Annotated in this window: 85 protein-coding genes, 1 tRNA gene, 4 pseudogenes and 1 riboswitch (2 of these 91 running past the window's edge); of the genes and pseudogenes, 40 read left to right on the forward strand and 50 right to left on the reverse strand. The window is 59.0% G+C overall.

Features of this window, described 5'->3' with window-relative positions; genetic code table 11:
- Together ACVWNW_RS04345 and ACVWNW_RS04350 are read left to right on the forward strand one after the other, a co-directional pair.
- Positions 1-39, forward strand: the end of a protein-coding gene (locus tag ACVWNW_RS04345) for an ABC transporter ATP-binding protein (protein ID WP_046323511.1). 861 nt of this gene lie to the left of the window's left edge; the window shows 39 of its 900 coding nt (coding positions 862-900); its start codon lies beyond the left edge, outside the window; its stop codon occupies positions 37-39.
- Between the two features lie 152 nt (positions 40-191).
- Complete coding sequence (locus tag ACVWNW_RS04350) at positions 192-1,163, forward strand: siderophore-interacting protein (RefSeq protein ID WP_198216329.1); 972 nt, start codon at positions 192-194, stop codon at positions 1,161-1,163.
- 233 nt (positions 1,164-1,396) lie between these two features.
- Here ACVWNW_RS04350 and ACVWNW_RS04355 read toward each other — a convergent pair whose 3' ends face one another.
- The 8 genes and pseudogenes from ACVWNW_RS04355 to ACVWNW_RS04390 form a co-directional block, all read right to left on the reverse strand.
- The gene (locus ACVWNW_RS04355; RefSeq protein WP_313840931.1) at positions 1,397-1,987 is read right to left on the reverse strand and encodes an anthranilate synthase component II; all 591 of its coding nucleotides are present in this window, start codon (positions 1,985-1,987) and stop codon (positions 1,397-1,399) included.
- Positions 1,968-3,605 (reverse strand): anthranilate synthase component I family protein, encoded by a 1,638-nt coding sequence (locus ACVWNW_RS04360; RefSeq protein ID WP_454483223.1) that lies wholly within the window; start codon positions 3,603-3,605, stop codon positions 1,968-1,970. The genes ACVWNW_RS04355 and ACVWNW_RS04360 overlap by 20 nt, the downstream gene beginning before the upstream one ends.
- A gap of 467 nt (positions 3,606-4,072) precedes the next feature.
- Positions 4,073-5,521, reverse strand: a complete 1,449-nt coding sequence (locus tag ACVWNW_RS04365; RefSeq protein WP_046323515.1) for an MFS transporter — start codon at positions 5,519-5,521, stop codon at positions 4,073-4,075.
- Between the two features lie 39 nt (positions 5,522-5,560).
- Positions 5,561-6,484 (reverse strand): nucleoside hydrolase, encoded by a 924-nt coding sequence (locus ACVWNW_RS04370; protein WP_454483225.1) that lies wholly within the window; start codon positions 6,482-6,484, stop codon positions 5,561-5,563.
- A gap of 34 nt (positions 6,485-6,518) precedes the next feature.
- A complete protein-coding gene (locus ACVWNW_RS04375) occupies positions 6,519-7,337 on the reverse strand; it encodes an energy-coupling factor ABC transporter ATP-binding protein (RefSeq protein ID WP_454483227.1) in 819 nt (272 codons plus the stop codon).
- On the reverse strand, positions 7,334-8,182 hold the full coding sequence (locus ACVWNW_RS04380) for an energy-coupling factor ABC transporter ATP-binding protein (protein ID WP_454483229.1): 849 nt from the start codon (positions 8,180-8,182) through the stop codon (positions 7,334-7,336). Before ACVWNW_RS04380 ends, ACVWNW_RS04375 begins: the two co-directional genes overlap by 4 nt.
- A complete protein-coding gene (locus ACVWNW_RS04385) occupies positions 8,179-8,997 on the reverse strand; it encodes an energy-coupling factor transporter transmembrane component T (protein WP_454483231.1) in 819 nt (272 codons plus the stop codon). The genes ACVWNW_RS04380 and ACVWNW_RS04385 overlap by 4 nt, the downstream gene beginning before the upstream one ends.
- 146 nt (positions 8,998-9,143) lie before the next feature.
- Positions 9,144-9,794: pseudogene (locus ACVWNW_RS04390) on the reverse strand (ECF transporter S component); the annotation flags it as partial.
- 251 nt (positions 9,795-10,045) lie between these two features.
- Here ACVWNW_RS04390 and ACVWNW_RS04395 point away from each other — a divergent pair.
- A complete protein-coding gene (locus tag ACVWNW_RS04395) occupies positions 10,046-11,917 on the forward strand; it encodes a PfkB family carbohydrate kinase (RefSeq protein WP_454483233.1) in 1,872 nt (623 codons plus the stop codon).
- A 345-nt stretch (positions 11,918-12,262) separates the two neighbouring features.
- Positions 12,263-14,332, forward strand: coding sequence for a glycoside hydrolase family 31 protein (locus ACVWNW_RS04400; RefSeq protein WP_454483235.1), 2,070 nt, complete (start codon positions 12,263-12,265; stop codon positions 14,330-14,332).
- A gap of 165 nt (positions 14,333-14,497) precedes the next feature.
- Here ACVWNW_RS04400 and ACVWNW_RS04405 read toward each other — a convergent pair whose 3' ends face one another.
- The 3 genes from ACVWNW_RS04405 to ACVWNW_RS04415 form a co-directional block, all read right to left on the reverse strand.
- A complete protein-coding gene (locus ACVWNW_RS04405; RefSeq protein WP_454483237.1) occupies positions 14,498-15,850 on the reverse strand; it encodes an MFS transporter in 1,353 nt (450 codons plus the stop codon).
- Positions 15,813-17,951 carry a beta-galactosidase gene (locus tag ACVWNW_RS04410; protein WP_461196324.1) on the reverse strand — a complete coding sequence of 713 codons (2,139 nt, stop codon included), beginning with the start codon at positions 17,949-17,951 and terminating at the stop codon, positions 15,813-15,815. The genes ACVWNW_RS04405 and ACVWNW_RS04410 overlap by 38 nt, the downstream gene beginning before the upstream one ends.
- A gap of 157 nt (positions 17,952-18,108) precedes the next feature.
- Positions 18,109-19,125 (reverse strand): LacI family DNA-binding transcriptional regulator, encoded by a 1,017-nt coding sequence (locus tag ACVWNW_RS04415; RefSeq protein WP_461196325.1) that lies wholly within the window; start codon positions 19,123-19,125, stop codon positions 18,109-18,111.
- 261 nt (positions 19,126-19,386) lie between these two features.
- On the opposite strand from ACVWNW_RS04415, the gene ACVWNW_RS04420 reads away from it, so the two are divergent.
- Both ACVWNW_RS04420 and ACVWNW_RS04425 read left to right on the forward strand, forming a co-directional pair.
- Positions 19,387-19,782, forward strand: a complete 396-nt coding sequence (locus tag ACVWNW_RS04420; protein ID WP_110425957.1) for a VOC family protein — start codon at positions 19,387-19,389, stop codon at positions 19,780-19,782.
- 303 nt (positions 19,783-20,085) lie between these two features.
- On the forward strand, positions 20,086-20,979 hold the full coding sequence (locus ACVWNW_RS04425) for a 3-hydroxyacyl-CoA dehydrogenase (protein WP_121912828.1): 894 nt from the start codon (positions 20,086-20,088) through the stop codon (positions 20,977-20,979).
- Between the two features lie 272 nt (positions 20,980-21,251).
- On the opposite strand, the gene ACVWNW_RS04430 is transcribed toward ACVWNW_RS04425, so the two are convergent.
- From ACVWNW_RS04430 to ACVWNW_RS04455, 6 genes and pseudogenes are all read right to left on the reverse strand, one after another.
- Positions 21,252-21,962, reverse strand: a complete 711-nt coding sequence (locus ACVWNW_RS04430; RefSeq protein WP_454483244.1) for a type 1 periplasmic-binding domain-containing protein — start codon at positions 21,960-21,962, stop codon at positions 21,252-21,254.
- A gap of 9 nt (positions 21,963-21,971) precedes the next feature.
- Positions 21,972-23,117 carry an SPFH domain-containing protein gene (locus ACVWNW_RS04435; RefSeq protein ID WP_454483246.1) on the reverse strand — a complete coding sequence of 382 codons (1,146 nt, stop codon included), beginning with the start codon at positions 23,115-23,117 and terminating at the stop codon, positions 21,972-21,974.
- A gap of 61 nt (positions 23,118-23,178) precedes the next feature.
- A complete protein-coding gene (locus ACVWNW_RS04440; protein WP_454483248.1) occupies positions 23,179-23,592 on the reverse strand; it encodes a hypothetical protein in 414 nt (137 codons plus the stop codon).
- 44 nt (positions 23,593-23,636) lie between these two features.
- A complete protein-coding gene (locus ACVWNW_RS04445; RefSeq protein WP_461196362.1) occupies positions 23,637-24,044 on the reverse strand; it encodes a tetratricopeptide repeat protein in 408 nt (135 codons plus the stop codon).
- A gap of 87 nt (positions 24,045-24,131) precedes the next feature.
- A pseudogene (locus ACVWNW_RS04450) lies at positions 24,132-24,218 on the reverse strand (zinc-ribbon domain-containing protein); the annotation flags it as partial.
- A 6-nt stretch (positions 24,219-24,224) separates the two neighbouring features.
- Positions 24,225-24,905 carry a hypothetical protein gene (locus tag ACVWNW_RS04455; protein WP_454483252.1) on the reverse strand — a complete coding sequence of 227 codons (681 nt, stop codon included), beginning with the start codon at positions 24,903-24,905 and terminating at the stop codon, positions 24,225-24,227.
- Positions 24,906-25,354: 449 nt separating this feature from the next.
- Between ACVWNW_RS04455 and ACVWNW_RS04460 the strand changes: the two genes are divergently transcribed.
- Positions 25,355-27,013: an MFS transporter gene (locus ACVWNW_RS04460; RefSeq protein ID WP_454483254.1), complete on the forward strand. Its 1,659-nt coding sequence runs from the start codon at positions 25,355-25,357 to the stop codon at positions 27,011-27,013.
- A 9-nt stretch (positions 27,014-27,022) separates the two neighbouring features.
- Here the strand turns inward: ACVWNW_RS04460 and ACVWNW_RS04465 are convergent, their stop codons facing one another.
- Complete coding sequence (locus ACVWNW_RS04465) at positions 27,023-27,433, reverse strand: DUF4186 domain-containing protein (RefSeq protein WP_046323530.1); 411 nt, start codon at positions 27,431-27,433, stop codon at positions 27,023-27,025.
- A 188-nt stretch (positions 27,434-27,621) separates the two neighbouring features.
- On the opposite strand from ACVWNW_RS04465, the gene ACVWNW_RS04470 reads away from it, so the two are divergent.
- Complete coding sequence (locus tag ACVWNW_RS04470; RefSeq protein WP_454483256.1) at positions 27,622-28,911, forward strand: class I SAM-dependent methyltransferase; 1,290 nt, start codon at positions 27,622-27,624, stop codon at positions 28,909-28,911.
- 113 nt (positions 28,912-29,024) lie between these two features.
- On the opposite strand, the gene ACVWNW_RS04475 is transcribed toward ACVWNW_RS04470, so the two are convergent.
- From ACVWNW_RS04475 to ACVWNW_RS04510, 8 genes are all read right to left on the reverse strand, one after another.
- Complete coding sequence (locus tag ACVWNW_RS04475) at positions 29,025-29,570, reverse strand: FMN-binding protein (RefSeq protein ID WP_454483258.1); 546 nt, start codon at positions 29,568-29,570, stop codon at positions 29,025-29,027.
- A gap of 1 nt (position 29,571) precedes the next feature.
- Positions 29,572-30,399, reverse strand: a complete 828-nt coding sequence (locus ACVWNW_RS04480; protein WP_261253522.1) for an ABC transporter ATP-binding protein — start codon at positions 30,397-30,399, stop codon at positions 29,572-29,574.
- Between the two features lie 44 nt (positions 30,400-30,443).
- On the reverse strand, positions 30,444-31,610 hold the full coding sequence (locus ACVWNW_RS04485) for an ABC transporter permease (protein ID WP_454483378.1): 1,167 nt from the start codon (positions 31,608-31,610) through the stop codon (positions 30,444-30,446).
- Positions 31,611-31,626: 16 nt separating this feature from the next.
- Entirely contained in the window at positions 31,627-32,937 is a 1,311-nt protein-coding gene (locus ACVWNW_RS04490; protein WP_454483260.1) for an ABC transporter permease, read from the reverse strand.
- Between the two features lie 21 nt (positions 32,938-32,958).
- Positions 32,959-34,233 (reverse strand): Fe-S-containing protein, encoded by a 1,275-nt coding sequence (locus tag ACVWNW_RS04495; protein ID WP_454483262.1) that lies wholly within the window; start codon positions 34,231-34,233, stop codon positions 32,959-32,961.
- A 13-nt stretch (positions 34,234-34,246) separates the two neighbouring features.
- On the reverse strand, positions 34,247-34,870 hold the full coding sequence (locus tag ACVWNW_RS04500) for an iron transporter (RefSeq protein WP_454483264.1): 624 nt from the start codon (positions 34,868-34,870) through the stop codon (positions 34,247-34,249).
- On the reverse strand, positions 34,867-36,681 hold the full coding sequence (locus ACVWNW_RS04505) for an FTR1 family iron permease (RefSeq protein ID WP_454483266.1): 1,815 nt from the start codon (positions 36,679-36,681) through the stop codon (positions 34,867-34,869). The genes ACVWNW_RS04500 and ACVWNW_RS04505 overlap by 4 nt, the downstream gene beginning before the upstream one ends.
- Before the next feature lie 159 nt (positions 36,682-36,840).
- Positions 36,841-38,331, reverse strand: a complete 1,491-nt coding sequence (locus ACVWNW_RS04510; RefSeq protein WP_454483268.1) for an amino acid permease — start codon at positions 38,329-38,331, stop codon at positions 36,841-36,843.
- A gap of 302 nt (positions 38,332-38,633) precedes the next feature.
- On the opposite strand from ACVWNW_RS04510, the gene ACVWNW_RS04515 reads away from it, so the two are divergent.
- The gene (locus ACVWNW_RS04515; RefSeq protein ID WP_454483270.1) at positions 38,634-40,097 is read left to right on the forward strand and encodes an amino acid permease; all 1,464 of its coding nucleotides are present in this window, start codon (positions 38,634-38,636) and stop codon (positions 40,095-40,097) included.
- A gap of 15 nt (positions 40,098-40,112) precedes the next feature.
- Here the strand turns inward: ACVWNW_RS04515 and ACVWNW_RS04520 are convergent, their stop codons facing one another.
- Positions 40,113-41,069, reverse strand: coding sequence for a 3-hydroxyacyl-CoA dehydrogenase family protein (locus tag ACVWNW_RS04520; RefSeq protein ID WP_454483272.1), 957 nt, complete (start codon positions 41,067-41,069; stop codon positions 40,113-40,115).
- Between the two features lie 173 nt (positions 41,070-41,242).
- Positions 41,243-41,421: riboswitch (Lysine riboswitch) on the forward strand.
- 96 nt (positions 41,422-41,517) lie between these two features.
- Here ACVWNW_RS04520 and ACVWNW_RS04525 point away from each other — a divergent pair.
- The gene (locus ACVWNW_RS04525; RefSeq protein WP_454483274.1) at positions 41,518-42,993 is read left to right on the forward strand and encodes an amino acid permease; all 1,476 of its coding nucleotides are present in this window, start codon (positions 41,518-41,520) and stop codon (positions 42,991-42,993) included.
- Between the two features lie 204 nt (positions 42,994-43,197).
- Positions 43,198-44,703 carry an amino acid permease gene (locus ACVWNW_RS04530; protein ID WP_454483276.1) on the forward strand — a complete coding sequence of 502 codons (1,506 nt, stop codon included), beginning with the start codon at positions 43,198-43,200 and terminating at the stop codon, positions 44,701-44,703.
- 311 nt (positions 44,704-45,014) lie between these two features.
- Here the strand turns inward: ACVWNW_RS04530 and ilvC are convergent, their stop codons facing one another.
- The 6 genes from ilvC to fbaA all read right to left on the reverse strand — a co-directional run bounded on the left by ilvC (position 45,015) and on the right by fbaA (position 52,002).
- A complete protein-coding gene (gene ilvC / locus ACVWNW_RS04535) occupies positions 45,015-46,064 on the reverse strand; it encodes a ketol-acid reductoisomerase (RefSeq protein WP_015022635.1) in 1,050 nt (349 codons plus the stop codon).
- Positions 46,065-46,328: 264 nt separating this feature from the next.
- Positions 46,329-47,585 carry an MFS transporter gene (locus tag ACVWNW_RS04540; RefSeq protein ID WP_195760154.1) on the reverse strand — a complete coding sequence of 419 codons (1,257 nt, stop codon included), beginning with the start codon at positions 47,583-47,585 and terminating at the stop codon, positions 46,329-46,331.
- 399 nt (positions 47,586-47,984) lie between these two features.
- Positions 47,985-48,953, reverse strand: coding sequence for an FAD:protein FMN transferase (locus tag ACVWNW_RS04545; protein ID WP_454483279.1), 969 nt, complete (start codon positions 48,951-48,953; stop codon positions 47,985-47,987).
- A gap of 9 nt (positions 48,954-48,962) precedes the next feature.
- On the reverse strand, positions 48,963-50,264 hold the full coding sequence (locus ACVWNW_RS04550) for an adenylosuccinate synthase (protein WP_046323543.1): 1,302 nt from the start codon (positions 50,262-50,264) through the stop codon (positions 48,963-48,965).
- Between the two features lie 142 nt (positions 50,265-50,406).
- On the reverse strand, positions 50,407-50,745 hold the full coding sequence (locus ACVWNW_RS04555) for a hypothetical protein (protein WP_454483281.1): 339 nt from the start codon (positions 50,743-50,745) through the stop codon (positions 50,407-50,409).
- Between the two features lie 192 nt (positions 50,746-50,937).
- Positions 50,938-52,002: a class II fructose-bisphosphate aldolase gene (gene fbaA, locus ACVWNW_RS04560; protein ID WP_454483283.1), complete on the reverse strand. Its 1,065-nt coding sequence runs from the start codon at positions 52,000-52,002 to the stop codon at positions 50,938-50,940.
- Positions 52,003-52,275: 273 nt separating this feature from the next.
- Between fbaA and ACVWNW_RS04565 the strand changes: the two genes are divergently transcribed.
- From ACVWNW_RS04565 to rlmB, 5 genes are all read left to right on the forward strand, one after another.
- Positions 52,276-53,268, forward strand: a complete 993-nt coding sequence (locus tag ACVWNW_RS04565) for a nucleoside hydrolase (protein WP_454483285.1) — start codon at positions 52,276-52,278, stop codon at positions 53,266-53,268.
- A 13-nt stretch (positions 53,269-53,281) separates the two neighbouring features.
- The gene (locus ACVWNW_RS04570; protein ID WP_454483287.1) at positions 53,282-54,685 is read left to right on the forward strand and encodes an MFS transporter; all 1,404 of its coding nucleotides are present in this window, start codon (positions 53,282-53,284) and stop codon (positions 54,683-54,685) included.
- Positions 54,686-55,530: 845 nt separating this feature from the next.
- A complete protein-coding gene (gene dcd / locus ACVWNW_RS04575) occupies positions 55,531-56,112 on the forward strand; it encodes a dCTP deaminase (protein WP_024627087.1) in 582 nt (193 codons plus the stop codon).
- A gap of 107 nt (positions 56,113-56,219) precedes the next feature.
- The gene (locus ACVWNW_RS04580; RefSeq protein ID WP_454483289.1) at positions 56,220-56,996 is read left to right on the forward strand and encodes a carboxymuconolactone decarboxylase family protein; all 777 of its coding nucleotides are present in this window, start codon (positions 56,220-56,222) and stop codon (positions 56,994-56,996) included.
- A gap of 92 nt (positions 56,997-57,088) precedes the next feature.
- A complete protein-coding gene (rlmB, locus tag ACVWNW_RS04585) occupies positions 57,089-58,081 on the forward strand; it encodes a 23S rRNA (guanosine(2251)-2'-O)-methyltransferase RlmB (protein WP_198229826.1) in 993 nt (330 codons plus the stop codon).
- Between the two features lie 418 nt (positions 58,082-58,499).
- On the opposite strand, the pseudogene ACVWNW_RS04590 reads toward rlmB, so the two are convergent.
- The 3 genes and pseudogenes from ACVWNW_RS04590 to ACVWNW_RS04600 form a co-directional block, all read right to left on the reverse strand.
- Positions 58,500-59,861: pseudogene (locus tag ACVWNW_RS04590) on the reverse strand (DUF4032 domain-containing protein); the annotation flags it as partial.
- A gap of 172 nt (positions 59,862-60,033) precedes the next feature.
- Complete coding sequence (locus ACVWNW_RS04595) at positions 60,034-61,161, reverse strand: ABC transporter ATP-binding protein (RefSeq protein ID WP_198229828.1); 1,128 nt, start codon at positions 61,159-61,161, stop codon at positions 60,034-60,036.
- 204 nt (positions 61,162-61,365) lie between these two features.
- Positions 61,366-61,764, reverse strand: coding sequence for a carboxymuconolactone decarboxylase family protein (locus ACVWNW_RS04600; RefSeq protein ID WP_198191175.1), 399 nt, complete (start codon positions 61,762-61,764; stop codon positions 61,366-61,368).
- A 172-nt stretch (positions 61,765-61,936) separates the two neighbouring features.
- On the opposite strand from ACVWNW_RS04600, the gene ACVWNW_RS04605 reads away from it, so the two are divergent.
- The 8 genes from ACVWNW_RS04605 to ACVWNW_RS04640 all read left to right on the forward strand — a co-directional run bounded on the left by ACVWNW_RS04605 (position 61,937) and on the right by ACVWNW_RS04640 (position 73,343).
- Positions 61,937-63,907, forward strand: a complete 1,971-nt coding sequence (locus ACVWNW_RS04605) for a serine/threonine-protein kinase (protein ID WP_198229829.1) — start codon at positions 61,937-61,939, stop codon at positions 63,905-63,907.
- Between the two features lie 61 nt (positions 63,908-63,968).
- Entirely contained in the window at positions 63,969-64,892 is a 924-nt protein-coding gene (locus ACVWNW_RS04610; protein WP_121912793.1) for a DsbA family protein, read from the forward strand.
- A gap of 110 nt (positions 64,893-65,002) precedes the next feature.
- Positions 65,003-65,076, forward strand: a tRNA-Thr gene (locus ACVWNW_RS04615).
- Between the two features lie 402 nt (positions 65,077-65,478).
- Positions 65,479-66,909 carry an aggregation-promoting factor C-terminal-like domain-containing protein gene (locus tag ACVWNW_RS04620; protein WP_198207825.1) on the forward strand — a complete coding sequence of 477 codons (1,431 nt, stop codon included), beginning with the start codon at positions 65,479-65,481 and terminating at the stop codon, positions 66,907-66,909.
- Positions 66,910-66,942: 33 nt separating this feature from the next.
- Entirely contained in the window at positions 66,943-67,824 is an 882-nt protein-coding gene (rsmA, locus tag ACVWNW_RS04625; RefSeq protein WP_454483293.1) for a 16S rRNA (adenine(1518)-N(6)/adenine(1519)-N(6))-dimethyltransferase RsmA, read from the forward strand.
- Positions 67,821-68,741 (forward strand): 4-(cytidine 5'-diphospho)-2-C-methyl-D-erythritol kinase, encoded by a 921-nt coding sequence (locus ACVWNW_RS04630; RefSeq protein ID WP_454483295.1) that lies wholly within the window; start codon positions 67,821-67,823, stop codon positions 68,739-68,741. Before rsmA ends, ACVWNW_RS04630 begins: the two co-directional genes overlap by 4 nt.
- A 10-nt stretch (positions 68,742-68,751) precedes the next feature.
- Complete coding sequence (locus tag ACVWNW_RS04635) at positions 68,752-69,363, forward strand: LytR C-terminal domain-containing protein (RefSeq protein WP_454483297.1); 612 nt, start codon at positions 68,752-68,754, stop codon at positions 69,361-69,363.
- Between the two features lie 233 nt (positions 69,364-69,596).
- Complete coding sequence (locus tag ACVWNW_RS04640; protein WP_454483299.1) at positions 69,597-73,343, forward strand: RCC1 domain-containing protein; 3,747 nt, start codon at positions 69,597-69,599, stop codon at positions 73,341-73,343.
- 150 nt (positions 73,344-73,493) lie between these two features.
- Here the strand turns inward: ACVWNW_RS04640 and ACVWNW_RS04645 are convergent, their stop codons facing one another.
- Positions 73,494-74,906: a CCA tRNA nucleotidyltransferase gene (locus ACVWNW_RS04645; protein WP_454483380.1), complete on the reverse strand. Its 1,413-nt coding sequence runs from the start codon at positions 74,904-74,906 to the stop codon at positions 73,494-73,496.
- 108 nt (positions 74,907-75,014) lie between these two features.
- On the opposite strand from ACVWNW_RS04645, the gene ACVWNW_RS04650 reads away from it, so the two are divergent.
- The 5 genes from ACVWNW_RS04650 to ACVWNW_RS04670 all read left to right on the forward strand — a co-directional run bounded on the left by ACVWNW_RS04650 (position 75,015) and on the right by ACVWNW_RS04670 (position 84,777).
- Complete coding sequence (locus ACVWNW_RS04650) at positions 75,015-75,656, forward strand: NUDIX hydrolase (protein WP_454483301.1); 642 nt, start codon at positions 75,015-75,017, stop codon at positions 75,654-75,656.
- Positions 75,653-77,848, forward strand: coding sequence for a DUF6049 family protein (locus ACVWNW_RS04655; protein WP_454483303.1), 2,196 nt, complete (start codon positions 75,653-75,655; stop codon positions 77,846-77,848). The genes ACVWNW_RS04650 and ACVWNW_RS04655 overlap by 4 nt, the downstream gene beginning before the upstream one ends.
- Complete coding sequence (locus tag ACVWNW_RS04660; protein WP_454483305.1) at positions 77,845-82,044, forward strand: lipid II flippase MurJ; 4,200 nt, start codon at positions 77,845-77,847, stop codon at positions 82,042-82,044. Before ACVWNW_RS04655 ends, ACVWNW_RS04660 begins: the two co-directional genes overlap by 4 nt.
- A gap of 243 nt (positions 82,045-82,287) precedes the next feature.
- Positions 82,288-83,571: an aminotransferase-like domain-containing protein gene (locus tag ACVWNW_RS04665; protein WP_454483307.1), complete on the forward strand. Its 1,284-nt coding sequence runs from the start codon at positions 82,288-82,290 to the stop codon at positions 83,569-83,571.
- 3 nt (positions 83,572-83,574) lie between these two features.
- A complete protein-coding gene (locus tag ACVWNW_RS04670) occupies positions 83,575-84,777 on the forward strand; it encodes a D-alanine--D-alanine ligase family protein (RefSeq protein ID WP_454483309.1) in 1,203 nt (400 codons plus the stop codon).
- A 1,229-nt stretch (positions 84,778-86,006) separates the two neighbouring features.
- Here the strand turns inward: ACVWNW_RS04670 and ACVWNW_RS04675 are convergent.
- Complete coding sequence (locus tag ACVWNW_RS04675; RefSeq protein ID WP_198207812.1) at positions 86,007-86,357, reverse strand: hypothetical protein; 351 nt, start codon at positions 86,355-86,357, stop codon at positions 86,007-86,009.
- A gap of 109 nt (positions 86,358-86,466) precedes the next feature.
- Here ACVWNW_RS04675 and trxB point away from each other — a divergent pair, with 109 nt between their 5' ends.
- The gene (gene trxB, locus ACVWNW_RS04680; RefSeq protein ID WP_121912782.1) at positions 86,467-87,411 is read left to right on the forward strand and encodes a thioredoxin-disulfide reductase; all 945 of its coding nucleotides are present in this window, start codon (positions 86,467-86,469) and stop codon (positions 87,409-87,411) included.
- 795 nt (positions 87,412-88,206) lie between these two features.
- On the opposite strand, the gene ACVWNW_RS04685 is transcribed toward trxB, so the two are convergent.
- From ACVWNW_RS04685 to rpmH, 8 genes and pseudogenes are all read right to left on the reverse strand, one after another.
- Positions 88,207-89,799, reverse strand: a complete 1,593-nt coding sequence (locus tag ACVWNW_RS04685; protein WP_454483315.1) for a ParB/RepB/Spo0J family partition protein — start codon at positions 89,797-89,799, stop codon at positions 88,207-88,209.
- A gap of 4 nt (positions 89,800-89,803) precedes the next feature.
- The gene (locus ACVWNW_RS04690; RefSeq protein ID WP_046323942.1) at positions 89,804-90,751 is read right to left on the reverse strand and encodes a ParA family protein; all 948 of its coding nucleotides are present in this window, start codon (positions 90,749-90,751) and stop codon (positions 89,804-89,806) included.
- A 2,056-nt stretch (positions 90,752-92,807) separates the two neighbouring features.
- The gene (locus tag ACVWNW_RS04695) at positions 92,808-93,692 is read right to left on the reverse strand and encodes a 16S rRNA (guanine(527)-N(7))-methyltransferase RsmG (RefSeq protein WP_454483317.1); all 885 of its coding nucleotides are present in this window, start codon (positions 93,690-93,692) and stop codon (positions 92,808-92,810) included.
- 354 nt (positions 93,693-94,046) lie between these two features.
- Positions 94,047-94,688: a Jag family protein gene (locus tag ACVWNW_RS04700; RefSeq protein ID WP_454483319.1), complete on the reverse strand. Its 642-nt coding sequence runs from the start codon at positions 94,686-94,688 to the stop codon at positions 94,047-94,049.
- A 177-nt stretch (positions 94,689-94,865) separates the two neighbouring features.
- A complete protein-coding gene (yidC, locus tag ACVWNW_RS04705) occupies positions 94,866-95,888 on the reverse strand; it encodes a membrane protein insertase YidC (RefSeq protein WP_198229843.1) in 1,023 nt (340 codons plus the stop codon).
- 2 nt (positions 95,889-95,890) lie between these two features.
- Complete coding sequence (gene yidD, locus ACVWNW_RS04710) at positions 95,891-96,202, reverse strand: membrane protein insertion efficiency factor YidD (RefSeq protein ID WP_198229844.1); 312 nt, start codon at positions 96,200-96,202, stop codon at positions 95,891-95,893.
- 107 nt (positions 96,203-96,309) lie between these two features.
- A pseudogene (rnpA, locus tag ACVWNW_RS04715) lies at positions 96,310-96,702 on the reverse strand (ribonuclease P protein component); the annotation flags it as partial.
- A gap of 26 nt (positions 96,703-96,728) precedes the next feature.
- A complete protein-coding gene (rpmH, locus tag ACVWNW_RS04720; protein ID WP_015022700.1) occupies positions 96,729-96,863 on the reverse strand; it encodes a 50S ribosomal protein L34 in 135 nt (44 codons plus the stop codon).
- Between the two features lie 331 nt (positions 96,864-97,194).
- On the opposite strand from rpmH, the gene dnaA reads away from it, so the two are divergent.
- The 8 genes from dnaA to ACVWNW_RS04760 all read left to right on the forward strand — a co-directional run bounded on the left by dnaA (position 97,195) and on the right by ACVWNW_RS04760 (position 109,269).
- Entirely contained in the window at positions 97,195-98,937 is a 1,743-nt protein-coding gene (gene dnaA, locus ACVWNW_RS04725) for a chromosomal replication initiator protein DnaA (protein WP_454483322.1), read from the forward strand.
- A 414-nt stretch (positions 98,938-99,351) separates the two neighbouring features.
- Positions 99,352-100,476, forward strand: coding sequence for a DNA polymerase III subunit beta (gene dnaN / locus ACVWNW_RS04730; RefSeq protein ID WP_110412227.1), 1,125 nt, complete (start codon positions 99,352-99,354; stop codon positions 100,474-100,476).
- Positions 100,477-100,505: 29 nt separating this feature from the next.
- The gene (recF, locus tag ACVWNW_RS04735; RefSeq protein WP_454481374.1) at positions 100,506-101,768 is read left to right on the forward strand and encodes a DNA replication/repair protein RecF; all 1,263 of its coding nucleotides are present in this window, start codon (positions 100,506-100,508) and stop codon (positions 101,766-101,768) included.
- A gap of 8 nt (positions 101,769-101,776) precedes the next feature.
- Positions 101,777-102,262 carry a DciA family protein gene (locus ACVWNW_RS04740; RefSeq protein ID WP_390895321.1) on the forward strand — a complete coding sequence of 162 codons (486 nt, stop codon included), beginning with the start codon at positions 101,777-101,779 and terminating at the stop codon, positions 102,260-102,262.
- 292 nt (positions 102,263-102,554) lie between these two features.
- Positions 102,555-104,603 carry a DNA topoisomerase (ATP-hydrolyzing) subunit B gene (gene gyrB, locus ACVWNW_RS04745; RefSeq protein ID WP_110424643.1) on the forward strand — a complete coding sequence of 683 codons (2,049 nt, stop codon included), beginning with the start codon at positions 102,555-102,557 and terminating at the stop codon, positions 104,601-104,603.
- Positions 104,604-104,646: 43 nt separating this feature from the next.
- Positions 104,647-107,364 (forward strand): DNA gyrase subunit A, encoded by a 2,718-nt coding sequence (gene gyrA / locus ACVWNW_RS04750; protein ID WP_110424634.1) that lies wholly within the window; start codon positions 104,647-104,649, stop codon positions 107,362-107,364.
- 104 nt (positions 107,365-107,468) lie between these two features.
- A complete protein-coding gene (locus ACVWNW_RS04755; protein ID WP_110424635.1) occupies positions 107,469-108,095 on the forward strand; it encodes a DUF3566 domain-containing protein in 627 nt (208 codons plus the stop codon).
- Between the two features lie 58 nt (positions 108,096-108,153).
- Positions 108,154-109,269, forward strand: coding sequence for a VanZ family protein (locus ACVWNW_RS04760; protein WP_454481377.1), 1,116 nt, complete (start codon positions 108,154-108,156; stop codon positions 109,267-109,269).
- Here the strand turns inward: ACVWNW_RS04760 and ACVWNW_RS04765 are convergent.
- Positions 109,215-110,168 (reverse strand): DMT family transporter, encoded by a 954-nt coding sequence (locus ACVWNW_RS04765; RefSeq protein WP_454481379.1) that lies wholly within the window; start codon positions 110,166-110,168, stop codon positions 109,215-109,217. The genes ACVWNW_RS04760 and ACVWNW_RS04765 overlap by 55 nt on opposite strands.
- Positions 110,169-110,362: 194 nt before the next feature.
- Here ACVWNW_RS04765 and ACVWNW_RS04770 point away from each other — a divergent pair, with 194 nt between their 5' ends.
- Both ACVWNW_RS04770 and ACVWNW_RS04775 read left to right on the forward strand, forming a co-directional pair.
- Positions 110,363-111,073, forward strand: coding sequence for a LytR/AlgR family response regulator transcription factor (locus ACVWNW_RS04770; protein WP_046322082.1), 711 nt, complete (start codon positions 110,363-110,365; stop codon positions 111,071-111,073).
- The gene (locus ACVWNW_RS04775) at positions 111,070-112,437 is read left to right on the forward strand and encodes a sensor histidine kinase (RefSeq protein WP_046322083.1); all 1,368 of its coding nucleotides are present in this window, start codon (positions 111,070-111,072) and stop codon (positions 112,435-112,437) included. Before ACVWNW_RS04770 ends, ACVWNW_RS04775 begins: the two co-directional genes overlap by 4 nt.
- Here the strand turns inward: ACVWNW_RS04775 and ACVWNW_RS04780 are convergent.
- From ACVWNW_RS04780 to ACVWNW_RS04790, 3 genes are all read right to left on the reverse strand, one after another.
- Positions 112,401-113,450, reverse strand: coding sequence for a glycosyltransferase family 2 protein (locus ACVWNW_RS04780; RefSeq protein WP_454481382.1), 1,050 nt, complete (start codon positions 113,448-113,450; stop codon positions 112,401-112,403). The two genes, ACVWNW_RS04775 and ACVWNW_RS04780, sit on opposite strands and share 37 nt — an antisense overlap.
- Positions 113,451-113,621: 171 nt before the next feature.
- A complete protein-coding gene (locus tag ACVWNW_RS04785) occupies positions 113,622-114,293 on the reverse strand; it encodes a hypothetical protein (RefSeq protein WP_454481384.1) in 672 nt (223 codons plus the stop codon).
- On the reverse strand, positions 114,286-115,343 hold the final stretch of the coding sequence (locus ACVWNW_RS04790; RefSeq protein WP_454481386.1) for a glycoside hydrolase family 3 C-terminal domain-containing protein. It continues 1,372 nt past the right edge of the window; the window shows 1,058 of its 2,430 coding nt (coding positions 1,373-2,430); its start codon lies beyond the right edge, outside the window; the stop codon is at positions 114,286-114,288. Before ACVWNW_RS04790 ends, ACVWNW_RS04785 begins: the two co-directional genes overlap by 8 nt.

Consider the following 115,343-nt stretch of genomic DNA (forward strand, 5'->3'; position numbering starts at 1 on the left):
TGGGATGACGCGGCAGGACGACACCAAACAACCCAATGATGTAAAACCTCTCGTCCTGCTCCCCACATCGCTGACCCCGACGTCCTGAACCGCGAGGTCTCAAGCCACAAAGTCACAAACTGCCACAACCTGAACGACGACAACCCGACACCAAGATCGACCCATAAACCTCAACCGAAAGAGAGCCAGCCGTGGAACGCCAAGCCGACAATCATCCTGTACCCTTGATCCCCTTCCGTGTCTCCGTAGCCAGAGCAGAAACGCTCTCGCCCCACTTCAAGCGAATCGTCTTCCAGGGACCGGATCTGAAGATTTTTGCAGACGCCGGGTACGATGAGCGAATCAAAATCCTTTTGCCCCTTCCCGACGGATCCGTGCCGCCCCCTTCCTTCTTTGAGGCGACCCCTGAGGATCCGCTCGCCTGGTATCAAAAGTGGAGGACCCTGCCCGCAGAGAGTCGCAATCCCATGCGCACCTATACGGTTCGCAAGGTCAGGCCCGAGAGCGAGCAAATCGATGTGGACTTCGTCATCCACGATCATGCCGGACCTGCTGGAGCCTTTGCAGAGGCTGCAAAACCTGGCGACCAGGCCATCATCATCGGTCCTAATGCGCAGGCCGGAGGACCGGTCGCTGGGATGGACTTTCACCCGGGTCAGTCCAGACATCTTCTCCTGGTGGGCGATGAGACAGCGGTACCAGCCATCGCCGCCATAATGGACAGTCTGATCCGCGACCACTGGCAGGGCGACGGGGTGGCATTGATTGAAGTACCTATCGAAGAGGATCGTCTTCCACTGCCCGAACTCGAAGGAATCCGCGTCATCTGGACGACCTGCGACGAATCCGGACATGGGCGCGCCCTCATCGAAGCCATGCGTAACCTGTTGGAGGACCTGCCGATCCATTCGCCTACGGCCGCAGCCGCTGAATCTTCCAAGGAATTCTCAGAGATTGATATCGACAAAGAACTGCTCTGGGAGACTGCCGATGCCGCCCAAGCCGATGCCTCCATTCGTGCCGACGACCTGTACGCCTGGATCGCCGGAGAGGCAGCCACCGTCCGCGAGCTGAGGCGCATGTTGGTCAGAGACCGAGGGATGGACCGGAGCAACGTCTCTTTCATGGGATATTGGCGTCAGGGTCGCAGCGAGATGTCCTGACTGACCGATCCCGTGAGCGGGCGACCTGCCATGCGCGGACAACCCACTCTAGTCTTTCTTGACCTACGAATCAGAGAGTGATCACGCGAACCCCTCTGACTATGTGAGTATCAGGCCATGGGTTTCCGAGCTGAACCTCGCCACAGCATCTTGCAAGACCGATAGAGAGGAAACACAGCCTTGCTTACTACATGGCGGATTATACGGAAAGGAACCCGGCCTGGCCTGATGAGTCAGTCCCCGTCTGATGAACCGCAGTACTCCTGGAAGAAATTGGCAATCACCTGGTGACCATACTGGCTGCCGATGCTCTCGGGGTGGAACTGGACACCTTCCATGAGCGACCGGTCACGCCTCAGACCCATAACATAGCCATCCAAAAGCGAGCGCGCGCTGATCTCCAGATCGGCAACATGACTGACCGAGGTCTCATCGGCAACCAGAGAGTGGTATCTGGTCACGTCGAAAGTATCGGGCAGGCCCTTGAAGCAGCCCTTCCCGTCGTTTCTTATCCCGCTCACCTTGCCATGTTGACGACTGGAGGCCCTGACCACCTGAGCTCCGGCATGTACCGCGATGGCCTGCATGCCCAAGCAGATGCCGAAGACCGGCTTCCTTCCTGCCACCTGATCAAGAAACTCCAGGTAGCCGCAGTCCTCCGGACGACCCGGTCCGGGGCCCAGAATGACCGCGTCGAAGGCGAGCGGATCCACCTGCGCAAGGCGGTTCACCCGGACAATGGTCGTATCAGCGCCCAGCAGGTCCACGTAGTTCTTGACCACATAGACGAAACTGTCAAAGGCATCAACGAGCAAGACTTTCATGGGCCAGCTCCTTTCCGGTGATGGCCAGGTAGGCCGAACTCATCTTCTTCATGGTCTCCTGCCACTCGCTCTCCGGCTGGGAGTCCTCAACGATCCCGGCCGATGCGCGCAGGTGATAGCTGCCGGAATGGTAGGAGGCCGTCCGTATGCACAGTGCAGTCAGGACCATACCGTCGAATCCGAGGAAACCCACTGCCCCGGCGTACACCCCGCGCGAACTGACCTCGGTCTCCTCAATGATTTCCACGGCACGTACCTTGGGGGTTCCTGTCATGGTACCGGCGGGGAAGGCTGCCGAGAAGACGTCGTACTTGTCCAGGCCAGGCCGGATCCGGCCGATCACATCCGAGACCATGTGAATAACGTGGGAGTAGACCTCGGTGGTCATCAGCCGGTCCACCTCCAAGGATTCGGGAGTACAGCACCTGGCTACATCGTTGCGACCCAGGTCCACCAGCATCAGGTGCTCGGCCCGCTCCTTGGGGTCGCCGGTCAGCTGCCTGATGGCCGACTGGCGGGCCTCCTCATCTCCGGGATTGCCGACCGTCCCGGCGATGGGCCGCAGGGTTATATCGCCATCAGGGGTCAGCCCAATGAAAAGCTCAGGACTGGCTCCGATGACATGCACCCCTTGGGGGGTCACGAAGTAATACATATAGGGGGATGGATCCTGCAGACGCAGTCGCTGATAGACCTGGAAGGGCGGAATGCGGGAATCCACCTCGATCTCATGCCCGAGCTGGAGCTGATAGACATCACCCTCGGCTATGTGCTCCTTGCCCTTGGCAAACCATTGATAAAAACGATCCCGATCGATTGTGTCATGGGCCTCGTATGGATAGTCCGGCCCAATGCCACCCTGAATGCCGGTACGAGTAGCATCCGACTCAGAAGTTTGCCCCAGCGTTGCGTCGGATTGCAGCAACTCCAGCAAATCTTCTAACAGCGCAGATCCATGCCTGGTCTCCCCGCTTTCGGTTGCCATATTCTGGATCTGTGGACCAGACTGTGCAGAAGATCCGCACTCTCGCAAATTTTCCTCGCCCCGTGGAATGCCACACTCAGCAGTGTCCTCTTCGACATGAATTAAAGTAGCACAGTGGTCGCCGGCCTTCAGATCCAAGGTGATGATTCCCCGATAAAGCGTCAACGAGATGACCGGCAAGGCCGCGTCCCTTGGTATATGCTCCTCCAGATCCTCAATCATGAAGATGGTGTCATACCCGAAGTAGCCGAACCAGCCCATCCCGAAAGGGCCTTCGTGGTCACCGCTGATGGCGAAGGAGGATTCCAGCCGCCTCAGCACTGCAAAGACCTCCTTGATGTCGGGGGCCGGATGGTGGACCACCCCCTGCTCAATCCGGCCAAATGTCTCCAGGATTCCTGTCAGTCGAGCATTGCCCAAAGGATCGATGGTCATGACATGGTCCGTCACACTCAGGGTCAGCATTGGCTCGAACCCGATGGCTGAGCGATTCCGGTCCTTATCTGGGCCACTTAGAGACTCCAGGAGGAAAAGCTGATCCTCCCGATACCTGGTGCACAGCCGTCTGTAGATGGCCAGGGCATCGAGGTCACTGGAGAATCGGCTAGATTCCATGGTTACGTTGATAGTCATTAGGGCACTTCCTAAGTCAAGTACTGCGGTTTGGAAACGGCAGATGAACCTCACCTGATGCCGATTCAGCAGGCCATAGATATGGATTTCCTGTGGCAGTCTGTCCGCAGATAATAAAAGAACAACCTCAAACACCGAGGTAAAGAGGTAAATCCAGGAATTAGAAGAAGAACCGGCTAAAACATCAACGCCATCGGGCATCGATATAGAAGAAGACACCCTTGGGCAACCAAGGCTGCAGTGATGTCGTTTTCTCCATGGCCACGATGCTAGAGCACCAGGATGCAAACGCCCAACCGGCATCCATAATCCGGACATTTTTAGATCGAAGACTGTCCACCAGCCAACGGTGTTGCGGAAGATATGCCCATCATGCCCAACGGAATTCTGTCCACACCCTTATGGACAAGAACCGGGCCCAGGAGTAAATCCCAGACCCGGTTCTCTCAATTAAGCAGCTCGGAAGATCAGTCCTCGTCCTCAGCCACGCGGGAGTGGCTGTAGATCATCTTCATGGAGCAGATGAAGAGCACCAAGCCTAGCAGGATGATCACGCCGCCGATCATGAAGACATTGGCGTAGGTCGAGGCCAGGCCCTGCGCAGTGCCGGCCAGGCTGCCCGAACCCATGGATCCGTTGGCCATGAGCTGGCCGAAGAGAGCGACGCCGACAGAGCCGGTGATGGCCTGCAGGAGGTCGTTGAAGCCGAGCACACGCCCGGACTCCTCAGGAGCCACGGTCAGGGTCGCGGTGTCAACAATGGGCTGGTAGAAGAAGGAGGTGCCGAAGTAGTAGATGCAGGGCGCTACAGCCAGGGCCCAGATCTTGCCGGCAGGAATCAGGAAAGCGATGGCGATCAGACCGCCGCCCATGCAAGCCAGGGCCAGGATGACCGAAGCCTTGCGCCCGATCTTCTGGATGATAGGCCCGGCAGCGAATCCCATGATGCCAGCAAGGATGATGGACCAGACCAGCAGGTTGGAGACCTTGGAGGAGTCGATGCCGTACACGTTCAGACCAATGGCGTTGACGCCGGCGTTCAGGGTGTAGCTGAAGAAGTAGCCGACGAAGATGACGGTCATGGTCATGGCAAATGCCGGGTTGGTCAGCATCTTCGGAGTGATGAAGGGGTTGCTGGCCTTGTTGATGTACACCACGAATGCAACGAGGGTCACGATGCAGGCGATGCCCCAGCCCCAGTTGATGTCGGTGAAGAACATGGTCACTGAAGCGGCGAACAGTCCAATTAGCGTGAAGCCGATGCCGTCGATCTTGACGCCAGCTGCATGCTGGTCGGGCAGGTTCTTGGCCAAAACGGGAATGAAGAAGACGGCCAGGATGCCCACGCCGAAGAGCCAGCGCCAGTCAAGCAGGGTCATGTAGCCGGCCAGGAAGACTCCCAAGGCGGCGGCGAAGCGGAAGACAGCGACGAAGACGCCGTACCAGAGCACGCGCTTCTTTTTCTCCACATACTTGGAGACCAGAACCAGGAAGATGGAGCCGGAAACCTGCCAACCGGCAGACTGCACCACACGGGCGGCGATGACGATCCAGATGCTGAAGGTGCCGAAGCATCCCAGAATCGACCCCAGCACGAAGACGATCGTGCCCAGAATCATCATCTTCTTCAGGGAGACGAAATCGCCCAGGGATCCGTAGATGACGCAGACGATTCCCAGGATGATGCCGGGCAGTGAGGTGATCAGCGGCGCCAGATTGGCCTGGTTGAGCTGCTTGCCGATGTTCACGTAAATCATGCCGAAGGCCTGCTGCTGGAGCACGCCCAGGGTGAAGATGATCAGGACCACCGGGATGGCCACACGAGCCATCTTGTTCATTTTCGCGAACTCGGGAGTCCCCTCCTCGGGAACGGGTATGCCGTTCTTCTGCTCCTCGGAGACAGTTGACTCACTCATTTTTCCTTAGTTTCCTTTCGGTTCTTCTCAATGCGGAAGCTACTGGCGCTGGACCCGGCCGACCCTGTCGACAAAGGCGGAGCGGAACCCGTCCACATCCACGTCCACGCAGACGCTGGCGTTGGCCTTGCCGCCCAGGATGCCGTCGTAATCGACCACCGTGGCGCCCAGGGTGAGCGGACTGGAAATCTCGACATCCACGAAGGCCTGGCGCATGGTGAACAGGTCGGGCTGGAGCAGGACCATGGCGGCGGAGGGGTCATACATCTTGATTCCCTCCTCGATATGTCCGCCGTCGTAGGACCGGAAGAGGGAGGCAACCATGCCGCCCACTTCGCCGGCTGCGTCCAGGTCGTCCAGGTCTCCGGCGACCAGATGGGCCTTGCGACCGATGTCCAGGCCGACCATGGTCACGGGCAGCCCGCTGCGGAAGACCATCTTGGCAGCCTCAGGATCTACGGAGATGTTGAACTCGCCATAGACCCCGATGTTGCCGCGTCCGGTGGAGCCTCCCATCATGACGATCCGGTCGATGTGGTCCTTGACCTCCGGGAAGGTGGCCAGCAGCAGGGCGATGTTGGTCAGAGGGCCCAGGGTCAGGATGGTGACTGGCTCATCGCTCTCCAGCAGCACCTGCCGCTCCTCCAGGACCGCATTGTTCTCGGTCAGCAGGCTGGTGTCCGGCTCGGGAAAGACGAATGACCCCATCCCCGACTTGCCGTGGGCTTCGGTGGCAAACCTGTTGTCACGCATGAGCGGGGCCGCAGCGCCACGGGCCACGGGGATGTGCCTGCCCAGGAAGGTCAGCAGCTTCAGGGCATTGTTGGTGGTGTGGCCGATGCCCACATTGCCGGACACCGAGGCTATCAGCCTGATGTCGAAGCTGGGCTCGTCGACCAGCATCGTAATGGCCGCAGCATCATCGATGCCAGGGTCCGTGTCGATGATCAGTGGTCTGGTCATTCCTTCACTCCTTTTGCTCTTGTCGTGTCCAAACTCAAATTCCTGCCCCCGCTTTGGCCCGCCGAGCTGCCTCGACAAAGCCGGAAACGGTGAAGACCGGGCCCTCCAACCCGACCTGCCGTGCCACTCGGGTGATGGGCGGAGGCGTCACGTAGGCCTGCTTGAGCACATCCTCCCGGGCGAAGACCTCCTCGCGGCTGCCATCCAGCAGGACCCGGCCATGCTGCATGAGCACAACCCTGGGGAAGTTGCGGGTGACGAACTTCATGTCGTGGGAAATCGTGATGCAGAGCTTGCCTTGGTCCCGCAGACGGGCGATGATGGCAGCCAGTCGATCATTGCCAGCCTTGTCCTGCCCGCATGTGGGCTCGTCGAAGACCACAGCACCCGTATCCATCATGAGAACGGAGCCGATGGCGCAGAACTTCTTCTCGGTAGGGCTCAGATCAAAAGGATGATCGTCCAACCGGTCCGCCAGACCCACTAACTCAGCCACCTGCTCCATACGTCGCCCTATCAGATCCTGATCGAACCCAAGCTGCCGGGGACCGAACTCAAATTCCTTGCGCACACTGTCCAGAAAGAGCTGATCGTCGGGATTCTGAAAGACGTACCCCACCTTCCGGGCCCACTGGGCCGTGTTCGCCGTTGCCAGATCGACGCCGTCAATCAAGATCCGACCACCGGTCGGTCTAAGGATGCCGTTCAGATGCTTGGCCAGGGTGGTCTTGCCGGCGCCGTTCTGACCGATCAGCGCCACGGGCCGGTCGCCTTCGAGGGTCAGATTCACTCCGTCCAAGGCACGATGGCCATGCGGGTAGACGTACTCCAGATGCTCCAGGTCGATTTTCATCGCAGCGCCTCCCGAATCATGCGTACCGCCCGGTCCTCGCGTACGGGCAGATCCGGCAGATCGAATCCTGCGTCCTGCAAACCTCTGCCGAGCTTGACGTAATCCGGTATGTCAATTCCCCACTTCACGGTCTCGGGATCGGCGAAAACCTCCTCAGGGCTGCCCAGGGCACGAACCCGGCCTGCTCCCATGACCATAACCTGGTCAGCGCATCGAGCGACCCGCTCCATATCGTGATCGACCATGACTACGGTGATCCCCTCCTGGTTGAGTCGCTTGACAATGTCGAAGATCTCCTCGCTGCCAAGCGGATCCAGCTGGGCCGTGCATTCGTCCAGAACCAGGATGTCCGGTTCCATGATCAAGGTCGAGCCGAGGGCCACCCGCTGCACCTGGCCGCCGGAAAGCTCCAGAGGGTTCTTGTCGAGCAGATCCTCGATATGCATAAGAGCAGCCACCCGAGCCACCTTGGCATGCATGGTTTCACGTGAAACCCCATGATTGCCCAATCCGAAAGCCAGTTCCTCGGCCACGGTCCCGGCCGTATAAGAGAGCTGATTGAAGGGGTTCTGAAAGACCAGGCCCACGTGTCTGGACAGATCGGCAATGGTCGAAGTGGCTACATCCCTGTCCTTAATTCTGACGCTTCCCTTGGATTTGCCTACGAAATAGTGTGGAATCAGACCGACCAAGGCGTTGCACAGGGTCGATTTGCCCGACCCGTTGGCTCCGACGATGCAGAAGAAGCTGCCCTGTTCGACGCTGAAACTCACCCGCTTCAAGGTGGTCCGATCGGCATCACGGTATCTGAAGGAGAAGTCCTCCACTCGTATGACCTTGGTCATGCCCGACCTCCCCACTGGATGGCCAAGGTGATCATGCCTGCGCGCGAGAGGCAGGCGAGCATCAGGGCCAGCACCAGAAAAACGGTGAACAGGATGGTCATGACGGTGTCACTGCGCCGCCATACCACCTCAAGGTAGCTGGTCTGCCGCACTCCCCGGATGCCGAAGCCGCGGGTCTCCAGGGTCATTCCGCGCTCCTGCGAATCCGTCAGGGAGGAAAGGACCACCGGTCCGAGCAGGGGCAGGAAGGCCCGCGCCCGGGAAATCAAACCGCCGCCAGTCTCCAAGCCACGTGCATGCTGAGACTGCTCGATAATCGCAATCCTGCGCTGCATCTGCGGGACCACATTCAGGCTGGCCAGAATCAGGTAGCCGATCTTCGAAGGCACGCCGATCTGTGTCAGAGCAGCAACCAGGCGACCCATGTAGGTAGTTTTATTGGTCAGGTAGAAGGATCCCAGGAAGACCAGAAGTGTCACTACGATTTTGGCCGCGTAGAGGCTGCCTTCAAGACCCAGCTCGGCAAATCCCAGGTCAAGAATGACCTTGGTATTCCTCGGGCTGTAGCACCCCTGGATGAACAGCAGCATGAGCGTAACGGGAATGCCGAACCCCAGCATCACGCCGGAGAAGGGCCGGAGCACCCGAGCCAGAGCCGCTGCGATAAAGAGCATGACGATGATTCCCAGACCCAAGGTAAAGTCCGACCAAACCAAGGTCGCCAAGCCCAAGGAGCACACGCCGACGATCTTGGCCATGGGATGCATGCGAGCCAATGGAGAATCGGGAATCCCGTTTGATTCAGGGCCAGGCATCAGCGTTCAGACCCTTGGGTATGGTCACAATCCAAGTCCGCGGGGGTACCTGGCGATGAGCCCCGATCAGCTTCTGCCCCGATGTCGACCTTCACCGGCTGCGATGCACTCTCTTGACTGGACGCTCCAGCCGCTTCATGCCCATCCTCGTCTTCGTCCTCATCCAGGTCATCCAAATCGTCCAGATCCGCCTGGTCCTCGCTACCGTCCAGGGCGTACTGGCTCAGGAAACGCTTGGGGATTCGACGCACAATCACGTAAGCAATCAGGACGGTGATGCCCTTGTCAATCAGATTCTCCAGCATGGAGGAGGAGAGCACAGAGATAACGATGTTCTTCACAGCCACCACCAGTGCAGCTGTGAGGACCGAGGTGCCATTGACCCCGGTGGCGCCTCCGTAGACGAGCACGGTAATCAGAGAGGCGGTGACCGTGTTGACCAGGGCGCAGGCCAGCCAGACCAGGACGACTCCCCATATCCGTTTGAAGAGTCCGGCCTTGACCATGTATCCGATCACCAGCCCACACAGAACGCTGGAGAGCGCATAGGGCAGATAGACCGGATTCGCCACCAAGGCGAGGAAGACGTTGGTCAGCAGTCCACACAGGGCAGCCACCCAGGGACCGGACAGACAGGCGATGACCGTGGTGCCAATCATGTCCAGGAAGAGCGGCAGTTTGAGGGTAGAGCTCAGAGTCCCGCCGATGAGGTTGATGCCCACTGCGATGGGTATCAGCACCAAGGATTTTGTCGAAAACTGCGCAGTGATTCCTCTCCATAACGATCGCGCGCTCATAATCCGTACCGCCTTTGGTCCTTGAATGTCGATTTCTGCAGATGGCCGTCGCTCACAGCCAGATCCGCATCACCGCTTTGAGAAACCACTTTAGTAAACAACTTTCATTGACCGAGACTATCAACAGCCGGATGGGGTGTCAAATGCGAAACCTCCGATGACGATCTCTCAGGTAAGCTTGATTCGCTAGATCCAACAGGTCGACAGAGCCGTTCGCCGGAGCGTCAGAGATGAGGAGGACAGGAAACCACATGAACATCAAGGACATTGCTCAGCTTGCCGGCGTATCCACATCGACGGTCTCCAAGATTGTGAATCACAGGGACGCGAGCATCACAGCCGCCACGCGCGACAGGGTTCTTGAACTGGTCAGGAAGTACCACTACACGCCCTACGGATCCTCCAAACCCAACACCACCACCTGGAGAATCGGAGTCCTGCTGAGCTCATCCATCTCCATGGACTCCACCTTGGACGGAATCATCCAGCAGGCACAAAAGTCGGGGTACGGCACCCTGGTTTTCAACAGCTACGGCAATCACGACCAGGAGGAACGCAACATCCTGGCCACTCTTGAGCATCGAGTGGATGGTATGGTCTGGGAGCCGATCGACCGCACAAGCCTGGCCTTGAAAGGCAAGATCGAGGCAGGAGGGATCCCCGAATTGACCATTGGACCCCTGGGAGACGACCGGACCGCGCTCATGCCCTATGAGGAGGCTGCATACAGTCTTACTGAAGAGCTGATCAAGCGCCACCACACCAGCATCGCCTGTCTGCTCTCGCCGGGCAGACGGACCCAGAGTTTCCTGCACGGTTATCGTCGCTGCTTGTTCGACCACAACATCCAATACCACACTGACATGGTCCTGGAAACCATTGGCGAGGACCTGACCCAAGTCCTGGAGAACCGGCAGGTCACCGGAATCGTGGCATCCCACTATCACCATGCCCTGGAATTCCTCCAGTTCGCCGAATCCATGCATTACCGCCTGCCCCAGGACCTCTCCCTGGTCTCCCTGATGAACGACACCAACGTGCATCTGCGCTACCCAGGCAGCCCGGAGATATCGTCCTACGTCATGCGCAATGCCGACTTCGGTACCTACCTGTGCCGACGGATCATCCACACCATCGAACATGAATCCCAGCCAAGCGAGGCTTTCGAGCACGTCTTCGCCTTGGACGGCGAGCAGACTGTCGGCCGGCCCCCGGACCAGCAATGCAAGAAGATCGTGGTGGTCGGCAGTATCAACGTGGACACCTACCTGACCGCCCCCAACCTGCCCAAGGCGGGCATGACCACCACGACCAGAAACTTTGCCTCCACACCGGGCGGCAAGGCCACCAACCAGGCTGTAGGCGTGGCCAGGCTGCAGCATCAGGTCTCCCTGATCGGCAATGTCGGCAGTGATCCAGCCGCAGACTACATCTACAAAACCATGAGGCAGGCCCATGTGGATGCCACCGGTGTGCGCAGAGTCACCGGCGCGGACACGGGCAAAGCCTACATCTTCGTCGACAGCAAGGGCGAGTCGATGATTTCCCTGGTGGCAGGCGCCAACGAGTCTCTGACCCCGGACGACATCACCGAGCGCGATCAGATCTTCCGGAACGCCGGCTACTGCCTGATCCAAACAGAAATTCCCATGGATACCGTCGCCGAGGCATGCAGAACAGCCAAGCACCACCAGGCCGCCACCATCGTCAAACCGTCATCCTGCGACCACCTGCCTGAAGACCTGCTGACTTCAATCGACATCCTGATCCCGAATCTGAACGAGTTGAACACCCTAGTACCCGGACCAGGATCCGTGGTAGACAAGGCGAAACAGTTCATCAACGGCGGGGTGGGCAAGGTCATCATCACCCTGGGCGAGCACGGCTGCACCCTGGTCACCGCCAGCGGACACAAGGACTTCCCGGCCCACGAGACCCGAGCAATCGACGACACCGGCGCCAGCGATGCCTTCATCAGCGCCCTGGCCTCCTATCTGTGCAGCGGATGCTCCTTGGACAAAGCCGCCCACATTGCTAATCTGGCCGCCGGCTTCAGCGTCGCCCACGAAGGCGTCATCCCCTCCCTGATCAACCGCCGCCAGCTGGAGGGCCTGATCGACTGAGCGGTCCAGGCGCAAGCACGGTCGGAAGATTGTGATCGCCCACGGCCGTGCTCTGGCTCAAGCGGAACGTCCCCAGGTCCTCTGACTGTCATGCCTATCATCAAGGTCTGCAGTCATTGCCCCATCTCAGCCTCTTGGAGCGCGTCCCTCACGATGGGCCTTTATAATTTTATAGGGTACAGAATCCGGAATGGAGACCATTGATGGCTGCAGCTGTTCTGGCTTCGGCGCCAACCGCAATACTGCTGATGGTCGCACGGGAATATGTCATTGCGGGAGTCGCAGCAGGTGCGATAAAGGACTGATCTCAAAGGTGAATCAACCAGTTGGAAGGGTACCGAATCAATGCAACATTCAACATTTACTATCGACGGCCAAGCTCTGAAGTGGACAGGCGACGGTGAATACCTTCGCATCGAGCCCTGGGGAACAGATTCGATACGCGTCCGATCCTCGCAGATGCACGAACCTGAAGACCCGGACTGGGCGCTTTTACGCGACCACCACGAGCCTGCCGATGCGGTGCACATAAGCATCGACGATCAACGAGGACAGGCCACCATAATCAACGGATCTTTAATGGTCAAGGCGCAGGCTTCGGGCGGCATTGACACAGGCAACGGCTATACCGACAAGTGCCTGCTCAGCTTTTGGCGCGCCGACGGCGAGCTGCTCTTCAGCGAGATGAGCGATGGCGGCTCCCTGAATTTAAGAGCGCGTTCTTTCACTCCCATCGCGGGAGGCGACCACCAGGTCAAGGTAACATTCGTGCCTCCAGAAAACGAACGTCTGTATGGCATGGGCGAATATCAGCAGAACATCATGAATCTGAAAGGCTGCACTCTCGAACTCGCCCACAGGAACTCGCAAATCTCCATACCCTTCGTCGTCTCCAGTAGCGGATACGGCTTCCTATGGAACAACCCAGCCGTTGGTTCCGTCAGTTTTGGGAAAAATAAGACTCAGTGGACGGCGGACAGCACTCGACAGATTGATTATTGGGTTACAGCCGGTGCCGATTATCGCTCAATTATGGCCCATTACGCAGACGCTACCGGTCATGCTCCTCAGATGCCTGAATGGGGTCTTGGCTTTTGGCAGAGCAAGCTTCGCTATTGGAACCAGGATCAATTGCTGGAGGTCGCCAGAGAATTTAAAAAGCGCGATATCCCTCTGGACCTCATTGTCATTGACTTCTTCCATTGGCCTCACATGGGTGATTTCAGATTCGAAGACGAATTCTGGCCAGATCCCGTCAGCATGAGCAACGAATTGCACAAGATGGGGATTCGACTCATGGTGTCAGTCTGGCCGCAAATAGCACTGACTTCTGAAAACTATCCAGAGATGAAAGCCAAGAATCTGCTGGTACGAGCAGACCACGGCGAAGACATCGGCATGATGTTCGAGGGACCCAGCCAGTTCTACGATGCCACCAACCCTAGAGCCCGCCAATATGTATGGGAGAAATGCCGTGAGCACTATGCCGATGTCGGTGTCGATGCCTTCTGGCTGGATGAAGCCGAACCTGAGTATGGCACTTACGATTTCAGCAATTACCGCTACTGGGCTGGGCCTGCTCAGCAAACGGCCAATTTGTATCCGCGGGAATACAACAAGGGATTCTACGAGGGGCAACTGGCCTACGGGCGCCAGGGACAGATCGTTAACCTCACCAGATGCGCATGGGCCGGATCCCAGCAATATGGGGCTCTTGTATGGTCGGGCGATGTTGCATCCACCTTCGAAGCGTTCAGAGCACAAATCACTTGTGCTATCCATATGGGCATGGCCGGCATTCCTTGGTTCACCACCGATCTGGGAGGCTTCCACGATGGTGATATCGACGATCCCACCTTCCGTGAACTGCTGTTGCGGTGGGCGCAATTCTCCTGCTTCTCGCCCGTCATGCGCAATCATGGTGACCGTAGCCAGCATCACCCCGATGGAACCACCAAGACCGCTATCACTACAGCGCAAGGCGAACGGCGATTACCGTCCGGGGCGAGCAATGAACCATGGAGTTACGGAAAGTCTGTCGAAGACATCTATGTCAAGTTCATCAAGATCCGAGAACGTCTTCGCCCTTATTTGCGTGAACTGTTTACTCAGGCGCACGAGGATGGGCAGCCGCTTATCAGGGGATTGTTCTACGAATTCCCCCATGACGATGCCGCCTCCGATATCGCCGACGAGTATATGCTCGGACCTGATCTGCTGGTAGCCCCTGTGGTAGAGGAGGGGGCCAGATCTCGACAGATCTATCTGCCGGGGGACGCGACTACGCAGTGGCAGGATCTTCGCGACGGCGCAATGTACGACGGCGGTCAGACGATCACCGCAGAAGCCCCGCTGGATACTCTGCCGGTATTCGCAAGGGACAGCAGAAACCACGAGCTGCTGGGCATACTCTGATATATACATCTGTACACCACGTGCAGATTACAGATTATCCGATCACTAATAATGGGTCAGGACCATCTCGTCCTGACCCACTTCATTCTTCAAAATAAGTTGATGAGACACCGTGGTTTGTTGGGACCATGTGCCTATATGCTGATCAGCTCATCATTCGCCTCATTATTTGACCTTGCGAATAAAGAAAATCAGGCAGACACCGACGGCCGCCAGAACAGCCGCCAGTGGGAAGACCCCGCTGTAACCGACAATCTTGATGATCGCGGCAGAGAAAATGGGTCCCAGCACCTGACCTCCGTTATTGGCAATGTTGAGAATACCAAGATCCTTGGCTGCTGTCCGCTGATCAGGCAGCACTTCTATATTCAGCGCCTGGTCCACGGAATTGAACATTCCCATGCCAATGCCCACAACCACGGCGTATGCCAGCATAATGAAGGGACGATTGGTCAAAGCAGGTAGAAACGACCCAACCGCTATCAGCAGACCTGCGATGATGACCGGCACTTTCCGTATATGCAATTTGTCAGAAACAGGACCGGCGCCGATGCACATGACGATTGCGGTCACCATCATGATCATGGAAATAGCCGAGACATATGCCTGCAGAACGTTGCCTTTGAGCATTACGTAGTCGGTCAATATGTAAAGCTGATATCCAGAAATCGCGAATGAAGCGGTTTGTATGCTGAGCTTACCGAACAAGGCCAGGTAATAGTCCCGCACATGATGGGTCGGGAATACAAAATTATCAGAGAACGTCTTCCACGTTACCGGAGAAACAGGCATGTTTTTAGTCGAACCTTCGCGCAGTATCAGAGCAGCCACAGGACCCGACAACAAAGACATGACTGCCAAAACCAAAAATCCGGTCTTAGGCATAGGAAGGAAGAAAGAGGCCAACATCTGTCCGCCGTATTGTCCGGCCGAATTGCCGAGTGCGTAGACGGAAGATATCGTTCCACGGTACTTCGGCGCAGTCCGATCGGCAATGACCGCAATCAACGGCGCCACAATCATATTCAGGAAAATCATATATACCGAATCCGATAGGACCACTTGCCACACGGCAGAGCATTGGCCCCAGAACAGTACACAGACAAAGGTCCCAACTGATCCGGCGACGATCCATGGCGTCCGACGACCCCATCGAGAACGTGTCCGATCCGACAGGCCGCCTTCCACGATGTTGGCGATAGTGGATACGATCATGGCCACCGTCGACATCAATGCGATATCGCCCGTTTTATTGGCAGGATCTATTCGCGCCACTTGCTGAGGAACCAGAACACCTACCAGGCCGAGATACGGCCCCAACCAAAGCAGGACACCTAGTGCGAGCGCCACACCCGTGCGCACAGGAACGCGATGCTGCTGATCATCACGGGGAGTCATCCAGGCAGCAGAGGGTTCATTATCCGTCTCCGCAGTCTTCCCTTGCGCACTGTTCATTGACCTTGCGGAATCCATATCATCCTCACCTTCCTGAATCCATAGGATTGTCGGCAAGGACATGCGTCTCCTGTAGTAGAACCACGTCCCAGGGGCCCAGCTCAACACTGCTCAAAGGCTCATTCTTGCCCAGCAATGTACATGAAACAGGCACGGTGATCCTGTGCGTCTGCCAGCTCCAGTTGAAGAGGAAATGCAGCCGTCGGCCATATCGATTGACTGCCGAGGAGTGCGATATTGTCGTCTGACCAGCCAACCACGGATCGTCTGGAAGCAGATAGTCGAACAACGAAGCAGCCAGAGCCTCGTTGGGGACCGTGCCGATCATCGTTACTCTTCCCTGACCGGCAACATGGCTGGTGATCAGGGGAAATTGTGAGAAGTGGGGGTGGTTGCTTGTAGCCAGAATTTCCGCTCCCTCGCTCTGTAGACAATCAATCCACTCAGTGGCAGCAGATCCAGGACGCAATTTAAATGAGTCCGTTCCCTTAACTGATATAGGGGATTTGATATTGGAAAATTCCTGATAGTCCGCGCCAGCAAGATCATCAAGCATTGACGGTTTGGTTTCCATACGCGCGCGTGCGTACTGATCCGCATATGCCGTACGCGGTCCCAGGACCAGATGCCCGCCGGCTTTTACATATTCACGCAACCAGGAGAGCAAGGCATCAGAGCATATATACGCCCCTGGAACCAGCAGCAGGGGGTACTGGTTGACGAATGCAGTCGGCGCGACTACAGGTTTTTCAGCAGAGCCATCGATAAGATGCGTATCCTGAATCATTCGCACCTGATGCCCAGTGCGGAATGCACCACGATAAAAAGCCGTAAGCATATGATCATACGATCCGGCATTGCGTGCACGGTGAGCATCTCCTGCACCATTTATCGCTGTGTATGGTTCGAATGTCAGGCCCCAACGTGACCCGACTGAATACAGGATGGCCACATCAGCATCCGGCTTAAGGTCCGTCACTGCATCGCCGGCAGCTGCCAGCTCTCCGCCAAGCTGAGATATCTCCGCATAAACACGTCCCGGCTTGCGGTCATGGGGGAGAATACCTCCCCAATACATCTCAGTACCATAATGCAACTGCTGCCAATGCCAGTATTCGATGAGATCCGCTCCACGCGAGACGAATTGCCAACCAGCTTGGCGCCATTGCCCCTTATAGCCAGGGAAGTTGTCTGCGGAGCCGCCGATGGGTCCGCCGTCCGTTTCCAGCACAAAGAAAGGAGCGGATTTCAGCGAATACGTCCTATCGGCCATCTGGGCAATCGTCCAGGGGCCAGAAGGATACCAAGCATCTTCTGCCATATCCGGTTCAGGCAATTGCAAGCCGTCTTGCATATGGAAATACGGATCTGAACCTGCTACATCCAAATGCTCGGAAGACCTGGCCTCATCAACAGCCTCACGCCCCAAAGCCATATTCACCGTGATGAATTGATCGGAGCGACAATGCTGACGGATCAGGCGACTTTGCCAGGCGAGCATATCATCGGTGAGCAGCGCCTGATAACGATGCCAGGCAATATCGTATTGTGGCTGGCAGTTGCCTTCGGGCTTCCATAAGTCATCCCAAGTAGATAACTCATGAGACCAGTACGTCAATCCCCATGCCTTATTCAGATGTTCCACGCTACCGTATTCTTTGCGCAGATAATCTTTAAAACCTTCGAAGGCATCTGTGGAATAGTTCAGCCGTAAGCCAGGTTCATTATGTAATTGCCAGCCGATGACTGATGGATGCCCGGCATAGCGATCCACAATCTTGCCGATAAGCCTGGCTGCATAATACCGAAACACAGGGTGGCTATAGCTATGCTCCTCTCGCGAGCCGAACGGAACCTTCTGACCATGGTCATCGCTTAAGGCAATCTCTGGATACTTACGCACCATCCATTGAGGTATGGCAAAGGTCGGCACCCCGATAATCGCTTGGATATTGTTCTCAGCAGCCTTATCGAGAACTGGCTCCAGCCAATCCAGTGAAAATTGTCCGTCTTCCGGTTCCCAGTGTGACCAGCTTCCTTCGCCCACACGGATCACATTGATATGGGCCTTACGCATGAGTTGCATGTCGGCATCAAGGTTCGAGCTGGGTTGATATTCGTCATAATACGCAGCGCCGAACAGTATATGGTCGAGAGACTTCATTGCCTTCCCTTTCTTAAGTGAACGTTCACTTAATAACTGCAAAGAATGCATAGCAATAAGTTAACATTGAATTACAAGCAGCCATGCATGGTATGTAGCAGTTGCATAATAAGCACGTTCACATTAACTGTCAAACGCATGCGAAGACGCCGGAACGTTATCTGCTAGTCGACTCCCGGATGATCAGTCGAGGCTGCATCAGTAATTTCTTGATGCTTGCTCCATGAATCATATCGATCGCACATGAGACCGCCCGACTGCTGAGCGCATCAAAATCCTGCTGAACGGTGGTTAGAGATGGAATCGTATAAGCCCCCATAGGAACACCATCGAAACCGGCCACCATCACATCATCAGGCACACGCAATCCACGATCACAAAAAGCTCTGATAAGCCCTATGGCCATTTGATCATTTGCCGAGAAGACGGCATCCGGCAGGTCATCGGCCATATCAAGACCAACGCGATAGCCCGACTCCTCGCTCCAATCACCTCGATAAACACGGCCCGCTGTCAGTGCGTAACGTGATGATGCCTGCATCCACTCCTCTAAACGGGCTTCAGACGAATACCATCCGTGGGGACCAGAAAGGTGGTCGATGCGTCGTGCCCCTTGAGCCACCAGATGATCCAACAAAGTGCGCACACCCTGTTGCTGATCAGTATCGACCACGGAGAATTGTCCTTCTTGGGCGCAGGAGGACCCGATACTGACAAGGGGCAGGTCAGCAACCATTCTGACGACAGGCTCTATCCATGTCTCTGTTGAGAGCACAATAATTGCCGAGACGTCGTATTCAAGGAGCTTGCCGACAGCTCGTTGGACATCATTGTCATTGTTGTTTTTCAACAGGGATATCTTTGCCAAATACCCTTGTTCACCCGCAGCCTTTTCTACATTCCACAAGAGCTGACCTGGCCCAAACTGCTGCGAGTCCGAAGCGAGGACACCGATTCCATTAGAAACCGAGCTCTTCAGAGCCCTAGCATTCTCATTACGGTGATATCCAGTTTCCCGTATGGCGGTTCTGACCGCTTGCAACGTTTTTGGGCGCACAGATCCAGGGTCATTCAACACTCGAGATACTGTTTGATGGGAAACGCCGGCCACGCGTGCCACATCCACAATGGATACGGACCGTTTCCGTCCTTGCCCACTCCGCACAGTGTTCACACCCCTATTATTTGTGTCCTCTGCCTTGCGTACTCCCGTGAACTGCCAGCACAGAATATACGCACTATATTGCTTAGTGTACCGACGACGCTCTATGAGGCAGCTTTCCGCTGCTTCTCCAGCGGTAAATCACGTGTATTCATGTTTATCACCTCGCCGTATGTCTGCACCGCAGAACGCATCCACGTCTGCCAGAACGGCCATCGCCTAGAGTAGATATCAGGAAGCATCGCGCATCAAGGTACCAAAGGAGCAGCCATCATGAGACCAATGTCGGACTATGCCAAGGACCTGCAGCACTCGGGCATGATCGCCCGTGATTTGGACGAGACCATCGACTTCTACACCAACAAACTCGGGTTCGAGCTGGTCGGCATCTACCCCAATGGGGAGAACCGCTGCGCCTTCCTGCGTCTGGGACATTTGACCATCGAAACCTGGGAGGGCGAACCTGCGCCCATGCGTACCGGGGCCATCAACCACTGGGCGCTGGATACGCCAGACATCGATGCCGCTTACGAGCATGCCCTGGAGATGGGATTGAAGATCAGAGAGGACTCCATCCAGTCCATTCCCACCTTCTGGCAGCGCGGAATCCGCTATTTCAACATCATCGGCCCCAATCAGGAGACCATCGAGTTCTGCCAGATTCTCTGACTGTCTTTTTTGATGTCCGGTGACTTTTCCCTCTTGCGGATACCGAGGAATGCAGGTGGCCGATTGCGTAATATAGCAGCCCTCGACCCCACTGCGACGACGGCTGGCGTATAACATTCATGTGAGCGAAGCAACAAAATTCTCAGTGTTCCACACAATTAATTAAACGGACGAATAAGCCCTGATACCTCCTGTAATTCCAGCCTTTCAGCGACATAGGAACGCCCAGAATAATCCCAGGCACTGCCGGTATTATGGAATAAGTATCCAAAGATGGATGCATTGCAACGAAAAGAGGTTTCTATGACGAACATTCATAATGTCACGGTTGCCGGCGGCGGGGTGCTTGGCAGCCAGATTGCCTATCAATCAGCCTTCAAGGGCAAGAAAGTAACGATCTACGACATCAACGACCAGGCTGTGGCGGCCGCCGAGGAGCGCGTCAAGAACCTGCGCGATTCCTACAAGCACGACATCAATGCTACTGATGAGCAATTCGACGCCGGACTGAACAACATGTCCTTTACCGCCGACATGGCCGAGGCCGTCAAGGACGCTGACCTTGTCATTGAAGCAGTCCCGGAGAAGCCCTCGATCAAGCATGACCTTTATCAGAACCTGGCCAAGATGGCTCCCAAGGACGCCATCTTCACCAGCAACTCCTCCACCTACGTGCCCAGCACCTTCGCAGCCGACACGGGCAGGCCGGACAAGTTCCTGAACATGCACTTCGCCAACCAGGTTTGGCTGTACAACACGGCTGAGATCATGGGTACCGATCAGACCGACCCCAAGGTCTTCGACGAAATCGTGGACTATGCCAAGGAGATCGGCATGGTTCCCATCGTCCTGAAGAAGGAACAGCCTGGATACGTCCTGAACACCCTCCTCATCCCCCTGCTCGAGGCTGCCTCCTACCTTTGGGGTCAGGGTATCGCGGATCCGGAGACCGTGGACAAGACCTGGATGATCGCAACAGGCGCACCCATGGGACCCTTTGCCATCTTTGACGTTGTGGGACTGCGGACCGCCTTCAACATTACCAAGGAACAGCGGGGAGACAACCCTGACTTCAAGCCCTTCCTGGAGAAGATCCAGAAGATGATGGACGAGGGCAAGACCGGCAAGGATTCGGGAGAAGGGTTCTACACCTATCCCAACCCCGCCTTTGCTGATCCTGACTTCCTGAAGGCCTGACAGTAACCAGGGTTTTCCAAGGACAAAGGACCTGGCCGTCTTCGTGACCACGCCATAGTTGGCGGGCCTGCAGGACGGTCAGGTCCTCTTCGCTTTTAAGCCATGACGATGATTCCCGCTATGCACAATGCACAATCCGGAATTTCGATTCAGTCAACAGACCGTATCCGTCGACCTACTATGCGGTTCCACAACTAAAATGTGAGACCCTGTCAAAATGCATCTCGGGGCCTCTCAAAATTTCGTGAAACACTTCGTGAGCTTCCGGCCAATCAGCGCACCCTGTTGAGTGTGTCCCGAATATGTTGAAGAGTGGGCAGATCTACGCGGCCCTTGGCTGTAGCTTCTTGAATTTCATTGATGGCCCGGGAATAGAAGAGGCCGGTCGCAGCATCTGGCACCAGCGGCAGGGATTCGACCTTACGCTGGATTTGATTGCTAATATCGCTCGCCTCCTTGTCATTCGGATCCAAACATGAATCGAGGAAGAGCACCTGGGATTTCAGCTGTGTCCGATTGGCGACCTTCTCTTCTCTGATGGCCTGCTGGCGAACCGTATGCACGTTGGCTGTAATGTTGCCGACCCACAGGGAGATGACCACTATGGTGAGCAAAACTTCGACCAGGAGGGGGATGAAAAATCCATTGGGCAATATGTGCCGCAAGCTAAGATTCCCAGACCACCAGGGGGCGTTCCAAGCTGAGAAGTAGAAAATCGCGATGATGCCTTGGATCAGATAACCGACAGCGGGAAACACCACATTCTCAGCTATCAGTCGGTAATAAAGGCTCTCGCTCCTCGTCGCAGCATCGTCATCGCTACGTGACTGAGCCACCCAGCACAGGATTGTGAACAACGCCAAGAAGAACATCACAATCCATTGAGCGGGAGGTGCGAAGCCATAGGTGCCAATTTCGGCCATGAAAGCCGCGCAACCTATGAGCGTCAGGACCGTTGCAAAAATCGAAACCAGATACTTCATTCAAGTCACCTACATTTCCTTGAGTATGTCGGCTTTTTTAGCCTCATACTCCTCTTGGGAAATAAGCTCTTTCGACAGCATTTCCTTCAGCCTGCTCAACCGCTCTACAGGGTCGACAGCAGCCGGTTCAGGAGCTGCCTGCGCCTGTCCCATCGTCTGATTGACCATGTTGGGAATGACCTGGCCCATGCCGGCACCCATGGTCAATCCCATACCCGCCCCTAGAAGAGCCCCACCGTCAGAACCTGGATTGGACGCGGCACCATTCATGGCATTCAAAACCTGAGCCTGCTGATAGTTGGTGCCATATGTCTCATAAGCAGACTGCTGGCCTTGCGCATATGCCGCTTCGCCTTGCCCCTGGGCCATACGCCCATAGAACTGCTCACGGTTCTTGGATACCAGCTCCTGGGCTTCCTGTCTGGCTTCATTGTCGACGATGTCAATTGCGGAAATGCTGAAGTTCAGTACTTTCATGCCGTATTCAGCAGCAATGGGCGCGATTTCATTCTCGATGGTCTTGGCATAGGTTACAGCATTCGCAGGCACCGAGATAAGAGGCCCCTCCCACTTGGTCAGCTCAGTGGTCAGGATGGAAATGATGTGGCCAAGGAACTGATTGCGGAAGTAGTCGGTAATCGACTCCTGATTGGTCAGATCATAGTTATTGCCGATCAATTGGGTGAGGAAGATGCCGCAATCGTCCACTTTGATACGATATGCGCCTCTTGCCCTCACCTCGGTTTCGACGCCAATGCCTTGGAATTGGTCAGCAAGCGCCTTGTCGTAGACCTTGATTGGCGTCTGTGTACCCCATTTGATTTCCCTGCTGGTCGCCGTACGCACGAAATAGACCAGCGAATGGAACGAAGAGACTCCACCGGAGAGGCTGTTCCGCAGGCGGGATATAAATGGATAATTGGCACTGGTCAGGGTATAACTACCCGGATCGAAAATCTGCTCGATCGTACCCTGATAGACAAAGATGGCTTTTTCTCCGGAACCTACTACCAAGGTGGTTCCGTTGTTGAAGTCTTCCTCGGGGTTTTTGAATATGAGTGTGTCGTTATCCGAACGGTTCTTGATGACGTCGACAAAGTGCTTCTCACCATCTGCAAAAGCGGCTTCATTGGAGTTGCGCTTGAATACAGCCATCTGTACACCCCTTTTTCTTATGCACTGTTCAATCCGTATCCATTACCTGGTCAAGCGGCAATCAGTCGTCATATTCGTCCCACAGACTCACAAGACCATGGGCGGAATTCAGGAAGGACTCCGAGCCTTCATAGCTGTTGGACTTCAGTTCCAGCTTTTTCCCTGTCCTCATGCTGATGACGCAACCAAAGTCATCCACTCGAATATCGACTATGTTCTTGAACCGATACACGTCAAAGAAGGTGCGGCCTGGAGGTGTCGCGTCCCCAGCCCTGTCGGGCTGAAGTTCGAACATGGCGGAGTATATTTTTTTATTCCCGAACATCCAGACGGTGATCATCATATGACCGTTCATTTGCTGGATGTAGGAAACCGGTTCCACCCTGCCCACTTCATCCTCGTCGAAAATGCCGCAGATCTCCATAGCCGTGGCCTTACGCCTCTCTATGGCAACGCTGTAATCTTCGAAACTCACTCCTATTCACACCTTTCCCGAATCACAAACTTCGGCATCGATCTTCACTTCATCAACAATTCGTTCATCTCTTGGCTGTCGGAATCGGTCAGTCCCCCTTGCTTGGCCGCTTCCATCACCTCCTTGGATGATTGCGAATACCTGATGTAGCGCTGCTCAAAAAGTCGTTTGATCAATAATGATTTCGCACACAGATACTGGGGATGTGAATTCATCTCAATCGCGGAATCCAGAGTCGCCATTATCGACTCCGCCTCTTTGAGCTTTATCTTGAACGGTTTCTGTGACTTGAACCTGCTTAGGGCTATGTGGAAAAGGACATCAGAATCGTTAGAACCGTTTTCTACAGCCTTTTCCAAGTTCTCAGCGGCTTCTTGGTACTGGCCCCTATCAAAAAGGACGTACCCCAATGAAGCCAACACCTTCGGATCATTGGGCGAATTCTTCAACACATCCTGGTACTTATCAAGGAATCGTGCCGAGTCCTTGTAAGTGGCTCGACGGACCTGTTTAAAGTTCAACGAGGTTACAACAACAGGCCTTCCACAATAAGGACATTGCTTGCTCGAAGCCGAAAGTGGTGCCCCGCAGCCGGGGCACACGATATCCGAATCAACCGAAGGCATGATGCATCAACGGCGCCGCATCGATCTGCTCATGTCGGCCATGCCCTTCTGAATAGCTTGTGTCTGCTCGGCCTGTGCGGCCAAAGCACGGCGGGACTGCTCAGCCTGAGCCTCCATGTTCTTCTGCATCTGTCGCTGCTGCTGTTCAAAGCCACGGGCATTGTCATCAAGGCTCTTTAGGAACAGATCATCAATCTTCTTGAAAAGACCGGTAGCAGGCGAGTGCAATGTCTCGGCGTGTCCAATAGAGTCAACGAAACCGCCGAAGAATCCATTCCATTCATCAAGTAGATCGGCAGATTTGTTCGCATCAATTTTCTTGAAAACGAAGTGGCAAATTATGCCAGCGATAACCATTATAAAACCGAGAACACGAAGTTTCTCATTAGCAACGCATAGGAGCCCAAGTATAATCAATGCAATTTTGACAAGCAGGAAGATAATATGTTGAGTTTTCAGTTTCTTCTCTTCTGCTTCAATTGCAGTACGCTTATCGGGAAGTTGCTGGTTGAAAGAGGTATTCAGATTAGTCAGTTGCTGCGAGAAGTCATCAGGTAAAATCCTGTCCGGCCCTTCCAAATTAGCCGTACGAATCATGCTCAACTGATTTTTGGCATTACCATAAGCAACATTGACATCGTCGCTGTGATCAAAACCAAGAGCAGCAATATTTTCTTTGTAACCCATTCTTCAGTCTCCTTGATTTGGGTAAACATCAGGGAGGAGAATGCATAAATTATGGATTAGCTTATAGCCTACCCCCCCCCCGCAATAGAGGCAGGGCATCAAACAAACCTTTAGCGAAAGCAGACATCATTACCCCTTTCGTTCCCCTGCGATGTTCTTGACAAGCTGAATATACCACTACTTATACGACAGCAGTCAAGAAGTCCTGAAATGCGATCTCTTAAAACAAGATATACCGGCTCTTCTTTTGTATCTGTCTGCCTTCAATTGATCGGCAATACAAAACCACTGGATTCGAGGGTGCAGCTACTTTCTTCTGCCCTAAAGAGTGCAGCGTGGTAAGCTGTGTATTTATGGCATTTTTGTGAAAACCGCTAAAGGAAGAGGCAGATAGGGAAATCACAAAGGCGGAAAAGACGAACAACGGCCTAGTGGCCGGAGAAGGAATAATGGCAGAGAACGATAAAATTTCGACTGCAGATAGCGGCCAGCACGAGCAGAAACAGCGTGATCGACAGGCAGCCAAGCAACTGAAGAAGCAGCAGGCCGCGGAAAAGCGCAGGGCCCGCAAGCAGAATCCCAGACCGCATCGGGGCTGGAGCGAGCGCCTGCATTTGACCGACATCAACGTAGTGGACAGGTCCACCCTGAAGCGGGCCATTGCCGGCACCGTGGTCGGCAACTTCATGGAATGGTATGACGTGGGGGTCTACGGCTACCTGGCGGTAACCATCGGCCGCGTCTTCCTGTCTGATGCCTCCGATGCCATGCAGCGGCTCTTCTCCCTGGGTGTTTTCGCTGTGACTTTCGTTGCCCGGCCCTTGGGCGGTGTGGTCCTGGGCCAGCTGGGCGACAAGATCGGCCGCCAGCGCATTCTGGCCTTCACCCTGCTGAGCATGTCCGCAGCCACCCTGCTGATTGGCCTTCTGCCCAGCTATGCGGCCGTCGGCCCGCTGGCACCTATTCTGCTTATCCTGCTCAAGCTGATCCAGGGCTTCTCCACTGGAGGCGAGTACGCGGGAGCCTCGACCATGGTCACCGAATACTCACCGGACCGGCATCGTGGCTTCTTCGCCTCCCTGCTGGACGTGGGATCCTACCTGGGCTACGCCTTCGGAGCAGCCTTGGTCTCCCTCCTGGAGTTCTCCATCTCCCCAGAAGCCATGCTGGCCTGGGGCTGGCGCATCCCCTTCATCATCGCCCTGCCGCTGGCTGCCATCGCGGTCTACTTCCGGGCCAAGGTTCAGGACACCCCTGCCTTCCGTCAGGCGCAGGATGCCAGCGACGAGAAGACCAAGAGCCAGCACAAGAGCCTGCTGGACTTGATCCGGGGCTATTGGCGGGAACTGCTCATGGCCTTCATCCTGGTGGCCGCGGCCAACACCCTGAGCTACACGCTGACCGCCTACATGCCCACCTACCTGTCGGGCACCCTGCATTACAACACCGCCCAGGCCAATCTGCTCTCCCTGCCGGTCCTGCTTATGGTGGCCTGCTGCATTCCCATCACTGGAGCCCTTTCCGACCGCTTTGGGCGCAAGAAGGTGCTGTTCATGGGAGCATTCACTGGACTCTGCCTGTCCCTGCCGGCCTTCCGACTGCTGGAGCACGAGACCACGGGTGCCGTCTTCGGCGGATTGGTTCTGCTGGCCATCCCGGTCATCTTCTTCGTAGCCAACCTGGCATCCACCCTGCCGGCCCTCTTCCCCACTGCCTCCCGTTACGGCGGCATGGGACTGTCATACAACCTGGCAGTAGCCGTCTTCGGCGGGACAGCGCCTGTCATCATGGAAGGGCTGGTGACCGCGACCGGCAAGTCCCTGGCACCCGCCTACTGGATCATGTTCACCTCGACCTGCGGTCTTGTTACCGTGCTCTTCCTGGCGGAAACCGCCCGGCGCCCCATGCCGGGTACCCTGCCCACTGTGCTCAACCGACAGGAGGCACGCGACCTGGTGGCCACCCAGGACCGCAATCCCGACCTGGACGTGAAGACCATCATCAAGGATGCCGAAGAGAGTGGCGTGCGCAAGACACCGAAAAAGCTGGCTGCAGAGGCACGCAAACTTCTGGGCATTCCCCGCTCCGGAGCCAAGAACAAGAAGTAACGACCGCCGTCAGACCGAGCGAACTGGATGTTTCACCAAATCGCGCTCGATCCAGGCCATGACCAGCCTGGCCAGGGCGTCCACCTCCGCATCGGTCAGAGCCCGTCCGCGCGGGATATGATGCCAGCGCTCGATGCACCCCCGGCAGCAGGTGGCCGTTGCATGCTGGGCCGTGAAAACCGGATGCCCGCGGTAGGGGGTCTGCTTGCCGTCCTTCAAAGGGTGGGCAGGCCCCACACGCTTGGCCAGCATCTCATGGGCGTGACGGTCGATGGTATCCCTGCCCTTGGCGCGGGCGTAGGCGCGGTCCTTGGCCGACAGGGAGAAACCGGCCCGAAAACGCGAATGCCCCAATCTGGCAAGAGTGTCCTGAACCCAGGCCTCATCTGCCCCAACCGACGCTGATCCGCTGCTGGTCATTTCCTGCTCGCCTCCATGCTCAGCCTTACCAAAGAGTCTGTACCCAGGCAAGGTTTCCCATGCGGAATAATTCAGCGAACATGACACCGATAGGGACCAGTGTCAGGGGTAGGGTGAAGACAGTACTTGTATCCACTAACTACCAGACCCGCCATGTTCGGTCATGTCGGGTCACACAAGGGGGCTTTATGGCCAAAAGCAAGATGACTGTAGCCGAGATGATCGGGCTCTTCCTCACCCCTGACGCGCCTGTGCAGGTGACCGCCTTCGATGGGTCGGTCTTCGGGCAGGACCAAGCGCCACTGCATCTGGAAGTCAAGAATTCCCGTGCCATGTACTACATCACGGAAAATCCCAACGACCTGGGTCTGGCCCGCGCCTACCTGCAGGGCGATCTGGATTCACCCGAGCTGCTGCCGGGCAACCCCTACCAGGTCCTCAAGGAACTGATGGGCCTCAAGCACTTCGTCAAGCACCCAAGCAAGATGGAGCTGGCCCGGGCAGCTGCGGCCGTCTTCTCGCACGGAGTGCGTGTGCCCGAGCCGCCGGCGATCGAGGGGCCTTCCCTGGCCAAGCGACTGACCGAGGGCATCCGCCCCCACACCCGCCGTGGGGATGCGGCTACCGTCAGCTACCATTACGACCAGTCCAACGACTTCTATCGGCTCTTCCTAGGCTCCTCCATGACCTATACCTGCGCCGTCTTCGAGAAGGCGGACGGCAGCCTGGAAGACGCTCAGTGGCACAAGCTCAACATGGTCCTGGACAAGATGCACCTGAACAAGGGCGACCGTCTGCTGGACGTGGGCTGCGGCTGGGGCTCCATGGAGATCGCGGCCGCCCGCCGCGGCATTCACGTCATCGGCGTGACTCTGGCTGAGGAGCAGGTCGAGTGGGCCCAGAACTGGATCCGCCAGGAGGGCTTGCAGGATCTGGCCGAGGTCAGGCTGATGGACTACCGCGACGTGCCCGAGTCCGGATTCGATGGAATCTGCTCCATCGGCATGATGGAGCATGTGGGCTACAAGCAGTACCCCTCCTACTTCAAGGAGATGATGGACAAGCTGCGTCCGGGCGGCATCCTGCTCAACCACCAGATCACCCGCACCAACTCCCATGACCACAAGCGGGCCGGCGGCTTCATCGACCGCTACATCTTCCCCGACGGCGAGCTGGCCAGCCCGGCCGAGATCGAACTGGCCATCCAGGACACCGGCTTCGAGGTCATCACCCAGGAGAACCTGCGCCAGCACTATGCGCTGACCCTCAAGCACTGGACTGAGAACCTCCAGGAGCATTGGGACCAGGCCAAGCCCATGGTGGGCGAACCCAAGGCGCGTCTCTGGGGTCTGTACATGGCCGGCGCGCGGCTCAACTTCGAGCTCGACAACATTCAGATACATCAGTTCCAGTGCATCAAGCCTGATCCTGAAACCGGCACGGACACCTATCCGCTGCGGCCCTGGTGGGATCGGTAGTTGGTCTGAGGCGACCGATATAACTACACGACCTATAATATAGAAGGCTTGAAAAGGGGCGAGGAATCAAATCCTCGCCCCTTTTTGTTTCTGCCACCCGTATGGCCCGGTTCTCAGGAAGACCTGTCCGCCGAAGCTTCCAGCCGAGCCAGATCCAAGGCCTTGTTGAAGGCATCCGAGGTCCAGCTGGCCCCAGCCACCTTGTCCACCTTGAGGTCCTTGAGTGGGCGCCCCTGGACTACTCCAGGCACAGCCCGGGCGAAGCGTTCCATGTGGCCGCGCGAGATGGGCGAATCCGAATGCCCCTGGACTTGGACCCGGGTCACCTGGCCTCCCGACAGGTCCAGATCCACATCGATGCTGTCAGCCCCGTCATGCCCGTACTTGCCCGTCAGGGTGTAGGTGCCATCGTGATAGTTGCCCGTGTCAGCCGGGGCGGTCGGCAGTCCATCACGGGAGACGGCGGTGGGATTACCTTCGCCCGCAGAGCCGGCTCCTGACTCTGGCGCAGAGCTGGACTCTGCGCCCGATCCGGCGAACTCGTCGTCCATGGGCTTGGCCTGCTGACTTCCACAGCCGCCCAGGAGGGAGCCGACCGCCACAAGGGTCGCCAGGGTTGCCGAGGCCGTGGCCAGTCCCCGAGACTTGCTTTTGGCCATTTCAACGCCCTCCTTCTGCATCAGCAGCCGATCCCGGCAGGGAGCCGCCGGTCTTGGCCGTCTTGGTGGGGTCATGGAAGCCCACCGGAATATCCTGGTCCCCGGAATCGACAGGAGTTCCACTGAAGGCCGGACGGCCTCCGGCAGCAAGGTAGGCCCGCTTGGCCTCCTCATCATTCCACTGCTCGCCGGCAAGCACACCGTGGTTGAGCATGATCTCCCGCTGGGCGCAGGAGGCCACCAGGGCATCGTGGGTGACCACAATCAGGGAGGTTCCCTGGTCATGCAATTGCCTGAAGAGGTCCAGCACAATCCGCTCATTGGCCTCGTCCAGGTTGCCAGTGGGCTCGTCAGCCAGGATCAGCTTGGGCTCGTTGATCAACGCCCGGGCCACGCAGACCCGCTGCTGCTCGCCGCCCGAAAGCTGACTGGGCAGGTGGCGGGCCCGATCTGCCAAACCCACCCGGTCCAGGGCCTTCATGGCCTGGTCCTCGTCCACCACCGAGTGGTAGTACTGGGCCACCATGACGTTCTCCAGGGCGGTCAGATGCGGGACCAGGTAGAACTTCTGGAAGACCAGGCCGATCACGTTCTTGCGTACATCGGCCAGCTGGGACTGGCTCAGATCCTCCAACGGCCGCCCCTGCAGACGGACCGAGCCCCGGCTGGGAGTATCCATGCAACCCAGAATGTTCATCAGCGTGGTCTTGCCTGAGCCGGATGACCCCACCACGGCCAGCCACTGACCTTGTGGAACGCTCAGATTCAGGTCGTCCAAGGCATGCAGATTGCCGTAAATCTTGGATACATGGTCCAAGTCCAGCAGCATGCCGCCGCCCGACTGGGACTCGCTCGCCTTTGCCTGCGTCATTGTCATTCCTCCCTCAAAACCAGGGCCGGGTCGATACGCGAAGCCCGGAGGACCGGCCGTATGGACGCGATCATGGATATGGCCACGCTCAGCAGTACCGTGCCCAGGGCCAGCCACCAGTTGAAGCCCAGCGGCCGTTGGAAGACGGACAGGCAGAGCAGCCGGGCGAAGCCATAGCCCAGGGCCGTGCCGATCAGGCCTCCTGCCAATCCGTAGCAAGCCGATTCCGCCAGAAACTCCATAGCTATCCCCCGCGAGGAAGCGCCCAGGGCCTTGCGCAGGCCGATCTCGCTGCGCCGCTGGGAGACGATGGAGGCCATGGTAGTCCCCACGCCCACAAAGGTCAGGACCAGCACCACCACCGAAACCAGCCAGAAGAGCGACTGGAGCATGGCGATGGTATGGCTGTCGCCCGCTGTGATCCTGGTGACCGGCCGGGCCTTGACCCCCATGGAGGTCATGTCGTTGATGCCTGCGGCAATGGTCTTTAGCCCCGAGGTCATGGTGTTGACCGAGTATTCGATGACATCGGTACCCCGCTTGGCCTCGGTCAGGAGCTCCAGATCAGACAGGTCGGCGTAGATGATCCGATCCTCGGGACCACCGGTATCAACAATGCCGCCCACACGAAAGTCTCGCCCCTGCCCTCCGGCCTTGCCCGTGTTGGTGACCTGTCCGGCCGGATAGCCGATGGTTATCTGTTTGCCAGTGGTCAGCCCAAGCGAATCAGCCAGGTCCCGCCCCACCATGACCGAACCGGGCCGGGGCCAGGAACCCTCCACGCTCCAGTGGCGGTTGAGCCGACGCACTTGGTCAGAGTGGATACCGGCCATCACGCGGGCCCCAGCATTGACCTGCACTGTCTCATATCGATAGGTGGCGTACCTTGCCGGAGCCTTGGCGGTCACCATATGGGTGGTGTGGTCCACCATGCCCTGTTCGATGCCGGATTCGGACCGGTTGCCCCCCTGAATGGGCGAGACGATCAAATTGGCCCCGTAGGAACGCATCTCCTGGTTGATCTGTCTAGGGGCCTCGATGCAGACCGCCGCCAGACAGAAGAGTGTGGCTGCCCCCACCAGGGAGGCCACCACCGCCATCAGGGCCCTGCCTCGACGACGGAAGACGGCCCCGAAGAGCATGGTCAGGAACATGCGGGTATGGGTCATATGGCTCTTATGGCGATCAGCGGCCATGAAGCACCTCCGCCGGCCGAAGCCGCAGAATGGATCTGATGGACGAGATGGATGCCAGCAGCACGGTCAGGGCCAGCAGCACGAAAACCAGCACGAAAACCATGGGCCGCATGGTGATGCCTGAGCCGAAGACCACCCTGCCCACGATCTGAGCCACTCCGGAGCCCAACAGAGCACCGACCAGAGCCCCGACCAGGGCAATCAGGGCCGTCTCGGCCAGCACCAGTCTGGACACGGCCCCGTCAGTGGCGCCCAGAGCCTTGAGCAGGGCGAACTCCGAGGACCGCTCGGATATGGAGGACGCCATCAGGTTGGCAACGGCGATGGCTGCCGCCAGCAGGCTGAGCACGGTCATCAGGATCATGACCGCCTGGGTCTTCTGCAGAACGTCGCCCTGCAGGGCCGCCACCTGCCTGACCTGCTTGGCCATGGACCCGGGGATGGCCTCCTCGATCTGGTAGGCGATGGAGGATGGATAAGCCGTGCAGTACCAGGTCTCCCACTCGTCCTGGGAGAGGGCAGCAGGATTTCGTGCGGCCTTGCGGGCCAGGTCGTTCTCGGGCGTGGTCAGGGCCTTGACCTCCACCTGGTCGATCTGATCGGTCAGGCCGGACATCTCCTGCAACGGCTTGGTAGGCAGGTAGAGGGAGGAGGCATCGGCATCACCGGAGTCGAAGATGCCTACGATGGTGACGGTCCGCCGCTGATCGCCCAGACCGACCTTGACCTGGTCACCAACCTGACTGCCGCCCAGTCGTGCCGCCAGCTCTTTGCCCATCATGGCCTCGGTCCTGCCGCCGGACCCAGCCTCGTCCTTGGGCCAGCGTCCTTGAACCTTCCACCAGGGTCGAAGACCTTTCAGACCCGCAGTGCTGCTCTCGCCGCTGTCCACCTTGACGGTCCGGCCGAACCAGGTGCCCACCAGGGGGGCGCCGACCTGGTCCACAGTGCCACGAAGGTCCAGGCGGGGGGCGAAGTCGGTGATGTTGTAGGCCCAGAAGATGGTCTTGATCTTGGGCACCTGGGACTCCTTGAGGAAGGCGGTCGGCGTTGACTCGTCACCTGAGGGGCCGCCCTCCTGGTCGCCGTAGAGGTCGGAGACCACGGCATCCGCCTTGGCCTGGACCGTGATATTGGATCCATAGGTGGACAGTTCCGCGTTGAGCTTGTCACCGACGTCGAAGACCACCCCCAGCATGGCAGTAGCTACGCAGGCCGACAGGCAAACCGTGACGGCGATGAGTATTCTTCGCCCAAACTGGCGGCTGAATGACCGCAGCATCATTCGCATGAAGAACATACCAACCGCTCCTTCCCTATGTCAGCTCTTGAAGTGCGATGACAGGGCATCCAGGTCGGCGGTGCTGATCAGTATGGCCCCCCGACCGGTCTTATAGGGCAGAGGGACGGGATTGCAGCCGCCCTTGAACCCGATGGTGGCCAGGTTGATGGCTACGTCGCACTTCTTGCAGATAATCTTGCCGTCTTTTTCGTAATAGCCCGCATCCCCGCAATTATCGCAGGCGTCCAGCCCGACCCCATAGGCTGCGCCATTCTTGCGGATGATGATGAAGCGCATCTCGGTGCCGTCCTTGGCCCGGTAGCTGAATCGATGCAAGTGGCCATCCTCCACCTGGGAGAAACGGATGGTAGCCGTATCGGAGGTCAAGGAATACCGCTCCGGCGGCGAGAGCACAGGCACCTGGTGGGCCTGGGCCGTGCCCACAGTCAGAGCCAAGGTGACGCCAATCATGGCCACCAGACTCCAGACCGCTGATGCCAGGGCCCTTCGGCGGAAGGCACGATGACTGCGGTCGTCAGCTGTGGAGGCTCCGGTCACCGGCATACGCCAGCCTGCAACCAGGCAGGCCAGAACCGGAATGATGAAGACCAGCACCTGGACAAGAACCAGGATCAGGTCGGCGTTGTAGCCCAGGGCCATGATCCGGAAGGCCCAGCCATGCAGAAGAACCAGGCCGGTGGTCTGCATCAGGGCCACCAGCGCCACGCCGTGCCGGACCAGCAGCAGGACCACCATGAGCAGGGCGGCCAGGCGGAAGGCTATCCGAGGGCAGGAGGTATGCATGGTCCTCAGAATGGCAGCCACCGTCACAGCGGCGGCCAGGCCGAGCAGGAAGCCAAGGGCCCTCAGGAGCATGGCCGAAGTCAGCACCGGCTCCCCCGGCTCCACAAAGGCCGTAAGCTGCAGGATGACATCAGGCAAGGCACGGAAGGTCGTCAGGGCTATGGCCAGGGCCGCCAGGGCGTTGGCCAAATCCATGACCCAAGGGCGGCGATGCCAGTCCGAGACCAGCCGATCGGCGGCCAGCACCACCACGATGGCCGCCAGATCGGTCAGAACGCAGGCTACCAGGGTCGGGTAGTTGACCATGGTCCGGCGGTTGATGATCACGGTGGCGCGCAGGAGGGCGAAGACCAACGCCCCCAGCACGCCGACCCCCAGGCCTATCAGCCGCCAAGAGGAGGAACGGGGCCGATCTCGGCCCTCGCCAACCCCCAAAAGCACGCTGAAAACCATGACCAGGAGGGCCGGGGCCAGCGTCCCCGGCAAGACCGTGACAAATTGCTCAAGCATGGCGCATAGCAGCTTACCACTGGTGGGGCGTGTAGTCCCAGTCCCAGCTGACCACGATGGGCTCGGTCCAGAAGTGTCCCTTCACGCCGGTCTCCGGGTCTACGTGTAGCATCCAGCCCTTCTTCTCCGGAGAGTCGATGGAATAGGTCAGCTTGTAGGATCCGGCCTTCTCCATCTTGATGTTGGCTCCGTAATGCGGGCCATCCGAGGCGTTCATCTGCATGAAGGTGCCGGACTGCTTGTCGTTGGGATCATCCTTGTTCTGGATGGTGTAGTTGACGGTCAGATCCGGAACGAACTCGCCCTTGGCATAGCCCAGGTCGTTGTTGGGCAGGGCGTGGATATCGGCTTCAAGATGCAGGCTGGCATCGGCCGCCTTCAGGCCCATGGATGCGGGCTCCATATCGATGGGCTGGAAGAAGACCGTGCCGATGTTCAGGGGGCCCTTCTGCTGATCGTCGGGCGGGATGGGGATCTCCTCGAACCCGGCCCCCTTGCCCGCCGAGGACTGGGAGGCGCCGGAGGCCTCAGGCGCGGGGGCTTCACGGGTACCCGCTCCACCGGAGCCGCACCCCGCCAGAGCCAGGGTGCCTGAGAGCATCAGCGCGACCAGGGCGGTCAATTGTCTCTTCTTCATGATTGTCCTTCGCTCTTTGGTGTTTGCATGGATGCCGTGACCTCAGAAGGCACAGCCCCTTCGACGGCCTGATCGGCTTCCGTCTGATGGACGGCTGCCGACGGCGACCCGCCGGAGTCCTGATTCGACCGCAACCGCTCCTGCTTGTGCAGACGGCGGGTCGACACAATTGCCAACACGACCACGACCAGGGCCGCCAGTATCTGGGCGCCGATGGTCTGCGTGTAGGGATACAGCCCGATCCAGTCGCTGGTGGGCACGCCGGGCAGGTAGGTGGCCGGCACCAGGTCGCCCTCGATCAGGGCATGGACGCCGCCCCCGGCGAAGATGACCACCATGACCGCCATGAGCAGGCTGGTGATGATGAAGAAGGGCCGGATGGGAATTTTGACCGAGGTGAAGCGGATGAGCACGAAGACGATGACCAGGACCACGGCGGCAGCCACAAAACCGGTCCAGATCTCGCGCCTGCCACCAGGAGCCATGGCGAAGATGGCCTGGTAGAACATGACCGTCTCCGCCCCCTCCCTGAAGACCGCCAGGAAGGAGAGCAGGGCCAGGGAGATCACGCTGCCCTTCGAGATGGCCGCCACCGTCCGGCTCCGGATGTAGTGGTTCCAGGATTCCACAGAGGACTTGGACAGCATCCAGTTACTGGTGTAGAGCAACATGAGCATGGCCACCAGGGCCACCACGCCCTCCAGGATCTCCTGCTGGGGACCGTTCCCGTTGAAGAGCAGGGTGAAGAGCAGGGCCACCAGCCCGCTGGCCACCAGGCCCGCTGCAATGCCCCAGTAGATGTGCCGAACCTTGTCTTTATGGCCGGACTTAACCAGGTAGGCGATGATGGCCGCCACCACCAGGATGGCCTCCAGCCCCTCCCTCAGCAGAACCACAAAGGCCTGGCCGAAGGCGGAGGTCAGGAAGGTCGTCCACCCATTGACCTGGTCCGCAGCGCCTCCGTCCAGAGTGGCTGCGTCCTCGACCAGCATGCTCTTCAGGTCGTTCACCAGGGTCTTGGCGGGTTTGCCCGCCACCATGGCCATCCGGGTCTCCTTGAACTGGTACTCGACCTGGGAGACCCTGTTGCCGCTGATGGCATTCATGACGTTCTTTTCGAAGCCCAGCTTCTCGTAATACTGGTAATAGGCCTTGTTGACCAGGTCGGATCCCGCCTGGCCCTGCCCCTTGGAAGCCTGGGCGAGCGCCTGATCCAGAATGGGCGTCATCTCGTGGGCCACCTGGGTCCAGGTCCGGTCGCCCTTGCCGGTGTTCCGATGCTTCTTGGCTGCATCCAACCGTCGACGATCCGCCTTGATCTGCTCCTGCTGGGCCTTGGCATAGGCACGGGGATTGGCCAGCCCTTGTGTGGCATCCAGCTGGGTGGCCGCAGCAGCCAGATCGGCCTTGAGCTTTTCACTGCCCTGGGTCAGGGCCTGCCCGGCATCCGGGGCATAGGCCTGGTTCTGCAGGCCTTGGAACTGCACGTCCAGGGCGTTGCGCCTGTCCTGACCCAGGGTCGACTCCACGACCGAGACGAATCCGGAGCCCACATAACCCACGTTGTAGGCCCCCATGAATTGCGAGGCAGCCCCGGCGCGATCCTCCCGGGCATAGTCCTTACACCCCCGATCCAGCTGACCAGATATGGAATCAGCCACCTGGGTCCAGCTGCCATAGTCCGTGGCCCCGCTCGCCGCCATGGCCGATTGCGGGGTCTGCAAGACCAGGAACATCAGGGCCAGCAACAGGCATGAGAGCAGAGAGCCAGCGGTCCTGGCCACTCGCGTCCTGCCGACCTGTGCAACCATGGGCGATGATCTCCTTCGTCAGTCCCTCGTAATCGAACCTGCGAGAAACGAAGGCCGATTTGACAACTACCGAAAATCAATCTAGCCCAAGCACAAATGGAAAAACAGACTTGTTTATAGCCTTTTGAGGCCATATAATGCGCCCGCGCTCGCAGGAGGTCAGTCGGCCGACAACGGCTCACCCTTATGCTTCCACAGGCAGATGCCGCCGAATACCAGTAGCCAGACCAATCCCAGTATGGCTGGATACCGGGTGTCTGGAGCCAGGAAGAGCGAGAGGTAGATCAGGACGAAGAAGGCGATGGCAACGGCTCCAGTCACCCGGTAGGCCGGCATGATGAACCCATCGGGCATGAAGTCCGGGCTGGTCCGGTAGCGACGGTGAGCAAGCAGGGTCAGAATGTAGATGAAGATGATGACCGCGCTGGAGCAGGAGGTGAACAGGACAAAGGTGTTCTCGAAGCCGGGCAGCATATGCAACACCGGGGATAAGAGGATCAGCACTCCGGACAGAACGATGGCCCGGGCGGGCACCTTGCCGCGGCGCGAGATCGTATGCAGGCTGCGCATCACCGGAGAGTGGCCGGCGGCGGCCAGCTGGAAGAGGTTGCGGCCGGCGGAGTAGAGCAGGGAGTTCAGCGAGGAGCTGGCTGCTGTGATGACCACGAAGAAGACCAATGCGGCCGCCCAGTCCACCCCGGCGTAGCGGAAGACCATGACGAAGGGCGAGGTAAAGCTGCCGTCAGCGTTGGGGCGGAAGGATCGCCAGGGCACGATCAGCATGATGGCGACCAGGGCACCCACGTAGAAAATCAGTACGCGCAGGATGATCTGATTGATGGCCTTAGGCAGGACCTTGCGGGGATTCTGGGTCTCGGAGACGGTCACGCCCACGAATTCGATCATCTCGTAAGCGAAGAAGACCATCTGGAAGCTCATGAAGAAGGCCATCCACCCGTTGGGCGCCAGACTCAGACCGGTGGTGATGTTGTCCAGGCCCGCATGGCCGGCCGGGCTGATCCGGTCCTGTCCCGGCATGTGGACGGCCGGATAGTGGAAGCCCGTGATGACCATGACCACAGCCGTGACGATCATGGCCAGAATCAGGGTGATTTTGATCATGGAGAACCAGAACTCGGTCTCCCCGAAAACCCTCACGGCAATCAGGTTGATGCACACCATGGCCGTCAGGAAGCACAGCTCGATCAGACCCCGCCAGGCGCTCAGATCAATGCCGAAGGTGCCGAAGAAAGTGACGAAGTAGGTGCCCACGGCGGTCAGCTCGGACATGCCGATCAGGATGAGCACGATCCAGTAGGACCAGCCGGCGAAGGACCCCCACCCCTGGCCCAGGTAGCGGCTGATGAAGGCGATGAAGGTGTGCTGGACGGGACTGCGATACATGAGCTCGCCGATGGCCCGCATGAGCAGGTACATGATCAGCCCCACCCCGATGTAGACCAGGATGATGGAGGGACCGGTCAGGGCTATGGACTTGCCCGACCCCAGGAAGAGCCCGGTGCCGATGGTGCCGCCGATGGCGATGAACTGTACATGACGGTTGCTCAGACCGCGTTCCATGCCGTCGCCTGCCGAGGCGCTGTCACCTTGATTCTGCTGCGCCAAAGGGCCATTGCCCGTACGGTTCATGCGACTGCACCTCCTTGTCTTCACAACCCATTAATCATCGCCGTCCAGGAAGGGGCATCCCATCAAGGCCGGTAGGACAGCAATACCACAGAGGTGTCGATAACCGGGAGCAGACGGCAGGCACCGACGCCCATGGTAGGGCCTGGCGGTCACCATCCGGTGAATTGACCATCTCATATGGCGGACGCTTCTGTTCCACAATGCAAAGGCATGCTCATTCCGCTTGGGCCGGCTCCTATAGGGTTGGCCCTGTCAGCCGGTCACATTCAGCTGACCACTACCACCTAAGGAATGACATCCCCATGGATCAACCCAAGGAGTCGCAGAGCAAGGATCTGCGCAAAACCCTGAAGAACAGGCACATCCAGCTCATCTCGCTGGGCGGCGCCATCGGAACGGGACTCTTCTACGGGTCCGGGGAATCCATCTCATTGGCAGGGCCGGCCATCATCATCGCCTACCTGATAGGCGGTCTGGCCATCTTCATGATCGTCAGGGCCATGAGCGAAATGAGCGTGGAAGACCCCAAGTCCGGCGCTTTCAGCTACTACGCCACCCGCTACTGGTCCAAGCGTGCGGGCTTCGTGTCGGGATGGAACTACTGGATGAACTACGTGCTGGTATCCATGGTTGAGCTGTCCGTGGTGGGCACCTTCGTCAACTTCTGGTTCCCGGCAATCCCAGCCTGGGTCTCTGCGGCCTTCTTCCTGGTGGTCATCACGGCGGCCAATCTGATGGGAGTCAGCAAGTTCGGCGAGTTCGAGTTCTGGTTCGCCATCATCAAGATCGCGGCCATCATCGCCATGATCATCGGAGGCCTGGCCGTCGTGGTCATGGCCCTGCCCACGGCCAACGGACTGCGGGCCTCCTTCGCCAATTGGTTCACCGTGGGTGGCGGCTTTCTGCCCAACGGACTCATGCGTCACGGGGCCAATGGCCAGTGGACCGGTCTGCTCATGTCGCTGGCGGTGGTCATGTTCAGCTTCGGCGGCACCGAGCTCATCGGCATCACCGCCGGGGAGGCCTCCGATCCCCGTCGGACCATCCCCAAGGCCACCAACGCCATCATCTGGAGGATTCTGGTCTTCTACATCCTGACGCTTGGGGTGATCATGGCCGTAGTCCCCTGGAATGCCATCGGCAAGCCCAACGCGCAAGGCATGGTCGTCAGCCCCTTCGTCCAGATCTTCGACTCGGTGGGAGTCCACGCAGCCGCAGGCATCCTCAACTTTGTCTGCCTGACTGCGGTCATGAGCGTTTACAACTCGGCCCTCTACTCCAACTCCCGCATGCTCTTCTCCCTGGCCCGGCAGGGCAATGCCCCCAAGTACCTGGGACGGCTGTCCAAGGGCGGCGTGCCCTACGCAGGAGTGCTGACCTCGGCCTGCATCATCGCCCTGGCTGTAGTCGTGGTCTTCCTCTGGCCCCAGTTCGCCTTCAACTACCTGATGAGCATCGCCACGATCTCGGCCATCATCAATTGGTCCATGATCATGGTGACCGAGATGCTCTTCCGGCGTGCTGTTGCCCGTGGCGAGGGACCCGGCGACCTAGCGGGCAAGACCGGCGAGGGCGCTCTGAACGCCCTGCACTTCAAGCTGCCCTTTGCCCGGGTGACCCCCTGGGCGGTCCTGGCCTTCCTGGCCATGATCGTGGTACTCATGTGCTTCTCATCCAGCTACCGGGTGGCCGTCATCGCCGGACCTATCTGGCTGATCGTCCTGCTGGTGTCCTACCAACTGACCCAGCGGCGAGCGCGCCAGTGATATAAGCAGGAGAACTCAGCGGTCTTCCTCTTTCTTGCGGTCCGCGACCAGCGCCTCCAGCAGCCGCTGGTCGCGGTCGGCGATCATGGCTTGGCTTTCAGCCCCCTGCCAGGAATAAAACCCTTGGCCGCTCTTGGCACCCAACTGACCGGCCTGGACCTTGGCCTTCAAAACCGGATCCTCGCCAGGACGGTTGTCCAAATCGTCGTAGAGGTACTTCGAAATATTGTCGAAGACATCCAATCCGCCTAGATCAGCGCTGGCGATGGGCCCAAGGATGCTCCACCGTCGGCCCAGGCTGTAGGTGACAATCTCATCCACGGCCTGCGGGGTGGCGATGCCCCGTTCCACGATATTCAGGCACTCTCGAATAACGGCCGCCTGGATGCGGTTGCCTACGAACCCGAGCGATTCCGTGGACAGCGCCACGGCATGCTTGCCGATATGGTTCATAAGCTCGACCGTGGTATCCACCACGCCCTGGTCAGTGTTCGCAGCAGGCACCACCTCGACCAGGGGCATGAGCTGGGCGGGATTCCAGAAGTGAGCCACCAGGAACCGCTGGGGATGCCGCAGCACCGAGGCAATTTCAGTGGGTCCCAGTCCTGAGGTGTTGGTGGCCAGAATGGTCTGCTCGCCAACTATGGCCTCCACCTGCTGCCAAACCTGGTGCTTGACGTCCATGTCTTCCAAGACGGATTCGATAACAAAGTCAGCGTCAGCCAGAATGCCGTAATCAGTGTCCTCTTGAATCCGATCCAGCACGCTCTCCCTCTGATCCTGGGAAATCAGACCAGCACCGATGAATGTATCCAGATCATGCTCGATCAATCCCCTCCCCCGGTCCAGGGCCTGGCGGCTGGAGTCCACCAGCCGGACCGGATACCCCCGCATGGCGAACTGGAGCGCCGTGGCATGCCCCATGGTGCCCGCCCCGATATTGCCGATTACCTTGATGTCGTCGACCTTCATCAGTCGCTGCCTTCTTTCCTAACGAATTCATACTTATCCTAAGACAGTCAACCGGCGCGACCAGGACCGCCCAGCGTGGCCAGGGACATTGCAGATTTGCCTATTGATCATCGAAGACAAGGGATCCGTTTGGGCCTTGTCTGAGAATCCCTCTATGCTGACCGGTAATTGCAAATCACTGAAGAGGTCGCCGAACCTATCAGTAACCGGGATCAGACAGTGCGGTGTCGCGTATTCCCGGCGAAAGGAAGTTCGGCCGAAACGGCACGGATCCGCCCATCCGCCCCGTTGGGCCCGGGTCGAACAGGTCCGGGACTGTCGCAACCTGAGGTTGCGGAGCGCTATGTGCAGTGTCACAGACAGGCAAGCCACCTGGCTTCCGTGTAAACGGAGCCGGTCGAAACCGTCGTCATAGGGCTCTCAGGTCAGTTCGAGGAAAAGAGCAGTTATGGCGACCAGGCAGAGCGGAAAGGACAGCCCTTCCGCATCCACCGACCGGGTCCAACGCAACCTCAAGACCCGGCACGTCTCCATGATCGCCCTGGGTGGCTGCATCGGAACCGGTCTGTTCATGACCTCCGGCTCCACCATTGCCAAGGCCGGGCCGGGAGGCGCACTGGTGGCCTACGCGGCCATGGGTCTCATGGTCTACTTCCTGATGACCAGCCTGGGTGAGCTGGCCACCCACCTGCCTATCTCCGGCTCCTTTGCCGCTTACAACGCCCGCTATGTGGATCCGGCCCTAGGCTTTGCCATGGGATGGAACTACTGGCTGAACTGGGCCATCACCGTGGCTGTGGACATCTCCACCGCAGCCCTGCTGATCCAATACTGGCTGCCACACACCCCTGGCTGGGTCTGGAGCCTCCTGGTCCTGGTGGTCATCTTCCTGATCAACGCCCTGACCGTGTCCACCTTTGGCGAGACCGAGTTCTGGCTCGCACTGATCAAGGTGGTGACAGTGATCGTCTTCCTGGTCATCGGTCTGGCCATGATCTGCGGAATCATGTTCCGTCCGGCCATAGGCTTGGGCAATTTCACCTACAAGGACGCCCCCTTCGTGGGCGGATTTCCCGCCATTCTCAACGTCTTTCTGATTGCAGGCTTCTCCTTCCAGGGCACCGAGCTGATTGGCGTCACTGCCGGCGAGTCCGAAAACCCCGGCAAGGCGGTCCCCAAGGCCATCAACGATGTCTTCTGGAGGATCCTGCTCTTTTATATTCTGTCCATCTTCGTCATCGCCGCGCTGATCCCCTACACCAGCCCCAATCTGCTCAGCTCCGCCGAAGGGGACATCGCCATGTCACCCTTCACCATGGTCTTCCAGCGGGCGGGCCTGGCCTCGGCAGCCAGCGTCATGAACGCCATCATCCTGACCTCGGTCCTCTCATCTGCCAACTCAGGTGTCTACGCCTCCACCCGAATGCTCTACGCTCTTGCCAAGGACCATTACGCCCCGGCCTTCTTCGGGCACACCACCCGACACGGCATCCCCATGGCCTCGCTGGTCGCCACTCTCGTGGTCTCCCTGGCTACCTTCGCTGCCAGCATCTTCGGTCAGCGGATCTACATGTGGCTGGTGGCCGCCTCGGGGCTGACCGGATTCATCGTCTGGATCGGCATCGCCCTGAGCCACTACCGCTTCCGCCGCGCCTGGGTGGTCCAGGGCCACCGGGTTGAGGAGCTGCGCTACCATGCCAAGCTCTTCCCCCTGGGGCCAATCCTGGCTCTGATCCTTTGCGTCGTCGTCATCGGCGGGCAAAACATCGAGGCCTTCGTCAACTGGAACTGGCAGGAGATCGGCGTCACCTACATCAGCGTGCCTCTGGTGCTTGCCCTTTACCTGGGCTACAAGATCCGACACCATACCCGAATCGTGCCCTTGGAGACCATGGATTTGAGCGGGGATCCTGAATCGCTATGAAAGATTTGTCAACTAGCATGACACATTATGACCATGGGAGCTGGAAAGCCACACCAATGGCATAGACTCCCTAAGCGTTCGAGGACCGGCTCAAGGACCCGGCCATATGAATCTGTTCCGGCATCCAGCCGGCATATCAGGAATCGCAATTTCAGTACGACCCCGGACTCCCCGGTGCGTCGCCCAGCCAAAAGGAGGAGGATCATGACGCGGAACACCAGCAATGCAGCGTCGAACACCAATCAATCCGACCGGGCCGGGCAAGAGCATCATGGCTACGGCAGCGTCAAGCGCAACCTCAAGACCCGCCACATCTCCATGATCGCCCTGGGCGGCTGCATCGGCACGGGCCTGTTCATGACCTCCGGCTCCACCATTTCCACAGCCGGCCCCGGCGGCGGACTTCTGGCCTACATAGCCATGGGCGTCATGGTCTACTTCCTAATGACCAGCCTGGGCGAGCTGGCCACCCACCTTCCGGTGTCGGGGTCCTTCGCCGCCTACAGCGCCCGCTACGTGGATCCGGCCCTGGGCTTCGCCATGGGCTGGGACTACTGGCTGAACTGGACCATCTCGGGTGCCGTGGACATTTCCACCGCAGCCCTGCTGATCCAGTACTGGCTGCCACACACCCCAGGATGGATCTGGAGCCTGCTGGTCCTGGTCATCGTCTTCCTGATCAACGCCCTGACGGTCTCCGCATTCGGCGAGACGGAATTCTGGCTCTCCCTGATCAAGGTGGCCACCATCATTGTCTTCCTGGTCATCGGCATGGCCATGATCTGCGGCATCATGTTCCAGCCGGCGGTCGGTCTGAAGAACTTCACCTACAAGGACGCCCCCTTCGTGGGAGGCTTCCCGGCCATCATGAGCGTCTTCCTGATCGCCGGCTACTCATTCCAAGGCACTGAGGTGGTGGGCGTGACCGCCGGCGAGTCCGAAAACCCCGGCAAGGCGGTTCCCAAGGCCATCAATGACGTCTTCTGGCGGATTCTGCTCTTCTATGTGTTGTCCATCTTCGTCATCGCGGCTCTGATCCCCTACACCAGCCCCAACCTCCTGGGAGCCTCTGACGGGAACATCGCCATGTCGCCATTCACCCTGGTCTTCCAGCGGGCCGGCCTGGCCTCGGCGGCCAGCGTCATGAATGCGGTGGTGCTGACATCCATCCTCTCGGCCGTCAACACCGGAGCCTATGCATCCAGCCGCATGCTCTACGGACTGGCCAAGGATCACTATGCTCCGGCCATCTTCGCCAAGACCACCAAGAGGGGCATCCCCCTGGCGGCCCTGGTTGCCACGGTCTGCATGTCCCTGGCCACCTTCGCCTCCAGCATCTTCGGCCAGTCCTTCTACATGTGGCTGGTGACCGCCACTGGGCTGACCGGGTTCATCGCCTGGATCGGCATCGCCCTGAGCCACTTCCGCTTCCGGAGGGCCTTCAAGCTCCAAGGGCACGATCTGAGCGAGCTCAAGTATCACTCCAAGCTCTATCCGTTCGGCCCGGTTCTGGCCATGGTGCTCTGCGTCATCGTCATCGCCGGGCAGGACATCCCCTCCCTGCTCAGCCTGAACTGGTCGCACATGGCCATGACCTACTTCAGCGTGGTGCTGGTCCTGGTCCTCTACCTGGGCTTCAAGTTCGTCAACCACACCAAGATCGTGCGCATCAAGGACATGGACGTGTCCGGCGCCGAATCCGCCCGCTGAAGCAGAAGGACACAGCAGGCACGGAGGACACCTTGTAAAAAACCGCGTCCTCTATAACCAATGGTGCCCCACCCAGATGAATTGACCATATGGGTGGGGCACCGCCGTACATCCTCTGGCATTGCATATTGCACATATCCACATGACCGATCCGGTCAGTGAAACAATCCGACCACACGATTGAAACGTAAGCGTCGGGTCATGATAACAAAATGGCCGTTCCTTCATCGGCATTGCATCCGGATGGGGGAACGGCCATTTGCTGAATGGTCAGTCGGACCAAACAAGGTCCTCCCAACAGAACCTAGAGGTCACTGCACCTGGGAACGGGCGATCTTGCCGGTGAAGGACTGAGCCTCGTCGGCATCCTTGACGTCCTTGTTCCAGGAGAACATGGCGCGCAGCTTGGGGCCGACCTCCTCGATCTTCTCGTGGGAGTACTTCTCCTGGAGCTCCTTGAACTTGGGGGCGCCGGCATCCTGGTCGTCGATGAACTCCTTGGCGAAGGAGCCGTCCTGAATGCGCTGCAGCTGGTGACGCATCCTGTCCTTGGTGGACTCGTCCACCACGGTGGAGGTGAAATCGCCGTACTGGGCGGTGTCGGAGCAGGACCAGCGGGCCTTGTTCAGGCCGCCCTCGTTCATCAGATCGACCAGCATCTTGAGCTCGTGGCAGACCTCGAAGTAGGCGATCTCAGGCTGGTAGCCAGCCTCGGTCAGCACCTCGAAGCCAGCCTCGACCAGGTGGTTGACACCGCCCATGAGCACATCCTGCTCGCCGAAGAGGTCGGTCTCGGTCTCTTCCTTGAAGGTGGTCTTGATGGCGCCGGCGCGCAGGGCGCCCAGAGCCTTTGCATAGGCCAGGGTGATGTCCCAGGCGTCGCCGCGCGGATCCTGCTCCACGGCCACGACCACGGGCACGCCACGGCCAGCGACATACTCACGACGGACGATATGGCCCGGGCCCTTGGGGGCCACCATGAAGACCGGGTGGTCGGCGCTGGGCTTGATGTAGCCGTAATGGATGTTGAACCCGTGGGCGAAGGCGACAGCCGCACCCTCCTTGATGTTGGGCTCGATGTCGTCCCGCCAGATGTTGCGCTGGTACTGGTCAGGGGCCAGGATCATGACGATGTCGGCCTCCTTGGTGGCCTCGGGCACGGTCTTGACCTCCAGGCCCTGCTCCTTGGCGAAGGGCACCGACTTGGAGTTGGCGCGCAGGCCGACCACAACGTCCACACCGGAATCACGCAGGTTCAGCGCATGAGCATGTCCCTGGGAACCGTAGCCGATGATGGCCACCTTCTTGCCATCCAGAACCGAAAGGTCCCCATCCTTCTCATACCAGATCTGTGCTGCCATTATCTACACTCCTTTATGTGCGGTCCAACCGGACCGGCTCTTCCAGGCCGGGGAACGCTAAATACTGTGAATTCCTGTCGTTGTTCCAGGCGGACGATGCTCTTTCGACCGGGGCGACGGATTTTGTCCTTGACCCCGATCCGTACCCTATGGATACGGTATGCCTCCAACCATACTCGTGATATGGCCAGATGGACTGTCCGCAATTCGTTGTTCGGACACCGGCGCGATTCGAGGAACCGGCCGGCGGGATGCGTCCAGGGCTTACTTGGTGAAGTCCACATCCTTGGTTTCGTGGCAGGTCAGCACTGCCACCAGACAGCAGACCGCCATAACGGCCAGGTAGAGCCCGACCGAGCGCACTCCCCAGTGTGAGGAGAGCCAGGTGGCGATGGTAGGCACGAAGGCCGCGCCCACGATGGCCGCCAAGTTGTAGCCGATACCGGAACCCGAGTAGCGCACGTTGGCGTCGAAGAGCTCCGGCAGGAAGGCGCCGATGGGCCCGAAGGCAATGCCCATCAGGGCGAACCCGACGCAGAGGAAGACCATGACCTGGAAGGTGTTGTGATGGGCCATGAGCAGGTAGGGGAAGACCAGGCTGAAGACCACCAGCATGACGGAGCTGCCGATCAGCACCCGGCGACGGCCGATGCGGTCCGCATAGACGCAGGCCAGCACGATGAAGAGGGCGAAAACCAGGATGGAGACCATGAGCATGAGCAGGTACTCCTGGTTGGTGAAGCCCAGTCCGCCGCCGCCCTGGGACTTGGGCTTGGTGCCGTAAGCCAGGGACCAGGTGGCCAGGGTGTAGAAGAGGGTGTAGGTGACCGCGACCAGGAAGGTGGCCTGGAGCACCTGGCGCCAGCTCTTGCGGAAGACCTCCAGCAGCGGGGTCTTGACGACCTTCTGCTGATCCAGGGCCATCTGGAAGATAGGGGTCTCCTGCATGGAGACGCGCACAGCCAGACCCACAACCACCAGGATGGCGGAGAGCAGGAAGGGCACGCGCCAGCCCCAGCTCAGCATCTGCTCGGGGGTGCAGAACATTTCCAGCAGGAAGTAGGTTCCGTTGGCCAGGAAGAAGCCGATGGGGGCGCCCAGCTCAGGGAAGGAGCCGTAGAGCGCCCTCTTGCCTTCCGGGGCGTTCTCGGTGGCCACCAGGGCCGCGCCTGACCACTCGCCGCCCAGGCCGATACCTTGCACGAACCGGCATAGGCACAGGACCACCACGGCCCAGAGTCCCCAGGTGGCATAAGTGGGCAGGACGCCGATCAGGACCGTGGAGCAACCCATAGTCAGCAGGGAGACCACCAGCGTGGTCTTGCGTCCCTGGCGGTCACCGAAGTGTCCGAAGATCAAGGACCCCAAGGGCCGCGCGATGAAAGCGATGGCGAAGGTCAGCAGGGATGCCAGCAGGGCCACGGTCGGATCGGTCTTGGGGAAGAAGAGCTTGGGGAAATAGTTGGCCGAAGCCGTCCCGTAAGCGTAGAAATCGTAGAACTCGATGGCCGTACCGACCATGGAAGCCCCGATGACTGTGCGGACCGAGCTGCGGGTCACACGGGTGCCGCCGGGCACGGAGGCTGCCGAGGCCGGGGAAGCAACACTAACGTCGTTTGCCGTCACTTCATCTCATCTCCTTATAGAAAAACCCCGCTGTTGGCAGGGTCTGATGCGATGAAGCCTATGCGTCCAGCCCCGCCTTCCGACGGGGTCGAACAATGAAGATTGTCGAGTCAGTCCGCCGGTGAGGACGGGCTAATAATTCGTGCGGACACGGTGCCGAATCGGCGGGTGTCTGTCAAGCTGGTCATCACGGCGAACCTCCCTTCATCATCCTCGAATCGGATGCGTTCTCTGCACATCCGCATTGGTGCCGACCATAGGCCTGATCTCGGCCGGTCCAGCGAGACTGGTCCACTATGTGGACGAATGGTTATTGGAGTCAGCAAAGAACCGACCCGGAAATTCATCGGAGATCACGGCCTGACGGTCGGCATACATCAGGGCGCAGGAGAAGGAAAATCCGGCGGCCAGCACATCCGGCGACACTAGGAACAAGGCGGTGGCCAGACCGTCAGCCAGGCCCGTTGGATGTTCATTGTCCTTTTCCTTAGTCACTACCCAGGAGGCCAGCACACGGTCAACTGGACGGCCGTCAATGGCGTCCAGGATGTGGTGAAGTGCCGTTAACCCTGCCGCTGCGGCATCCTCGGACCGGTCGGCCCAGTGACGACGGCTGGGGGCCGAGGCGCACAAGGATCCATGGGACAGCTCGATCCGACCCACGCCTGCAGACAAATCACCGGGATCTTCCATAGCGATGGAGATCGGGTGAGAGGTCCGCATACGCATGTCGCCGCCAGCATCGATCAGATACTCATCGACTTGAGGTTCGAGCAGATCGGCAAGCAGGTCAACCAAATAGCCCTTGCCGACTGCCCCGAAATCAAGGCTGACCGGACCGGCAGTCATAAGGACAGCACCCTGACGTCTGAGGTCATTGCCCCAGGTCGGCCGCCCATGGATCCGCCCCAGATGACCGGCGGCATCGGCCTGCAGCCGGAAAGTGGGCTGCATGCCGTAGCCCAGACGGGTCAGATCCTCGCCCACCATGGGGTCCAAGGCCCCGCCGGTAGCAGAATACAACCTGTCATACAGGTCAAACAGCCCCTGGCAGTAGTCAGGAAAGACGAACCTACCCCCATGGGTAGCCTGGGCCATTTGCGCAGGTATGGCATCCTGTCTGAACCTTGACAGGGCACGCTCGTAATCCTCGATCAGATCGGCAATGGCCCCGTGCAGTCGTTCTCCCAGAGGCCTGTCCGTAGAGATGATGATTCCTGTCCCGACCGCCCCCGGGAAGGCAGTCAGGCAGGGCAGACCCATGGATCTTCCTCAGTCGATCAGAGAATGGATCTGCACGATCTGGTCGCGGCCCGGGCCCGAACCCACAGCAGAGATGCGGCAGCCGGACAGGTCCTCCAGGCGATGGATGTAGTCCTTGGCCTTGGTCGGGAACTCCTCGAAGCTCTTGGCACCGGAGATGTCCTCGCGCCAGCCCGGCAGCTCCTCGTACACCGGCTGGGCAGATTGGAACTCGGCCTGGTCCACGGGCATCTGGTCCACCCTGACGTGTGAGCCGTCGGACCGGGTGATGTCGTAGCCCACGCAGACCGGAATGGTCTCCAGACCAGAGAGAACATCCAGCTTGGTCAGCACGATGTCGGTCAGGCCATTGATCTGTACTGCATAGCGGCTGACCAGCGCATCGAACCAGCCGCAGCGGCGGGAGCGGCCAGTGGTTACCCCGTACTCATGGCCCTGACGGCGCAGCCATTCACCCTGCTCATTGTCCAGCTCCGTGGGGAAGGGCCCCTCGCCCACACGGGTCACATAAGCCTTGGCCACGCCGACCACACGGTCGATCCTGGTCGGGCCCACGCCAGTGCCGGTGCAGGCGCCCCCGGCCGTACAGTTGGATGAGGTGACAAAGGGGTAGGTGCCATGGTCCACGTCCAGCATGGTGGCCTGTCCCCCCTCGAAGAGCACGTTCTTGCCCTGCTCCAGAGCCTGGTTGAGCATCAATGAGGTATTGGCCACGTAGGGCTTAAGACGCTCGGCGTATCCCGCCAGCTCTTCAACGGTGGCCTCCACCTCGATGGCCCGGCGGTTGTAAAGCTTGACCAGCATCTGGTTCTTCTGGTGTAGGCTTGCCTCCACCTTGTCGCGCAGGTGGTCGACATTGAACAGGTCGTGCACACGGATGCCCACACGGTTGATCTTGTCGGCATAGGCCGGGCCGATCCCGCGGCCTGTCGTCCCGATCTTATGCTTGCCCAGGAAGCGCTCGGTCACCTTGTCCAGCGTCCGATGATAGGGGGCGATTATGTGCGCGGACTCGCTGATCCTCAACCGGCTGCAATCCACACCGCGGGACTGGAGTCCATCGATCTCCTCGAAGAGTGCGGCCGGATCGACCACGACGCCGTTGCCGATGACCGGGGTAATGGCCGGATGAATGATCCCCGAAGGCAGAAGGTGGAGGGCGTATTCCTGGTCGCCCACCACCACGGTATGGCCGGCATTGTTGCCTCCGTTGAACCTGGCGACGTAGTCCATGTGCTCGCCGATCAGATCCGTTGCCTTGCCCTTGCCCTCGTCGCCCCACTGGGCCCCGACGATCACGATTCCCGGCATACGATGCTCCTTATCCACTGGTCGCCATTCAAGGAAAACAAAGGCAGACCATCCATAGACGAGCCTAACCCCATGTATGGAGCTGGAGGTCGTTCAGACCTTTCAAATCAGCATGGGCAGATCCGCAATGGGAAAAATCCGGTCAGGTCCTGGAGCCGATCATGGTGTCCCGGCCCCGACAGAGCAGGAAGGGCGCACTGACGAGCAACCCTAGGATGACCGGGATCAGGGATGCTTCGATGCCGAATGATCCACCGGTCAGCAGGGTCGGCCCCTGAACCTTCATGACCATGAAGCCGTATATATGCTGGCCGGAGACCGGAATTCCCAACAGGGCCGCAGTGAGGTTCCACCCTATATGAAAGCCTATGCAGATCCAAAGATTATGCCTGGATACCATGATGGAGCCCAGCATAAGACCGGCTTCGATGGCTATGGCCAGACACGAGAAGAGGGTAGCCCCAGGGTTGAGAGCATGCATGAACCCAGATGCCGAAGACCATGAGGAGGATGGCGACCAGTAACTTCAACGACTGAGCCCATACGGCCTGCCCGCTCATCGGGGTCATTGAGGAATCGAGCATCAGCAATACGCCGAACCCCAGAAGTCCCCAAGCAGCAGTCTTGTGCATTCCCTGTCTGGGCTGGCATGAATTGGATTGCGTATGCTGTTTCATTTCATGGCCCGCCCTGCGCTGCCCAGCTGCTGGCAAGCCTGGACTACGCGCGCCGCCATGCCGTCTTCAGCCTGGCGCCCCCAGGAACGGGGGTCGTACTCGCTCTTTTCGCCGACCTCCCCATCCACCTTGAGGACCTTGTCGTAATTGGCGAACATGTGCCCTGCCACGGCCCTGGTGAAGGCGTACTGGGTATCGGTATCCACGTTCATCTTGACCACGCCATGAGCGACGGCCGATGCAATCTCTTCCGGCTGCGAACCAGATCCCCCGTGGAATACCAAGAGGAAGGGCTTGTCGGCAGGGGCGCTCGGGGAGGGGATGCCGCCAACCTCCCCATCGGATATGGCTTTGGCGGTCCTGGCCTGGATCTGCCCCAGCAGATCAGGACGCAGCTTGACTACACCGGGCTTGTAGGACCCGTGCACGTTGCCGAAAGTGAAAGCCACCATGTAGCGGCCGCGTTCGCCCAGACCCAAGGCATCAACCACCCTGGGGCCATCCTCGGGCGATGAATAGAGCCGCTGATCAATAGCAGCCGAATGACCATCCTCCTCGCCACCGACAGTGCCCACTTCGATCTCCAGAACGGTGTGGGCGGCCCGGGACAACTCCAGCAGCTCTGCCGCCGTGGCCAAATTTTCCTGTAAGGGCAACCCGGAGCCGTCCCACATATGCGACTGGAAGAGCGGATCCTGACCGTGAGCCACTTGCTCCTTCTCATAGGCCAGCAAGGGACGAACCCACTCGTCCAGGTATTGCGGGGCGCAGTGGTCCGTGTGCAGGGCCACGGCGATGCTCGGATAGCGGGCGATCACCTCGTGGGCGAACTTGGCGAAGGCGATGGAACCGGCCACCCGGTCGGCCAGGCGCTGTCCCGACAGGTAGGCGGCACCTCCCACGGATACCTGGATGATCCCGTCGGACTGGGCTTCGTCCAACCCCTGCAGAGCCGCGTTCAAGGTCTGCGTGCTGGTCACATTGATGGCGGGATAGGCATAGGACCCCCGTCTGGCCGCATCAAGCATCGCCACATACTGTTCAGGAGTCGCTAAAGTCATACTCTCATTATCGTCGGTTGCGCGGAAAAGCGGCCGTCAACCTGCGAATGCATGATCACCGATAGATTTGCAGGTCTCTGCCCTGATGGCGAACACCCCCCGACGCGCTTTGACAAGCCTCCAAGCCGCAGGTAGTTTAGCTCCGTACAGTTTGATGAAACGTTACATCAAACAGGTTGTTTGTTTCACGGCAGTAACGAATCAGCCTAGGGAAGGCACGACATAGGTAAGCAGAAGGTTGGGGTCGCCCATCCTTCTGGGAAGGAGACCAACGTGTCAGCAAGCAATGAAACCGTCCGCAAGATCATCCTGGATCTGGACACTGGCATCGACGACACGCTGGCTCTGTCCTATGTCCTGGGCTCCCCGGATGCCGAACTGATCGGAATCACCGGCACCTACGGCAACGTGGTGCTCGACCAAGGCGTCGACAACGATCTGCGGCTGCTGGCCATGTACGGCAGGGAGGACATCCCGGTCTTCAAGGGGATCGATCACCCCAGCACGGCCGACTCATTCAGCGTTCCGCCGGACTCCGAGATCTTCCATGGGGCCAACGGCACCGGCAACATCGAAATCCCCGCACAGACCGACCGGCAGGCCAGCCAGCAGAGCTCAGTCGACTTCATCATCGACGCAGTCCGCCGCTATCCCAAGGGCGAGCTGGTCGTGGTGCCCACCGGTGCCCTGACCACCATCGCCGCCGCCCTGGAAAAGGCCCCCGACATCGTCGACCGCATCAGCATCGTCATGATGGGCGGCACACTGACCCAGCCGGGCAACGTGGGACCCTTCGCAGAGGCCAACATCAACCAGGATCCCGAGGCAGCCAACCGTGTCTTCGCCACCACCGCAGACATCACCATGGTCGGTCTGGACGTGACCACCCAGGCTCTGATGAGCCGCGAGGACACCGAGGCCCTGCGCGCAACAGGCACCAGCGCCGGCCGCTTCCTGGCAGACATGACCGACTACTACATCGACATCAGTGAAAAGGAGAGCGGGGTCTACCTGGGCGGCTGCAATTTGCACGATCCCCTGGCCGCCGCTGTAGCCATCGACCCCAGCCTGGTCACCACCTTCGCCACCAACCTGATGGTCGAGACCGAGGGACCGCAGCGGGCCCGTACCATCGGCGACCCCAGCAGGCTCCTGGACCCGGTCAAAAACACCAAGGTGGCCCTGTCGGTCGACACCGAGCGGTTCACCCGGCGCTTCATGGACAGGCTCCTGGCCCTGGTGCGCAAGACCGAGAGCGAACGATAGAAGGACGGCAGTCATGAGCGAATCCATCACCACAACGGCTACCGAAGCGACCGTGGAGGAAAACCGCCGCAGCACCAAGCGGGCCCTGCCCGCCCTACTGGCCATCTTCCTGCTGGGTACACTGATGATCCAGGCCTTCAACCTGGTCTTCCAGAACGTGGGCGACTCCCTGGGGATGTCCGCCAACGCCTCGCTGATCAGCACCCTGCCCGGCATCGTCCTAGGCGTGGTCTGCATGCTCTACGGCACCCTCTGCGACTACATCTCCCCCCGTAAGATGACCCTGTTCGGAGTGGGTGCCCTGATCGTCGGCAGCCTCCTGGGCTTCTTCGGCGCATCCAATTTCTGGGCCGTGGTACTGGCCCGCATGATCCAGACCGCGGGCGGTCAGGTGGCCGGATCAGTCTTCCTGGTCATGGCCATGAAGTACCTGAGCGACAAGGAGCGTGCCTTCTACCTGGGCATCTTCAACGCCGTCTACTACGCCTCCTCTGCTGTGGGCATCTTTGCCGGCGGACTGATCACCTCCATCGACTGGCGCTACCTCTTCCTGGTACCCCTGGTCTCCATCCTGCTGATCCCTCCGGTAATCAAGTACACGCCTGATACCGGTATCAAGGGCGAGCGCATCGATGTCTTCGGCATTGCACTGTTCGCGCTTATCGCCGGATTCGTGGCCGTCTACTTTTCCTTCCCGGCCACCTGGATGCTGGGGGTACTGGCCGTCCTGATCCTGATCTTCGCCGGCTATGTCTGGAAGGGCGCCAACCCCTTCCTGAGCCGCGGGTTCGTGACCAACGGCGCCTATATGGCTGTCCTGCTGGCCCTCTTCGTCTTCTACTTCTTCAACTTCGCCTGCGTGCCCATCTACAACGTGATCGGCGACCGCATCTACGGGATTTCCCTGAGTCAGGTCTCCCTCTGCCTGACCATCGTCTACATCGTGGCCACCCTGGTAGGCTGCCTGTCCGGAGCCATCATGAACGCCATGGGACGCCTGCCCATGCTTATCCTGTCCGCCCTGCTCATGATCGCTGGAGCTGCCGGTTCTGCCCTGATGCTCACCTCGGGCTTCTGGGTCCTGACCGCGCTGGCCTCGGTCTTCATTGCCGGCATCACCATGTCCTACACGCCCCTCTACGACTCCTTCTCGGCCACTTTGCCCGTGGACCAGAACGGCCGCGGCATCGGGATCGGGGATCTGATGATGAACACCTCGGCCTCCATCGGCATGGCTGTCTACAGCGGACTCATGGCCAATCCCCAATTCGGGTCGCATGCTCTGGCAGGCGTAAAGACCGGCATCCAGGCCCAGGTGGCCAACATGTTCTGGGTCATGGCGCTGGCCGCCCTGCTGGCCCTGATCATTGTGGCCGTCTTCCATAAGGCCATGTCAGCCAAGGCTCCCCAGGAGTAAGGCTGGTGTGACCCACACATACTTGGTCGGATAGCCGCGCTGCTTGGTCCACTCTTCCTGTCCTCGGGAATGAGTCAGGCCCAGCACCGGCACCCGGCCGCTCGAACCGGGGAGGGAGCGGAGTTCGGACTGCTTTCGGCAAAGTGATAGTCCCCCTCTTCCCTCAGCCGCCGAAGGCAAGAAGAACGCCGCCCCTCCCCACGGTGAAGAACCCCCGTCATAGCCATAACTGACGGGGGTTCTTCCATATCTTCAACCGCTGCCTTTAATTTTGTGCCTATAGTTCGAGCCGCACATCGGAGCACAGCCTATACAGATGCCAGAGAAGAAGAACCTGAATCTTGAGAATGCGACTGTGCAAAACTGACGATTCCACCTTTGAGATTCGTCTACCTTGAGTTTCGAATCCAGGAGAGGCAGAAGTCAAAAGAGCAGATGACCGGCACAGCCAAGCACTAGACAACTCTTGGATTTGCAAACGCCCTACCGTCCTGTATAAGACTCAACGAACTCAATCGAGTCATTGGCCATGCGGTTTCACGTGAAACGTCGGTGCACTGATACTTCCCCCAAAATGAAGAGAACCCGGCGGTGCGTGAACACCGCCGGGCGAGAGAGAAGAAAGGGAAATCAGTTGTCGGGCGGAGGTCAACCGCCCATCGGTTTTTGAGCCGACATCTATAGTAAAGAACAGCTACCTTATGGTGACGATAGCGTTATCTGAAAATTCTCTGTGAATACAGCCGGATCAGAAAGCGGGTATAGGGCCGGTTAGACTGGATTCAGAATGGTTTCCCGCCAGAGGAGAGACCCTCGACCGACGAACCTAAAGGAGATACCCCGGCATGCTGCTCAGCGACCATGACATCCTGGATGCCCACCAGGCAGGACACCTGAATCTGGACCCCTGGACGCCCGCCATGGTCCAGCCCTCCAGCGTGGACGTACGCCTGGACCGCTACTTCCGAGTCTTCAACAACCATCAGTACACCTATGTTGATCCGGCGGAGGACCAGGGCGCACTGACCGAGCAGTTCGAGGTACCCAAGGACGAACCCTGGATCCTGCACCCCGGCGAGTTCGTTCTGGGATCCACCTGGGAGTATGTCAAGTTGGACTCCACCTTGGCCGCTCGCCTGGAGGGCAAGAGCTCCCTGGGCCGTCTGGGCATTCTGACCCACTCCACCGCCGGGTTCGTCGATCCCGGCTTTGAAGGACACATCACTTTGGAGCTGTCCAACGTGAGCACCCTTCCGGTCAAGCTCTGGCCCGGCATGAAGATTGGCCAGATGTGCTTCTTCCAGCTCTCTTCGCCCGCCCAGTACCCTTACGGCTCCAAGCACAATGGATCCCATTACCAGGGCCAGCGCGGGCCAACCCCTTCCCGCTCCTACGTTAACTTTTACAAGGCCGACGTCTCGGACTGACTGCCAACGGCTCTCTCCGCCATCACCTTGACTTCGAGCACACTCGAAGGGGTATAGCTGAAACTGCCGGAATGACCCGGCCAAGATGATGGCAAGGAGACTAACTCATGGCAATCAAACAAACAGCGGGCCACGACCGGCTCGGTCGGTTCGCACCGCAATTCGCCCACCTCAACGATGATGTGCTCTTCGGCCAGGTCTGGTCCCGCGAGGACGAACTTTCGGCTCGGGACCGCAGCATGATCACCTGTGCAGGTCTGATGAGCATGGGACTCTTCCCCCAGCTGAAGAGCCATATGGCCATGGCCAAGAGCAATGGCGTCACCCGCACTGAAATGGTGGCACTGATCACCCACCTGGCCTTCTATGCGGGCTGGCCCAAGGCATGGTCGGCATTCGGCCTGGCCAAAGAGGTCTACGGTGAGGGCGACCGTGACGACGAGAGCCGGGACACCACTGCACCTGCAACCGCAACTGCTGCCGGAACGGAGCCGGATTCAGGGCCCTATCCCTTGGGAGACTCGGCTGATGGACCCAACTTCACCGGTCATGTCTGGTTGCACCGACTGACTGATTCGGACGCAGAATGCTCCGCCAGCAATGTGACCTTCGCACCCGGGTGCGTCAACCGTTGGCACACCCACCCGCACGGCCAGCTGCTGATCGTCACCGCCGGGCAGGGGTGGGAGCAGGAGGAAGGCCATCAGCCCCGCAGGCTGGAACCCGGCGACGTGGTCTTCTGCCCGGCAGGCGTCAGACACTGGCATGGGGCCTCGGCCCGGTCATCCATGGCCCACATCGCCGTTACCCCGGCCTCAAGCGGACAGTCTCCGGTCGAGTGGATGGAGTTCCCAGATCCCGATCAGGTGTCCGCTCTGGGGTGACTCACACGGCCTGATTACAGCGTGTCTTCGCCCTGTAGATATTGAGGCCGACAGACAGCTAACCAGTTCCCGCCTGCCTTTACACTGAAGACATGGCTAACAAGAAAGGCCCGACCAAGGGTTCGGGCGGCAAGCACCGCAACAAACTGCGCGGCCGGGGACCTACCCCCAAGGCTGAGGATCGCGTCTACCACAAGGCCTACAAGGCCCGACAGGTGGCCCAGCGCAGGCAGGCGGCAGATCCACGTCTGGCAGCCCGCCGCCGGGCCGACCGATTCACCTCCGATTCCGATGATCTGGTCATCGGCCGCAACGCAGTCCTGGAAGCCCTGCGCGTAGGAGTCCCGGCCAGCCAGCTCTATCTGGCCGCCCGGATGGACCATGACGACAGGACCAGAGAAATCGTACGACTGGCTGGACAGGAGGGACTCAACCTGCTGGAAGCCGACCGTCTGGAGATGAACCGCATCGCCCGGTCCAGCAACCACCAGGGCGTAGTCCTCAAGGTGCAGCCCTACCAGTACGCCTCCCTGCAGAGCCTGGTCGACAGGGCCGAGAAGCACGCGGCTGCCCTGGAAGGAGCCGATCAGGCGACCAAGGTTGCCGCCCGTCCGCTGTTCATCGCCCTGGATGGGGTCACTGACCCGCAAAATCTCGGGGCCGTGATCCGTTCAGCAGCGGCCTTCGGCGCCTCGGGTGTGGTTCTGCCCGAGCGACGCAGCGCCTCGGTCACAGCTGCAGCCTGGAAGGTGTCTGCCGGAGCCGCCGCCCATCTGCCCGTGGCCCGCGTGGTCAATCTGACCAAGGCCATCCAAGGGCTCAAGGAGCGCGGCTACTACGCGGTTGGCCTGGACGGCGCAGGCACCACCACAGTAGGCGAGACAGGCTTCGAGACCGATCCGCTGGTGGTGGTCCTGGGCTCCGAGGGCAAGGGGCTGAGCCGCCTGGTCCGCGAGAACTGTGACGCCCTGGCCTCCATCCCCATTTCCAGCTCGGTGGAATCCCTGAACGCCTCGGTTGCAGCCGGCATCAGCCTCTACGCCGTAGCCATGGCACGCCGACGGTCCGCCCGCCAAGCGAAATAGCCCCAGGCAGGCACCGGCAATCTGAAGACAGACAAGCCAAGCGGCAACAGCCTGCGTGCGGCAACCGGTCTGCAGCAGACTGGTTGCCGCACAGACCAAAGAATCAGCTGGAAGCCCAGACTGCATCGTCCTGATCGTCCTGGTCGGCAGCCGCATCCAGGCTGCCAGGGGCATAGACCGATCTCAGCGAGCTTCGGCCGCCATTCGCGTCCTCAAAGGCCGGCTGCGACGACACCTCCTCGACAGCCCGGTCACGGTCCGTCTGGGTGCCTGCTCCGTTCTGGCCTCCAGCGTTGGTTTGGCCAGTCACCCCACTGTCGGCTGCGTCTTGGCCTTCCACTTCATGTCCATTCGCATCCTTGTCGGTCCGATCGCGGTCGGCTTGCTCACCTTGACCGGCCTGGGCATGGCCGCCCTGCCAATTCATCTCGTCGTCGACCACCCCGGCATCGGCCTCTTCGTTGATGGTCTTCATGTCCTCGGAATCCAGCCGGTACTCGGGCAGGGACTCGCTGATATAGCTCTGCACGGCCTCGGCCATGGGCACATCGTGGCCGGCCTTCTCGGCCATCAGCCAGCGGTGGGTCAGCACCTCATGGAAGAACTGGGCCGGTTCGATCTGCGAACGATATTCCGGCGGGATCATGCGCACAGTAGGCTCGAAGACCTCGCGCATCCAGTCGGTGGCCACGATTTCCAAGTCCTCGCCCTGACGCCAGGTGGAGGCACGATAGGCATCCAAATCATTGAGCAGCCGCCGGGCCTGGTTCTCCTGCACGTCCAGACCAGTCAGCCGCAGCAGCTTGCGGGAGGCGTAGCCGGCATCGACCACCCTGGGCCGAACCAGCACCCGGTTGCCGCCCTCCTCGGTCTTCATCTCCAGTTCGTCCACGTCGAAGCCCAGATCATTGAGCCGGTTGACGCGGCGCTCGATCTTCCACATCTCATCCGGGTCGAAGCTGTCCACGTCCGTCAAGGCGCTCCAGAGGGAGTGATAGCGGTCTACCAGCCGGTTGCCCACGCCGACCTCGTCCACCTCACCGGCCAGCAGGTTGCCGGAATCCAGATCCATGAGCTCACCGATGATGTTGGTCCTGGCCAGGTCGATGTCGTATTCGCGCTGCCCATCTGTCAGGCTGGGATGCAGATCGCCGGTTTCGGCATCGACCAGGAAGGCCGAGAAGGCATCGGCATCGCGTAGGAAGAGCACGTTGGACAGGGAAACATCGCCCCAGTAGAAACCGGCCAGATGGAGTCTCACCAGAAGGACCGCCAGGGCATCGATGAGACGCTCGGCCGTGTCCGGGCGCAGATTGCGGGCGAATAGGGCACGGTAGGGCAGTGAGAACTTCAGGTGCTGGGTGACCAGCATGGCCTCAAGAGGCTCGCCCTCGCGGGTGTGCCGACCGGTGACCACGGCGATGGGATTGACCGTAGGCAGCTCCAGTTTTTGCAGCTTGCGCAGGAGCTCATACTCACGCTCGGCCACTCGCTGGGTGATCTCCTTCATGGCGTAGACATCGTCGCCCACGTGGACAAAGCGCACCACGTGCCGGGAGATGCCCCTGGGCAGGTTGGCCAGCAGATCCCGGGGCCAGGTGGCCAGCGGCCGCTCCCAGGGCAGGGTAAACATCCTGGGGTTGGAGCTGGTGGCCGTGATGTGCAGGGCAGCCGGCTCCTGCTCGGAGGAGGGGTCGGCCGTGGTCTTTATCGAGGTGGCTTTCATGGCGCGAGGGTCCAGAGAGGAGGCCGTCGCCCGGTTGATATTCACGCTAGTCATACTTCCATCCATCCCATCGCCGCCCATCCTATACGGGAAGAGCCCCGCACGGATGTGCCGCGCGGGGCTCCTGGTCACCCGGTCAACAAGGAAAGGAGATGATATCAATGATCGACACGGGCCCTGCGGGTCGGCGGGAAACCGTGGCCGAACCACAGGGTCACAGAAAGGCTCAGTTCAGCCGCAGCTCACTGGCCGGGGAGAACAGGTGCATCTTTTCAGGATCGATGTGGATCTTGACCACGTCGCCCACCTTGGGCAGGTCGCGCGGGTTGACACGGATGGTGGTCAGCTTGTTCTGGTCAGACATGACGGTGGCCTGCTCAGCCACGCTGTTGTCGGTCAGAATGTTGCCATAGATGTAGCCGTCGGAGCCCAGATCCTCCACGTTGGCTACCTTCAGGGAGAAGGCATCCGGTTCGGAGGGACTGGCCAGACTGGCGTTCTCGGGACGGAAGCCGACGACGATCTTGCCCTGATCCTCGGGGGTCAGCTTGTCGACGGCCTCGCGCGGCAGGCTGATGGTGTCCTCACCGATCTTGGCCTGGCCGTTGACCACGGGGTGGATGTTGATGTTCATGGAGGGCGAGCCGATGAAGCCGGCCACGAAGACATTCTCGGGCCGATCATAGAGCTCGGTAGGCGCGCCCACCTGCTGCAGGACGCCCAGCTTGATGACGGCGATCCTGTCGCCCATGGTCAGAGCCTCTGTCTGATCGTGGGTCACATACAGGGTGGTGACGTTGAGCTGACGCTGCAGAGCAGCGATCTGGGTACGGGTCTGGACACGCAGCTTGGCGTCCAGGTTGGACAGAGGCTCATCCATCAGGAAGACCTTGGGCTGACGCACAATAGCGCGGCCCATGGCCACACGCTGACGCTGACCACCGGACAGAGCCTTGGGCTTGCGGTCCAGGTACTCGGTCAGATCCAGCACCTCGGCGGCCTTCTCCACCCGCTGGCGAATCTGGTCCTTGGGGGTGCCAGCGATCTTCAGGGCGAAGCCCATGTTGTCGGCCACGGTCATGTGGGGGTAAAGTGCGTAGTTCTGGAAGACCATGGCGATGTCGCGGTCCTTGGGCTGCATGGTCGTCACGTCCCTGTCGCCAATCATGATGCGTCCCTTGTTGACCTCCTCCAGGCCGGCCAGCATGCGCAGGGTGGTGGACTTTCCGCAGCCGGAAGGCCCTACCAGAACAAGGAATTCACCGTCTTTGATGTCCAGACTGAGGTCACTGACCGAGGGCTCATCGTTGCCCGGGTAGATACGAGTGACGTGGTCGAATACCACTTCTGCCATTGTTCATCCTTTCATCGGCAGGTACGTGCCGAACGATCCGTAGTGAAGGGTTGATTTTCACTGTGGTTTCCGTCCCGGGGTCAACACCGACATCGGCATGGCCATGCGACGGTTTTCTATTTTGTGGTTAAGAGAAACTCTCCCTTGAGCCAGTGCCCACTATACACCAAGGTCTGAATTCGACGTGCAAACCCTTGCCGAGACTCAATCCTTGGGCTTGTCGGAATCCTCAGAGCCGCGCTCGAAGACCGTCCTGGCCACGTTGATCGCGTTGATGACCCTGGGAAATCCCACGTATGGAGCACATTGGAGTATGGCTTCGACCACGGCCGCCTTGCTCAGCCCCACATTCAGGGCTCCCTGTATGTGAACAGTCAGCTGTGGAACCGTGTCACCCTGCGTCACCAGACTGCCTATAGTGACCAGCTCACGCTGCTGAAGATCGAGTCCTTTTCTGGTGTATATGTCACCAAAGGCGAATTCGACAATCCAACGGCCAAGGTCCGGCGCTATATCCTGAAGGGAGTCGATGACAGCCTGACCTCCCTTGCCGTCAATAGCGGCCAAGGCCTCGGATCCCTTTTCAAAGCGCGAAGCTTCCACGGAAGCCCCTTCTTTCTGTTGTTTTGTATATTTTCCCGCCGAGAATATTGTATCAACGCCTGTTTGCTCATTATGCCGTCGGCAGTCGAGCCATCTGAGGCAATCTCGGACGCGGCGAAACAGCAGAGGTCGCAATCAGATGCTTTTCAACCAGTCGGGGCACAATGGAGATATGAGCGATCTTGAGGGTTTGGACCTGAGGCCGGGACGGCTGGTAGGGGGCTACACCCTGATCGAGCCCCTGGGCGGCGGTGCCATGGGGTCCGTCTGGCGCGCACGTGATGGCGGGGGCCAGGACTATGCCATGAAGATCCTGCGGGAATCCCTGGAGGAGGATCAAGTCCCGTCAGACAGCCCTGACGAACGCGACCGCGCCTCGGCCCGCGAGCGCCTGCGGCGCGAGGCTCTGGCCCTGCAACGGATCCGCCATCCAGGCGTCTGCCGGATCGTGGATATGGAACTTGATGATGCCCTGGCCTTTATCGTGACTGAACTGATCGAGGGGCGCAACCTTCGCGACGATGTGGCCGTCAACGGCCCCTATCAGGGCGACGATCTGGAGCGGCTGGCACGAAAGCTGACCGATGCCGTCGCAGCCGTCCACCAAGCGGGCATCGTCCATCGGGACATCAAGCCCACCAATGTCATGATCTCGGTCTCGGGGCCGGTGCTGGTGGACTTCGGCATCGCTATGGGTCAGGGGCAAAGCCATGTGACCCGAACCGGGCTGGTCATGGGGACCCCTGGCTTCATCGCCCCGGAGATCATTGACGGAGCCGAGGCCGACCAAGAAACCGATTGGTGGAGCACGGCAGCCGTTCTGGCCTATGCAGCCACCGGACGAGCGGTCTTCGGCGACAAACCCATGATGGCGGTTCTGGAGCGGGAGGCTTCGGGCAATGCTGACCTTTCCGGGCTGCCCATGGGCACCATGAGAGCCCTGCGTTCGGCCCTCTCCCACGACAGAGGTGCACGTTGCACGCCCGAGGAACTTCTGGAGGCCATCGGTCGGGACGCCATGGATCCGCAGGCCTGGCAAGGAGAGCAAGACGACCAGGAGACGATGCGCCCTTTTGGCGACGGCTCTTCGGAGGCTGAGGGGCAGGCCGACTCACCCACCATGGTCGTTGAGCCGGCCACCATGCCAATGCCGCCAATCGCGCAGGCTGATCCGGACAGTCCGCGGACGGCCTGGTCACAACCCCCGACCGAAGACGAAGCCGATGAACAGACGACCCTCCTGCCCGACACGGAACAGCCCACCAGCCTGTTGAATCCCCTTCCCGCAGCCGAGGAGCAGACACAGGCATGGCAGGACCAACAACCATTAGCCGACCGACAAGATCTTCAAGCCACCACCGTTCAGGATCCGCTACCGCCAGCACAGCCCCTGCCCAGCGGATACCGCAATGAGGCGAATGCCCACTGGCTGGGAGACCAGCCTCCAGCTCAGATGCGGCGCCTGCGCTACCTGAAGGCGGGAACCCCCTGCCTGGTCATGCTGGGAATCCTCCCCGCCCTGCTGACAGCTCTGGCCCCGGTCTCGGCACTAGTGGCCGCCGGAATCCTCCTCTGGGCCCTGAGCACCGCAGGATGGAGCATAAAGGCCCAAATAGAACGGGAGCTGCGCCGCGAGGGCCCTCGGCGGGGCACCGACCGTCTGTTGAACGCGGCCGCCCTTCCCTGGCACTTGCTCAGGGGCCTGGCGGCCGCCCTGCTCCGCCTGCTGGGCATAATCCTTGTCCAAGCCTTGGCCGCGCTGCCGCTGACCTGGATAGGCGCCCTCACCACCGTTCATACAAGTCTGGCCCTGGGCGGACACCTGCTGATCTTCCCCCTGCCAGCGGCCAGGCCACTGTCCGCCGGCGGACTGGCCATGGCCCTGGCGACGCTGGCCGGCTGGCTGTTGACAACCCTGCCCACGCAAGACGGCTCAGCCCCCAAGGCCAGCAGCGGCAACATGGTCCTGCGTCTGGCGGCGGGCCGCATCCCCTTGGGCCGCCAGAATTCCGATGCGCCGGGTAGCCCCCGTCGCAGGTGGATTCTGCTCCTGGTCTGGTTGCTGATCATTGCCGTTCTCCTGGCCGGGCTGATTACCCAGCCCTCCATGGACTGGGCACCCATTCGCCTCCTGCGCGCCTAAGGTGGCGCTTCACCCCCGGCGGCTACACTATGCTCAGTATGCCAAGGAAAGGATCCAGGTCATGTCCAAGGGCAAGCAGAACCATCAGGCCGCGCTCAAGGCCCAGGAAGAAGCTCGGCGGCTCCAGGAGGCCAAGGAACGCCGCCAGCAGACCATGATCGGCATCATTGTCACCGTGGTGCTCATCGCACTGATCGCTCTGGGCGGATTCTTCTACTGGCGCAGCCATCGCCCGGTCAAAACCCAGGACCTGGAACAGGCCCGGCAAGCCGTCGCCCGGGTCAAGGAGAAACCCTCGGCCGCCAATGACCAGGGTGGCTTCCTGATCAGCTCCCGGGGGCTGGGCAAGCCAGTGGCCAAAGCGCCGACCGTGGAGATATACATGGACTTCATGTGCCCAGGATGCGGCGCCCTGCATCGCGGGCTGGACTCCACCTTGACCGGTCTTGTGGATGGCGGGCAGATCAACCTGGTCATCTACCCCATGAGCTTCATGGACCGGCTCTCCACGGACAACTACTCGACCAGGACGGGCACGGCCACCATCTATGTGGCCCAGCACGATCCGGACCACCTGCTGCCCTTCATAGCCAATCTCTACGCCAAGGACTTCCAGCCGGACGAATCCAACTACCAACCGATCAGCAACGACAAGATCCGCCAGCAGGCCATCAAGGCCGGGGTTGATCCCAAGGTTGCCGACCAGGCACTCAAGGGCCACTACCGGGACTGGATCAAGGCCATGGACGCCTATACCCCCATGCGTAAGGAGCTCTGGAATCCCTCCGGGTCCAACAAGGGACAGATGACCACGCCCACGGTCCGCATCAACGGCAATTACTGGGATCTGGGCAACCTGTCCCGGGCCGGCTTGGACTACCGCGCAGGCCTGCTCAAGGCTCTGGGCCTGGATCAGTCCAAGGTGGGCGTCAAGGGAGCCATGCCCGCAATCGGCGCCTCCGGCCATCCGCGCTCACTGGACTGAACTGGGTACGTCGAGAGAAATTTCGCGCCCAGCGTCCCCTTGGGGGCATGGTGATGGTACGATATCATTTCGTACCGCGGCCCGGAATGCTGTAATGGACCACCGGGACCGCCTCCTTAGCTCAGTTGGCCAGAGCAGCCGCCTTGTAAGCGGCAGGTCGTCAGTTCGACTCTGACAGGAGGCTCTACGCCAAGAACGAACTATTAAATCCAACTATTCATTTTTCTTCTTGGCAGGCTACAATAATGGACATTGCCTGGATAACTACAAATACTTCCCTCGAGTAAGTCATTTCGGAGGCTCGTCCTCCGAAGTACGAACGGAGCATTTCCCCAACCATCTCCGTTCGTATTCGAGGACGGGATCATTCCCCTTCATTCCCGTCCTCTTGACGTTGACCCGCCGACCAGGACCCGGGTCTTGAAAAAGCCGACTGACCGATGAAGGCCAAGTCGGCTTTTTTATTGCCGTCCGTCTACTACAAATGTGGATGTTTGCCCGACCTTGCGAATTGTGCGGCCTCACTCCATGCCCGCACCGCTAGAATTGCCGAGTACAGACAAGGCAGGAACGGGGAGGCGAGCACATGGCCAGACGCTGGACACCGCGGCGTTTTGTCGTGCTCAGAAGGATCCGCGTGGCCTCTTGCGCCCTTCTGGTCGTTCTGGCAATGATTCTGACCTTCGGCATTACTGCACGCAAGAGCGTGGCGTTGAGCGTCAACGGACAGACCAAAACGGTGACCACTTATGCCTACAGCGTGGACGGTCTGCTGCGCCAGCAGGGGGTCAAGGTCAAGACCCACGATCTGGTCGATTCCACCTCCGGAGGCCAGCTGCGCAACCATGCGGCGATCACTGTGCGCTCCGCCTATCAGACCACCATCGTCATTCAGGGGCAGCGGGTGCCCTTCTGGACCACGGCAACAAGCATGGACCAGCTGCTGGGATTCTTCGAGGAGAACCGCAAACAGGCCATGAAGGTCACCGTGGATGTGGGCAACGTCTACAACCAGCTGACCGGCGGTCTGGTCATCAACCAGGCGGGGCCGGTCACGGTCGTGGCTGACGGGAAGACCTCGGTGGCCCCGAACGGCAAGCTTCCAGCCGCCTCCATCCTGGACTCCAAGGGTATCGTGCTGGGTAAAGAGGATCGGGTCAGCGTGGAACATGACCAAGGCACCACTGTGCTGCGTGTCCAACGGGTCACCCACGGAAGCACTCAAAGAACGGTTCCCCTCCCCTTCGCCACGAGGACCGTGGTCGACCCGAGCCTGGCGCCCGGTCAAACCCAGGTACGGCAGGCGGGTGTAGCCGGTCAACGCCTGCAGACCATCCAGGTCACCTACGTGGATGGGCAGGCCGAATCGGAGCAGGTGGTCAAGGAGGAGACCGTAGCCATGCCAGTGGATCAGGTGGTGGCCGTCGGTCCCGACAAGCCAAGGGAAGAGCAAAACAGCGGGCAGCAATCCAAAGACACAGGCAAGGATTCCCAACAAGTGCAGAAGACCCCCTCTCCGAGCCCCTCGTCCAACCAGGATTCGCAATCGTCAACAGCACCGGCCCCTACGCCAGCACAGACCAAGCCGCCGCAGACCACGCAGCCGACACAACCAAGCAAGCCGGATAAACCGACCACCCCAAGCAAGCCCGAGGACAAACCAGCCCCGTCTCCAGCACCGAACCCATCTCCAAATGGTCTTTGGCACGCCAGCGTGGACTTAGCCCAGACCTATGCCGGTGGTGCTGCCGCCCAGCGCGGATGGACGGGTTCGGAGTTCACGGCTCTAGTGGAACTGTGGAACAGGGAATCAGGATGGCTCTGGTATGCCGAAAATAAAAATTCAGGCGCCTACGGTATTCCCCAGGCTTACCCCGGCTCCAAGATGGCGCTATTTGGAGCCAACTGGCATGACGATGCCGCTGTCCAGATCGATTGGGGCCTCTACTACATTGCGCAGCAGTACGGGAATCCCAGTACAGCCTTGCAATACCAAAAACAGCATAATTCGTACTAATCCCCAACCACACCCGCCGAGCAGCGAACCGACATGAACACTGAAAACGAAAGCGACCGCCTCCTGGGTGCCACCGACATCCGACGCATCGCCGACCAGATCGACATCCACCCCACCAAACGATTGGGGCAGAACTTCGTCATCGATCCAGGAACTGTCCGCAGGATCGTGCGTTTGGCGGGGGTGGCATCCGACCAATCCGTTCTGGAAGTGGGTCCTGGTCTGGGATCCCTGACTCTTGGACTGCTGGAGACGGGCTGTCTGGTGACCGCCGACGAGATCGATCCCGTCCTGGCCAAGCAGCTTCCGCAAACCGTCCGCGAGCGCATGCCGGAGAGCCTGGACCGGCTGACCGTAATCAACCGGGATGCCCTGACCTTGACCCCTCAGCTGGCAGGCGACGCGGGCACGGCCACCGACCTGGCCATGGTGGCCAACCTGCCATATAACGTTGCCACTCCGATCATTCTGACCCTCCTGGCCCGGTTCGCCAATCTGAGCCGGTTTCTAGTCATGGTCCAGAAGGAGGTGGCGGACCGGCTGACAGCAGCCCCGGGCTCCAAGGTCTACGGCGCTCCCAGCCTGAAACTGGCCTGGTATGGGCATGCCGCCCAAGCGGGCAGGATCGGGCGCCATGTCTTCTGGCCAGCCCCCAACGTGGACTCAGCCCTGGTCTCCTTCACCCGGGACAAGGATGGACGCGGGCGCGGGGACGAGGGGACGAGGACCGAGGTCTTCGCCCTGATCGATGCCGCCTTCGGACAGCGCCGCAAGACCCTGCACGCCGCCCTGAAGGGTCTGGTGACCGTCGAAGCCTTCCGGGCAGCAGGCATTGACCCTGCACGCCGGGGGGAAACCATGACCATCGAGGAGTTCATCGCCCTGGAGCAAGCCCGCCGCGAGGTGACTGCGTGAGCCCGGCAGCCGGAAGGGACGGTGTGGGCCTCTACTGTCCCGCCAAAATCAATCTAAGACTTCGCGTCGGTCCTACCCGAACCGACCTTGGAGGACGACACCGCCTGGACACCATTTACAGCGCCGTGGGAATCTGGGACCGGGTGGAACTGCGCCCGACAGAACCTGGCAGCGGCTTCCGCCTGAGCTTGGAGGGTGAGCACCTTGGCGACCTGAACCGCCGGGATGCCGATCCACACGCCAACCTAGCCGTCAAAGCCCTCCTGGCCATGGCCCAGGCTACCGGGCACGAGCCTGATGTGGCCATCCACATCGTCAAACGGATACCGGTGGGCGCCGGCCTGGCCGGCGGATCAGCGGATGCTGCCGGAACCATGCTGGGCCTGAACCGGCTTTGGAATCTAGGGATGGCTGCCGCCGACCTGGATCGAATCGCTGCCAGTCTGGGCGCGGATCTGCCCTTCTGCCTGCATGGAGGGCTCAGCAGAGGCACAGGTTTCGGCCAGATTCTGGAACCCCTGGATCCTGATGGCCCGCAGGCCCAGCGGCTGTCCCGAGCTGGGCTGACCGGACACCTCCTGATCGGGGCCTACGAGAGCCAACTGAGCACAGCCCAGGTCTACAAGGCCTTCGATCTGATCGGACCCGGCTCCCACGATCTGAACGACCTGCAGGAGACCGCCTGCACTCTGCACCCGCGCTCACGCCAAGCTCTGGACCTTGCCCGACGGGCAGGCATCGGGCCGGCTTTCGTCTCTGGATCAGGCCCCTCGGTTGTGGTCATGGCCCCTCGGCCCGAGCAGGCAATCGCACTGATAAGGCTCTGGCGGGAGCAAAATGCCGTGGACAGGATCATCGAGGCTGACTCGCCAGTCCTGCCCAGGATGGTCCCACTGCGAGTCACCCATGGACAGTAGAGTAGGCAACATGACGAATCCCGAACCACTGGACGAACGCGAGGCCCGCAGGCAGTTCGTACGACGGCGACAGAAGATGGTCTTCACCATAGTCGTCAGCGCCCTAGTGGCCATCCTGGTCATATGCAGTCTGATCATCTTCGGGTCCATCGGGCATAACGCCAAACACACCAGCATCGCCAAGCCCAACTATGGGGTCGCCGTGCCCTGCCCGCCTGACAAGTCCAAGCTGGTCAACCACCCCGACATCCGCGTGCGGGTGCTCAACGGAACCAACAAGTCCGGTCTGGCCACTGCCCTGGCCTCGGCCCTGCGCAATCGGGGATTCAACATGCAGGATGTGGCGGACTATCCGGGCAAGACCGAGACTGCACGCACCGAGATACGCTTCGGGGCCTCGGCCATTGACCGTGGCTACACAGTGGGATCCCAATTCAACGATGCCGTGCTGATCATGGACGACCGCAGCGACGATCTGATCGACGTGGTCGTCGGAGCCACCTTTAACGATCTGAACGACGAGGACAGCACCTCTGTCGTGGGCCGCAAGATCGAAGCCATCAAGGGCTGCCAGGCCGACCCCTCCTCCATGAAGAACCTGCCCAAGGCTCCCAAGGCCTGACACCGCAACAATGTTGCCGGCCTGGCATCTCTCCCAGGATTGCGGACCCGGCTGTCGCAGAACCCTCAACCACAGGCGCTTGCGCGCGTGCTACAGTAGGGAGTACACCACCCTTGGGTCGTGGGTATTTGCGCGCTTGGTACAGTTTCTTAATACAGCTTCTTAGTACAGTTTGAGTGTGATGTCCGGGGGGATGCTGTAGCAGGCTCTGCGAAGAGGGGAGTCAACTCATCATGCGTCAGCATTCGGGCATGGCAGCCGCCGCCCTGGCCTTTCTCCTAGCCCTGTCCTGCACACCCGCTTTGGCCGGGAGCACCAGCAGCCCATCCGGAGCAGCCACGCCCACCACCCTGGACAAACAGCAGGAGGGAGAGAGTCTGGAGAACCCCTACGGGGATGATAGCCCGCAGGCCGCATCGCCGTCCTTCCCCCTGCCAACGTCCTCGCCCCTGAGCCACACGACTCCGACGCCTGCCTCACCCACGCGCGACACTGCCGGCGATGCTGCCGGCGTCCAGGACCGGTCTTCCGCAGCCTGGACGGTCAGCTTCGACACGGCAGGCGGCGGCAGCGTCGGCAGGCAGACCATTCCCGACGGGGGCCAGGCCAGTCGGCCCAGCCCCGACCCCGCCAGGGACGGATACCTGTTCGACGGCTGGTTCCAAGGCGACGTCGCCTACGACTTCACCCAGCCCGTCACCGGCAACACCACCCTCACCGCCCACTGGACCAAGGGAGACGGCCATTGGGCCATCAGCCCCAGCCAAGGGCCCATAGCCGGAGGCGCCAAGGTCACCCTCACACCGCCCGCGCAGCGCGGCATCAGATTCAGCCAGCTCAGCATGGGCGGCCTTCATTCCGCGGCCATCAGCTCGGACGGCAACCTCTACACATGGGGAGATAACGGTGCCGGCGAGCTGGGCGACGGCACCAACACCAACCGGTCCAGGCCAGTCCAAGTCAAAAAGCCCGAAGGCACACCAGAAAAATTCATTTGGAAACAAGCCAGCATAGGCTGGGACCATTCCGCGGCGTTCGGCTCGGACGGCAACCTCTACACCTGGGGACAAAACGGCCGCGGGCAGCTGGGCGACGGCACCACCACCAACCGGAACACGCCAATCCCTGTCAGCAAGCCTCAAGGCACACCAGAAGGATTCACCTGGAAACAATTCAGCCTAGGCGACTTGAATACCGCAGCATTCGGCTCGGACGGCAACCTCTACATCTGGGGAAACAACCAGTACGGGCAGCTGGGCGACGGCACCACCACCAACCGGAACACGCCGACCCTGGTCAGCAAGCCCCAAGGCGCGCCCGCCGGATTCACCTGGAAACAGGTCAGCCTTAGCTGCAACCATTCCGGAGCTATAGGCTCGGACGGCAACCTCTACACCTGGGGATGGAACCTCACCGGCCAGCTGGGTGACGGCACCACCACCGACCGGCACACGCCGACCCTGGTCAGCAAGCCCCAAGGCGCGCCCGCCGGATTCACCTGGAAAGAAGTCAGCATAGGCTGGCAGCATTCCGCGGCCATCGGCTCGGACGGCAACCTGTACACCTGGGGGCAGAACTACTTCGCCCAGCTGGGCGACGGCACCACCACCGACCGGCACACGCCGACCCTGGTCAGCAAGCCCCAAGGCGCGCCCGCCGGATTCACCTGGAAACAGGTCAACCTAGGCGACTGGCATTCCGAGGCGCTCGGTTCAGATGGCAGCTTCTACATCTGGGGAAGCAATGTCAGCGGCCAGCTGGGCGACGGCACCACCACTAACCGGAGCAGGCCAATCCCGGTCAGCAAGCCCCAAGGCGCGCCCGCCGGATTCACCTGGAAATACGCGATCCTAGGTTGCAACCATTCCGTAGCGATCGGCTCCGACGGCAACCTGTACACCTGGGGAGTCAACGGCAACGGCCAGCTGGGCAACGGCACCACCACCAACCGGAACACGCCCACCCTGGTCAACTTCCCCGGCGCCGCCGCACCCACCAGCGTCCTGTTCGGCCAGGCCAAGGCCACAGGGATTACGGCCAACCAAGACGGCACCTGGCAGGCATCCACGCCCAAGCATGAACCGGGGGGCGTGGACGTGACAGTCGGTTGGAGCCGGAACGGGTCCCAGCCGGACGACCACCTGCAATACACGTACATCGCCCCCGAATATCAAGTCGGCTTCACTTCCAAAAACGATTCCTGCCCCGCCCCCACGGGCATGCCCCCCAGCCAGTCCGTCACCCAGGACGGGCAGGCGGAACGCCCCTACCCGGACCCGAGGGCCGAAGGCTGCCTGTTCGATGGCTGGTTCCAAGGCGACGTCGCCTACGACTTCAGCCAGCCAGTCACCCATGACACCACCCTGACCGCCCACTGGACCAGGGAGGACACGCAGCACTGGTCCATCAGCCCGAACCATGGGCCCGAGACCGGCGGCACCGAAGTGACCCTGACTCCGCCCGCACAGCGAGGCATCAGATTCAGCCAGATCAGACTGGGCTACAACTATTCCGCAACCATCGGCTCAGACGGCAACCTGTACACCTGGGGAGGCAACGACGACGGCCAGCTGGGCGACGGCACCAACACCAACCAGAACAGGCCAGCCCAAATCGACAAGCCCCAAGGAGCACCAGCAGGATTCACCTGGAAACAGGTCATCCTCGGCGGCTGGCATTCCGCGGCAATCGGCTCCGACGGCAACCTCTACACCTGGGGGGATGACGGCAGCGGCCAACTGGGCGACGGCACCAACACCAACCAGAACACGCCAACCCTGGTCAACAAGCCCCAAGGAGCACCAGCAGGATTCACCTGGAAACAGGTCAGCCTGGGCGGTTTTCATTCCGCGGCAATCGGCTCGGACGGCAACCTCTACACCTGGGGATACAACAAGTACGGGCAGCTGGGCAACGACACCACCACCAACCAGAACAGGCCAATCCTGGTCAACAAGCCCCAGGGAGCACCAGCAGGATTCACCTGGAAACAGGTCACCCTCGGCGGCTGGCATTCCGCGGCAATCGGCTCCGACGGCAACCTGTACACCTGGGGAAGAAACGACGACGGCCAGCTGGGCGACGGCACCACGACCAACCAGAGCAGGCCAGTGCAAATCAGCAAGCCCCAAGGAGCGCCCGACGGGTTCACCTGGACACAAGTCAGCCTAGGCGAACATCATTCCGCAGCAATCGGCTCCGACGGCAACCTGTACACCTGGGGAAAAAACGACGACGGCCAGCTGGGCAACGACACCATCACCAACCAGAACAGGCCAATCCTGGTCAACAAGCCCCAACGAGCACCAGAAGGATTCACCTGGACACAAGCCAGCCTAGGCGACGGGGATTCTGCAGCTTTCGGATCCGATGGGAACCTGTACGTCTGGGGATGGAACAAATACGGCGAGCTGGGCGACGGCACCACCACCGACCGGCACACGCCAACCTTGGCGGGCAAGCCCCAAGGAGCGCCCGACGGGTTCACCTGGAAACAAGCCAGCCTGGGATGGTATCATTCCGCAGCCATCGGCTCCGACGGCCAGCTCTACACCTGGGGAAGCAACAGCAACGGCCAGCTGGGGCGCGACCCCTCCAACGCCTGGCCGTCCGGCCGGCCGGGCCCGGTCGGTTTCCCCGGAAAGCCGCAGACCACCAGCGTATGCTTCGGCCAGAATCAGGAGCAGGGCACGTGCCTCGCCGCAGGCAAGGATCTCAAGCCCAGCCCCGACGGCACCTGGAAGGTGACCACTCCCCCTTACACGCCGGGGCTGGCGCCCGTGGCCATCGACTGGACCCAAGACGGCAAACAGCAGGAAACCAACAAGGGTAACACCTATCAGTACCTGTCCATCGCCAGCCTGCCCCTGACCGGAGGCGACGGCATGCTCCTCCTGCTCGCCACAGGACTGCTCACCGCAGGAGCTGCCACAGCCGCCAAAAGCCGCCAAAAGCAGGCCCGCACGAGACAGACAGCATGAACACTTCACACGAGTAAGCAACAGCCCGGGCCCATAGGCGGGACGCCATCACACCCTCCAACCCCGAAAGCCAGAACCAAACGGCATCCGAATCCCCAGAATGCAGACCAGGGATGCTCAGCTAGGACTAGAGCCAGGCCTGACCTAGCCCTAGCCCTGGCTTTGCCACCAGTCCCACAGCTCCTGCTCGGCTGTCTGCCGGTCGACAGGGCCCTGATCCAGGCGGTAGTCCAGCATGTGCCGGTAAGCACGTCCCACCTGCGGCCCGGGCTTGAGGTCCAGAATCTGCATGATCTGTCGCCCATCCAAGTCGGGCCGGATGGCATCCAAATCCTCCTGCTGGCGCAATTGAGCCACCCTATCCTCCAGCTCGTCCATGGCGGAGGAGAAGACCTGAGCCTTGCGTTTGTTGCGGGTGGTGGCATCGGCCCGGGTCAGGCGATTGAGCCGCTCATAAAGCGGACCGGTCTCCCGGGCATAACGGCGGACGGCCGCATCGGTCCAGCGCTCGTCCACATAGCCATGGAAGCGCAGGTGCATGGAGATCAGGTCGCAGACGTCGGCGATCAGGTGGTGGTCGAAGCGCAGGGCTTTGAGGCGCTTACGGGCCAACCGGGCTCCGACAGCATCATGATGATGAAAACTGACCTTGCCACCGGGCTCAAAGCGTCTGGTGGCGGGCTTGCCGATGTCGTGCAGCAGGGCAGCCAGGCGCAGGGTCAGATCCGGGGCGGGCACAGGTCCGTCAGGTCCGGTCTCCAGGGCGATGGCCCGGTCCACCACCATCAGGGTGTGCTCGAAGACATCCTTGTGCCGGTGATGCTCGTCTATCTCCAGCTGCAGGGCGGGGACCTCGGGCAGAACGATGTCAGCCAGGCCGGACTGCACCAGGGCCTCGATGCCCTGGACGGGGTGTTCGGCCAGCATGAGCTTGGTCAGCTCATCGCGAATCCGCTCGGCCGAGACGATGCTGATTCGATCGGTCATGCGGGTGATGGCCTCTGCGGTCTCCGGGGCGATGGTGAATCCCAGCTGGGCCACGAACCGCACGGCCCGCATCATCCGCAAGGGATCGTCGTCGAAGGACTGGCGGGGATCCACCGGGGTTCGGAGCACCTGCTTGGCCAGGTCGTTGGCCCCCCGGTAGGGGTCTACAAAGACCAGGTCGGGCACCCGCAGGGCCATGGCATTGACGGTGAAGTCGCGCCGTGAAAGATCCCCCTCGAGGCTGTCCCCATAGTCCACCTCGGGCTTGCGGGAATCGGGATCGTAGGTGTCTCGCCGGTAGGTGGTCACCTCCACCTTGACCTCGGTGCCGTCAGGACGCCGCCGCAGCGCGCCCAGGGTGCCGAATTTACGCCCCATGTCCCAGAAGCCCGACCCCCAGTGACGCAGAATGGGCTCGAACTGCTCGGGTCGGGCCGAGGTGCAAAAGTCCAGGTCGTGGGAGGGCCGGTGCAGGAGCAGATCGCGTACAGGACCCCCTACCAACGCCAGTTCATATCCCTGCTCGGCGAAGAGGCGCCCGAGCTCAATGGCCTCCGGCCAGACTTGGAAATCCACGCTCACCCTTTCCTACGGAGTTGATGCGCCTACTAGCATACCGTTACCCCACCTGCACATTACCTTACGTAAAGTTGGAGTATGATTACGCCCGCAGACATGGCGCGCATGCTTGAACATAGCGCCAACTCTGCGGACACCCATGCCCGCGGCCAGCAGAGGCGGGACCATCTTGTGGAAACCGTAAGCGAACGTCTGGATCCGCAGGTCCGCGAGCACATACAGGCAGAGGATGACGCTCCCACGCCTGCCCTCATGCCCCGGCATAAGCAGGCACCAGGACCTTCGACCTTTGCCTCCCTGGATGCCCAGGAACTGCCCGTGGTGCGCGAGTATTCGGCGGGCGGACTGATCTTCGACCGGCATGACCGGGTGGCCATCATCGCCCGGCACTCCCGCTCAGGCCACCTGGAATGGTGCCTGCCCAAGGGCCATATCGAGAAGGGGGAAACACCCGAGCAGACGGCGGTGCGCGAGGTTCACGAAGAGACTGGGATACTGGGCCGGGTAACCGATTCCATCGCCACCATCGACTACTGGTTCACCGGAACCAACCAACGGGTCCACAAGTTGGTCCACCATTTCGTCCTGCGGATGATCGGCGGCTCCCTGAGTGTGGAAGGCGACCCCGATCATGAGGCCGAAGATGCCATCTGGGTGGACTTCTCCGACCTGACCTCGGTGCTCAGTTACCCCAATGAGCGTAAAATAGCCTGGCTCTACGCGAGGAAGTACAAAAAACAGCCATGATCCAGACCCCCCTGCGCCCGAGCGAGCGCACCAGCCAGCACACTCATGCCTTCAATCGGTGGACCCGGTGGGCTCGAATCCTGCTAACGATCGTCCTTCTGCTGACCCTGGTGATGGCTCCTTGGCATCCGGCACCAGCCTTGGCTGCCACCAATCATCAGAGCTCAGCCGAGGTGGCCCTGCGCTGGTCGACGCCAGTGGTGACCGACAAGTCCGGCTACACTCTGCGCGCCGCGGTGACCAACACCGCCAACCAACCCATGGAGAATGCCCATCTGAGCGTGTCCACCAGCGCCCTTTACTCCTTTAGCTCCCGGGCCGATATGCAGGCATGGTCCGAAGGCCACGCTCGCATCCCCACCCCGGACGTGCTGGGTACGCAGACCGTACCGACAATCCCGGCAGGGCAGAGCGTCGAGGTTGCAGTCAACGTGCCGGCTGATCAAGACGCGATCAAGAAGATGACCAGCTGGGGGCCCAAACCTGTCCGGCTCTCCCTGAGCGACGATCAGGACCAGGTCCTGGGCGACGTGTTCACCTTTCTGACCCGGACCTGGGACGGCCTGCCTACCGCAGGCACCCCCGCCCTGGCCCTGACCATGGTCATGCCGCTGACCTCCTCGGACTGGAACATTGACGACAAGGCCATGACGGCGCTGATGACCCAGTCAGGTTCGGGCAACGATAAAAACCGGAGCGTGACACTGACCCGCCAAGGGGCCCGCCGCCAGGGGGATCAGAGCCAGCTGCTGGCCAAGCATGGGTCCCTGCAGGCCCTGGGCGATCCGGTCTATCTGTCCGCCTTCGCCAATCGTCCCCAGATCCAGGGGCTGATTCAGCCGGCCGACTTCGACATCACTGGGTATGCCTCCCAGAATCAGGACCGCTATGCCCAGGCTGGGGTCACGCCCGGATCCTGGAGCGCCAAGACCTCGGCCAAACTCTATGCCGACAGCGCGCCTGACACATACGCCTGGCAGGGCAGACAGGAGTGGACCGTGGAGTCCATCACCGCCGCCCGCCGTGCCGGCTATCAGACGGTCATCGCCCCCCAGGGCTTCGAGGTCGATGCCGGCACCTCCGCCCACACGGGCAAGTACACCATCGAAACCAAAGCCGGAAAGGTAACCGTCCTATCGGCCCAGCGCGAGCTCAGCAACCTGGCCAGGGGCCACCCCAGCTCCACGCGTGCCACCGGGGAGCAGACCCAGGCCGGGCAGACGGCCCGCTTCATAGCCCAGAGCGCCTTCTATCAGATGGAACAGCCCTACGCCGAACGTTCCCTTCTGGTCTGTTTCGATACCGATGAAGACACCCAGCAGGCGGACCGGATCATGACCGAATTGGAGCATGCCCCATGGATCAGCCTGAAGTCCATGGACAACCTGATGCAGGCACCCGACTTCACCGGCGGGTCGTCGGGTCTGCTCAAGGCCCTGGAGCTCGACAGCACCAAGGGCAGCGCCAAACATGGCGATGGACCGACAGGCACCCTGGACTCCCTGATCGCCAGCCGGGCTGAGATCGACCGGTTCGCTACCACCATCCTGGCTGACGGCAAGCAGGATTCCCAACCCACCGCCAGCGCCACGGCAGGCAAGACCGACAGCCAGGCTCTGGCCCGCCAGGATGCCGACGCCACCGCACGCCAGCCCAAGGATCCGCATCAGTGGCTGAGCCAGCTGACCGCCGCCCACGACGACCTGGCTCTGAAGTCACTGGGCGGAACCGCAGCCGCCGCCGGTTTGGCCGATCAGGCCGAGGCCATGTCCCGCCGACTCCTGGATGGTGTCAGCATCACGCCCAGCGAATCTCTGAACGTCGTCAGCGAGACGGCTTCCATGCCAGTGACCGTCAGCAACAGCCATCCCTACCCTGTCCACGCCCGCATCAGCGCGCGAACCGACTCCATGGAGATCGTCACCTCGCGTATGGCGGAGGTGGTCATTCCCGCCCGATCAGAAGCCCAGGTGACCTTCAAGGTCAGAGTGGCAACAGCCGGCAGAGCCAATGTGGATATCGGTCTGCTAGACCGCCAAGGCCGACCCTTCGGCCAGGTGCGCCGGGCCCAGATCACCAGCAATCTACGGCTGAGCGACATGAGCGGCCTGATCATTATTGTCATCGCCGTGCTTCTGGGACTCCTGGGGCTCTGGCGGCAGTTCCACCGTACGAAGGACCCGGACGAATGAGTTCCGTAGGGCGCAATTCCGCCATCATGGCCACGGGCACCGCGGCCTCCCGTGTGACCGGGCAGATCCGCACCATCCTGCTGGCAGCCGCCATAGGCACCACCGGAATCGCGGCTGACGCCTACCAGACCGGCGCCATGATTCCTCAGGTCATGTTCACCCTGATCTCGGGCGGCATCTTCAACGCCGTACTGGTCCCGCAGATCGTACGCACCCTCAAGGAGCGGGACGCAGCAGACCGGCTGAATAAGCTGATCACGGTCGCCATGGTCCTCCTGGCCCTGTTGACCCTGCTGCTGATGCTGGGCACCCCGGTGCTGACCACCATCTATCTGAACTCCAAGTGGAACCCGGCCCAGCGTGCCCTGGCCAACTCCTTCACCCTCTGGTGCATGCCGCAAGTGTTCTTCTATGGGCTCTACACGGTCCTTGGTCAGATCCTGGCCGCCAAGGGCCGGTTCACTGCATACGCCTGGAGCTCGGTGGGCGCCAACGTTATCAGCTGCCTGGGCTTCCTGGTCTTCATCTTTCTGTTCGGCAACGCACGCAATCAGCCGGTCGGCTTCTGGGACGACGGTAAGGTGGCCTTGACCGCTGGAGCCTGGACCCTGGGCGTGGCCTTCCAGGCACTGGTCCTCTTCATCCCCCTGATCATGAGCGGCTTCCGCTATCGCCCTCGCTGGGGTCTGCGTGGAATAGGCCTGCGATCCATGGGGTCGGTAGCGGCATGGAGCATGTGCGTGGTCATCGTCGACCAGCTGGCCAACGTGGTCAATGCCCGCATCAACAATGGCGCGCCCCTTGAAGGCAACCCGTTCGACATCGCTGGCAACGGCTCCTATCAGAACGCCTACACCATCTTCATCCTGCCCTATTCTCTGGTAGCCGTCTCGGTCAGCACGGCCCTCTTTCCCAAGCTGTCCAAAGCGGTTTCGGACGGTCGCATCGGGGATGCCCGCAATGATCTGAGCCAAGCCCTGCGCAACGTCGGACTGGTCATGTTCTTCTTCGCCGCAGTCCTGTTGGCAATTCCAGTGCCCATCACACGAGCCCTGCTGCCCTCGGTAAGCGTCCATGAGTCTGTCCTTATCTCAGGACCGCTGATAACCCTGTCCCTGGGGCTGGTCCCCTCAAGCGCCTTCCTGCTCATTCAGCGCACCTTCTACGCCTTTGAGGATGGGCGGCATCCTTTCATCTTCGCAGCCGTCTCCAACACCATCCAGGTAGCACTGGTTCTGGTATCCATACGCTTGTTCCCTCCCCGCTACTGGGCAGCGCTGGTGGGTCTGAGCCTGTCCCTGAGCAGCATCCTCAGTTTCCCTGCCCTGACTCACATGCTGCGCAGTCCCTTCCAAGGAAATCTGGACGAGCGGCGGATTCTGACCACTTACGCCAAGGCTTTCCTGGCTGCGGGATTGGCCCTGGCAGCCGCCCTGACAGTCAAGACCCCGGTGACCCACCTAGTCGGCGCCTGGATTCAGGGCCGACAGGGCCACATGAGCTGGGTGCAGGCACTCTTCATCTGCGTGGTCATCACCCTGCTGACGGCGGTCATCTATGTCGTGACCCTGGTAGCCCTGCGCACTGAGGAATTCACCCAACTCCTGATCGACCTGGCCCGTCGACTGGGCAGGACAGCCCGGCACCCCGTCCGCAGCATGGACGCTCTACAGGGACGACCCTCCCGGCTGGCCGACCGCTCGGTCAGGGTGGTGCACTCCTCCTCCCCTGACTCCGCTCTGCCCGGCATGGACGCAGCACTGGAGAACTTCGAAGAGGCCCATGAGTCCGACGCTGATGGAGAATCCGCGATAGCCGGACCCCCACCGGCCCCTCCGGCCCAGCAACCCGTTAGGATTGTACCTAGGAACAGCAAGGTCCACCACGGTGTCGCCAACTACAGGCGACGCCCCACTTCTGATGAGAGCTCGGCAACCATGAACGCGCATATCGGAGACACCATCCTCGGCAGATATACCCTGGTCACCCTGCTCCGCCGCGCGAACGGTCTGAGCGCCTGGCGGGCCAAGGACAAGGTCCTGGACAGGGACTGCCAGCTCTTTATCGCCGGGGATTCCACCTGCATGGACCGGATCAACGTCAACGCTTCCAGCCTGGCGCTGAACAAGGACCGCCGCTTCACCCCGGTCTACCAGCTGCACACTCGTGACAAGGTCTCCCTGATCGTCACCGCCCCCGATGCCGGCATGTCCCTGAGGGACTACATGCACGGACCCGCCGGGGGAACGCTCAGCGACCGGGCCATCGGCACCATCATGGGAGAGGTCACCGAGGCCATGCGCACCCTGCATGCCGCCGGCATGGTCGACTATGCGGTTTCCACGAGCACCATCAGGCTGGCACCAGCCTCGATCACCCTGGCCGATGCACCTATATCGCCCATGCTCGAGCACCCGTCGGTCTCGACTGAGATGGGATTGACGGACGAGGAGTATGCCATACACGAGCTGGCCGGCGTGCTCTATGCCATGCTGACCAGACGGGCCAATCAGGACGGACGACAGCCTAGTCTGCAGGAGCTGCCCAAGCAGACCCCGGAAGAGTTCAAAATCATCTGCATGCGTGGGCTGGGCCTGGCTAATGAGCAGGGAGCCGTGCCGGTTCCGCTGGTCACCTTGGCAGAGCTCTCGGCCCTGCTCAGCCCCTGGGTCCCGCCAGAGGAGCTGACCGACAGCGATCTGATTTGGCCTGAGATGGACGGCCGTGCCTCCATCGAAGCCGTGGCCCTGCGCCCGGTGAATCCCAAGAATGTACTCCCGCTTCCCGCGGGGCTGACCTCCTCGGCCCTGCCTGCCGCGCAGACCGTATCTCACCATGAGCCGCACTGGAAGACCAACCAACTGCTCTTTCCCGGTCGCAGCGAGATTGAAATGCTCAATCCAGAGGATACGGATACCGACCTCTTCTCGCTCTTTGACGAGCGCCAGCGGCTGCGCTCGCTGAACAGCTCCTCCCGCAAGACCGCAGCCATGGATGTGAGCGCACTCAGGGCGACGGCAGCCAGGCCCATAGCCATGAATGAGGAAGAGTCCAAAGCTGTGACCGGACGGGTGCCGATCGTCAAAAGTGATCAGCGTAAACCCTCCGAGGCTCTCAGCGGCAACGGCGTGACTGCCGACAATCCCGTGGAGCGAGGCTTCTCCCAGTGGGACTTCCACAAGTCCGGCAGCAGCCAAGCCAAGGCAACCTCCAACCTGAGCGCCCCACAGGGCAACGTCGATTCGCGTGCGCGCCAAGCAGGAGCTGCGGCTGCCGAGCCTATTGTCGCAGGAGAATCTGCGGCCCGGAATGCACACTCCCCTTCCGCCGCTGCTGACAAGACCAAGGCACCTAGCAAAGCGCCCAGCCAAGCGAACCGATCCTTTAAGAACCACGATTTCGATGAGGAGGAGCAGGAAACCACAGTTATGGAGCCGCTGCCCCCCAGCTTCACGCCTGAAATCCACTCCATGCCCGCTCCGGTGACTTACTCGGTTCTTCCCGACGATGAGCAGGATAATGATCTGGACGATGAGGCCGATATGGCTAACACCCGCCTGTTTGGCCGCTTCACGACTCGCTCAGTGGTTATTGCCATAGCGGCGGTAATCGTTGTGGTGGCCCTGGTCTGGGCCCTCTCGACCATTACCGGGTCCCGATCCAAAGTCGGCAAAAGTGAAGGCGGCTGGCCGGTCATGTCCAACGTGCCCTTCCCAGGCAAGACCAATGAGAGTGAAGAAGCAACCCCCTCCAGCAATGACAACGGCGATGACCAGGCTCAGGCCGGCAATGCCAGGAACGACAAGGTCAGCCACGCTGACAAGAAGGCAGGCAAGGTTCCCGATCCGCCCAAGCCCAAGAACACCACGGCCTATCCGATTAGCCGCCAGCTCTTCCTCAACAAACCCGCCGGCCTGCAGGGCTATGGGTGGTATATGCATCTGACTCAGCCGGAAGAGGTCTCTCGCCTGACCATCGTCGCGCCTCAGAGCGGTGGCCATGCCCAGATCTATGCGAATTCCACGGCGGCTCAGCCCAACCAAGGACAGCCGCTGGCCGACTTCAGCTTCGATGCCTCCGGAACCACCCAGGTCACCCTGCGAGAACCGGTGACGACTCAGGACCTGGTCGTCTGGGTCCCCATGGATGGCATGCCAGGAAACACCCTGCGCTTCACTTCCGTTCAGGCTTTCTGAGCATGACTATGGGTCGACGGCAACAAATGCGAATCATCCCGACGTCGACCCACAGACCACTCGTCGACCGCAATTGCCTGCAAGCCCCATGGACCCAATCAGCCAGACATGGCTGCCTACCCATCCGTATGCCGATACTATGGGTGTACCGAAATGGTAATGTGTTGGATTTTTCCTCCTACATAGCGTCCGCAGGTAATACAGTTTCCTTAGACAACGGCGGCAGGAAGGCGGAAGTCAGTTATGGCGGATGATCCCAATATCGCGTCCAAGGTCATCAAGAACGATCCTTGGTATAGCTCCTATGCAACACGAGCCGAGCAGATGCGCGCCTCCGAGATTCGCGCCCTCTTCGCCGTGGCCAATCGGCCCGAGGTGGTCTCCCTGGCCGGCGGCATGCCCTACCTGGGCCGGATGCCTTTCGATAAGTTGGCCGATCAGCTTGGCGACATGCTACGGAGCAAGGGCCAGGTGGCCTGGCAGTATGGGTCAGCACAGGGCGATCCCCATCTGCGCGAAGACGTGCTGCCCATTATGGAGCTGGAAGGCATCAAGGACGTCCAGCCGGATGATGTGGTTATCGTCAACGGTTCCCAGTCGGGACTGGACCTGATCACCAGGATCATGTGCGACCCCGGCGATGTGGTACTGGCTGAGGCACCCAACTATGTAGGTGCATTGGGCGTCTTCCAATCTTTCCAGGTCGATGTGGTCAATGTGGCCATGGACGGAGACGGACTGATTCCCGAGGCTCTGGAGGAGACCATTTTGGAGCAGCGCCGCCAGGGCAAGGCGGTCAAGTTCCTCTACACTGTGCCCAACTTCCATAACCCTGCCGGCGCCACCATGAGCGTCGAGCGGCGTCCACAAGTCATCGAGATCGCCCGAAAATACCACGTGCTCATCGTGGAGGACAATCCTTATGGACTGTTGGCCTTCAACGGCCAAACTTATCCGGCCCTGCGCTCTTACGACTCCGAGGGCATTGTTTACCTGAGCAGCTTCTCCAAGATCATCGCTCCGGGCATGCGCGTGGCCTGGATGGTTGCACCTCCTGGAATCAGACAGAAGCTGGTTCTGGCCAATGAGTCAGCCATCCTTTGTCCTTCCAACATGAGCCAGATGACCATCACCACCTATCTGGACAACTTCGACTGGAAATCGCAGATCAACGATTACCGGGGGATGTACAAGGAACGTTGCGATGCCATGGACGAGGCTTTGAAGGAATACCTGCCCTACTGTTCATGGCTCAAGCCCAAGGGCGGCTTCTACATCTGGCTGAAGATACCCCAGGGGCTCAACGCCAAGGAGATGCTGCCCAGGGCGATCACCGCCAAGGTGGCTTACGTGTCCGGCACGGCCTTCTACGATAACGGGGAGGGCGCGGACCATATGCGCCTGTCCTTCTGTTACCCCACTTCCGATCGGATACGAGAGGGAATACGCAGACTGTCCACGGTCATCGAGAATGAACTCGCCACCGTCCGGCTGTTCGAGCCCGACAGCGGCAAGGAAAGGGGCTGAATTATGGCGGCCAAGCACAGCAAGACACCACGGCAGCAGACCGGCGGCAAAACCCCGGCAGTCGGCAAGGCCAAGACAACCGCGAGCGCAACGACGACCACAGCCGCCAGCCCGGCCAACACTGCGTCCACGGCTACTGGCGAAGTGGTCAAAAGAGCCAGGCGAACCTCGCATCGCTCCATCCGCGAGGCCACGCCGGTCACCATGGACGATGTGCTCTCTCTGGCGAGCAAGGCCACCAAGCGTGCTGATAAGTCGCTTTTGGTTATCTGCGGCGGCCTCAGCCATGAACGCGATGTCTCCATCAGTTCAGGGCATCGAGTCCAAGGATTCCTGGAGGAGGCCGGATGGACGGTCCACGTCCACGACATGGACGGCTCGCTCCTGCCCTATCTGACCGACGAGTCGACCCGTCCTGATCTGGTCTGGCCTCTGCTGCACGGCGCCAACGGCGAAGACGGCTCCATCCGTGATGTCCTGGAGATGGCTGAATTGCCTTACACCGGATCCCGGGCCAAGGCCTCCCGGACTGCCTGGAGCAAACCCATCGCCAAGAATGTTGTCCGCATGGCCGGATTGCAGACGCCACATTCCGTGACGCTACCCGAATCCATGTTCCGGGAGCTGGGAGTCGAACCCGTTATCGACATGCTTCTAGGTTCGCTGGGACTCCCGCTCTTCATCAAGCCCACCATGGGCGGCTCAGCCATGGGTTGCACCATGGTAACTGAACAGAGTCAGCTCACTCAAGCGTTGATCAACTGCTTCGCCTACGGTGATGTGGCCCTAATCGAACAGGCTGTAACGGGCACTGAAGTCTCCGTCTCCATCCTCGAGTTTGACGGACACCCCCTGGTTCTGCCTCCGCTCGAAATCTGGACTCCCTCAGGTACCTACGACTTCGAAGCTCGTTCCACCCCCGGCCCGACGGAGTTTTATGTTCCGGCCCGACTGGATGCCAAAACCACACAGGCTGTGAGCGATGCTGCATTGACCGCCCATCGAGCTTTGGGACTCCGCGATATCTCACGCACCGATTTCATCGTCGATGCCCAGGGTCAGCCGCAATTCCTGGAGTCCAACGTGGCGCCCGGCATGACGGACACCTCGCTTTTGCCGCAATCAGCCCTGGCTGCAGGTTACAACCTGCCAGAGCTATACACTGCATTGGTTCAATCGGTTTTGGATCAAAAACGAACCGACTGAAACCTCAAAGCCTGCCTGGTTCTGCCTACCATTCGGCAAGCACGAGTGGAGTCCGCATGATGCATGGCGTGCAAGTTGCGCAATATGCATCATGCGGACTTGTAATATACGTAGTTTGCAAACACAGGCAGAGCTAATAGTGCGTAAGACGAGCACACTACACACACACGAACTAACAGTTTGTAATCATTAAACCCGATGTTTTATTGTGCGTTCATTATCCTCATCATCATTCTTCTCTGGCGCCAAATACCTGTTATTCACCATTCACCATTCATCGTCAGTTATTTCCTCTCCCGTATTTGCTAATCTCGACTCCCAGCTTCTTCTCTGCTCTCCTCCCTCCCCCTACTGTTCCGCCAAAGCCAACATTCGAGCCAACATTGAAACCAACATTGAAGCCAACTTCGATTGAGAGATTTGTTCAATCAGGTCCCTGTTTTTACATTGTCGGCTAAGTTGACTTGTGGAATAGCCGCAATCTAATAAATGGCCGACGTCAGAATGGCTAGTCACTCTCCAAGACTCAACTCACAATAGAAGGCTGTCTCGCTCCACATCCATGCATGCAATCGTGGTCGGTATCGAATGTTTCACGTGAAACATTCTGTGGTGATCAACTTACTTCGTCGACTCCTGCGAGAGTCCCACACGATACAACACCTATGCCCGGCTGCAAATGTTGCCCGTTAAAAATGCGAATCTAATAAAGATATGAGTCAGATAACAGTGAAGACAGCCTTCACGGATTGCGACGCTACAGGGTCTAGATCAGTCAACACAAGATGGTTTTACCCAAGATGTTTATCAAGCAGACTTAATTACATATAGTTGTAGGCATCACTGCTTTTCCATCTTCGAAAAGCGAGCTATCGCTACTATGCCATCAAGAACCTCGAACGAGAACTGAGTCCGCGCCGGTAAATCGCAATGCCGTCACCGGCATTGCTGCATCTATTCATTTACCTCGATTCGTTCGTCCTCATCGCTGCGAATACGATCTTCCTATCCGAATTCATCGATCGAGTCATATCGCTTACAACCGGCTCGCTCCCCCGCGGCCGTCCTAAGCCCATTAAAAGCCAATAGATACCTTGCAAATCAGTGGATACATATGTACAGGCGCAGCCGTCCTTATTAAAAGACCATACTTTCGTAAGACCGAACAGACAATTGAAACCGTACCCACCGAGATTGAATCGTCTACGACCTAGCTAGTTGGATATTCCCTACTTGTCTCTTATGCTTTCCTTGTTCTTGTCCGATGCGTGCGAAGAACTTTCAACAGGTTCTTCTTGAGTTGATGATGAGTATCGTTCGCTACTCCTAGCAGTCGTATCTTCATCGGCCCCATGGTTTTTGTCTGTTGTCAGAGAATCGGCATCCAACTCGTCACCATTGTCATCAGGCCTTGGTGGGTTCCAAAAACGCCAGCTATGCCAGCTGTCATCCTCGCTCTTATCATCTGTTTGATGGCTGGGATGCTCCCGCAGCAAACGATCAACTCGGAGCATAAACCAGATCAGCACCAGAATCGTCCCAAGATTGGTTAAGATGGCGACTATCACAGTTTTCTCCATGATTCAAGAATAGCCTGACGGTGTCAGGACCGAGCTTACTGTGAGATAACAAGCGCCCTTTTCGCCCACCGCATGTGACTCGGTCATCCTGAATGGATACAGTAGCTTTATGAAGCAAACTGTTCATGATGCGATTGTTATAGGGTCCGGACCCGCAGGTTACACCGCCGCCATTTATCTTGGCCGGGCTGGATATGCTCCACTCGTTATTGCAGGAGCCCTAACGCCCGGCGGCCAGCTTATGAACACGACGGAAGTAGAGAACTTCCCTGGATTCCCCAAAGCAGTACTCGGCCCCGATCTGATGGATCAGATGCGCGATCAGGCCGAACATTTTGGTGCTCAAATTGAATATGATGATGTTGTCTCAGTTGACTTGAGCGGAGACGTCAAGCGGATTACCACCGATGGCGGCGAGGAATACCAAGCTCGAGTCGTCGTCATCACCACTGGCTCGCAATATCGTAAATTGGAAATCCCTGGCGAGCGCGAGTTTTCAGGACGAGGGGTATCCTACTGCGCCACATGCGATGGCTTCTTCTTCAAGGACAAGCCCATTGTAGTCGTTGGTGGAGGCGACTCTGCCATGGGTGACGCGGACTTCCTGACCCGCTTTGGTTCTTCTGTCACACTGATCCACCGTCGCCAAGGCTTCCGTGCTTCCAAAATCATGGTGGACCGTGCCAAGGCCAATGACAAGATTAACTTCCTTCTTGATTCAGTCGTTACACGGATCAACGGCGACGATAGCGGCGTAACCTCTTTGGATGTCCGCAATACAGCCACTGACCAGCAATCCACTATTCCAGCTAATGGAGTCTTTGTCGCCATTGGATTCACCCCTCAGACCGCTTTCCTTAATGGCCAAGTTGATCTGGATCAGGACGGCTATATCCTGGTCGAAGGTGGGTCAACGAAGACTTCTGCACCGGGAGTCTTTGCCGCTGGTGATGTCACCGACAAGATCTATCGTCAGGCCATCTCTGCGGCCGGCATGGGTTGTCGTGCTGCTTTAGATGCTCAGGAATATCTTACGAGTTTGGATAACCGATAGAACTCGATACGCACCCCCACAAACATGAATTCACGTGCCTGGCAGTTTACGATTGCCAGGCACTTCGTTTATCGATTATGCGCAGCTGCCTACTTAGTTTGCTTTTATTTCTCCATTGACTGCCAGCGGACACCCTACTCAACAAGAACATTTCCCACCCTACAGCTTCTTAAATCATCCTCTGCTGACGCAAGTTACTTCCCACTGACGCAACTTTCCACAACAGAGCCCCCTCCCCTCTAACGCACAACTAGAATTCCCAAAGTTACGCTGCCCGGATTTGTCACCCACCTCAATGACTAAGACCAACTTCAGTGAAAAGCAGCACAGAAGCGAGGGCTTATTACCTACAGATGGCAAACACAAAAACAGCAGTTCCATCATGGCCGACTAAGTGGCCTGTCACCAACGACTAACTGGATATCTTGCGATTGAATATACCTATCACACTACTGACTACTATGAAAGCGAGAGACCAATCTAACCAGACACAGCTGCCCGACAAAATGACCTGGGTGACCAGGCAGTAGCGATTCGCAATCCACCTCTTTGCCGGCCGACTGTTTGCCGGCTCCATGCTATTTATCAAACTTTTCCGCACAGATATATCTGGTCAGCGAATCGGACATATCTTGGACACCCAATCATTCTGGCCTTCCCAATCATTCTGGCCTTAAGGAAATTTCAGCGATTGCTCATCAGCTCATACCAAACTCGATCGGGCTATGAAGCAATCGCTCACTTAACGGCAAGGTTCGGATGAGCAAACCCTGAGGTCTCACTTCCAGAATGGGATCAAACCCAGCCTTTATCGCCAGAATGACTGTCATTACTTGCAGATTGATTCTTTTCCAAGAGAATGGCAACGATGCGGTCCATGTCTTCAGGCGAAGAAAACACGATTTCTATTTTCCCGTGCTTTTTAGTGCCCTTGATGGCCACCTTGGTATCAAAGTGGCTTTCCAGATCCTGGCGCACAGGACTATCAGCCCAGGCGTTTACCCTAGGCTTCTTTGCTTTCTTCTTCGCCTGTCCAGTCTGCAAGGCGACAAGTTCCTCAGTAGATCTTACCGACAGACCTTCAGCAATGATCTTGTCTGCCAGAGTAGTCATAGACTTTTCATCCGGCAAAGTAAGCAAGGCGCGAGCATGCCCAGCTGACAACACACCTGAGCTTACTTTTTTCTGCACACTTGGGGGCAATTTTAACAATCGAAGTGTGTTCGTGATCTGAGGCCTGGACTTAGAGATTGACTTAGACAAACCGTCCTGAGTCAAGCCGAACTCATCAATCATTTGCTGATAAGCGGCTGCTTCTTCCAACGGATTAAGAGCCACTCTATGGAGATTCTCGAGCAAAGCATCACGCAACATGGTGTCGTCGCTCGTTGTTTTCACAATTGCAGGTATGGTATCCAGACCAGCCAATCGAGTAGCACGCCAACGACGCTCACCCATTATGATCTCATAATGGGTTGTTTGCTGTAGACCCGCTTCCCTCTGATTTGAAAGCTGACTCGATTGTTCCTCACCGGTCTTAGCGCCAATTGCTCCGGATTTGCTTTCCGCGCCGCCAACTGAGGTTGTCTTATTTTTGATTGTTCCTGGACGGTCTATAAGAGTTGATCTTCGCACCACTATGGGCTGCAATACGCCAACTTCTTTGATGGAGCGTGAAAGCTCCAACAGTTCGTCTTCATCGAAGATTTGTCGCGGTTGCTGAGCATTGGGCCTAATATCGTCCACACGCACTTCAGCCAAGTACCCGCCTTGGACGGGTTTCAGCTCCTCTCGGCTATTGCTCTCCGTCTTATTCGGCTCAGTAGCATTGCCAACAATAGGTGCACGGTTGACGCTTTGCTGAGTCTCTTTTGTCCGATGATCGACAGCCTTACTCGATCCCATCATCGGCAATGTTTCACGTGAAACATTTGTCGTCGTAGGACCAAAGAAAAGATCACTTGGGTGCTCCAAGCTGCTGATGGACGGAACTGACCGACGCTTGGTAGTTCTCTTCGAAGTGGATGTTTCACGTGAAACATCCTCCTTAAGAGACTCGGAAATGCTGACACGCTTTTGTCCCTTGTTGGAACGTTTACGACCGATCCCAGAAGACTTTGCCGAAGCCGCTAGTTGAGTGCTTGTACTCCCCGAATGCGTAGTACTGCGTTCTCTTTTAGCGCCGTCTTCTTCTGAGGCATCTATATCTTTGCGAAGTCGTCCGTCCGATTCAGCACCCAAGCCCTGAAGGGTGGGCTGCTTGTTGCCGGAATTCGGTACTTTGTTATCTTGCTGACGGCCTTTGTCAGCATTGGTTTCGTCATCTTCACCTGGCAGGGCGGGGAATAGAGCCCCCAAGCCCTTGCCTAACCGTGAACGGCTTGTCATGTCCTCACTCCCCCTGTCTTCTATTGGCGATATGTTCCAACACTTGCTCGGATCTCTGGGCGATTTCTAACGCCGCCTCTTCGTAAGCAATAGCGCCAGCTCCTTTAGGGTCATAGGTGACAACGCTTTGCCGGAAGCTGGGAGCCTCAGAGATTTTGACAGAACGCGGGATGGTCGTATTAAGCACTATCTCTGGATAATGCTCCTTGACTTGATCAAACACTTCTTTGCTGAGCAGCGTTCGCCTGTCATACATGGTCAACAACATGGTTGAGATTACGAGATAAGGATTATAGCTTTGCTGAACAAGTCCTATGGTATGCAGTAATTGTTGCAGTCCTTCAAGAGCATAGTATTCAGCTTGCACTGGGATCAATACCTCATTGACCGAACACATGGCATTCAGAACTAATAATCCGAGACTAGGAGGGCAATCAACGAGAACATAGTCATAATGCTGGTGGCAGATTTTAAGATAGTCGGCAACAGCTTTCTTCATGAGCTGATTGCGGTTGGGCATATCCGCAACTTCCAGCTCAGCACCACTGAGGTCAATAGAAGATGGGACAACCTCAAGGTTGGGGAATTGAGGGGATACTACCTTAACGTCGTCAATCCCAAGACGACCCTCGAGCACGTCGTATGTTGACGGCGTCCCGGATTCATGAGCTACACCCAATGCAGTAGAAGCGTTGCCTTGTGGATCCATATCGATTACCAACACACGTTCGTCGAATTCAGCAAAAGCACATGCCAAATTTACAGTGGTCGTGGTTTTCCCTACCCCGCCTTTTTGATTTGCAACGGCAATGAAGCGCGTTTTTGAAGGGTGAGGAAATTCAGCCTGATGTAAGGCCTGATAGCGCGCAGAAAGATCTGCCATCTCCGCACCAGACACCGAACCAGTCCCCTCAGCGAATATTCTATTGAGAATATCCGTTGTCGACTCCATACCTGATGCGGTTGGCGTGGGCTTCTCACCGATATCCGTGGTATTCCCCGAAACGGGTTTCACCTTCTTCGATGCGGTCACGAACCTTCCTCCTTTTGATAACCATTCAATTTTCCCGTCCTAGTTGGACATGTCAGAACAGCTGAAAGTTATACACGGTCACTGTTCATAACTGTGGATAAGTGTGGATAGATCCAACGGAGCCACAGCGGCTGGCCCTTACCCAAGATTATTAGATTTGCCTTGTAATTATTGATAAGTCTGGCACTTCTCAGCACAGGCCAGCGTCTTCAAACGACGATGTGGATAATTCGAAGGTCTGGTCCGAATTGTGCATAACTTATTAGCAACAAATCTATAAATCTATTAACTCGTCAAACCAAGCAACATTATTCATGGTTATATTCAATGATCTTATCCATCTGTACGATAGCCACTATAAACACCGCTGTAATACCAAAATAAATCCTTCGGATGACGAGCCTTATACAAACGTACAGCAAGAGGGAGGTTTCACGTGAAACATCTATACTGCCTGGGCAGTATATTACCCCGTTAATTGTCTTCTAACGCAGTCGGCTAACTTAGTTTTGTCTTTTATTTGCGGAATCTATCCATCTACCTCCTATAACGGCTGCCGAATCAAGAAAACAGAACTAAATGCTAATTTTAAATAGTGTTTTAGTGCTGTTAAACAAAAGACTTCATTATGTCTATGAAGACTCTAGTTTACTCCGCAAAATTATGATTGAAGGAGACGTAGCTAAGAAGCAAGACCTTTAACAACTTTTACTAAAAAAGACACAGAAAACATTTCGATATCCTCTCGTCTGCGCTTTCATAAAGCTAATCCTGATTATTTCATTCTGCGTTAATTGTTTCACGTGAAACATTACGATCTATCTCTGCATAGCGATCATCCACCGGAAGCCCCCCCCCCTCGAATATTGCTATATTCTAAGATGCCCTAAATGTAGTCGTTACTGATGGACGTTCTTGTAGAACATACTCATAACAGTGTGCTAAGTCATCTAGATGAGTTACAGCTGGAACCAATGAAGCATAGTTTACTTGTTTTGGGTTAAAAAAAGATCCTTTGTCAATGTTTCACGTGAAACATTCTTTAGTGGACACATCTGAAGCCGGTGAACAGCTCTCTTATAGCTCGGTTCGGTTGTCTACCAACTCCCACATCAGGGGGGGGGGGGATTCTCGCCATTCCGGATTATTTTAGAGACATAATCTGTGGCGTTTAATCGATAACTCATGTAATCTTCATGCATTTGCAAGAATCAGGATACCCCTATCGATATTTCTAAGGAAAGGGAGGAAACCGAACGGTTTAGAAAGCCGAGAAGATCGAGACAAAGGATAGACACAATAAACTGCCTGGGAGTAAGAGAAACACATAAATGAGTACAGCAAGAGATGCATAACTTCGACTGTCGAGTAAGGGACTTAGGTAAACGCATAGATCCCCCAGCAACGAAAGTAGAACATCTCCCGAGACTCTTAATGCAACAATAGAAAGAGATGTCAGTATATCCAACTCAGATATAGGGCACCATACAATCATTCCAATACTACTTGGACGGCAACATCAGGATACAATGAAACCTCCTGCACAACAAACCCGAATAAGTACTTTGATGTGCATTACATTCAAAATATATAATATCTTTATTTTAAATAATCTAATTGTATATAGCCAGTTCTGACTGTTATCTACGGCGTTGTCTAAAACTAGAGTATCAAAAAACCTAAGAATGTTTGAGTTGAAAGCATACACGAGTCAGACAATAAAAATCACAAGCGTGCTTGCTTTCCTCTTAATCTAATACTCCATTCACCACGAATGAATATCCGCTAAGCCGCTGTCTAGAAAAGGCCTACTTAGATCCGATAGAGCTTAATCGATTATCTCTAATCAGGTATTCGATAAGACTCTGTTTTGAATACTGATAATTGATTATCTTACCTAGCCTATTCTTGTCTTTAGATTGAGCAACATCTCAGGCATCAAAGTCATTAAATAAGGTCATATCAGTGTCGTACTTTAGTGTTTGTCCACAAGAACCACGTGGGTATTCTCAAGGCCGGGTGCGACTGGAGCTAGACAAACCCGTGGATTCTCTCCATGACATTTTTTTATCTCTTTGGCAGCCTTATCCAGCTCAGCTTGTGCCGAACGACCCTTAAGGGCAATAAGCTGACCTCTCGATCTTAAAAGCGGCAGGGTCCATCCGGCGAGCTTAGTCATGGGGGCTACAGCTCGGCACGTCACAACGTCAAAAGTCTGTGGAATTGAAAGATTGGATTGGACGTCTGCTAGACCTGCACCACCCGTAACCTCCGAAGAGTCATGGTCATTTACATCTTGTTGGCTGTCAGCATTCCTGGCTTCGGTCGAGGCTAAAGAGCCAACACGGCCGTATGCCGAAACAGACTGTTTCTCTATTCGACGACGACCATGATGGCGGCTTTGTGAACTTTTTTTGTTGTGCCGAATCGAAGCCTTAGAGGATTGCGGAACCAGATCCTCTGCACGCTTGCGAATCACAACAGCATTAGCCAGGTGCAACTCATCAATCACTTCCTGCAACCAGGTCACACGCCGCTCCATTGGCTCGACAAGAACAACACTGCACTGCGGAAGGCAGGCAGCCAGTACAATGCCTGGGAAGCCCCCACCGGAACCTATATCCGCCACTGTTGCCGTCTGGCCGTCAGTGCTCAATCGCTCTCGCACGAAAGGCACAATAGCCGCTGAATTGAGTATGTGCCGTTCCCAAATAATGTCTTCATCGCGAGGGCCAATGATGCCCCTCTCCACACCCTCGCGCAAGAGCTTGTCATGAAAACGCTGCATGGGTACCAGAGCATCGCCGAGCACCTGCCTCAAGAGGGGACTATCGTTCAGCTCATCATCCACAACAGCCATTTCAACTCCTCACATTCACCTTCCACGCCCAGTCGGCCAAAGCCACAGACCATAACAGCGTCATATAGTCTCGTCGTATCCAGCAGGATTATTCACGCTGCCAGAATCGAAAACAGCTGCATTTCTAAGACCATTACCACCATATGGTTTTCAAACGCAAAAGAGCAATCCGGATTAAGCAACATGGCAGACTAAGCACAATCATGAGCCAGACAGCACTACACACACCTGCCAAATGGTACAGCGCTGGCAGATAGCACAACAGACAGTATGACCGAACCAAACAGTGGACCAATCCAAAAAGGCCGACGTCATGAATACTTCATCAACGCATAGCCCTGTGAGGCTTAACAGTCACTCCCTATCAGCATCCGCAGGATCATCATCAGCCTCGTAGTCAGCCGAATCGACGACCTGATCGGTTTCATCCACGTCCAGCGGGTCGTCATACCCGACTGGCTCGTCCTCAACATCGTCAGGCAGGTCTTCGTCTTCGCTCTTGGCCTTCAGATAGACAGTGACGTACCGGTGGGGCTCCTCGCCGTGGGAACGTGACTTCAACCCCTCCTCGCGGACCATGTCATGAACGATCTTGCGCTCAAAAGAGTTCATAGGCTTCATATTGACAGGGTCGCCAGTCTCACGAACCTCATCAATCACATCCAGGGCTTGCTCGCGAAGATGTTCGCGCTTGCGCCGCAGGAAGCCATCCACATCCACAATCAGATGGGAGCGCTCCCCTATCTTCTGCTGCACGGCCAAGCGTGTCAGCTGCTGAAGAGCATCGACCACCTCACCATCCTTGCCAATCAGATGCTTGATATCCGTATCGTCGTCAGCCACAATCTGCACGGTCGGACGGTGGTTGCGCACCCCCATCTCGATATCGCCCTCGTAATCGGCGATGTCCAGCAACCCCTCCAGATAGTCGGCGGCGACATCCGCCTCCTCATTGAGTTGCTCGATGGTCTTTCCCTGGTCCAGAGACTGAGACATCTATGCTCTCCTTACACGCGTTTACATCCGATTCATAACCTCAGGTCCACTGGATTCCTGGTCACCAATCGAGTGTCCAGTATTGAGGATACACGGACGTGATGATTGCAGATTACTCCAGTATTCGCCCGACCGAAAGCCGGGTTACCACGCCGGCCTCCACCGCCAGTAGCCGCATCAACGGCCGCGACGTTTGCGATGGGGCTGGGAACGCTGGTGGGAGATGTTCTTGTTGTTGCGGGCTTCCTCTTCCAACCTCTTGGCCTCCATCAACTGCTCCTCCTCCAAAGAGGGCAGCCCCTGGCGCTTGCGGCGGGCATTCTCACGGCGATGGTCACGCTCTTCCTTGCTCTCTGCGGCCGGCGAGCCAGGAGTGGGCATATGGCGGACCTGGAAGAGGGTTCGGCCCAGATTCCAAAGGTTGTTGGTCAGCCAGTAAATTAGCACTGCGAATGGGAAGTAGATGCCCGAGAAGATGTACATGACCGGGAAGATGAAGGCCATCATCTGCTGCATCTTGTACTGCTTTCCCTGCATGGCCGACCTCGGCATGTTCCGTCGAACATTATGGAACTGCGAGTAGAACATGGCCAAGCACATGAGCACGATGAAGACCACAATGACTATACGGCCCGCACCCTGGGCGGACATGAAGTTGTCCGAAATCCGCAACCCGAAAAAGGTAGTCTCTTCGAATTCCCGCGCCACCTCTCGATTGAAGGCTCCCAGAGGTGCCCGCTTGCCACGGGCGATGAAGGGCACAGCCGAAAGCACGTAGAACATGGTCATGAAGACCGGGCCCTGCACCAGTGCCGGCAGACAGGACCCCATGGGATTGGCATGGTTGTCCTGATAGACCTTCATGGTCTCCCGGCTCATGGCCTCTCGGCTGGCCGGATCCTTCTTGTTGCGGTATTTGTTCTGGATCTTCATCAGCTTCGGCTGCAGAGCCTGCATCTTTTGCATGGATCGCAGCTGCTTGATGAAGAGCGGCAACACGCACAGGTTGACGATCAGCACCAGCATCACTACCGAGAGCGCCCAGGCCACGCCGGGACCCTTATGGAACCCGATCAGGGTCAGGAACTTGTGGCAATAGGTCATGATGTAGGTCATGAGCCACTCGATCGGGTACAGGATCTTGTAGAAGAAACCGTATATACCCGTATCGAAGGTGAAGGTGTCGTTGTTGTGTAACATTGTCAGGCCGTCTCCTTGTCTGGGGCCAGGGGGGTCAGCCGGGCCTCCTCATGAGCCTTGGACCACGGGAACCGATAGAAGATGGAAAACCTTTGGGGCACGTCATCGATTCCGCCGTTGTTGAAGGGCGTGCAACGCAATAACCGCAGAATGGCCAGGATGGTTCCGCGCAAGGCCCCGAACCGCTTCAAGGCGGTCAAAGCGTACTGGGAACAAGTCGGGTAGTAACGGCACCTCGGCGGCGACAAGGGTGAGATGTGGCGCTGATACCAGCGGACTGCGCTCTGCAGAGCCCGGGAGGCCAGGCCGCTCATGCTCGGCATCCTTCACTGGTTTTCAGCTGTTGGACCGGTTGACGCTTGGATCCAGCGAACTGCGGACCTGACTGTCCCTGTATATCAAGACCGCCGGCAGTCTTTCCGGACTTACGCATGAGGTCACGGAAGAGCCTGTCCATTTGCTCCTCCAGCTGCTTGTAGGTGGCTGTAGCAGCGCTGGGTTTGGCGCGCATGACCAGATCACAGGAGGGTGGCAGCAGGTCCTCCTTGAATTCCGCGAGTTGCCTGAACCTGCGCTTGACCTTGTTCCTGGTCACGGCCTTGCCCACATTTTTGGATACAGCGAGCCCCATGCGGCGTCTGCCTGCTGGCAGGATGTCATGCCGCCCTTCGTGCACAGCCGATGCCGTTGGCAGCGGGGTCGCCGTCCGGTCAGGCCCAGGTATCAAATAATGTATGACCAGATCCCTGCTGCTGACTCGATGGCGTCGCCTGAGCACCGCCGTGAACTCCCGGTGGCTCCTCAGCCGTTCCACCTTCTGAAAAAGGATCGGGATCCGACTCAGGCAGAGAGGGTCCGACGGCCCTTGGCCCGGCGGCGGTTGATCAGGGCACGACCGGAGCGGGTACGCATGCGAGCGCGGAATCCGTGCTTCATGTGGCGACGGCGATTGTTGGGTTGGAATGTCCTCTTCATAATTCGTTGCTCCCGTGTGTAGACATACTCGAGTACGGCTCGTTATGAGTCAAGCTATATCACGGTACACATGAGCCGGGACGGAGTCAAACGAGCTTCCACCACCCAGCTGATTGGGACCGCTTCATGCCCTCCGCAAACCCTGTCATAGCAGGAAAAGGGCCTCCTCACTTATCCACAAATTACATCACTGTTATTCACATTCATCGCAGATACAACACGCTATCCTGTGGATAACCGCGCAAAGTCGGTGTAACAATGGGCTACTGTCGAATTTGAGAGAAGCAGAAAGACCAGGACAATCAGTCGTCAAGAAGAGAGGAGCACACTGATGGCGCAGGATCCGCTGGATGCCGCTGCCCAGGCCAAGAGAATCTGGGATTCGGTCCTGCAGGTGCTCCGCTATAGCAGTTCACTGACCTCCAGGGACAAGGGCTGGCTGGAGGACATCACCCCCGAAGCGGTTTTCGGCACCACCATCGTTTTGCGGGTCTCCTCCAAGGCAACTCAGGAGGCTGTGCAGGGACCGCTCAGCCAGCCCGTCTTAAATGCACTACAGCTGGTCACCAATCAGGAGATGTTCCCGGCTATTAAAATCGTCTACCCGGAGCAGATGGCCAAGCAGAAGGCTGCCGATCAACAGAACGACCACCGCGCATCCGCCATGGCCGGCACCGCACCGGGCAGTGGCGAGTTCCGTCAAGTCCCCAGTCCTGCTCAGGATCCCTATGACGACTACCAGCGTCAGGCCGGCACCGACCGATCCCCCAGCTCAGAGGTCCACTCGGACTGGCGGGCCGGGAATCCTGGAACATCCAAGTCCCCGATTGTCTCCGCTAATGACTTCCACGAAGGCACCTATGTGCCCATGACCTTGGATATGCAGGCCGAGCTATCCGAACCCTCCTCCGTGGTAAGGCCAACGGCAGGCGGTAATACCGATCGGCAGAGCGAGACAGAAAGAGCCACATCCCGGCCCGCCTTCACCGTGCCCCGCTTCCCCATGAACCAGAACCGGGTGGAGCGCGACCCACAGACTCACCTGAACAAGAACGCCACCTTCGATACCTTCGTCCCGGGCGATTCCAACCGCTTTGCGCGGACCGTGGCCTTGGCCGTGGCCGAAGGATCAGGTCAGGATTTCAACCCCCTGTGTATTTACGGCAGCTCAGGCCTGGGCAAGACCCATCTGCTCAACGCCATCGGCAACTATGCACTGGTCAAGGATCCCTCGCTCAAGGTCCGATACGTCAACTCGGAGGAATTCACCAACGAATTCATCGACGCCCTGCAGAACTCCACCCAGGGATCGGGTCAGATCGCAGAATTCAATCGCCGCTACCGGCAGGTGGATGTGCTCCTTATCGATGACATCCAATTTCTAGGGGGCAAGGAGGCCACCCTGGACCAGTTCTTCCACACCTTTAATGCCCTGCATGACGCCAACAAGCGCATCGTCATCGCCTCGGACGTGGCCCCCAAGAATCTGAAGGGCTTTGAATCGCGACTGATCTCGCGTTTCGATTCGGGTCTGACTGTGGACGTCAAGCCGCCAGATCGGGAGACACGGGTGGCCATCCTGAGAATGATGGCTTCCATGAACGGAGTCAGTATTCCCAACGAGGTTCTGGATCTGATCGCGGAACGCTTTACCGAAAACATCCGAGAGCTTGAGGGTGCTCTGACCCGTGTCACGGCCGTAGCCAGCCTCAATAATCAGCCGGTCACTACGGCCCTGGCCGAACAGACCCTGCAAGACTTCTTCTCTACAGACGTGGAAATCAAGCCCACTGACATCATCTCCCAAGTAGCCAAGTACTTCCATCTGACCTTCGACGATATCGTCGGCCGTACGCGCACCAAGAACATCGCCCTAGCCCGACAGATCGCCATGTATCTGGCCCGGGAAATGACCAGCATGTCCTTGGTCGACATCGGCGAGGTCTTTGGCGGCCGCGATCACACCACAGTCATGCACGCCTACACTCGTATCTCCAATGAGATGCAGGAAAAGCGAGAGATTTACAACTATGTCATGGAGCTTACGGTCCGGCTCAAGCAGCCCCAAAATTGATGCGACACGCAGACACTGTTGTGGACCGACAGAAAAAGATATCCACCTACTTATCCCCGGATGTGGGCAAACCTTGGGAATAACACACCGGTTTTCCGTGGATAAGTGGTGTGTTCTCAGCGAATAACTGCACCTCTTTTGTGGATAACCCAGCAAAAATACAACCTTGTGGATAACTTGGCTTCTTATTCACATCGATTTCACCGCTTATCCACACCGTCTGATTGAGGTCTATCCACTTCGTTGCAAGGATTTGAGAACTTATCCACACCATCCACCGAGCTTATTACGATGACCCTATGTATATTTATGCAATAGTCACCTTCACACTCAAGCACATCTGCTTGTTCCAACCACATCACCTGAGCTATTCGATAGAATGAGTCCAGTTCATTCATCGACAAGAAGGCTCCCATGAAAGTAGAAGTGAATTCATCCGCACTCTCGGATGCAGTGGCCTGGACCACCCGCATCATCCCTTCCCGACCAGCTTCGCCGATTCTGGCAGGCATCAGGATGGAAGCCTCTGATGGAACATTGAAGCTTTCCGCTTTCGATTACGAAGTTTCGGCAAGAAACCACATAGAAGCAGGCATCGATGAATCCGGAACAGCCTTGGTGCTAGGCAAACTCTTGGCAGACATCACCAAGTCACTACCATCAGAGAAGACTTATCTGTCAACCGAGGGATCCAAGATGACCATCACCTCGGGCAAATCCACTTTTTCTCTGCAACTGATGCCTGACAGCGAATATCCTGACCTCCCTGCCGTCCCTGAACCTATGGGCCAGGTGGATGCTGAGACCTTTATCCAGTCCATCTCCCAGTCCATCGTCGCTGTTTCCAGGGAAGAGAGCCGGCCGGTCCTGACCAGCGTCAAGACCGAAATCACTGGGGACAAGGTGGTCATGACCGCCACCGACCGTTTCAGATTGTCCCGTTCGAGCTTCACCTGGACTCCTCGTGACGCCGATTTTTCCACCTCCATGCTGATCCGCGGCTCCCTGCTGCGAGACATCGCCCGTTCTTTGGACGAGCACCAGAACGTGACCATGGATTACGAGGCTGACAACCCCACCATCATGGGCGTGGAAAACGCTGGCAAAATATCCACCACCCAGCTGATTGATGGGGAATTCCCGGCCGTGGATCGTCTCTTTTCGGACGAATACCCCATCCAGGCGGTCATCGCCCGGCAGGATCTGATCGATGCCATCAAGCGTGTAGCCCTGGTAGCCGAACGCAACGCCCCCATCCGTATGGTCTTTTCCGGCAACGAGGTGACCCTGAGTGCCGGCACGGCTGACGAAGCACAGGCACATGAGGTTCTGCAGGCGGATCTGGACGGGGAAGACATCACGGTGGCCTTCAATCCGAACTATCTGATTGACGGACTGGGTGCCATCGCCGAGCCCTTTGTCCGCATCAAGATGACTTCGGCAGTCAAGGCTGTGGAATTCAACGGCCAGCAGGAGCAGGATTCCGAGGAGTCCATGGATTACCGTTACCTGCTGGTGCCCATGCGTTTCAACAACTGACATCCGGGTAGGTTCGAGGAACGATCGTTGTGCACATCTCCCGTCTGGTTCTGGATCACTTCCGTTCCTGGGAGCATTGTGTCCTCGATCTGGAGCCTGGAGTCACCATTCTGGAGGGGCGCAACGGTCTGGGCAAGACCAACCTGGTCGAGGCCGTCGAGGTCCTGTCCACCGGCGGCAGCCATAGGACTTCATCTTCACTACCCCTGGTAGAACGTGGGCAGTCCAAGGCCACCATAAGGGCCAGGCTGGAGCAGGACGGAACCGCTACCGACTATGAGCTGACCATTGCCGCCAAGGGAGCCAACCGGGGAAGAATCAACGGCGGGCCTTCCCTCTATCAGCGTGACCTGGTGGGCCGGGTACCCTGCGTGACCTTCAGCCCTGAGGATCAGCTGATGGTCTCCGGAGAGCCGGCGGCCAGGCGGGCCGTGCTGGACCAGGCCGGCAGCCAGCTCGATGTCGACTACTTCCGGGTCCGGCAGGATTTTCGTCATGTGGCCAAGCAGCGCGCCGCCCTGCTCAAGCAGCTCTCCCAGGCGGGCTATGATCCCTCGGGTGATGGGCGTGACGCCGCCCTTTCCGGCCTTGAGGTCTGGACTGGGCAGTTTATTCGCACCGGGCTGGATCTGAGCCGACGACGAGCGGCTCTGGTAGAGGCTTTGGACCAGCCCTTCAGCGATTTGTATGGTCGGCTTGCAGGCCCTGATCAGGATGCTCGATTGACTTACCAGCCATCCCTGGAGGAAATCGGACCCGATAGGCAGACAGGTCCAGAGGTCGCCGAAGCCGTCAGTCGTCACTTTCAGCGGATTTACCCAGGAGAAGTGGCCCGGGGCACTAATCTGATCGGTCCTCAGCGCGATGATTTGGTCTTCACACTCAACGGCATGCCTGCTCGGGAGTTCGCCTCCAACGGTGAGATGTGGACCCTGGCTCTGGCTTTGCGGCTGGCTCTGCTGCAGGTGGTCAAGGATCGTCGCGATCTGGAGCCCATCGTCATTCTGGATGATGTCTTCGCCCAGTTGGATCGGGGCCGTAGGGATCAGATTCTGGACTTTGCCCGTCAGCAGAGCCAGGTGCTGATCACCGTGGCCGCCGACAGCGATATTCCCTCCCTGCAGGGTGCCAGGCTGGTGGATGTGTCCCGACTGAGGCCTTTGCAGCCATCTGATCCGGCTGCCCAGGATCCAGCCATTGCCAGTGCCATGCAGGACCTGCGTCGAACCAGAGGGACGGCTCATGAGGACTCGGATATGCCGGATGGGCCGGAGGGGAACGACCTGTCATGAAGGCCCCCATGGTTGAGACTCTGCACCTGGATCAGCGTCGATTGCCGGCCCTGGTCTTCGAGGGCTGCACGCGACGGGCGGCCACTCGTCGGCAGCGGGAGGACAACTCCCGTAAGGCCTGGTATGCATTTGGCAAGCCGGGCCGCGACCCAGCCAAACTGGGAGGTGTGGTGACCAGCCTTGCTGCTGGGAGCGGGTGGACCAGTCATCTGAAGGTTGCTCGGTTGCGCAACCAGTGGGACGGTGTAGTTGGACCCGGCATCGCAGCCCATTCGAGAGTGGTCTCCTACCAGGAGGGCGTGCTGATCATCCAGGCGCAGACCACGGTCTGGGCCACTCAGCTGACCTACCTGGTCCCCCAGCTCAAAGCGACCATTGCCAAGCGGCTGGGCATGCCGGTCAGACAGATCCGGGTGACCGGCCCCCACAACTACAGCTTTCGCCGTTCGCGGTTCGATCCGCCCGGCCGAGGCGTGCGTGACACCTACGGGTGAACCCATAATCTGCGAATACCGTCTTCCCAGCTTTCTGTAAGCCTAAAGTCCCCTAGCGCTGGTATTCTATAGGTTATAGGGTCAAACGCTTCCAAGGCCCCTTTATGGACGATTTGGAACCTGGTGACCATGAGTCAATCCCCCGCTCGACCACGAACGGAAGCTGCTTTGTCGTCAGTGGCCGACGATGGGGGTGCAGAAAGGACTATCCGTGGCAGATCTCAATACTGACCCGTCCCGGACCCCGCAAGAGGGCCGGGAAAACGAGGAGGACAAGCCTCAGGATGATGGCATGACGGGCCAGGATCAGCTGGATCAGCTGGACGATGCGCAGCTGGATGATTCGCTTTCACCCGAGCACTATGATGCCAGCGATCTGAAGGTGCTTGAGGGGCTGGAGGCGGTCCGCGTCCGTCCCGGCATGTACATCGGCTCGACGGGCCCCAGGGGCCTGCATCATCTGGTCTACGAGATCGTCGACAACTCGGTCGACGAGGCTCTGGCCGGGTACGCTGACCATATTGAAGTCACCATCCTGCCCGACAACGGCATCCGAGTGGACGACAACGGCCGTGGCATCCCTGTAGACGAGGTGCCAGGCGAGGGCAAGAGCGGCGTCGAAGTGGTCATGACCAAGCTGCATGCCGGCGGCAAGTTCGGAGGCGGCGGCTACGCGGTCTCGGGCGGTCTGCACGGCGTGGGCATCTCCGTGGTGAACGCCCTGTCCACCCGAATCGACGTCCAAGTGCGTCGACAGGGCTACCACTGGCATCAGAACTTCCGTAACCAGAAGCCGACCGCTCCCCTGTCCAAGGACCAAGCCATGGGGCCGGATGAGAGCACCGGCACCTCGGTGACCTTCTGGGCCGATCCCAAAATCTTCGAGACCACGGTCTATGACTTCGAGACCTTGCGCAGCCGTTTCCAGCAGATGGCCTTCCTTAACAAGGGCCTGAGAATCACCCTGACCGACCTGCGTCCCAACGACCAGGCCGGCGACGAGGTGGCGGGCGAGGAGCAGACCCCGGAGCAGAAGGGCCAGTCCGTCAGCTACCAGTATGCCAACGGCATCAAGGACTATGTGGACTACCTGGTCAAGGTCAGGAAGGCCACGCCTGTGGAGGCCGAGGTCATCGACTTCGAGGCCGAGGATCTGAAGCTGGGCATCTCCGCCGAGGTGGCCATGCAGTGGACCACCGCCTACTCGGAGTCGGTCCACACCTTCGCCAACACCATCGCGACCACTGAGGGCGGCACCCACGAAGAGGGATTCCGCGCGGCTCTGACCAGCATGATCAACCGCTACGCCAGGGACAAGAACATCCTCAAAGACAAGGACGATAACCTCTCTGGCGACGACGTGCGCGAGGGGCTGACCGCTGTGGTCTCCGTCAAGTTGACCAATCCGCAGTTCGAAGGCCAGACCAAGACCAAGCTGGGCAACTCCGAGGCCAAGACCTTCGTCCAGCGGGTCATGACCGAAAGGTTGAGCGACTGGTTTGACGCCCACCCAGGCGAGGCCAAGGCCATCATCCAGAAGGCCATGGAGGCCTCCCGCGCCAGGATCGCGGCTAAGAAGGCCCGCGAGAACACCCGTCGTAAGTCCATCTTCGAGACGGCCGGCATGCCCGACAAGCTCAAGGACTGCCAGTCCAGCGACCCCGAAGAGTGTGAGCTGTTCATCGTGGAGGGTGACTCAGCAGGCGGCTCGGCCATACAGGGGCGCAACCCTATGACCCAGGCCATTTTGCCGCTGCGTGGCAAGATCCTCAATACGGAGCGGGCCAGCCTGGACCGCATGATGAAGTCCGACACCATCGAATCCCTGATTACCGCTGTAGGAGGGGGATACGGCGAGGATTTCAACATCGACAAAGTGCGCTACCACAAGGTCATCATCATGGCCGACGCCGATGTGGACGGCGCCCACATCGCCACCCTGAACCTGACCCTCTTCTTCCGCTACATGCGGCCCATGATCGAGGCTGGCTACGTCTACGTGGCCATGCCCCCGCTCTACCGGCTCAAGTGGACCAAGGGTCCCCACAGCTTCGTCTACACCGACGCCGAGCGCGACAGGGTTCTGGCCGAGGGCAAGGCCTCAGGTCGGCAGCTGCCCAAGGGCGAAGGGATCCAGCGCTACAAGGGTCTGGGCGAGATGAGCTACCAGGAGCTCTGGGAGACCACCATGGACCCGGAGCATCGCATCCTCAAGAAGATCCGCATCGATGACGCCGAGCAGGCCGACGAGACCTTCACCATGCTCATGGGTGACGAGGTCGAACCCCGGCGTCTGTTCATCCAGCGCAACGCCCACGACGCCCGCTTCATCGATGCCTGAGACGGACGCCTCCTCTTTTCACCATTTGAGCTAAGGATCAATTTTGGCAGACGATAACAACAACGACAACAGCCCGGACCAGGACGGCCTCAACCTGCCCGACGGGTCTCGAGAGCCGCTCAGTCCACAAGAGATGGACAACACCGATTACGGCCTCCTTAAAGGCGAGCGGATTCAACCCATTGACCTCCAGCAGGAGATGCGGGAATCCTACCTGTCCTATGCCCTGTCCGTGATCGTGGAGCGGGCACTGCCCGACGTCCGCGACGGCATGAAGCCGGTCCATCGCAGGGTCATCTACGCCATGTACGACGGCGGATACCGGCCCGACCGCGGCTACAACAAGTGCTCGCGCGTGGTGGGCGACGTCATGGGCAAGTACCACCCCCACGGCGATGCGGCCATCTATGACACCATCGTGCGCCTGGCCCAGTCCTGGTCCATGCGCTATCCGCTGGTGGACGGCCAGGGCAACTTCGGCTCCCCTGGCGACGATCCGGCTGCCGCCATGAGGTACACCGAGTGCCGCATGGCTCCCCTGGCCATGGAGATGGTGCGCGACATCGACAAGGATACGGTCGACTTCATACCCAACTACGATGGCAAGACCCAGGAGCCCACGGTTCTGCCCTCCCGCTTCCCCAACCTGCTGGTCAACGGATCAGCCGGCATCGCAGTGGGCATGGCCACCAACATTCCTCCGCACAACCTGCGCGAGGTATCCAAGGGCGTGCATTGGGCCCTGGAGCATCCCGAAGCTTCCAAGGAGGAGCTGCTCAACGCCCTGATCGCCATCATCAAGGGGCCTGATTTCCCCACCGGCGCCACCATTCTTGGGCACAAGGGCATTGAGCAGGCCTACCGGACCGGACGAGGTCTGATCACTATGCGGGCCGTGGTCAACACCGAAGAGATCCGCGGAAGGATGTGCCTGGTGGTCACTGAGCTGCCCTACCAGGTCAACCCCGACCGGCTTGCCTCCTCCATCCGCGAGGCCGTGCGCGATGGCAAGATCCAGGGCATCGCCGACATGCGCGACGAGACCTCAGGCCGCACCGGCCAGCGCCTGGTCCTGGTGCTCAAGCGCGATGCCGTGCCCAAGGTGGTCCTCAACAACCTTTACAAGCACACCCAGCTTCAGCAGACCTTCGGGGCCAACATGCTGGCCCTGGTGGACGGAGTACCCCGGACCCTGAGTCTGGACGCCTTCATCCGCCACTGGGTGGACCACCAGCTGGATGTGGTCGAGCGGCGCACCCGCTACCTGAAGCGCGAGGCCGAGGATCGCGACCATATCCTGCAGGGGTATCTGAAGGCCTTGGATATGATTGACCAGGTCATTGCCCTGATTCGCGCCTCCAAGGACGTGGAGACCGCACGGACTGGCCTGATGGAGCTGCTGGACGTGGACGAGGTCCAGGCCGATGCCATCCTGGCCATGCAGCTGCGTCGTCTGGCTGCCCTGGAACGGCAGAAGATCTTGGACGAGCACGAGGATCTCATGCGCAAGATCGCCGACTACAACGACATCCTGGCCCACCCCGAGCGGCAGCGCACCATCGTGGGTGATGAGCTGGACGAGATCGTCGACAAGTACGGCGACGAGCGGCGCACCCGGATCGTCCCCTACTCGGGTGAGATGAACGTGGAGGATCTGATCGCCGACGAGCAGGTTGTGGTCACCGTCACCCACTCCGGCTTCGTCAAGCGGACCAAGGCCGATGAGTACCGGGCCCAGCACCGCGGCGGCAAGGGCATCCGCGGAGCCAGGCTGCGTGAGGACGACGTGGTGGACCACTTCTTCCTGACCAGCACCCACAACTGGCTGCTCTTCTTCACCAACAAGGGCCGGGTGTACAGGCTTAAGGCCTATGAGCTGCCTGAAGGCTCCCGCGATTCCAAGGGACAGCATGTAGCCAACCTGCTTCAGTTGGGTCAAGGCGAGCGGATTGAACAGGTCCTTTCCCTGCACGGCTACGACGATGCGGACTATCTGGTATTGGCCACGCGGACGGGACGGGTCAAGAAGACCCGCCTGGACGAGTATGATTCGCCCCGTCAGGGCGGTCTGATCGCCGTGCGACTGATGGAGCTGGGCACCGTCACCGACGAGGAGGGACAGGAGGTGCCCCAGAGCGATGAGTTGGTGGGTGCAGCACTCTGCAATGCCGATGACGAAATCATCCTGGTCTCCCGCAAGGGCATGAGCGTGCGCTTCTCGGCGGACGACTCCACCCTGCGGCCCATGGGACGGCAGACCGCTGGTGTCCAGGGCATGCGGTTCCGCCCAGGCGACGAACTGCTGAGCATGGACGTGATCGCCAAGGATTCCGAGGATGACCTGCTGGTGGTCACTGATGAGGGTTTTGCCAAGCGGACCGCTCTGAGTGAGTACCGCCTGCAGGGTCGCAACGGCTACGGTGTCAAGGCCATCGCCATGGTGGAGGGCCGGGGATCCCTGGTCGGCGCCCTGGTGGTGAATGAGGACGACCAGATCATGGCCATCATGAAGTCCGGCAAGGTCATCCGCTCCGATGTGGCCGAGGTCAAGCGGACCGGTCGCAACACCCAGGGAGTCACCCTGGCCAAGCCCGACAAGGGTGATGAGATTCTCTCCATCGCCCGCAATGCCGAACGTGACGACCAGGAAGAGGATGCCGATCAGACCGATCTGGCTTCCGCCGCTCCCCTGGCAGCCAAGGATCAGCCCATCGCCACCACCGGAACCGGCGACGGTCAGAGCCTGACCCAGGAGGACTGAGTTGGTCCGCTACCAGTCTGACAAGACTGGTAGCCTCGTAAGAAGTCATGCATGCCCAGCGGCGGTATGCGCGGGCTATTGAACGCAAGGATCAAGGAGTGCCGATGAGCCAGGATGATCAGAAGCAGGTCAAGGCCGGCAAGCAGGGTGCTGGTAAGTCCCAAAAGGGGAAGACCAAGGCTGATGAATCCGCACAGGGCGAGTCCCGTCGAACTGCATCGGCCACTCCCCCGGCTCCTGCAGCCGGCAGGACGGCATCGGGACGTTCCGCAAGAACCACAGCTTCGGCTGCCGGTCCGGTCAAGGTATCCTCATCCCGTCCTGTTCGGCCTGCGGCTTCGGCTTCGGCGGCGCGTCCTCATGTGCCTCGGGCCCGGCGCATGCAGCTGTCCCTGACCCGGTTGGAGCCCTGGTCGGTGGCCAAGGTCACCTTCCTGTTGGCCATCGCTGGGGGCATCATTCAGGTGGTGGCTGCTGCTCTGCTCTGGTTCCTGCTCAACGCCATGGGGCTCTTTGACAACCTGACTCAGGTCATCTCCAAAACGGGCCTGGACGCGGGCGGCTTCGATCTGGGCCAGGTGCTGAGCCTGGGGACAGTCCTGAGTTCGGTGACCATCTTCTCCATTTTCGAGATTGTGATAGTAGTGGTTCTGGTCACCATTTTCGCCTTCCTCTACAACCTGGTCAGTTCCTTGGTAGGCGGCATCCACGTGACCTTGGGCGACGACTGAGCTCCTCGTCGGCGCAGTCAATCGGTCGATAGGCCCGAGGGCGATTTAGACTGGATTTGTGCTCTCGACATACTTGGACTACTTCAGCGGCTCCTTTGGCATATCTCTGGTCTTTTGGCCCTTGGCCTCGCTGATTCTGACCCTGCCCATTCTTGCCCTGATCTACAACCGGTATCACCGGCTCCGGTTGACAGCAGCCATGGCGGCCTACCTGACCGTCTTATACCTACTGGCCTTGGTCTTCTTCACCCTCTGGCCCATGCCCGACGACCGTGCCGCCTTCTGCGCCACCCATCATCTGAGCCCCCAGCTCAACCCCCTGCAGTTCCTGACCGATCTGAGCACAGGCGGTCGGATGGCCATGCTGCAGATCCTGCTCAATGTGGCCTTCTTCCTGCCCCTGGGCTTCATCATGGGTCGAGTCTTCCGCTGGCGCTTCATCCTGGCCCTGCCTGTAGCTCTCCTGGTCTCCCTCTTCATCGAAACGGCCCAGCTGACCGGGGTCTTCGGCATCGTCGGCTGTGCCTACCGTCTCTTCGACGTGGACGACCTGATTTGGAACACTTCTGGCGCAATAATCGGCTATCTGGTGGCCATGGTTGCCAACAAACTCATTCCCACCCGTCAGGCTGACGTCGCCCAGCTGGTAACCAATCCCGGGTTCATACACCGTGCCGTCTCCCTGGCTCTGGATCTGCTCCTGGCCACCATCCTGTCCATGTCCCTGGGGATGGGCGTGACCTATGCGGTCCATCGCCTGGGCACCTATCAACTGGATGGCCACTACCGCTTTGGTGGGCTGCTGATCGCCCCCTCCGCTCTGGACGTGTTCGGGACTGTGGTGGATCTAGCTATGTTGCTGATCTTCGAACTGCTTATCCCTCTACCCCGTAGGGGACGGACGCTGGGCGCCACCTTCACCCACATGACCGTCGAGACCAAGCAGCGGCATGGCTGGTCCCGCTTCCTCTTCTATCTGTTCAGAACCGCGATTATCCTGGCTGTCTTCGGCCCATGGACCGGCAACGTTCAGATTGCAACGCGTATCCTGGCCCTGCTCCTGCTGGTCTTCTACCTGATCAAGCGGCAGATGCCCTACGACCTCTTGCCTGGGACAGCCTACCGGGAGGAAGACACAGGCGCAGAGGAATCCGCCGATGACCGGCGGGGGTGAAGCCTGACCTCGGACAGGATGATGGCGGTGAAGATGATGGCGAAGCCCAGCAGATGGGTGGCCGTCAGCTCCTCGTGCAGGACCAGGACCGAGACCAGCATGCCAAACAGGCTTTCTGAGCACAGGATTAGCGAACCTTGGGCGGCGGGGACCCTGGAAAAGGCGATGTTTTGGAAGTTCTGGGCCATGAGCGTCGAAATCAGTGTCAGATAAATCATGGAGCCCAAGGTCGATGGCGTGAAGTCGGCCGCACTGGGCAAGGGATCGAAGATCAGCGCGCAGACCAGGAAGAGGATATCGCCGAACAGTAGCTCCAGGTATGTCAGTGTGGGGGCATCGAACTTCTTGGTCAAAAACCCGGTGATCACCAGGTTGACCCCATAGAGCAGCGCGCCGGCCAGGGTCAGCAGGTCACCAGTACTCAAAGACAGCCCCTGTCCCCCGCCGTGGGCCGGCAGTGAGATCAGAGCCACACCCAGGATGCAGATGGCAGCCGCGACGAAGTGGCGCAGGGCGGGTCGTCGACGGGCCATGATCCAGACCAGGAAGGGCACAAAGATGCAGTAGGTGGCCGTCAGGAAGGAATTGCGGCCTGGGGCGATGGTGGTCAGTCCCATCATCTGCAGACTGAAGGCCGCCCAGTAGCTGACCCCCAGTATCAGTCCCGGTACCAAGGTGTGTATGGCCCCGGTTCTACGCAGCCGTGGCAGCAAAAAGGGCGTCATGATGACAATGGCGCACAGGATGCGAATGCCCATCAGCCAGCGCACGGTCAAGGTCTCCATAGCAACCTTTTCGAAGGTGTATCCGGCTCCCCAGGCGGCGGCGGCCATCAGCAGCATCAGGCGGGCCAGCCAGGTGGAGGGTTTCCAGGATGAAGAGGGTGCGAAGGTAGACATGTTTCGACTCTAATCGTTCCTGTCCACAAGTGAGAATCGATTTGCAAGAAAAAGCGAGCAGTTCAAACCATGCATGTGCGAGTTCGGCTTCCGGCAAGCGCGGTCTGCCATGCGGACATCTCCGATATCATAGAAGAACGGTGATAACGGCGGCCATAGGTCTTTGGCCGACGGGGTAAGGAGTGTGCACCAGGATGATCAGAATCGCAGTGGTGGATGACGATTCCATCAGCTGTCGAACCATGGTCAATTACCTGAGCCGTTACCGCAAGGAGCGTCAGGAGGAACTGACGGTCAGCGTCTTCACCGATGGCAAGGCTTTCGCAGATGGTTATAGGCCTGTGTATGACATCCTTCTTCTGGACATTCAGATGACTCCCATGGACGGGATTGAAGTGGCCCACAGGGTGCGTGCCCGCGATGAGTCGGTGGTTATCGTCTTCATCACCTCCGCCCCCCAGTACGCCATCAACGGCTATGAGGTGGGTGCCCTCTCCTACCTGCTCAAACCACTGCCCTGGTTCGCTTTCTCCCAGGAGCTGGACCGGTCCATCGCCCAGGTGCGCGGCCGCGTGGACCTGTCCATCCTGATTACCGAGGGCGCCCGATCCACCAGAATTCCCCTCAAGGACATCGTCTTCATCGAATCCGTCCGCCACAGCAGCGTCATCCACACCCTGGATTCCTCGCTGACCACGAACAGCACGCTGAAAAGTCTGGAGGGACAGCTGGATCAGCGGGGATTCTTTCGCTCCAACTCCTGCTACCTGGTCAATTTGGCCCATGTGACGGGCATGGAAGACCAGGACTGCATTATGTCAACCGGTCAGCGGCTGCGGGTCAGCCGACCCCGTAAGAAGTCCTTTATGACGGCTCTTACCGCTTACGTGGCAGGTCGGCCATGACCACCACCCACATCCTCAATGCCCTCCCTGACATCCCCCGGCTCTATACAGCCATCAGCGAGTGGCTGGGTTGCCTGGTCTACCTGTTGGCCATCGGGCCGAGGATCTCTCGGTTGCGGATGGTGGCGGTCCTTCTGCCTGGTCTGGCTGTGCTGATCGTGGTTCAGTACTGGGCTGGCACCCTGCCTATCGCCTTCTGGATCATCAGCATGTGCCTGGCTGTGGTCTGCATGTACGCCATCATTATGCTGGCTTCAGGGTTGGGTGCGCTGGATGGGGCCTATCTGCTGGCCCGCGCCTTCGTCCTGGCTGAGCTGATCGCCTCCCTGCATTGGCAGCTGGACTCCTTCATGCGGCCATCCAGTCACAGCCTGTACGACCCAGCCTCACTGGTTTTGCTGGTGTTGATCTACGGCGGCGTAGGGCTGCTGGCTTGGGTGGCTGAGCGACGTAACTTTGCCGATGCCCAGCCTTCCGTGCCTGGCCGCAGCGTCTTCATAGCCGCGGTTATCGCAGTGGTCACCTTCGCCATGTCCAACCTGAGCTTTGTCTCCACCAATACCCCCTTCTCCGGTCGGGTTGGCCTGGAGGTCTTCTATATCCGCACTCTGGTGGACCTGTGCGGGTTCGCCATGCTCTACGCCCAGCAGGAGCAGCTGCGGGAAAGCCATACCAGCGCCGAGTTGGCCTCCATTAACGCCCGGGCTTACAGCCAGCATCGCGAGTACATGCGTTCCAAGGAGAATCTTGAGGCTATGGGTAGGCTTGCCCACGATCTCAAGCATCAAATCGCCGCCCTGCGCTCGCAGATGGACCCTGAGCGCAAGTCCCAGGACTTCGAGGAGCTGGAGGCTGCAGTCGGACGGTACGGGTCGCAGCAGCACACCGGCAACCCCATCCTGGATGTGGTCATGTCAACCAAGGAGCGCATCTGTTCGGAAGAGGGAATCACCCTGACTATGGTGGCCGACGGCTCACTTCTGGAGGGGATGTCGCCCATGGATGTCTCCACTCTCTTCGGCAACGCCTTGGACAATGCCATTGAGGCCTTGAGAAAGGTCAAGGAGCCCGACCGCCGCCTGATCAAGGTGGCTTTATATGCTCGAGGACAGTTCGTCGTGATTCGCATCGAAAACTATTTCGCCTCGCCCCTGAATTGGAAAGGCAATGGCGAGCTGGCCACCACCAAGACCAGGACCGACGATGGTCTGCATGGGTATGGTGTCAAGTCCATCCGGCACATAGCCCACCGCTACCAAGGGGAGATGACCCTGCGTACCGAGCATCATTGGTTCAGCCTATGCGTGCTCCTGCCAAGGGAGGGCGATCAGTTGAAGCCCATGGCAGCTTCAGCGGCTTTATAACCCAGGCGGATGGCCAGGCGGCCCGGTCTGCCCGGCATGTTGATCATCCGGCAGAGCAGGGTGGAGCGGACATCGGAGGCGATGGCAGGGGAGCGGTGCTCCAGCCTGCTCCAGAGCATGTCCTTGTTCCTGTAGTTGCTGGGCTTGCGAGAGAGGATCAGAAAGACCGAGGTCACCACGCAGTTGATGGACAAATAGTGGATCATATAACGATAAAGTCCACGGGGAACCGTCCCCGGGTCAGGCGTGGAATCCGCCATGAGCCCGTTGACCAGCAATAGTTGTGAAACCCGGGCGATCATAATCGAAGTCTGCACCGACTGGCCTTTGCGGCCGGTGTGATAGCGGTAGAAATTCGTGTCCAGGTAGAGCAGGGTATGCACCCAGGGCAGGGGCTGATAGGAGTAGATGAAGTCCACATAGTAGGTATGCTCGGGCAGGCGGGTGCGGGCCTGGCGGAGTACCTCGGTGCGCAGGATCAGGGCATGCATGATCATGTACTGGGCCAGCCCGAACCGCCGTAGATGGTTCCAGTCCAGCACCTGCCCCGGATCCATGACGCTACGGAAGTTGATGGCCCGCTTATGCTTGCGGCCTTCTTTTTCATAGACGTAGTTGGTGACCACCATGTCCACCGGATTCGTACGTCGCGACTGGTCGCGCAGCTGGTCCAGAACCAGACCCAGGGAGGTCGGATCCACCCAGTCATCGGCGTCGACCACCTTGACGTAGCGACCCCGGGCGGCTGCCAGGCCGGTGTTGACCGCGCCGCCGTGGCCCTTGTTGGTCTGCCTGATCAGACGAACAGTGTGTGGATGGCGTGCCTGATATGACTGCACCACCTGCGCTGTGGCATCGGTGGACCCGTCGTCGACCACGATGACTTCCAGATCGTCCTTCTCCTGGCTCAGGAGCGAATCCAGGCAGGTCGGCAGATGCTGGGCCATGTTATAGGCGGGGACGATAAAGGTGAGAACGGGCGGGCTCGTGGAGGCCGGTCGGTCGATTGTCATGAACGATCACTTCGCAAAAGGATGGGTCAGCGGGTATGCCGGCGGAGTTGCCATAATCCCGCCGGCGGCCGTTTCGACCACTGTACATGATGGGTATGAGGAAAAGGCCCCGCTCTTCCGTCCGCCGATGCATGCCGGTCCATTGGCAGTCGGGGGAGTGGGGCCGGAATTTTATTGGGCGCTCGCCTGAGATTCGGTGGGCTCCTGACGGAAGATGACCTTGAAGATGGGGAAGAAGACCCAGAAGGAGATGGCCGAGTTGATGATCATGGTGACCAGGTCAGCAACAGTAGTCCCAAGGCTGCCCCAGTTCAGAGTGTGCTGGAAGAAGCCGTATATGGGGTCCTTGTACCAACCCTGCAGCGCCGCCGCGATGATGGTGATGATCACATAGGCCGCCAGGTACCAGAAGGCCGCCTTCCAGACCGAGGAGTTGGACTTGAAGGTGATGTTGCGCTGGAGGAAGAAGTTGATGATCTGGGCAATCAGCAGGGTGATCTCCACTGCGAGGAAGTAGGCCAGGCCGCCCCCGCCGCCGTGGCCAATCGACCCGGCCGCATAGTCGAAGAGATAGTAGGGTTTGCCACCGACGGTCCCCATGCGCCAGATCTGGAAGTTGGTGCCCACAAGGGAGGTGCCGTTGAAGATGGCCTTGAGCACGGGCATGAGTACCAGCTGCAAGACGGTGACCCCGTTGGACAGGATGAAGAAGACGATGAACTGGGCCAGGGTGGTGTGCCGGTCGCTGAACCGCCGCCACCAGCGGACGATCGCCCACTGTGAGGTCCTCGTCGCCTCCTCCTGAGTCGGCTGTCCGACCTGCTGGCTGTGCTGATCACTCATGATTGAGCTCCTTTCCGGTCCGGCGGTTGGCGGACATGTTCCTAAAGAATCCGGCGATGAATCCGCCCAGTCCCCGCCATAGGTGGCCATTAGGAATGCGCACGATGGCCTCGACCATGGCCGTGTCAATCAGCCCGTTGGTCATCTTGGCCATAGCCCTGGGGGGCATGTTGAGCAGGAAGAGGGTGTTCAGGTCGGGGTTGCCGGTCTTGGTCTCGTGGCGGCTCTCGTTCTTGGCCAGGAAGTTGGCCACGAACCTGGCCAGGGCGCTTCTGGAGTCCTTCCAGGACGAAAGCGGATCGTTGATGCCGAAGGAGTTGACGATGCCCTGTCGAACCACCGGGTGACCGAAGAGTGCTGTCACTGCGGCATCGTCGACCTCCTTGACCCGGCCGGTCAGGTAGGCGCCCAGGGCAGGGTCGGGACTCTGCGGGTCGACGGTGCCCTGGACGGTTAGATGTCCGCTCAGCTCCATGCTGCGGGCGTCGGATCCGATCATGATGGTCCAGTCGCCGGACTCGACCTGCCAGGAGTTGCTGGCTGTGTCGAAGTGCCGGAAGGTCGTCTGGTCGAAGTCGATACGGACACGGGTTGATTGACCGGCTTCCAGGCTGACCTTCTTGAAGCCTTTCAGTTCGCGGACCGGCCTGAGCACGCCACCCTTGGGCGCCTGGACGTAGAGCTGGGGAACGGTGGCCCCCTGCCTGTCCGAGTCATTGGTCAGGGTGAAGGTTGCTCCCTTGTCGTCCACGGATAGATCGGCATAGGTGAAGTGTGCGTAGGACAGGCCGTATCCGAAGGGGAAGCGTTCCTCTACGCCTGCAGTCAGGTAGTAACGGTAGCCGACGAATGGGCCCTCCCGGTAGATCGATTCGTGAGCAGGGTCGGGGTACCAGTCAGCGCTGGGGCAGTCGGCATAGGACTTGGGCCAGGTTTCCGCCAGGTGGCCGGAGGGGTTGACCCGGCCCGTCAGGATGTTCAGGGTGGCTGATGCACCAGCTTGCCCGGACAGTCCTATATAGAGAATGGCATCGCACTGGTCGATCCAGT

It is taken from the genome of Bifidobacterium sp. JNUCC 75, from assembly GCF_054819865.1.

What these genes read in the sequence shown, in the direction of transcription:
- ACVWNW_RS04785 (WP_454481384.1), bottom strand. Translation starts at nt 114,293, where the DNA reads ATGAGTGATCAGCACAGCCAGCAGGTCGGACAGCCGACTCAGGAGGAG.
- ACVWNW_RS04635 (WP_454483297.1), top strand. Translation starts at nt 68,752, where the DNA reads ATGACGAATCCCGAACCACTGGACGAACGCGAGGCCCGCAGGCAGTTC.
- ACVWNW_RS04510 (WP_454483268.1), bottom strand. Translation starts at nt 38,331, where the DNA reads ATGAACCGTACGGGCAATGGCCCTTTGGCGCAGCAGAATCAAGGTGAC.
- ACVWNW_RS04430 (WP_454483244.1), bottom strand. Translation starts at nt 21,962, where the DNA reads ATGAAGTATCTGGTTTCGATTTTTGCAACGGTCCTGACGCTCATAGGT.
- ACVWNW_RS04550 (WP_046323543.1), bottom strand. Translation starts at nt 50,264, where the DNA reads ATGCCGGGAATCGTGATCGTCGGGGCCCAGTGGGGCGACGAGGGCAAG.
- ACVWNW_RS04375 (WP_454483227.1), bottom strand. Translation starts at nt 7,337, where the DNA reads ATGAAAATCGACCTGGAGCATCTGGAGTACGTCTACCCGCATGGCCAT.
- fbaA (WP_454483283.1), bottom strand. Translation starts at nt 52,002, where the DNA reads ATGACTTTAGCGACTCCTGAACAGTATGTGGCGATGCTTGATGCGGCC.
- ACVWNW_RS04690 (WP_046323942.1), bottom strand. Translation starts at nt 90,751, where the DNA reads ATGGAGTCGACAACGGATATTCTCAATAGAATATTCGCTGAGGGGACT.
- ACVWNW_RS04480 (WP_261253522.1), bottom strand. Translation starts at nt 30,399, where the DNA reads ATGCTGCTGGACTTGGACCATGTATCCAAGATTTACGGCAATCTGCAT.
- ACVWNW_RS04780 (WP_454481382.1), bottom strand. Translation starts at nt 113,450, where the DNA reads ATGACAATCGACCGACCGGCCTCCACGAGCCCGCCCGTTCTCACCTTT.
- ACVWNW_RS04605 (WP_198229829.1), top strand. Translation starts at nt 61,937, where the DNA reads ATGAGCGATCTTGAGGGTTTGGACCTGAGGCCGGGACGGCTGGTAGGG.
- ACVWNW_RS04435 (WP_454483246.1), bottom strand. Translation starts at nt 23,117, where the DNA reads ATGGCTGTATTCAAGCGCAACTCCAATGAAGCCGCTTTTGCAGATGGT.
- ACVWNW_RS04655 (WP_454483303.1), top strand. Translation starts at nt 75,653, where the DNA reads ATGATCCAGACCCCCCTGCGCCCGAGCGAGCGCACCAGCCAGCACACT.
- rpmH (WP_015022700.1), bottom strand. Translation starts at nt 96,863, where the DNA reads ATGAAGAGGACATTCCAACCCAACAATCGCCGTCGCCACATGAAGCAC.
- ACVWNW_RS04670 (WP_454483309.1), top strand. Translation starts at nt 83,575, where the DNA reads ATGGCGGCCAAGCACAGCAAGACACCACGGCAGCAGACCGGCGGCAAA.
- ACVWNW_RS04495 (WP_454483262.1), bottom strand. Translation starts at nt 34,233, where the DNA reads ATGCTTGAGCAATTTGTCACGGTCTTGCCGGGGACGCTGGCCCCGGCC.
- ACVWNW_RS04545 (WP_454483279.1), bottom strand. Translation starts at nt 48,953, where the DNA reads ATGGGTCTGCCCTGCCTGACTGCCTTCCCGGGGGCGGTCGGGACAGGA.
- ACVWNW_RS04740 (WP_390895321.1), top strand. Translation starts at nt 101,777, where the DNA reads ATGGTTGAGACTCTGCACCTGGATCAGCGTCGATTGCCGGCCCTGGTC.
- ACVWNW_RS04505 (WP_454483266.1), bottom strand. Translation starts at nt 36,681, where the DNA reads ATGGTTGCACAGGTCGGCAGGACGCGAGTGGCCAGGACCGCTGGCTCT.
- ACVWNW_RS04665 (WP_454483307.1), top strand. Translation starts at nt 82,288, where the DNA reads ATGGCGGATGATCCCAATATCGCGTCCAAGGTCATCAAGAACGATCCT.
- ACVWNW_RS04580 (WP_454483289.1), top strand. Translation starts at nt 56,220, where the DNA reads ATGGCAATCAAACAAACAGCGGGCCACGACCGGCTCGGTCGGTTCGCA.
- ACVWNW_RS04770 (WP_046322082.1), top strand. Translation starts at nt 110,363, where the DNA reads ATGATCAGAATCGCAGTGGTGGATGACGATTCCATCAGCTGTCGAACC.
- ACVWNW_RS04360 (WP_454483223.1), bottom strand. Translation starts at nt 3,605, where the DNA reads ATGACTATCAACGTAACCATGGAATCTAGCCGATTCTCCAGTGACCTC.
- ACVWNW_RS04660 (WP_454483305.1), top strand. Translation starts at nt 77,845, where the DNA reads ATGAGTTCCGTAGGGCGCAATTCCGCCATCATGGCCACGGGCACCGCG.
- ACVWNW_RS04465 (WP_046323530.1), bottom strand. Translation starts at nt 27,433, where the DNA reads ATGACCAGCAGCGGATCAGCGTCGGTTGGGGCAGATGAGGCCTGGGTT.
- ACVWNW_RS04400 (WP_454483235.1), top strand. Translation starts at nt 12,263, where the DNA reads ATGCAACATTCAACATTTACTATCGACGGCCAAGCTCTGAAGTGGACA.
- ACVWNW_RS04775 (WP_046322083.1), top strand. Translation starts at nt 111,070, where the DNA reads ATGACCACCACCCACATCCTCAATGCCCTCCCTGACATCCCCCGGCTC.
- dnaA (WP_454483322.1), top strand. Translation starts at nt 97,195, where the DNA reads ATGGCGCAGGATCCGCTGGATGCCGCTGCCCAGGCCAAGAGAATCTGG.
- ACVWNW_RS04555 (WP_454483281.1), bottom strand. Translation starts at nt 50,745, where the DNA reads ATGCATGCTCTCAACCCTGGGGCTACCCTCTTCTCGTGTCTGGCCATA.
- ACVWNW_RS04675 (WP_198207812.1), bottom strand. Translation starts at nt 86,357, where the DNA reads ATGGAGAAAACTGTGATAGTCGCCATCTTAACCAATCTTGGGACGATT.
- ACVWNW_RS04470 (WP_454483256.1), top strand. Translation starts at nt 27,622, where the DNA reads ATGGCCAAAAGCAAGATGACTGTAGCCGAGATGATCGGGCTCTTCCTC.
- ACVWNW_RS04475 (WP_454483258.1), bottom strand. Translation starts at nt 29,570, where the DNA reads ATGGCCAAAAGCAAGTCTCGGGGACTGGCCACGGCCTCGGCAACCCTG.
- ACVWNW_RS04455 (WP_454483252.1), bottom strand. Translation starts at nt 24,905, where the DNA reads ATGGGTTACAAAGAAAATATTGCTGCTCTTGGTTTTGATCACAGCGAC.
- ACVWNW_RS04410 (WP_461196324.1), bottom strand. Translation starts at nt 17,951, where the DNA reads ATGAAGTCTCTCGACCATATACTGTTCGGCGCTGCGTATTATGACGAA.
- rsmA (WP_454483293.1), top strand. Translation starts at nt 66,943, where the DNA reads ATGAACACTGAAAACGAAAGCGACCGCCTCCTGGGTGCCACCGACATC.
- ACVWNW_RS04530 (WP_454483276.1), top strand. Translation starts at nt 43,198, where the DNA reads ATGACGCGGAACACCAGCAATGCAGCGTCGAACACCAATCAATCCGAC.
- ACVWNW_RS04370 (WP_454483225.1), bottom strand. Translation starts at nt 6,484, where the DNA reads ATGACCAGACCACTGATCATCGACACGGACCCTGGCATCGATGATGCT.
- ACVWNW_RS04620 (WP_198207825.1), top strand. Translation starts at nt 65,479, where the DNA reads ATGGCCAGACGCTGGACACCGCGGCGTTTTGTCGTGCTCAGAAGGATC.
- dnaN (WP_110412227.1), top strand. Translation starts at nt 99,352, where the DNA reads ATGAAAGTAGAAGTGAATTCATCCGCACTCTCGGATGCAGTGGCCTGG.
- ACVWNW_RS04570 (WP_454483287.1), top strand. Translation starts at nt 53,282, where the DNA reads ATGAGCGAATCCATCACCACAACGGCTACCGAAGCGACCGTGGAGGAA.
- ACVWNW_RS04640 (WP_454483299.1), top strand. Translation starts at nt 69,597, where the DNA reads ATGCGTCAGCATTCGGGCATGGCAGCCGCCGCCCTGGCCTTTCTCCTA.
- ACVWNW_RS04500 (WP_454483264.1), bottom strand. Translation starts at nt 34,870, where the DNA reads ATGAAGAAGAGACAATTGACCGCCCTGGTCGCGCTGATGCTCTCAGGC.
- ACVWNW_RS04490 (WP_454483260.1), bottom strand. Translation starts at nt 32,937, where the DNA reads ATGTTCTTCATGCGAATGATGCTGCGGTCATTCAGCCGCCAGTTTGGG.
- ACVWNW_RS04595 (WP_198229828.1), bottom strand. Translation starts at nt 61,161, where the DNA reads ATGGCAGAAGTGGTATTCGACCACGTCACTCGTATCTACCCGGGCAAC.
- ACVWNW_RS04515 (WP_454483270.1), top strand. Translation starts at nt 38,634, where the DNA reads ATGGATCAACCCAAGGAGTCGCAGAGCAAGGATCTGCGCAAAACCCTG.
- ACVWNW_RS04420 (WP_110425957.1), top strand. Translation starts at nt 19,387, where the DNA reads ATGAGACCAATGTCGGACTATGCCAAGGACCTGCAGCACTCGGGCATG.
- ACVWNW_RS04755 (WP_110424635.1), top strand. Translation starts at nt 107,469, where the DNA reads ATGAGCCAGGATGATCAGAAGCAGGTCAAGGCCGGCAAGCAGGGTGCT.
- ACVWNW_RS04685 (WP_454483315.1), bottom strand. Translation starts at nt 89,799, where the DNA reads ATGACAAGCCGTTCACGGTTAGGCAAGGGCTTGGGGGCTCTATTCCCC.
- ACVWNW_RS04520 (WP_454483272.1), bottom strand. Translation starts at nt 41,069, where the DNA reads ATGAAGGTCGACGACATCAAGGTAATCGGCAATATCGGGGCGGGCACC.
- dcd (WP_024627087.1), top strand. Translation starts at nt 55,531, where the DNA reads ATGCTGCTCAGCGACCATGACATCCTGGATGCCCACCAGGCAGGACAC.
- ACVWNW_RS04395 (WP_454483233.1), top strand. Translation starts at nt 10,046, where the DNA reads ATGAACATCAAGGACATTGCTCAGCTTGCCGGCGTATCCACATCGACG.
- ACVWNW_RS04695 (WP_454483317.1), bottom strand. Translation starts at nt 93,692, where the DNA reads ATGGCTGTTGTGGATGATGAGCTGAACGATAGTCCCCTCTTGAGGCAG.
- ACVWNW_RS04610 (WP_121912793.1), top strand. Translation starts at nt 63,969, where the DNA reads ATGTCCAAGGGCAAGCAGAACCATCAGGCCGCGCTCAAGGCCCAGGAA.
- ACVWNW_RS04405 (WP_454483237.1), bottom strand. Translation starts at nt 15,850, where the DNA reads ATGTCCTTGCCGACAATCCTATGGATTCAGGAAGGTGAGGATGATATG.
- ACVWNW_RS04525 (WP_454483274.1), top strand. Translation starts at nt 41,518, where the DNA reads ATGGCGACCAGGCAGAGCGGAAAGGACAGCCCTTCCGCATCCACCGAC.
- ACVWNW_RS04355 (WP_313840931.1), bottom strand. Translation starts at nt 1,987, where the DNA reads ATGAAAGTCTTGCTCGTTGATGCCTTTGACAGTTTCGTCTATGTGGTC.
- ACVWNW_RS04485 (WP_454483378.1), bottom strand. Translation starts at nt 31,610, where the DNA reads ATGACCCATACCCGCATGTTCCTGACCATGCTCTTCGGGGCCGTCTTC.
- ACVWNW_RS04460 (WP_454483254.1), top strand. Translation starts at nt 25,355, where the DNA reads ATGGCAGAGAACGATAAAATTTCGACTGCAGATAGCGGCCAGCACGAG.
- trxB (WP_121912782.1), top strand. Translation starts at nt 86,467, where the DNA reads ATGAAGCAAACTGTTCATGATGCGATTGTTATAGGGTCCGGACCCGCA.
- ACVWNW_RS04765 (WP_454481379.1), bottom strand. Translation starts at nt 110,168, where the DNA reads ATGTCTACCTTCGCACCCTCTTCATCCTGGAAACCCTCCACCTGGCTG.
- ACVWNW_RS04385 (WP_454483231.1), bottom strand. Translation starts at nt 8,997, where the DNA reads ATGCCTGGCCCTGAATCAAACGGGATTCCCGATTCTCCATTGGCTCGC.
- ilvC (WP_015022635.1), bottom strand. Translation starts at nt 46,064, where the DNA reads ATGGCAGCACAGATCTGGTATGAGAAGGATGGGGACCTTTCGGTTCTG.
- gyrB (WP_110424643.1), top strand. Translation starts at nt 102,555, where the DNA reads ATGACGGGCCAGGATCAGCTGGATCAGCTGGACGATGCGCAGCTGGAT.
- ACVWNW_RS04540 (WP_195760154.1), bottom strand. Translation starts at nt 47,585, where the DNA reads ATGGTCGGTACGGCCATCGAGTTCTACGATTTCTACGCTTACGGGACG.
- yidC (WP_198229843.1), bottom strand. Translation starts at nt 95,888, where the DNA reads ATGTTACACAACAACGACACCTTCACCTTCGATACGGGTATATACGGT.
- ACVWNW_RS04380 (WP_454483229.1), bottom strand. Translation starts at nt 8,182, where the DNA reads ATGACCAAGGTCATACGAGTGGAGGACTTCTCCTTCAGATACCGTGAT.
- yidD (WP_198229844.1), bottom strand. Translation starts at nt 96,202, where the DNA reads ATGAGCGGCCTGGCCTCCCGGGCTCTGCAGAGCGCAGTCCGCTGGTAT.
- rlmB (WP_198229826.1), top strand. Translation starts at nt 57,089, where the DNA reads ATGGCTAACAAGAAAGGCCCGACCAAGGGTTCGGGCGGCAAGCACCGC.
- ACVWNW_RS04365 (WP_046323515.1), bottom strand. Translation starts at nt 5,521, where the DNA reads ATGAGTGAGTCAACTGTCTCCGAGGAGCAGAAGAACGGCATACCCGTT.
- ACVWNW_RS04700 (WP_454483319.1), bottom strand. Translation starts at nt 94,688, where the DNA reads ATGTCTCAGTCTCTGGACCAGGGAAAGACCATCGAGCAACTCAATGAG.
- ACVWNW_RS04650 (WP_454483301.1), top strand. Translation starts at nt 75,015, where the DNA reads ATGCTTGAACATAGCGCCAACTCTGCGGACACCCATGCCCGCGGCCAG.
- ACVWNW_RS04425 (WP_121912828.1), top strand. Translation starts at nt 20,086, where the DNA reads ATGACGAACATTCATAATGTCACGGTTGCCGGCGGCGGGGTGCTTGGC.